Source organism: Brachybacterium sp. FME24, from assembly GCF_014897705.1.
GTDB lineage: Bacteria > Actinomycetota > Actinomycetes > Actinomycetales > Dermabacteraceae > Brachybacterium.
In genome coordinates, this window is record NZ_JABUXV010000006.1 from 169585 (window position 1) to 273761 (window position 104177).

Below are 104177 nucleotides of genomic sequence, written 5' to 3' on the forward strand. Positions count from 1 at the left end.
TCGCGACCCTCGCCGCCGAGGCCCGCGAGCTGGCCGTCGTCGGTCCCGGCGAGCTGCTCGGTGCCGGCCTCGGGATGCCGGGGCCGGTGGACTGGACCGAGGGGGTCTACCGCGGTTCCTCCGAGCCGGACCCGTGGCGCGGCACCCCGATCCGGCATCTCCTGGCCGAGGAGCTCGGACTCCCGGTCCTGCTGGATCACGACTCCCGCGCCGCCCTGGTCGGCGAGACCTGGTCCGAACCGGGGCTGCTGCGCAACACGGCGCTGGTGCTGGTGGAGGACGGCCTGGGCGCGAGCCTGTGCCTGGACGGCGTGATCGTGCGCGGAGCGCACTCGCACGCCGGCGAAGCCGGGCACACGGTCGTGCGGATGGGCGGGACCCCCTGCTCCTGCGGACGGTTCGGCTGCGCGCAGGCCGAATACCAGGCCGCATTGGACGACGGCGATGCGGAGCTCGCCGCCCAGGTGCTGGCGACAGTGGTGCTCAACCTCGTGCGCCTGGTGGATGTGGATCGCGTGGTCCTCGGCGGGCGCACGGTGTACGCCCACCACGCGCGGTCGATGGAGGCGATCCGCCGGGCACTCACACAGAGCCTGCAGGCAGAACCATGGATCCACGTCGAGGTGATGCTCTCCACTCGCGGCACCGACCTGATCGCCGTCGGCGCCGCCTGCGAGGTCCTCACGCACGAGTACGGACTGCCTCAGGCCCTCGTCGGCCCGGAGTGAGCTGACTGAACGGGCCCCTCAGGCACGAGCACCGAAGATCGCCGAGCCGACCCGCACGATCGTCGCTCCCTCCTCGACAGCGATCTCGAGGTCGCCGCTCATCCCCATCGACAGGTGGACGAGCTCCGGCACGTCGAGCTGCTCACGCGCCTGGTCCCGCAGCTCTCGGAGGCCGTGCAGGGAGGCTCGGACCGTCTCGTCGTCACTGGTGTTCGCGCCGATGGTCATCAGGCCGACCGGTCGAAGGGATCCGCTCGCGCGCAACCGCTCCATGATCGGACCGAGGGCCTCGAGGGTCGGCGCGAAACCGCCCTTGGACTCCTCGCCGGAGGTGTTGACCTGCACGAGCACCTCGCGCACGAGCCCCGCCGTCGCGGCCCGGCGCTCGAGGGCGTCGGCGATGTCCGCGCGGTCCACGCTGTGGATCATCTCCGCGAAAGCAACCACGTCGCGGGCCTTGTTGGTCTGCAGGCGGCCGATGAAGTGACGGGGCACCCCGTTGTCCACCAGCAGCGGATCGGAGTGCTTGGCGATCTCCTGTGCACGGTTCTCCCCCACCGCGATCCGTCGATCCCGCGCGCGCAGCAGGTCGACCACCGTGGCGATCTCCTGGGGGGTGCGGGTCTTGGTGGCCAGCAGCATCGTGATCTCGCGGCCGTCGCGACCTGACCGCTGGGCGGCGGCATCGAGGCGGGCGAGAACCCCGTCCAGACGTGCGGCGAGCGGGTCGGAGGCGGAGGAAGTCCGGGAAGTCTCGTGCATGCCCTCCATTGTGGCCCGAGCACGGCGGCTCGAGCGCAGTGAGCCAGGCGTCCGCGTGCCCCCAGCGGGACTCGAACCCGCACTGTGCCGCTTTTAAGGCGGCCGCCTCTGCCGATTGGGCTATGGGGGCGAGCTGCCGGGCCCACGCACCCTGTGCGGACCCTGCGACCCGCGCAGCTGGTTCACCCTATGCTGGTTCCCACCATGACCGCTGTGATCCGGTCCCTTGCGGACTCTCTGCGACGGTTCGGCGACGACCGCCTGGAGGCTCTGCTCGTCGCCCGACCGGATCTCTCCTCGCCCCCACCCAAGGGGCTGGGCCCGCTCGCGGCCCGCGCCGCCGGTGCCACCTCGGCCCGCGGTGCGCTCGGCGCACTGACGCTGCCGGAGCTGCATCTGGTCGAAGCGCTCGCCGTGCTCGAGGACGGCGCCTCCCCGAGCGCGCTCGCCGAGGCAGTCTCCTGCGATCCCGCGACGATCTCTCCCTCGCTCGAACGACTCACCACGCTCGCCGTCCTCTGGGGCGAGGACGAACTTCATCTGATCCGACCGTTGCGCGAGGGATTGCGCGCTCCTGCAGGTCTCGCCCCCGCGGCCCCGGAGGACCCCTCCGCAGCGGACGCGGAACGCCGGGTGGCCGCGGCCGCCGAGACCATGCCCGAGGTGCTCGAGGCTCTGGCCTGGGGTCCGGCCGCTGTGGAGGGCCGAGGACGCCTCGCGGCGGCCCTGCTGGGGGCCGGGATCGTCGCGGCGGATGACGACGGCGCCCTGCGCATCCCCCGATCTGTCCATCTGGCCCTGCGCGGCTCTCGCGTGCGCCGCAGCCACGCCGCGCAGCGCCCCACCCCGGACGGGCCCGAGGTCACCGAACGGATCCCGGGGTCCCGCTCCGCGCAGGCGGTCGAGCGGGCCTTCGACGCGCTTCGGCTGCTGGGCACCGTGCGCAGCTTCGACGAGGACCCGCCCGGGGTGCTGCGCCGCGGCGGTCTCCCGCAACGCGATCTGCGACGGCTCGCGGACCGCGCCGACACCCCCCTGCTGACCTACGCGACCGTTCTGCAGTCCGCCTGGCAGGCCGGATTGATCGGTCACGACGGCCAGGAGTGGCATCCCACCCGCGACTGGGACGCCCACCGCCTGCAGCCCGCCGAGCAGCGCTGGGCCGAGCTCGTACTGGCCTGGGCACGAGGCCACCATCTCGCCGCGGTCGTCGGCACCCCGGACTCCTCCGGCACCGGGCGCTCGCTGCTGTCGGACCTCACCCGGCGTGACGGCGTGCGAACCCGCCGTGGAAGCCTGCTGCGCACCCTGCGCACCTGCCCCGGTGTCGCGGCCACGCAGGAGTCCCTCGCACTCTCGCTGGCCTGGGCCTTCCCTCTGGTCCCCGCCGAGGTGATCGACGAGGAGACGGCGGCGCTGCTGCTGGAGGGCGAGGCCCTCGGGGTGCTCGACAGCGGCGCCCTGACCGTGCTCGGCCACGCGCTGGTGCTGGCACTCGACGAGGACATCACCCAGGCCGATGCCCGTCTGGCCGGAGCCCTGCGCGAGGCGGCCCCGGCACCGGTGGACGAGGTGCTGCTGGATGCCGACCTCACCGTGGTCATCCCCGGTCGCCCCTCCGAACGCCTGCTCGTGTTGCTGGACTGGGCCGAGGTCGTCTCCCGGGGAGGTGCCCTCACGCTGCGGTTCAGTGCCGCCTCCGTGCGGCGTGCACTCGGTGCCGGACGGGACGGCGACGCCCTGCTGGCACTGCTGGAGGAGGTCTCCCGCTCCCCGGTCCCGCAGGGGCTGACCTACCTGCTGCGCGACGAGCAGCGTCGCCACGGCCGGGTCCAGGTCTCCCGCGCGACCACGGTGCTGACCGCGGAGGCCGAGGTGCTGGATCTGCTGCAGGTCGCCCCGGAAGCCTCGGCCCTGTCCCTGCGTCGCCTGGCCCCGACGGTCGCCGTGACCCTCTCGGATCCCGGATTCGCGCTGCAGGTCGCCCGACAGGCGGGCCTCTCCCCGCAGGCCGTCGGCCCCGACGGACGCACCGCCGGGGCGGAGCTCGCCCACTCACTGCCCGGTGGCCCCGTCGATCCCGACCTGGTGACGGTCGGTGGCCCGGAGCTGCGTCTCCCAGCGGCCGAGGCAGTGGCTCGGATCCGCGCGGCGGAGGACGGCGCCGCCGACCTCTCGGTCACCGATCGGCTGCTGGACGCGATCGCCCAGGGCAGCGAGATCGCCCTGGGGATCGTGGACGGGCGGGGCGGCGTGGTCGTCAAGCAGGCCCGTCCAGTCTCCCTCGAGGGCGGCCGTCTGCGGGCCCGAGAAGCGGGCCGCAGCGAGGAGTTCACCGTGCTCGTGCATCGGGTGACTCTCGGCTGAGACGCCACCGATGCGCGCATCGGGCACGCCATGGGCAGTCCTCCCCATCGCCATACAGGGTTCTCCCATGGTTATGCTTTCCCACGGCGCTGAGCGGATAGGACCCGCGGCGTTCACCGAGTACACGCTCAGGGGACTCAACCCGCAGGAACCTCGAAGGGGACCACCACCATGACCAACCAGAACTTCAACGCCGCTGCTCCCAGCGCGCAGGCACCCGTGTCCAAGACCAAGTGGATCGTGCAGCTCGTGGTGTCGGTCCTCTGCTTCTTCAACATCATCACGATCGTCCTCGCGATCCTCGGCCTGACCAAGGCCGATACTGATCTTGCGGCCGCGAACAAATTCTACAAGTGGGGATGGATCGCCTACATCATCTGGGTGGTGCTGGTCATCGGCCTCAACGTCATCCTGCTGCTCACGGGCGCCTTCTCGGCGAGCTTCGAGACCTACTGATCATCGCATCGGCGCGCTGAGGGATCAGTTCCCGAAGCTGTCGAAGCAGAAGGCCCGGACCGATATGGTCCGGGCCTTCTGCGCGTCAGGTACGGGTGTCAGGTCACCCGCACCGGCGGTGATCAGTCCTGCTTGGTCTCGCGGAGGTCCTCGGACCACTCGACGTGGAAGGTGCCTTCGGCGTCGACACGCTGGTAGGTGTGGGCACCGAAGTAGTCACGCTGGGCCTGGACCAGGGCTGCGGGCAGGCGCTCGGCGCGGACCGCGTCGTAGTACGACAGGGTCGAGGAGAACACCGGCACCGGGTAGCCGCTGGCGGCCGCGAAGGCCACCACACGACGCCACGCCGGGATGCACTTGGCGATCTCGGTGGTGAAGTACTCGTCGCTCAGCAGCAGCGGGAGCTTCGCGTCCCGCTCGTAGGCCTCGGTGATGCGGTTCAGGAAGCGAGCACGGATGATGCAGCCCTCGCGCCAGATCCGGGCCATGGCGCCCAGGTCGATGTCCCAGTCGTACTCCTCAGCGCCCGCGGCGATCTCGTCGAAGCCCTGCGAGTACGAGACCAGCTTCGCGGCGTAGAGCGCCTTCTGCAGGTCGTCGATGAACTGGGCCTCGTCGGCGATCTCGAGGGTCTGCGCCTCGGCGGGAAGCGCCTTGCGGCCGGCCTCGCGCTGCGGCGTGGAGCCGGAGACGGAACGGGCGAAGGTGGCCTCGGCGATGCCGGTGACCGGGACGCCGAGGTCCAGGGCCGTCTGCACGGTCCAGGCGCCGGTGCCCTTCTGGGCGGCGCGGTCGAGGATGACGTCCACGAACGGCTTGCCGGTGGTGACGTCCGTGTGGTGGAGCACCTCGGCGGTGATCTCGATGAGGAAGGACTCGAGGTCGCCCTTGTTCCACTGCTCGAACACGTCGCCGATCTCGGTGGCGCCCTTGCCGAGCGCCTTGGACATGAGGTCGTAAGCCTCGGAGATGACCTGCATATCGGCGTACTCGATGCCGTTGTGGACCATCTTCACGAAGTGGCCGGCGCCGTCGGCACCCACATGGGTGCAGCAGGGCAGACCGTCCTCCGCCTTCGCGGAGATCTTCTCGAACATCGGGCCGAGGCGGTCGTAGGACTCCTTGGTGCCGCCGGGCATGATCGAGGGGCCGTTCAGGGCGCCCTCCTCGCCACCGGAGACGCCGGAGCCCACGAAGTGCAGTCCCTTCTCGCGCAGCGCGGCCTCACGACGACGGGTGTCGCCGAACAGGGCGTTGCCGGCGTCGACGATGATGTCGCCCTCCTCCATGAGGGAGGCGAGCTCGTCGATCACGGCGTCGGTCGGCTTGCCGGCCTTGACCATGATGAGCGCGACGCGCGGCTTCTGCAGGGAGGCGACGAAGTCTGCCATGGATTCCGAGGGGTAGAACTCGCCGTCGGTGCCGTGATCGGCGATGACCTTCTCGGTCTTGCCGACACTGCGGTTGTGGATGGCGACCTTGAAGCCGTTGCGGGCGAAGTTGCGGGCCAGGTTGGAGCCCATCACCGCCATACCGGTGACGCCGATGTCTGCCACATCGGTGGGGGACGGAGCGAAGCTAGCCATGGGTTCTCCTCAGATCAGGTGACTGTCGAGCCGGGCCGGAACGCAGCGCCGAGGCACTCGGCGGACGGCGGGCCCGGTCCATCGCGGACCATCCTAGTGAACTGCGGGCGATGAGCGCCGAGCGTGCCAGCCCTTGCCTCCGAAGCCCCTTCCCGCGCTCGACCTCCGATCAGGGACCGGCCAACCTCCGCCGGGTGCTCGGAAGGGGCCGACGACGGGCCGACGCGGTACCGTGGGCGCGTCCCGCAGGGCGACACCCCACGATCGGGGGCGCCCCACCCCGCGAGAGAGCCACGTGATGAGCATCCCCACTCCCCCGAACGATCCCTACGCCCGGCCCGCGCAGTCCCCCGGTCCTGGGCCGTACGGACAGCAGCCCGCACCGGAGCCCGCGCAGGGTGCGTGGGGCCAGTCCCCCGTCCAGGAGCCTGCACAGGACGCGTGGGGCCAGCCGCCTGTCCAGGAGCCTGCACAGGGCGCCTGGGGTCAGCCGTCGGCCTCGGATCCTGCTCAGGGCGCGGGCGCGCCCTTCGGCCAGCCTCCCGCTGCGGCGGGCCCTGCCGCCGGAGGGCCGGTCTCCGGCCCCGCCCCCGGCACCGACCTGGGCGCCGATCTCGGCGGAGCGCTGCAATTCGCCGGCAACACCCTGCTGCGCAACCCCGTCGCATTCCTCGTCGCCGGGCTGATCTACACGGTCGTGGTGTTCCTCCTCATCGCCGGTGGGATGGGCGTGGGCCTCGCCGTCATGATCCCGCAGCTGGATGCGGCCACGACCTCCGAGGCTGCGGAGCTCGGCGCACTGCTGTCCTTCTACGCCGCCGCCTTCGTCGCCGGCCTGCTGACCATCCCGTTCAGCCTCCTGTGGCAGTCGGGCTCCGCCCGGGCCGGCGTGGTGGTCCTCGAGGGCGGCCGCCCCCGCCTCGGACAGGCGATGGTGGGCCCGATGCGGATCATCCTCACCGCGCTGCTGGTCATGGCGATCACAACGGTCGGCTTCATCCTGCTCTACATCCCCGGTCTCATCGCGACCGTGATGCTCATGTTCGCCATCCCGGCCGCTGCGCGCGGGGCCTCCCCGGTCGCTGCCGTCAAGGAGAGCTTCACCCTGGCGAAGAACAATCTGGGCACCACGATCCTCGCGTGCCTCGTGCTCGCCGTGATCGGCGGGGTCGTCGGCGCGTTCCTCATCACGTTCATCGCGCTGATCCCCTTCGCCGTCCTGTTCCAGGTCGGGATGTACGAGCGACTGTCGGGACGCGAACTGCCCGAACCCGCCCGCGGCTGAGCAGATCCCCGGCGGTCCTGGACTCCGGTGGAACGCATGTCGCCCGGGCGGAGCGCGTTCCGGATCCGCCGAGAGCGTCATCCCCCTGAGAGGCCGCCCTCACACCAGCGGGCCGGCCCCGCGGGGCCGGCCCGCGCGTAGCCTGAGGGGATGACCGACGGCCCCCTCATCGTCCAGAGCGACAAGTCCCTCCTGCTCGAGGTCGCGCACCCGACAGCGCAGGCCGCAAGGGCCTCGATCGCCGCCTTCGCGGAGCTCGAGCGGGCCCCTGAGCACGTCCACACCTACCGCATCACGGATCTCGGACTGTGGAACGCGCGCGCCGCGGGCTACGACGCCGAATCGGTGGTCGCTGCCCTGGTGGACAACTCCCGCTACCCGGTGCCCCACTCCCTGCTCATCGATGTCGCGGACACGATGGACCGCTACGGGCGACTGCAGCTGCAGTCCCACCCCACGCACGGCCTCGTGCTGCATGCTCTGGATGCCGCGGTGCTCGAGGAGGTCTCCCGCGCGAAAAGGATCCAGGGGATGCTCGGCGCCCGGCTCGACGAGTCGACCGTGATCGTCCACCCCTCCGAGCGCGGCGCCCTCAAGCAGGCGCTGCTCAAGCTCGGCTGGCCCGCCGAGGACCAGGCCGGGTACGTCGACGGCGAGGCCCACGCCATCTCCCTGCGCGAGGAGGACTGGCAGCTGCGCCCCTATCAGGCCGAGGCGATCGACGGGTTCCGCCACGGCGGCAGCGGCGTCGTGGTGCTCCCCTGCGGCGCCGGCAAGACGCTGGTGGGCGCCGGGGCCATGGCTGCGATGCAGCGCACCACGCTGATCCTGGTGACCTCGACGGTCTCGGCCCGGCAATGGAAGACGGAGATGCTCAAGCGCACCACCCTCACCGAGGACGAGATCGGCGAGTACTCCGGTGCCACCAAGCAGATCCGCCCGGTCACCATCGCCACCTACCAGGTCCTCACCATGAAGCGCAACGGCATCCATCCCCACCTGGAGCTGATGAGCGCCCGGGACTGGGGACTGGTCATCTATGACGAGGTCCACCTGCTGCCCGCCCCGGTCTTCCGCATGACCGCCGATCTGCAGGCCCGCCGGCGCCTCGGCCTGACCGCGACGCTGGTGCGGGAGGACGGCCGCGAGGGCGAGGTGTTCTCCCTGATCGGGCCCAAGCGCTACGACGCCCCGTGGAAGGACATCGAGGCGCAGGGGTACATCGCGCCGGCCGACTGCACCGAGGTGCGGGTCACGATGCCCTCGGCGGACCGCATGGCCTACGCGATGGCCGAGGCGACCGACCGGCCCCGGCTCGGCGCCGCGCATCCGGCGAAGCTCGAGGTCGTCGAGAAGATCGCGCAGCGCCATGAAGGTGAGCCGATGCTGGTGATCGGTCAGTACATCGACCAGCTCGAGGAGCTCGCCGCGCACCTGCAGGCGGACCTCATCACCGGGCAGACCCCCGTCAAGCGGCGCCAGGAGCTGTTCGACGCCTTCCGCGCCGGCGAGGTCTCGCGTCTGGTGGTCTCCAAGGTCGCGAACTTCTCCATCGATCTCCCCGAGGCCTCGGTCGCAGTGCAGGTCAGCGGAGCCTTCGGATCGCGTCAGGAAGAAGCTCAGAGACTGGGACGCCTGCTGCGTCCGAAGGCCGACGGTCGCACCGCGCACTTCTACACCGTGGTGATGCGTGACACCCAGGATCAGGACTACGCGGCCCACCGGCAGCGCTTCCTCGCGGAGCAGGGGTACGCCTACACGATCGTGGACGCCGACGAGCTGGAGGCCGCGGCCGAGGCGGGCTGAGAGCCTCCGTACGGCAAACCCCCAGGATCGCTAGAGTGTTCTCCACGGCGACCTTCCCCGAAGGCCGCGCGGAGCAGGCCCAGGACCCGACATCGAGGAGCGACCATGAGCACCGGACCCGAGAACACGGACCGTCCTGTCGACCGCGCCCCGGAGACGCCGCGTCCCGTCGCGGACGAGCGCACCCCCGCTCCCGCGACCCGGCCGCGCACCTCCGAGCCCGCCGCCGGTCGCCGCGCCGCAGATCCTGTCGACCCTGTCGATGAGACGAACGGGTCCCCTCGCTCCCAGGAGCCCGGTCCCGGTCGCCGCGCCGCGGACCAGCCCGACGCCGGGTCGTTGGCGCCCACCTCCTCGGGCGGCAAGACGGCTGGCGTGTGGATCTCCCTGATCCTCGGCGCCATCGTGCTGGTCCTCCTGCTGATCTTCGTGATCCAGAACAGCGAGACCGCCGGCTTCGAGTACTTCAACGCGACCTTCGATCTTCCCCTCGGCGTGGCCATGCTGCTCGCGGCGATCGCAGGCGCACTGGTCATGGCCCTGGTCGGTTCGGTGCGGATGATCCAGATGAGCTGGACCATCCGCAAGATGCGCAAGCAGCAGGAGAAGATCCAGCGCGCTGCCCGCTGACCTCGTCCAGGCGACGTCCAGACGATTCCCAAGCAGCAGGAGCACGGTGGGGGGCATGAACACGACTCCAGAACAAGATTTCGAGGCCCGATTGCTCGTCGTCGACGACGAGCCGAACATCCGCGACCTGCTCGCGACCTCCCTGCGCTTCGCCGGCTTCGAGGTGTTCACCGCCTCCACCGGGAACGAAGCGATCCGCGAGGCCACCGAGCACCAGCCCGACCTCGTCGTCCTCGACGTCATGCTGCCGGACATGGACGGCTTCACGGTGACGCGCCGACTGCGCGATCGCGGTGAGCAGTACCCGATCCTGTTCCTCACCGCGCGCGACGAGACCCAGGACAAGGTGGCCGGGCTCACGGTCGGCGGCGACGATTACGTCACCAAGCCGTTCAGCCTGGAGGAGGTCGTCGCCCGGATCCGGGCAGTGCTGCGCCGCACCCATGGCGGGCAGGACCCGACCGTCGACAGCTCGCTGGTGGTGGGAGATCTCCGTCTCGACGAGGACTCCCACGAGGTCTACCGAGCGGACGTCACGATCGAGCTCTCCCCCACCGAGTTCAAGCTCCTGCGCTACCTCATGCTCAACGCCGGTCGCGTCGTGTCCAAGACGCAGATCCTCGACCATGTCTGGGACTACGACTGGTCCGGCGAGGTCGGCATCGTGGAGTCCTACATCTCGTACCTGCGTCGCAAGATCGACGTGATCGGCGACCCGATGATCCACACCAAGCGCGGCATCGGATACGTGCTGCGCGCCGCCGAAAGCAGCTGACGCTTGGCGCTGCCGACCCTGCGCACCGAGCGGCCCGTGTCCCTGTGGACACGGATCGTCGCGCTGATCTCTCTGCTGCTGGTCGTCGGCGTCGTCATCACCGGGAGCCTCTCGCTCTTCCTGCTGAACCGGACCCTGATCCAGTCCGTCGACAACAACCTCCAGTCGGGCATGGGCGAGATGCTCACCCTCGCGCAGCACGAGCTCTCCGACGGTGAGGCCGCCGCCCAGAACAGCGTGTACACCCCCGTGGAGTACGCGGTGGAGATCCGCGACGACCAGGGCAACGCGATCAGGCGTTCCGTCATCCTCTACGGCGACGACAACGTCAGGGTGACCTTCCCGAACCTCAGCGATGAGCAGATCATCCAGCGCGGGGGGCGGCCGTTCACCGTGCTGGACTCCTCGGAGAACCGGTGGCGGGTCGTGGCGATGCTCAACTCCGGTCCCGACAAGGGCAGCGTGTACGTCGCCCTCCCCCTGACCGGCGTGGATCGCACGATGCACGAGATGGCACTGATCATCGTGCTGGTCGGCACCCTCGTGGTGCTGGTCGGGATGGGACTGGGCGGCTACATGACCCATCGCGCCCTCGAACCCCTGCAGGACGTCGAGTCCACCGCCTCGCAGATCGCCGGCGGCGACCTCTCCCGGCGCGTCCCCGTGACCGAGACCAGCCTCGAGGTCAACGCTCTCGCCCTGTCGCTGAACGAGATGCTGGTGCGGATCGAGCAGTCCTTCGCCGCGCAGTCGGCCTCCGAGGAGCATGCCACCCTCTCCGAGGCCAGGATGCGCCGGTTCGTCGGCGACGCCTCCCATGAGCTGCGCACCCCGCTGGCCGCGATCCGCGGCTTCGGCGAGCTGTACCGGATGGGCGCTCTTCCGTCGGACGACGACGTCGCCTCGGCGATGCGCCGGATCGAGGACGAGGCCCGGCGCATGGGCTCCCTGGTCGAGAACCTGCTGCGACTGGCCCGACTGGACGAGAACCCCGACCTCGCCCTCACTCCGGTCGACCTCACCGACGCCCTCTTCGACGCTGCCCAGGACCTGCGTGCCCTGGATCCGTCGCGCCAGGTCATGGTCGTCTCACTGTCCGGGATGCCGGTGTCCGTGCACCCCCATCTATCGATCGGGGTGCTGGGCGACGAGGCCTCCCTGCGCCAGGTCATCCTCAACCTCGTGGGCAATGCGAACCGGCATACGCCCAAGGGGTCCCCGGTGGAGATCGCCGTGGGCTACACGGAGCAGGGCACCGTGCTGATCGAGATCCGGGACCATGGCACGGGCATCGACGACGACCAGCGCGAGAAGGTCTTCGAGCGCTTCTACCGCACGGACTCCTCGCGCGTGCGCTCGGCCACGCAGGGCGGCGGCGCCGGCCTGGGCCTCTCGATCGCGGCCACGATCGTGCAGCAGCATCGCGGCAGCATCGGTGTCGCGGAGACCCCGGGAGGTGGCGCCACCTTCTGGGTGGAGCTGCCGGGCACCGAGATCGAGCCGCAGCACCGTGCCGGCCCGGATCAGGCGCGCGCGCTGACCGATCCGTCCATGCAGGACCGTCCGACGGAATCGCCCACCGAAGAGTGACCTCGGGCGCCGACCGCGGCAGGATTCCCGCCGCTCAGGCCCCGTCCGCGAGCACCTGACCGATGAATGCCGCCTCGCCCGTGGCACGGGCCCGAGCATCCAGCTCCTTGAGCAGTGCCTCGGCGGCGCGGCGTCCCGCCTCGTCGTGCGTCTCGACACGCGGCGCGGCCGATGGGTCGTCCCGGGTCAGGCGGAAGGCGGCGGGGGCAGCGAGGTCCGCCGGCGGCAGCGGATCGACGTGCCCGATCAGGCCGTGGATCAGATCCCGCGGGACAGCGGACAGGCCCAGCCGCGCGGCATGCTCCGCGCTGCGCGCCGCGCGGGCCGCAGGGCGACGGACCAGCGGGATGCGCAGGCCCGAACCGATGAGTATCCGGGTCAGGTCCCGATTGTCGACGAAGGTGACGCCGGCATCGTCGAGACGCTCGCGGGCGGATTCGGGCCAGTCGTAATGGTCGAGGTCGAAGGATCGCGGGGGCAGGCCCGCCCGCTCCGCGGTCACGTGCAGCTGGGTCAGGGAGATGTCGGAGATCAGGTGACCCCAGAGGGTGCCGTGCCGGGGCCAGCGCGGGGTGTCGGCGTAGACGGTCATGGGCGGCCTCCGGTGCTGCGGGGTCGCGCCGGTGCGTTCACGGCGGCGCGGGGTATGCCCGAGCCTGCCAGACGCCTCAGCGCCACTTCGAGCGGGCCTCGTCGGCCGTGGCGTCGCAGCACCATGGCCGGCGGGATCATCAGCAGCCACACCACCACGACGATCGCGGCGGCGCCCGCCGTGCCCAGGCGTGCTCCGAGGTCCAGGGTGTAGGGCGGGAACAGGGCGAGGAACACGAGTGACTGGCCCACGTAGGCGCTCAGCGACACCGCGCCCAGTGCCTCGATTCCCCGCACTGCAGCCTCGAGCGGTCGCTCCGCTGCCCCAGCTGTGCTCGCCTGCCGGTGTCGGACGTTATCGGCCAGCAGCGACGCCGCCGCAGCAAGACCGAGCGCGCCGATCAGCCCTGTGTACTGGTGCAGGACCCCCAGGGTGCCCAGAAGGGTCTCGGAGGTCAGGAGCTCATGGACGGGATCGACGATCAGGACCGCCACCAGCGGCACGGCGCCGACCAGCCCGATCCCCAGTCCCCAGCGAGCGATCGGCACGAGCACGTCGCGATTCGTGGCGACCTCCTCGAACAGGCGCAGCCGGGCGATGATCGCCCCGATCGCCATCGGGGCGAGCAGACCGATGTCGCTGAGCAGCGTGGTGACCACCTCGGAGCCGGCCTCCACGGTCCGCAGGCCCAGGCTGGTCAGATAGTCCGGAGCGGCCGCCGCGGCGTACCCGTCGGTCCCGAAGAACCCGACCGTCCCGTCGGCCCAGCCCCAGACGCCGAGCGCCGGCAGGGCGAGGAGCCCGGCGAGCGGCAGCACCACCCGGTGGCGCGTCATCAGGAGCACGCAGAGCATCCCGACCATCGCATAGGCGACGATGATGTCCCCGCTGAACAGCAGGACCGCGTGAGCCAGGCCGATCGCGAACAGCGCCACGTGGCGGCGCAGCATGCGCAGCACGAAGTGCCCGGTGCGCTCCCCGTGCTCGCGGGAGCGGCGGTACAGGATCCCGATGCCGTAGCCGAAGAGCATCGCGAACAGCGGGAAGCCGCGATTATCGGCCAGCAGACCGATCAGCGCATCGGCGATGCGGTCCGGCACCGTGGCGTCGAGCTGTTTGAGCAGCACGGTCCACTGCGAACCGTGCAGCCAGCCGACGGTGTTGGCGAGCGCGATGCCCAGCAGCGCGAGTCCCCGTGCGAGGTCGGGACCGCCCGCGCGGCGTGACAGCGGGACGGAGCCGGTGCCCGGGATCAGGGACATCAGCGCCCGGGGGCCGGGGTGCCCTGGTGGTGGCGAAGCATCCAGCGATCGCGCTCGCGCACCCACAGCGAGCTGCGGGCGGTGGCACCGTCCGGACCGGTCGTGGTGTAGCGCAGCAGCACCACATCGGGGGTGATCTCGTCGGCGATGAACTCCTCGGCCTCGATCCCCGGCACGGGCGCGAGATGGGCGAGGATCGCCTCTCGGTCGTAGCTGCGGCCGCTGGGACCGATCTCGGTGAAGGCCGGATGGAGCAGCTCGGCGGCGCTGGGGGCGTCGGCGCGCAGGAGGTCGGAGAGCAGGGCCTGCTCACGGGCGGTGATCTGCTCGAAATCGGTCGCCCCCGGGGCGTCGGCAGTCAGAACGGTGCCGTCGGAGGCTGTGTTGCAGCTGGTCGGCGCGGGGTCGGCGGCCGGGGCATCGAAGAGGCTGAAGAGGTCGTCGGCGGGGGCTGCGGCCGAGGAGGCGGTGGTGGGTGACGTCGCGGCCGACGTCGAGCCTGCCGCCGAGCCGCCTGCGGGTTCTCCGCGGAACCCGGGACCCACCGTCGGGTCCTGCTTCTTGGAGAAAGCCGTCGCAGCGGCGTTGGCGCGCTTGTCGGCCGCCTCGTTCAACGCGTGCCCGGAATGGCCCTTGACCCATTCGAATTCAACGCTGCGGCCGGCGAGGGCACGGTCGATGTCCTGCAGCAGTTCGACGTTCAGCACCGGCTTGCCGTCCTTCTTGCGCCAGCCCTTGCGCTTCCATCCCGGCATCCACTTGGTGACCGAGTTGATGACGTACTGGCTGTCGCACAGGATCAGCAGGTGCTGGTCGGCGGCGACAGCAGTGGCCTCGAGGAGGTCCAGAACGGCTTTCAGCTCACCCATGTTGTTGGTGCCGTGGGGCCAGCCGCCCGCACGCCAGGTGTCGTCGTCGATGTACCAGGCCCAGCCGGCCGGGCCGGGATTGCCCAGGGCGGAGCCGTCGGCAGCAGCAGTGATGGTCATGGCGCAATCGTTCCACAGCGAGCGGACACCGCCCGCCGAAGCGCCGCCGTATATCGCTCGATGCGGTGTTCCTCTCGCGCACGACGGGTCGGATCCTCAGCGCAGGCGCGCGACCGTCATCCCGGCGGTGGTGGGCGGGTGGTCCATGGCGAGCATCGCTGCGGGCAGCTCCGCGAAAGGGATCTCGCGACCGACGGTGCGACCGAGGTCGAGGCGGCCGCTCGCGATGTCGGCCAGCAGGGCGCGGTACTCGGAGACCGCGAGGCCGTGGTTGCCCAGGATCTGCAGCTCCTGGCCGATCACCCGGCCCATCGGCAGGGACGGCTGGGCGTCCTCGCCCAGCAGCAGCCCCACCTGCACGTGGCGGCCGCGAGGGCGCAACGATTCGAGGGCCTCGCGGGCGGTGGCGGCGGAGCCGAGGGCCTCGATGGTGACGTGGGCGCCACCTCCGGTGGCGTCCCGCACCCGATCCACGATGCCGGGGCCGGCGGGGAGAGCTGTCGCGCCGAGTCGGGCGGCGGCCGCGAGGGCTCCCTCGGAGACGTCGACCGCGATCACCTCGGCCCCCGCGGCGAGCGCGACCATCACGCAGGCCAGTCCCAGCCCGCCGCAGCCGTACACCACGACGCTCTCCCCTGCCGTCACGGCGGCTTGCGCATGCACGGCGTGATACGCGGTGCCGACCCGGCAGCCGAGCCCGGCGGCGAGCGTCATGTCGATCGCTTCGGGCAGGGCGACCAGGTTATGGTCCGCCTCGATCACCACGACCTGCTCGGCCCAGGACCCGGGCAAGTCGAAGCCGGGCTGACGCTGGGCCGGGCACACCTGCGGGGCGCCCTCGAGGCACTGCGCACAGCGCCCGCAGGCGAGGATGAACGGCGCGGTCACCCGCTCCCCCGGGGCGAAGCGCGTCACCTCGGCGCCGACCTGCTCGATGACGCCGGCGAACTCGTGACCCGGGATGTGCGGCAGCTGAACCGAGTCGTCGTGGCCCTGCCAGGCGTGCCAGTCGCTGCGGCACACGCCGGTGGCGTGCACCGTGATCACCGCGCCGCGGGGCGGGCAGACTGGATCGGGGACCTCGACCAGGCGGGGCTGCTCTCGGAAGGCGTCGAAGCGCACTGCTCTCATGGGGCCATCCTCGCGCAGGTCAGGCCAGCGGTTCGAACCGCTGCCGGAATCCGGAATCCAACTGACGAGTCCACGCGTGCATCCGCGCGCGCAGCAGGAGTGCCAGCAGGACGACCACGACGAGAAGGCCCAGCGGAGCCATGAGACTCGACAGGATCACAGGGGCGTCGATCCGGGAGAGCACCATCAGCGGGAGGGAGAAGACGAACGCCCCGAGGAGCACGGCGAGCAGATAGACCAGCACGCTGAGGACTGCCATCGACCGTCCCGGGCGCCGGGTGAGGCAGTCCCCGCCGACCCAGATCCCCGTCAGCAGGAGCATCGCCGCGGAGGACAGCGTGGCGATCGTCGCCTCCAGGACGACGGCGAACCAGGGCGGGATCGCGACGGAGGCCGCGGACCCGGTCAGGTCGCTGCCATCGCCCAAGGCCCCGGCGATCAGGGTGGCGACGCCTGTGGTCAGGAGGATCACCAGGGTCTCGAGCGCGATCAGCGCGACCCGTCCACGAGTCCGATCAGCACGACTCATCCCGAGGCTCGCCCGCAATTCGTCCCGTTCGACCGTGTCCGCCCTGCCGTAGCGGTACCAGGCGAGAACGGCCCAGAGCAGGAGCAGGTCCGCGAACGCGTCGCTCAGCACCGCCGCGAGGATCAGGCAGAGCCCGCAGGAGACGAGTGTCCCGGCGAAGCGATCCCCGTTGAGCCGGAGATCGACCATCAGAGCTCGGCGCAGCGCTTGGCTCCGGGTCGCGAGCAGGTCGACGGATTGCCCGGGGCGGGTGTTCGCGTTCATGCCGTCGTCCTCCTGGCGCTGTGTTCGACAGTCCCTGCGGCGCGGAGCCAGTGCGTGACCAGCTCGCTCACCGTCGGGCGTCGCAGGTCGCTTCCCGGTGGCAGACCGGCGACGTCCTCCGTGCTCACCAGGGCCCGCGTCCTCCCGCCGATGGTGCTCGCGCCGATCAGCGGAGCATCCGTGCCACGGAGCTCGCTCCCGTCGCAGGCGGCGTCGAGCACGAGGAAGTCCTCACGCAGGGACTCCACATCCCCCTCGATGAGGTCCTTCCCGTCCGCGACGACCACGAGATGATCGACGAAATGCTCCATCCCCTCGAGATCATGCGTGGCCAGCACGATCGAGCGGTCCTCACGGGCCATCAGGGTGCGGAGCTCATCGACGAGATCCGTGCGGGCCAGAGGATCGAGGCGGGCGAAGGGCTCGTCGAGTATCAGCAGATGCGGGTTCTGGGCGAGGGCCGCGGCGACCCCGAGCTGCGTGATCTGACCGCGGGAGAGCGCGCTGCGCCGGCGATCGTGCGCGATGCCCTGCGTGGTGAGCATGGCCCCGAACGCACGCAGATCGAAATCCGGGTCGATCCGTCGTCGCAGTCGCGCCACATCATGGGCGGTCCAGTGATCCGGATAGGCGGGATCGTCCGGCACATGGGCGGCGTGGGCGGGAAAGGGGACGTGCGCGGGGCCCAGCTCGACCCCCAGCACCTCGAGGGCGCCCTCGGCGAACGGCAGGGTCGTCGTGATCGCCCGAAGCGCCGTCGTCTTTCCGGCGCCGTTCGCGCCGACCAGTGCGGTCACCTGCCCGGCGGGAGCAGTGAAGGTGAGTCCCCGCAGCACCTCCGGCGGGGCGGCATAGGCCCTGTCGCGGGAAGGCACTCGGACCTGGAGGTCGCGGACCGCCACCGCCGGTGGCGCCGTCGACGTCACCGGGTCGGGATGCATCGTGCTCATCGGCCCTCCTCCTCGAGAGTCTGCGTCAGGCGGTCATGGAGCTCCTCGGCCCCGATACCGGCGATGAGGGCGGTGCGGACGGCCTCGACGAGCGCGCCGTCAATCCGCTCCACAGCCCGGATGCGCACCTGATCGCTCTCCTGGGCGCGCACGAACACGCCTTTGCCGCGCACAGCGTCGACCAAGCCGTCGGCGACCAGCTCGTTGTAGGCGCGTGTGGTGGTGATGACGCTGACGCGCAGGTCACGAGCGAGGACCCGGATCGAGGGCAGTGCTTCGCCGGGTGGGAGATCGCCGCGCAGGATCGCGGTGGTGAGGTGGGCGCGGATCTGTTCGTAGATCGGCTCGGGCGCGGAGGGGTCCAGCGGGATGTGCATCCGGGCCCCTCCTCGGCGTCGACAATCAACCGCACCTACTGTACATATCCACTATGGACAGAAGGTGCGGTGGCGTCAAGCGGTCCGGCTCAGATCACCGGCTTCTCGAAGGTGGCGAACACGCCGCCACGCGTGAAGCCCAGCGCGTCGTAGAGCCGGGTCGCACCGGTGAGCGACTCGGCATCGACCTCGAGCTCGGCGCCGGCGTACCCGGCCTGCGCGGCCGCCTCGAGGGAGCGGGCGATGACGGCGCGGGCGATCCCACGACCGCGCGCCTCGGGGCGGGTGCCCACCAGCGCGATGTGCAGCACCCCGGGCTTGTCCTCCGAGGCGATCGCGTAGCCGAGCACGGTGCCGCCCGTGTCCACGGCGACGGTGGACAGGTCCCGACGCGCGGTGTGCGAGGACCACCAGCTGCTCCAGCGGTCCTCGTGCACCGGCGCGGAGCCCCAGTGATCGGCGAAGGCGGCGTTGTGCGCCAGGCGGGCGGCGTCCCGATGGTCGTCGCGCGAGGCGATCACTCTGACCTCGTCGATCGCGGAGGCGGGCAGCGCCGCGCCGGGGAGCTCGCGGAGCATGCTCAGCCAGCTCCGGGCGCGTCGGTACCCGCGGCGCTCGAGGATCGGGCGCACGTCGGCGCCGCCGGTCGGGCGCACCCCGGCGGAGGCGGAGTCCTCGGGGTCGCGACCGCCGGAGACGCGGAACACGGCAGCGCGGCCGGGGTGTCGCTCGGCGGCGACCTTCGCGGCTCGCTGCTCGGCACGCTCGAGCAGCTCGGAGCCGATACCAGCTCGGCGATGGGCGGGATCGACAACGCCGATCAGCTGACAGCGCACGCGTCCGTCACGATCGGTGGAGCTCGAGATGTCGACCAGGGAGAAGGCGATCAGCTGATCCCCGTCACGCACGGCGACGCTGTCCAGGGCCAGATCATGTCCAGGCATCGCGAGATGCTCGCGAATGCTGGGCTCCTCGGCCGGTTCGCCGAGGTCGTCGGCCACATCGACGCGGTTCAGCAGCGCGGTGAGCGCCGGCGCGTCCTCCAGGGTCAGCGGGATCCGGGTGAGGGTGTCAGCAGGGGTCACCGGTCAAGTGTAGGGAGCCGGTAGACGGAGAGGCTGGACCGCGAATCGGTGGTGAACTCCGAGCGGTCCCAGTCGGCCCAGCGTGACTCGAGGGTGAAGCCGGCGAGCTGTGCCATGAGGTCGAGCTCGGAGGGCCAGATGTAGCGCTGAGGCGTCCGGTCGATGCTCGCCTCGCGGGAGCCGTCCACCGCGGGATCGAAGTGCACGTGGTGGGAGACGAGGATCTGGTTCAGGGTGTCGTAGGTGTCCACCAGCAGGTAGCCGGGCTCGGAGACCTCGAGGGTGCCGCCGGTGCCCGGGGTCAGCGAGCGCAGATCCGGTACCCCGAGCTCGATGACGAAGCAGCCGCCCGGGGCGAGGTGGCGGGCGGCGTTGCGGAAGCACTCGATCTGCTGCTCCTGGGTGAGGAGATTCGAGATCGTGTTGAACACGAGATAGACGAGGGAGAAGCCCTCCCCCGCGCTCGCCGTGGTCATGTCCCCGGTCACGACGGGGATCTCGGTGTCTGCGGCCTTCTCGCGCAGCCGGGCGATCATCGCCTCCGAGAGCTCGATCCCGGTGAGCTCGACCCCGGCCTCCCGCAGCGGGATCGCGACCCGGCCGGTGCCGATCGCGAGCTCGAGAGCCCGGCCGCCGTCAGCGAGCCCGGCCAGGAGCTGGACCGTCGGCCCCAGTACGTCGGGGGCGAACATGCCCTCTCCGGGGGTGTCGTATTCGGCGGCGGCGTGTGCGTCCCACAGACGTGATTGATCGACCATGCCCCCATCGTGACGCAGGTCGCCCGGAGCGTCACGGGAATTTCCGTGGCGCTCCGGGCGACCTGGTGGGGCTGCCGGCTCCGCAGTCCTACTGGGTCAGGAGCCCAGCTGGATCAGGATTCCTGCTCGTAGGCGGCGGCCTTCTCCTGCACGGCGCGCAGCCGGGCGAGGTCGAGCTTGCGGCCGCGCTCGAAGTCGACCACGCCGTTCTTCTCCTGGAACACGTCGCTCATCTGCGTGTAGCAGTAGGCGAACATCAGCGGATCCTCGAGCAGCACGCGGGTGAGCCCCTCGAAGCGCTCGTAGAGCTCCTCCTCGCTGCGGATCCGCTGGCCGTACCCCCAGGATTCGGCAGCGTTGTTGCCGGCGCGCTCGGCATCTTCGGCCTCGCGGGCCTCCCGCTCGTTCCACCAGATGCCGCCGTACTCCGAGACGAAGTAGGGCTGACCCTCGTACGGCAGCGAGAAGGCACCATCGGCGAAGGGCATCTCGTCGGGTCCGAGGTCACGACGGTTCGCGAACGGCGTGCCATCGGCGAGACCGGACTGCTCGGTCCGGAAGCGCGCCGGATCCTGCTCGTAGGAGTGGGAGTCGTACACGTCGACCCCGCGCACCCGATGCGAGTATCCGGAGGCGTCCAGCACCGGACGGGTGGGATCAGCGAGCTTGGTCGCGTCGTACATCGCCTGGGTGACCGCATCCAGCTGCGTGATGCGATCGTGCATGACCTGGTGGGTCTCGTTCAGCGGGCACCAGCCGATGATCGAGGGGTGATTGAGGTCGCGCTGGACCGCCTCGACCCACTGGCCGATGAAGGTGGCGGTGGGCTGCTGGTTGTCCCCTGTCGGGCCGAAGCCGGAGACTCCCCAGTCGCCGAACTCGCCCCAGGTGAGGTAGCCGTGCAGATCGGACCAGAACAGCATGCGCTGCTCGAAGACCTTCTGGTGCAGGCGCGCTCCGTTGAAGCCGGCCTCCAGGGCGAGGCGGATGTCGGTGGTCATCGCCGCGTCCGTCGGGGAGGTCATGAACGACTCCTCCCAGTAGCCCTGATCGAGCACAAGGCGCTGGAAGACCTTCTCGCCGTTGATCCGGAACTCGTGGTCGCGCAGCGAGGTAGAACGCAGGCCGGCGTAGGAGTGGACCGTATCGAGCACGCTGCCGTCGGCGCCCAGCAGGCGCACCGTCAGCGCGTAGAGCTCGGGCGCGCCCGGGCCCCAGATGCGTACGGCGTCCTCGGGGATCGCCAGCTCCAGGTGCGGGGCGAGGTCGAGATCGGCGCCCACCTCGGCGCGCGCCACCTCGTGACCGCCCGGCACGGAGGCCACGATCTCCAGACGGCTACCCCGCGTGGTGCGCGCCAGCGGCACATCGACCGCGAAGGAGCGACCTGCCAGCGAAGGCAGGATCCGCAGGGAGCGGATCTCGTCCGCCGGAACCCCCTCGAGCCACACGCTCTGCCAGATCCCGGTGGTGCGGTGGTAGTTGGCGGCGGTGGGCCGGAACTCGTGGGACTGCTTGCCACGCGCCTGCGGGACGTCATGCGGGTCACGGGCACGCACCACGATCTCGACATCCGCCCCGGGGCCGACGTCGGGGATGACCGAGAGATCGGCGCTGAAGGGGGTGAAGCCGCCACGATGGCGAGCCACCTCGACGCCGTTGGCCCAGACGGTCGCGTCGTGGTCCACGGCCTCGAAGCGCAGGATCGGACGCAGACCCTCCCACTGCGCGGGCACGGTGACCGTGCGGCGGTACCAGACGGCCTCGAGGAAGTCGCGGTTGCCGATGCCGGAGGCCTCGGTCTCCGGGGCGAAGGGCACCGTGATCGACTGGGCGAGATCGCGCTCGAGCAGGCCGCGGTCGCGCCCGGAATCGCCCTGGTCGATCTCGAACTGCCAGGTGCCGTTGAGGGTGAGCCAGGTGGGGCGGTGCAGCTGGGGGCGAGGATGTTCGGGCCGGGGCACGTCGGTGATCGTCGACAGCGGGGCGTCCAGCTGCGCGGCGAGCTCATCGGCGCGGGAGAAGAGGGAGCTCAGGTGCTCCGGGAGATCGGTGGTCTGGGCGTTCACGAACGGCTCCTGGGATCGGTGGTGCTCGGCACTGAGTCACCGGCGCTCTCGCCGCGCCGGCACGGATCGGTCAGGAACCAGTCAATCGCACCACACCCAGAATTGCAACGTGGGAATTCGGAGTGGTCAGGCGGTTTCGTCGACGGCAGGGACGGCTCGGGTGGACTCGCGCTCGACGAGACGGTGCGAGATCACCGTCTCCGCGCTGCTGCTGCCGCCACGAGAGCTGTGACCGCTGTCGCTGCCACTGACCGACTCGCCGCGCCCCGCTCCGGCGCCGCCGAGCGCCGCCTCCAGGGCGGCGTCGATCAGCGCGTCGAGATCCGGGGCGACGGTGGTCAGGGACGGGCGGGCCCAGGCGGCCTCCGCGACGTCGTCCCATCCCACCACCGCCACATCGCCGGGGACGTCGAACCCGCGCTCGTGCAGGGCGGCGAGCGCGCCGACGGCGAGCAGGTCGTTTCCGGCCACGACAGCATCGAACTCGATGCCCGCGTCCAGGACGGCGTGCACCTCGCGCCGACCGGATTCACGCGTCCAGGATCCTGCACCGCGGATCAGCGCCGGATCCTGCGGGAGTTCGGCGAAGCGGCTCGCGGCACGGAATCCGGCGAGGCGATCCGTGCCGGTGGACCGCACGGCATGATCGGCGCCGAGGAACAGCAGTCGCCGGTGCCCGCCGGCGACCAGCAATCGCACCACGTCGGCCGCCGAGGAGACGTTGTCGATCGCCACGTGCACGACGTCCGGCGCAGCCGGGAGCCTCTCCCCCAGCAGGACGACCGGCGGGCCCCCGTCGCGGTCGACGAGATCGGCGGGATCCAGGGCAGAGGGGGAGATGATCACGGCGTCCACGGGCCGGGCCGTGCGCCCGCGCACGTGGGCGCGCTCGGTCTCAGCGCTGTGCAGCGACACCTCGACGCTCACGGTGTAGCCGCGCTGTCGGGCAGCGGCCTGCATGAGTTCGGCGAGCCGGGCGAAGTAGGGATTCTGGAGCTCCGGGACCACCAGGGCGAGCGAGCGGGTGGGGCCGCCGCGCAGCTCGCGCCCGACGTGATTGGGCACATAGCCGAGCTCATCGATCGCGGTGAGCACCTTCGCCCGGGTGTCGGCGCGCACGACGGGACGCTCGTTGACGACGTTGGAGACCGTCTTCCACGAGACCCCGGCACGCTGCGCGACGTCCTTGATGCTCACCCTGCGCGTCATCATGTGCTCCTTCTGCATCGGTCCTCGACTCGGGCCCCGGAGGGACGCCGCACCCCCTACGCTGTCACCACGGGCGCCCCGTCGCGCCGCCGCACGGGACCCCACAGGCCCTCTCACGTGGGAACTCTACCGGCCCGCCGAGGCCCTCGCAGAGCAGCAGCGGGCGCGCCGCGGGACAGGTGTATCTCACATCCGGGGCGTGGATCATTCCCCCTGGACAGAGCCGGGTCTACCGTAGGGCGAGCGTGCCGTCATCCCGCCGCGGCACAGGTCCCACCTCACTGGTGGTGACTGCGCAGCCCTCGAGCCGCTGCCACGGCAGCGCCAGGGCATCATTTGCACCGGGCGGGATCTGCATCTTCAGAACGGATCCCCCGTGACCTCCCCCGATTTCGCACGCCTCGGCGTGCCCTCCGTCCTGCTCGGCGCCCTCGCGCCCCAGGGCATCACCACGCCTACCCCCATCCAGGCCGCGACGCTGCCGGATTCGCTGACCGGGCGCGACGTCCTGGGCCGCGGCAAGACGGGCTCGGGCAAGACCTACGCCTTCCTGCTGCCGCTGGTGGCACGCCTGATCGCCGAGCCGCGTCGCCGCGTCGCCCGCAAGCCGCGCTCGCTCATCCTGGCCCCCACCCGCGAGCTGGCCTCGCAGCTCGCCGAGGCCCTGCGCCCGCTCGCGGAGGCCACTGGCCTGCGCAGCACCGTCGTCTTCGGCGGTGTGGGCCAGAACCCCCAGGTCAACGCACTCTCGAGCGGCGTCGACGTGCTGGTGGCCTGCCCCGGGCGCCTGCTCGATCTCATGGGTCAGGGTCACGTGGACCTCAGCGCCATCGAGATCACGGTCATCGACGAGGCCGATCACATGGCCGATATGGGCTTCCTGCCGATGGTCCGCAAGATCCTCGACAAGACCCCGCCGAAGGGCCAGCGGATGCTGTTCTCCGCGACCCTCGACTCGGGCGTGAACAAGCTCGTCAAGCAGTTCCTGCACGAGCCCGTCACGCACTCCGCGGATCCGGCCACGAGCGCCGTTGGCACCATGGAGCACCACGTGCTCGAGGTCGACGCCGCCACCCGGTTCGACGTGCTGCGCGACCTCGCGGCCGCCCCCGGCCGCACCATCATGTTCACGCGCACCAAGTACGGCGCGAAAAACCTCGCCCGCAAGCTCAGCGCCCGCGGGGTGGACGCCGTCGACCTGCACGGCAACCTCTCGCAGAACGCTCGCACCCGCAACCTCGAGGCCTTCGGCTCCGGGGACGCGACCACGATGGTCTGCACCGACATCGCCGCCCGCGGCATCCACGTCGACGAGGTGGCCCTGGTGGTCCACGCCGACCCGCCCGTCGAGCACAAGGCGTACCTGCACCGTTCCGGTCGTACCGCCCGCGCCGGCGAGTCCGGCACCGTGATCACCGTGCAGTCCGCTGATCAGAAGCGCGACGTCAGCGATCTGATGCGCAAGGCCGGCATCAAGCCGACCTATCACGAGCGCGTCATCCCCACCTCCCCCGTGCTGTCCCAGCTCGCACCCGGCGAGCGCACCGAGATGCATGAGCCCCGCGAGCCCGCGCCGACCGAGAACCAGGGCCAGCGCTCCGGCGGCGGCCGTGGCGGTCGCGGGGGCCAGGGCGGTCAGGGAGGCCAGGGCGGTCAGGGCGGCGGCCGTGGTCGCTCCGGCGGCCAGGGCCGTGGCGCCGGCGGCGGTCGCCGTGGCGGCCAGGGTGGCGAAGGCCGTTCCGGTGGCCAGGGCCGCTCCGGCGGCGAAGGCGGCGGCCGTCGTGGCGGTCAGGGCGGTTCCTCGAGCTCCGGTGGCGCACGCCGCCAGGGCGGTTCGAGCGGCTCCGGCCTCGCGTCCTTCTCCTCGGGACGCAACCGGTGACCGAGACCAGCGCCGGACGGCGCCGGGCCGAGACCCCTGCACGCCACAGCATCGACGAGATCCTCGCCGCTGCCCGTCAGAGCGTCGAGCGCATCGAACCGGCCGCTCTGTCGACGCTGATCGAGCAGGGCGCCCACGTGATCGACATCCGTCCCGCGGCCCGCCGTGAGAGCGAAGGGCACATCCCCGGGGCGACGGTCATCGACCGCCTCGTGCTCGAGTGGCGCCTGGATCCGCAGAGCGCGGACCGCATGGACGAGGGCCCGGACCATGACGACCTGGTCATCGTGGTCTGCAACGAGGGCTACTACTCCTCCCTCGCCGCGCGCGATCTGCGGGACCTGGGCTTCCACCGGGCCACCGATCTGGTCGGCGGCTTCCGGGCCTACCGCGACGCGGAGCTGCCCACCACGCCGGAGCCCACCCACGAGGTGAGCTGACCGTCCTGCGGCCCTGCCGCGGCAGCCTCGGTCGGGGCCGGATCCTTCACGGGATCCGGCCCCGACCTCGTCTCAGGACAGCTCGCGCTTGAGGATCTTCCCGGTCGCGGTCATCGGCAGCTCCTCGAGGAGCACCACCTCGCGCGGGTACTTGTAGGACGCCATCTGCTCCTTGCCCCATGCCCGCAGCTCCTGCGCCGTGATCGTGGCTCCGTCCTCGAGGATCACGAAGGCCTTCACCTCCTCGCCGAACTGCTCGTCGGCAACCCCGACCACGGCGACGAGCGAGACCTGTGGATGCGAGATGAGCACCTCTTCGACCTCTCGCGGATACACGTTGTACCCGCCGCGCACGATCATGTCCTTGGAGCGGTCCACGATGAAGTAGAAGCCCTCCTCGTCGCGTCGGGCCAGGTCACCGGTACGGAACCAGCCCTCCCGCATGACGGCATCCGTGTCCTCCGGCCGGTTCAGGTAGCCGGTCATGACGTTGTGGCCGCGCACGGCGAGCTCCCCCACCGCGCCCGGTTCGGTGATCTCTCCCCAGTCCGGGTCGACGGGGTCGATGAGCTTGACCTCGACGCCCCAGACCGGCACGCCGATGGAGCCGGGCCTCGGCGTCGCGGCCAGGGAGAAGCTGACCACGGGCGAGGTCTCCGACAGCCCGTAGCCCTCCATGATCGAGATCCCGAGCCGCTCCCGCACGTCCGTGAGTATCTCCACGGGCAAGGGGGCGCCGCCGGAGATCCCCAGACGCAGGGTCTTGGCAACAGTCGTCGCCCCCTCCCCCTCTCCGAGAGCATGCAGCAGGCCCCACCACATCGTGGGTACGCCCGCGAACACCGTGACGTCGTGCTGGAGCAGCAGGGCGAGCGCCTGCTCCGCCTCGAAGCGGGGCATCAGCACCAGCGTCGCGCCCATCGAGAAGCCGGCGTTCATGTTCACGGTCGCCCCGAAGGTGTGGAACAGCGGCAGGGTGACGAGATGAGTGTCCTCGCACGGCCTCGAATCGAACAGCCGGTTGCAGGTCAGAGCGTTCATGAGCTGATTGGAGTGGCTGAGTTCCGCCCCCTTGGGCCGCCCCGTGGTTCCCGAGGTGTAGAGGACCACCGCCGTGTCGGTCTCTCGGGTCGACACGGTCTCGAACGTGGTGGGCAGGTCAGCGACCGCCTGCGCGAGGGTTCTCACGCCGTCGTACGGGCTGGGGACCGACGGATCCGCCGTCATCAGTACGAGCTGGGGCGGGTGCGCTGCCGCGAGGGCGCCGTCGTGGCCATACCGGCCGATCGGCATCTCCTCGCTCCCTTCGAAGCAGAAGTAGGCCTTCGCCTCGGCGTCGTCGAGGTAGTAGGTGATCTCCCGGGCCTTGTTCAGAACGTTCAACGGCACCACCACTGCCCCCGCCTTGAGGATCCCGAAGTAGACGATCGGGAACTGAGGCAGGTTGGGGCAGCTCAGCGCCACCCGGTCCCCGGGCTCGATGCCGAGCGCGACCAGGAGGTGGGCGACCTGGTTCGCGGCCGCGTCGACCTGCGCATAGGTGAGGCTCATCGGGCCGAGCACGAGGGCGGCCCGATCGGGAGCGGTGCGGGCGCTGTCCTCCAGGACCACGGAAAGGTTGTACACGGCTCGGCTCCTTCGGACGACGGTGTCACGATGCGTGCCACGGTACGACCCGTCGGCCCGAATCGTTCGGATCTTGGAGAAAGACGCGAACGACGCCCCTCGGGCCGTTCTCACTGGGTGCCGCCCCTGGACCGTCGACCCGGTCACGCGAGACACTTCGTTCCTTGCGCAATCGTTGAATCATGGGGAGACTCGGGGCTGTGCACGACGAGACCCTTCCTCAGCAGGCACCGGCGGAGCAGACTCCACCGGGAGAACCGACCGAGCTGCAGCTCGCGGCGGCGGCCGACACCTTCGCCATGCTCGCCAGCCCCGCCCGCCTCCACCTGGTGTGGCTCATGAGCTCCGGGCGCTTCGACGTCGGCGCGCTGGCGGCACAGGTCGGACTCAGCCTGCCCACCACCAGCCAGCACCTCAGCAAGCTGCGCCTGACCGGCATCGTCTCCGCCCGCCGCGAGGGTCGCCACAGCTACTACACCGTGGATGATCCGCACGTCGTGTCCCTGGTCGAGCAGATCTTCGAGCACATCGCCCCGGACGGCACCCTCGCCCCCGATCCCCCTATGAAGGACTCCCGCGCATGACTCCCCCGCGCTCCGACTCCCCCATCGCGGCCAGCGCCGCTCCCGCCGAACGGGCACCAGGTACGAAGGTCGACCTGCGCAAGTTCGCCTGGCTGTCCATCATCACCGCGATCCTCACGATCGCTCTGAAGACCGGCGCCTGGGCGCTCACGGATTCCGTCGGGCTGTTGTCCGACGCCGCCGAATCCACCGTGAATCTGGTGGCCGCCGTCGTCGCCCTGATCGCCCTGACGGTCGCCGCGCGTCCCGCTACCGAGCGCTTCCTCTACGGCCGCGCCAAGGCCGAGTACTTCTCGGCGGCCGTCGAGGGCCTCATGATCTTCGTGGCCGCCGCAGTCATCCTGGTCACCGCCGTCGAGCGCTTCGTGAATCCGCGCCCGCTCGAGAACGTCGGCCTCGGCCTGATCATCATCGTGATCGCCTCCCTGCTCAACGGCGGCGTCGCGCTGGTGCTGATGCGCGCCGGGAAGACGCACAACTCGATCACCCTGCGGGCCGACGGCAAGCACCTCATGACCGATGTGGTCACCAGCGCGGGCGTGCTGCTCGGGGTGGGACTGGTCGTGCTGACCGGCTGGGAACGGCTGGACGCCGTCGTCGCCTTCGCGGTCGGCGTGAACATCATCGTCACCGGCATCTCCCTCCTGTCCGAGTCCGTCTCAGGCCTGCTCGACAAGGCCCTGCCCGACGAGGACCACGAGATCATCACCGAGATCCTGCGTCGCCGCACGGACGGCACCACCACCTTCCACGGCCTGCAGACCCGCGAGGCGGGCCAGCAGAAGTACATGAACGTGCACGTGCTCGTCCCCGACGAGTGGACCGTCAAGCACGGCCACGACTACATCGAGGGTCTCGAGGACGAGCTGAGGACCTGCCTGCCGGACCTCACGGTGCTCACCCACCTCGAGCCGATCTCGGACCCCGCCTCCTACATGGACATCCCCGAGGCGCACGTGCCGATCCATGACGATGAGCACGATCCGACGCGACCGCCGGGGTGGGCCCGAATCGACTCCGCCGAGGACCGGTAGATCGACAAAGGTCGAGGGAGCTCGAGATAGGTCGAGCCCCTTCCGCTCGGGAATCCGCGCACCTGCCCCGGTTGTCCGGGTCGGCCTTACGATGGGTTCCGAGTCTCAGACCGCCCCCGACGCCGGCCGGGATCAGCGGCGTGACCTACCGAAGGGGTTGCCATGACCGGATCGCCGTACGAACCGCATGCCCGGTTCGGTGAGCCAGCATCACCGGACACCGCCGCACCGGTCCTCTCCGGACAGCTCATCCCCACCGATCTCGATGCTCCTGCCGGCGGCTCCGCTCCCAGCGGGACCTATGACCCCGCCGTCCGCTCGTACGCCCCGCTGAGCCCAGGGCAATCGCCTGCAGGGCCGCCTCAGCACCAGGCTCTCCAGCCGTATTCTCCGATGCCGAACCACCAGGGCTCGCCGACGAACGTGTACGTCCTGCAGGCACCGAAGAGCGTGGGCGTCGCGTTCGTGCTCACCTTCTTCTTCGGCCCCTTCGGAATGTTCTACTCGACGGTCGCCGGGGCGCTGATCCTGCTCGGCATCGGTCTGGGCGTCAGCATTCTGGCCGGGATCATCATCGGCCTGATCACCCTGGTGACGTTCGGCGTCGGCGGATTGCTCGTCGCCTTCGCGCCGTTGCTGGGCATCCCGATATGGATCACGAGCATGATCTGGGGCTGCCTCGCCGCCTCGAGCCACAATGAACGGCTGCGCGCACAGGCGCAGCAGGTGCAGGCGCAGCAGATGCAGGCCCAGCAGTCTGCCCCTCACGGGCCCCACCCCGGCTTCTGAGCGTCAGGCCCGAAAGCTCCGCAGCTTGACGCCGCGATCCGACCGACGAGGTCAGCGCCCGCTTCCGCCAGCTCCCGCAACCGCCTGCGCGGTGAGGCGCGCGATGGCACGATGGCGCCATGGTGACCCAGGACGCCTCGGCGTCGCCTCGGACCGCTCCCCGCGCCCTCCTCCTGAACCACCTCGTGGCCGCGCTGATCGAGAGCGCCCTCATGGCGCGCCGTGCCCGGGACCGGAGCAATCGCACCTCGGAAGCGCATCAGTACACCGATAACGTCGCTGGCACCTTCTGGTCGTCCACCCAGACCGGGTCGGGCCCGAACGGCGCCTTCACCATCACCTTCGGGGTGGGGTTCGACAACGCGCAATGGTTCCGCGGACGGGCGACCCGAGAACGACAGGTCTCGACCTGCCCCGACGAGTCCTGCTGCAAGCGCCCTCCGACCGACCTGTCCGACCGGTGGGCGGACAGCGCATGGCCGAGCGCCCGGATGCACGCCCGCGTGCTCGCCACCTTGCCTTCGGGACGTTTTCCCGGTGTCGACGACACGGAGGTCTTCGAGTTCTTGGAGCGGCACGCGGAGAGCCCGTGACCATTGCTCTTCGCCTCACTGGGGTGTGGCCCGTTCGCAATTTTCAGTGTTCTTCGATAGAGAGCCGCATGATAGCGGCACGGTCCTCGTGCAGTGATCTATTCGTGCACCGTGACGGCTCCGGTGCCGCCGCCCTCTGCAGCGGCTGCCACAGCGACAGCAGGCACGTCGAGGTCCTGCCGGGAGCGCTCGATCAGTGAGCTGCGGTCAGCGGGAATCCGCACTGCGGGCACGTGGCGCCGCTCGTCTCCGGGCCCGTCTCCGTGGAGGTGTCCGCCTTCTCCAACAACCCCAGCGCGAGCGCCTCATCGACGATCAGCACGTCCACCGACCCGGAGATGAGCGCCGCCTGGACCCCTGGGCGCCGCTCGGCCCCCGCGGCCAGCGCGACGACCAGTGGCAGTGTCCGGACGTCCGCGAGGGAGAGTCCGATGACCCGGTGCGAAGAGGGGTCCCCGAGCGGATGGCCCGAGGCATCGAAGTAGTGCCCGCACAGGTCACCCACCGGCCCCTGCGCGCTGAAGCGTTCGTACTCCGCCTCATCGAAGTGCATAGCCTCCACGATGAGGCGCGATGTCCCTCGCCCGAAGGAACCGATGCCGACGAACGCCAGATCGCTCGCCCGCGCGCGCTCCAGAGCCGTGCTCACGGAAGACTCTGAGATCAGGGCTTCGTAGGTGGCCGCGGACTCCACGATCGCTGGCGCGTCGAATCGCTCGGCGCGGATCGCGCACCGTTCTGCCAGCGTGACCAGCATATTGTTCCCCGAGGGGCCGGTATCGACCGTCGGCATACCTCCCACAAGGGACGTGAGAGTCGTCCCGGAAGCCAGCCGGCGAGGGGGGACGGCATCGATCATCCGCTGCATCGTCACCCCCCACCCGAAGCCGATGCGCGAGGCAGCCGGCGCGAGCTCCTGGAAGACCTCGGCACCGAGCTGGGCCACACCCTCGAGCGGGTCACTCATGTTCCCCTGGTCCCGAGCAACTCGGGCACCGCGCAGCCCATAGACCGCAACGAGCCTCTCTTCGAGCGTTGACGCTCGCGGGACCTCCTCGTCGTCGACGACGTGGAACTGCACGATCCCTTCGTCCTTGGCCGCACGCAGCACTCGGGAGACTCCCGATTTGGACAGCCCCAGGGTCTCCCCGATCGCCGTCTGGTCCATACCGTCGACGTAATATAGGCGCGCCACTTCGATGAGCATCCGCCGGTCTCGCCTACTCATTGACGTTCTCCTGTCCACGGCCGCAGCCGCCTATGCCTCCTCGACAGACGGCGAGGCCGACCCCTCACCATTATGGCCGGGGCCGGCCTCGTTGCGACGTGATCAGAGGACGCCGCGCGCCACCATCGCGTCCTGCAGGCGCCTCATCGAGACCAGAGGGCGGGTCTCGTCCACGCGCGCATCGTCGTAGGAGATGGTCTCGCCCGGTGCCTTCGCAGCGGTCAGCTCGGATCCCATGAGCAAGCCGATCGGCACCAGGTTCTGTTCACGGGCGGTCTCCGCGGGCACAGCCCACCCATAGTAGTGGTTGCCACCCATCCCCTCCAGCGTCGTACCCGGCTCCAGATCGAACTTGGCACGGGCGACGACCTCCGTGGTCACCGTCGTGGACTGGAAGTCAGCCTGCCGGTTCAGCACAGCTTCGCCGATGGACAACGGTGCCTCGATCGAGGCGATGTGCCAGGGCCGGAGCAGGAGGTAGTACGGACCCGTACCGAGCTTGAGGTAGTCCAGCTCGTGTGTGACCACATCGCTGGTCGACTTCACGATGGCGAAGACGCCGGGGGCGACGTCTCCGGTGACGTACTCGACGACCGGACCGCGGCCACCCTCGAGGATGCCGCCGTCCACCACGGGGACTAGCTTCTGGGCGAGTTCGTCGACGTTGCAGGCAACGCCGTGCATCCCCTCGATCTCGATCGGGAATCCGGTCGCATTGGACAGCGCGGCCATCTCGAGCTGGGTCTTCGTGCCGTCGGTGAACTCGGTGAGCATGCGCGGGTTCATCTGCTTGCGTGCGGCCTCGCCCTCGTTGTCCGCGGGGACCGACGTCGGGATGTTCGGATTGTTCTTGCCCTTGCCGACCGCGACCACCTCGAGCCCGAGGTCCTGCGCGTACTCGACGAGCTTGAGACACTCGACCGGCTCATCACCGCGGCAGATCGTGTACACGGTGTTCCCGGCGTTCGCCATGCTGCTGAGCAGCACACCCACGGTGATGTCCGCTTCCACGGTCATCAGGGCGACATCCGTGCCGTGGGTGATGCAGGTGTAGGCGATCTGCGCCGCGATCTCCGGGACCCCGGAGACCTCGAGCACGATGTCGACCGGTAGTTTCGGCATGTTCAGGCCGTCGCGGATCACGACGGCGCGCCCTGAGGCGACGGCTTCGCCGGCGACTTCGATGTCGTCGCCGGCGATCAGCACATCGGACGCGCCGGCATTCTGAAGTGCGGACTCGGCCTTCTCCAGCACGATGTCGGCGACCGCCGCGACGGTCATGCCGGGCGTCCGCTGGATCTGGGCGATCAGCCCGGAGCCCATCTGGCCGGCGCCGACGACGCCGACCCGGACGGGGTGGCCGACCTCTGCCTGGCGGCCCAGGAGTCCCTTTGTGTAACCCATGATTGTGTCCCTTCTGCCACCGGTGATGATGGCGACTGCGTGCCCCGGAGGGCGGAGTGAGAATTTCTCTGTGGTGGGCTGCTCAGGCAGTCGCGACGGGCCGTCGGGCAGGGCGGACGGTGGAGCGCGATCCCATGAAGGTGGTCTTGGGAGCAGTCGCACGGGGCCGGCGCGGAGTCGGCATCTGGGCGAGGGCCATCGTCACGGCCGCGGAGAGCTGCTTGCCACGCGTCCGCTCGGAGACCGTCGCAGTGGGACCGAGGAGGGCGGGCAGATCACGGAAGCGGGCGAACACGCTGGCGCCGACCATGCCCCGCGCGGTGGTGATCCGCCCGTTCGCACGATCCACGACGAGGATGAGCACGGCACCGCCCCGGATGGACCGACCTCGCCCGGAGAGCAGGACATCGTCCGATCCGCGAGAGGCCTCGGCAACCCGTGTCAGCTCCCGCGAATACTGCCTCTGCTGCAGCAGCGTGAGCAGGCCGGAGACGACCATCGCGAGGAAGAGCAGCGCGGGGAACTGCCAGCCGATGTCGAGCATCTCAGGCGCCCGTCACCGCGAGGGCGGCGCCCAAGGCGGGGACGATGACGTCGGGCCCCGTGGCGAGGACGGCTCCAGGCAGCAGCTCCTGATCGGGCTGGTTCACGTAGAGGACCACGTGGCCCAGCTCAGAGAGGTTGGCGTTCGCCTTGTCCCCAACGGCCGTGACCTCGAAGGTCTGCTCCCCGAAGGTGACGGCGTCCCCGGCGGCGATCTCCCGGGACGGGCTTGCACCCCCTTCGTGGACGACGCTGACATCTAACAGGGCCGGCGGGACCGGCTCGCCGAAGAGGATGATGACGCCCTCCTCGATCATGTCGGCGGCATCGCCGCCGATACGGGAGACGGTGGCGCTCCAGATGGTGGTCATGGTGATTCTCCTTCTTTCGTCATGCAGGGCAGTGGGAGGGTCGGGTGGTGCGAGGCCGGGGTCGCCGATCACACCAGCAGGAAAGAAGCCGCGTAGGCGATGAGCACGGCGATCGGCGACGTGACCAGGCGGGTGAAAAGCACAGCGGGAACGCCGACGCTGACCGTCTCGGGCTTCGCCTCACCGAGAGACAGGCCGACGGGTATGAAGTCCGCGCCCACCTGGCCGTCGATGGCGAACAGCGTCGGCAGCGCGTACTGAACGGGCAGAGCGCCGGCACCGATCTGGGTGCCCATCAGCACGCCGACGACCTGCGCGATGGCACCGCCCGGGCCGAGGATCGGCGAGAGGAACGGCAGCGCGACGATCACGGACAGGAGCAGCAGACCCAAGGGGTTGGAGGCCAGCGGGCTCACACCCTGGGCGATCAGGTCCGACAGTCCGGTGTAGTTCACGAAGCCGATCAGCAGTCCGACATATGCCATGAACGGGATGACTGTCTTGAGCATGATGTCGATCGACTGCCGGCCCGCAGCCAGCAGGGTGTTGATGATGTACCCGATCGCGCCGCCGAACTTCACGACAAGCCCGGTGAACCCCTTGGCGTCGACGGTCTCGTCGTAAGTCGTCTCCTCCTCCACCTCCGTGTCCGTGTCCGTGTCCGCGTCCGCGTCCGTGTCCGTGGAGGCTGGAGCCCCAGCGGTACCGGGTGCCACGGTGGCTGCGGCGGGTACCACGTCCTCGCCCTCGGCGAGGGTGATCTGGGAGGCCCCGACGTCCGAGACGAAGATGTCCGCGGTGATGTACTTCGCCAGCGGGCCCGAGGGGGACCCGGGATAGATGTCGACCGTGGGGATCCGCTTCTTCGGGTAGACCCCGATGCGGGCGGTCCCGCCGCAGTTGATGACCGCGGCGAGGACCTTCTCGTCCTCGACGTGGTTCTTGAAACCGTCGACCGCTTGGGCACCCGAGAGCTCGGCGATGTGCCGCGCGATCGGGTGGATGCCGCCGCCGGTGACGGACAGGACGATCTTCTTCTCCGGGGTGGGGGTGAGCGTGAGCCCATCGCCCCAGCCGCCGTGGCCCTTGGTGACGTTGACGGTGTGGAAGTCACTCATGCCGACGCCCCCTGGATACGACCTGCGGCGTAGTCCTCGTCGTACTTCGCGAAGACCTTCGCGTGGCCACCGCGCTTGATGAGCAGGTTCGTCATCCACTGCGTGGCGATGCCGCGGATCAGGATGACGACCATGCCGACGAGGAAGTACAGGATGGCGAGGGTCGCGTACTTCTCCGGAGCCGCCTGCATGACTCCGGCCGACACCCCGGCCCACACGAAGATCTCGCCGGCGTTCGCGTGCGGGAAGAGCGCGGTGACCGGGTGGCAGAACGAGACCGTCGAGTCGTAGAAGGCCGGCTTGTACCGCTCTGGTAGGAAGCGGCCGAAGGTGTAGGCCATCGGGTTGGTCAGCAGCAGCATCGACAGCATCGGCATGAGGGTGTAGCGCGTGATCGTGAAGCGGCCGGCCCAGCGGACGGCGTTGGTCACCCGCTCCTCACCGATCCAGGTGGTGAGCGCATACATGAAGGTCAGCATGACCATGAGCAGAGGCAGGACCCCAGTGACGAGGCCCATGAAGGAATCGGCCGCTTCCTGGAAGAGTCCGATGAACGCTTCGGCTCCCCAGGTCAGTCCGTTCATGATGGGGTTGTTTCCCATGATGGTTCCAATCAAGATGGTCGGGACACGTCTGTGTGGTCCCGAGGTGGGATCGGCCTGTCGGGTCTCAGCCCATGGGGTCGATCTGGAGTGCCTCACGGACCTCATCGCTGAGGCGTGAGACGACTGCCCGCCGTGCCTGGACGGCATCGGGGGCTGACAGCGCGGCACGTGCCATGTCCTGACACGTCGCCAGGTCGGTGTGCCGCAGCGCGTCACGGCCGTGGGGTGAGGCTGGGTGGGCGAGCAGGCCGTCGGCTGCGGCGACGGTGCCTCGGCGTGTGGACGTCGGTGCCCTCCTGTTCTCCGGTGCCCCGGTCCGGATCGGGATGTGGTCGGTGAGTATCAGTCGCCGGTGACGATGAGGTGGCACTTCCGGTCGCGGGCGCGAGCACGGTCGAAGTCGAGAAAGAAGACGTACCCCGTGGACCCGAAGGCGGCCTGGCCGTCGATGACGGCGATCGTCTCGCTGGAGCCGATAATGTTCGCCTTGAGATGTGCGTCCGCGTTCAGCAGCTGACTCCGGTCTCCGCCCGGCAGATAGTTGCTGGCGTTCAACCATGACTCCACCTCGACAAAGTGCTCCTCGCCCGGGTACTGGTAGCCCTGGGCCGGTGGGAAGCTCGTCTGTGCCGGGAACATCCGGGACAGAGCGGCGTCGAGGTCGGCCTGGAGGAAGTCGGTGCCGTCGTCGAGTTGGTCGTGGGCGAACTCGTCGAAATACACCGCGCAGGTGGTGTGCGGGGAGACCGCCGTGCAGATACCGGCGGAGATACCACTGGCGGCGATCGCGGAGCGGACCTCGTCGGTGATGTCGAGGAAGCTCGCCGTCGTGCCGTGGGAATGAAGGTCGATGGTGCGCTGGAAAGTGGTCATGAGGGGTCTCCGTGTCCGTTCCCGGTCAAGCTCAGGACGTCCACGAAGCGGCTAACCTTGCCGTCGACGGCGCGACGAGCGGCCGCGGCGAGGTTCGAGAACAGGAAGACGTTCTCGTCCTCGACCAGGGGCACGATCGCGTCATAGGCGGCCCGAGCCGCGTAGGTGTAGTAATTGATCTTGCGCACGCCGTGCGTAATGCTCTGGCGGTATTCGTCGTCCGACAGCCCTGACCCACCGTGCATGACGATCGGTACGCCCGTGGCGGCGCGCAGCCGAGCGATGAGCTCGTAGTCGATGTGCGGCTTCTGCCGATAGAGGCCATGGACGGTGCCAAAGGAGCTGGCGAGGCAGTCCACCCCGGTCCGCTCGACGAAGTCACGGGCCTGATCGGGATCGGTGTAGAGGGTTGCATCGGCGACTCCCTGGGACGGGTCGCCATTCTCATTGCCCGTCATCACACCGAGCTCGCCCTCCACCCCGATCTCGCCATGGCTACGGGCCATGTCGACCACCTCGGCGGTCAGGCGCACGTTCTCCTCGTACGGGTGGAGGGAGCCGTCGATCATGCAGGAGTTGAACCCGATGTCCAGGCCCGTGCGGATGTAGTCGATGTCCTCGCCGTGATCGACGTGGACCACGAACGGCGCGCTCGATCTGCGGGCCATCTCGACCATGGCGGGGCCGATCTCCTCGATCCCGACGATGCTCTCGTGGACCTGGGCGAACTGGAGGATGATCGGGGTTCCCGTGCGCTCGCCGACGTCGATCGCGGCCAGGAGGGATTCGAAGAATGGGGTGTTGACGGCGGCGAGGCCGATGTTACGGCGCTCCGCGTGCTCAAGCGCCTGGGGCAGGGTGATCAGCATGGTGTCCGCTCCTCTCAGCGGGTGGGGGTGGCGGCGTGGTCACGGATGGCCGAATACATCTCGACGAGGATTTCGCGCCAGTCGGGGTGCTTGATGATCCCGCTCGTGCCCCCGGAGCCGTCCGCTCCCTGGGACAGGACGCGGGCCACATCCGAACCGCGGCTGACGCCGGCCGCCTGGATCACGAGGATCGAGGGGTCCACGCCCTTGACGATCCGCGTCGTCCGCTGGATGTAGTCGCCCGCGTCCATCTCGCCGGTGCCGATGGCAGCGGTGGGCTCGCAGATCATCGCGCCCGGGCCGAGGTGGGCGATTGCATGGCACTGCGCGTCGGAGTCTGCGCACACGATGGTGGCCAGTCCGACCTCCCGTGCCCGCTCCATGGTCGCGTCGAGATCGGCGATCGAGAGCGGATGCTCCGCGTGGTTCAGGACCACGGCACGTGCGCCGGCGTCGACCAGCGACTCGGGGAGGACATGACCCATCCCCCGGCCCGGCGTGATCGGATCCATGTGCTGCGCGGTGATCGTGAGATCCAGGGTGTGCTCTGCGACGAGTCGCAGGTCCGCGTGCTGCGCCGTGAAGATCGTCGGGATCCGGAAGAGCCCGGCCAGCTCGTCGGTGAGACGAGCCAGGCGCAGGAGCTCCTCGCCGTGCAGGTACGCCTTCGGGTTGACGATCAGGAGCGGTCCGCTCAGACCTCTATCCGGCAGGTGTGCAGGACTGCGCATACGATTCCCTCCGTTGGGCGCAACATGTTGCGTGCGGGATGCAATTTGTTGATGCCCGACAGCATGGCACGGCGTAGCGGCCAACACAAGGGCTGGCTCGATCGTGGTGTTCACGCAGAGCGGTGCGGGCTCGACCGACCGCCGCCGACATGGTTCGCCGCCAGAGACGCCGCTGACCTCAACGGGTTGTCTTGACGCACTTCACAGAGTTACCGGAGGCAAGGTTCGCGTCAATGCAGGAGGTCGGCAAGACGCACATCCGAGGCGCGCAGCGCCTCCCGATCGAAGGTCGAACTGGTCGCGAGGATCTCCTGCGCCCCGGTGCGCTCAAGGATCTGCTCGATCCATCGGCGCACCGTGTGGGCCGATCCCGCCACGGTGGTGGCGAGACCGTGCTCCATGCGTCGCGTCTCCGTGGCGCTCCATGTCATGGCGCGGATCCGTGCCACCGGTTCGAGCGCCTCGAACACGCCCGTGGAGCGGGAGCGGGCCATCGCCCAGATCTCGGGCAACGCCAGCTCGCGGGCCGCCTCGTCGGTGTCGGCGATCAGGGCGTCGAGGGAGACGATGACCTCCGGGGCGCCGCCCCGATGTGGGCGGAACGCGCGACGGTAGGCGGCGAGCCGTGCGGGCAGATCCGGTGAGTCCAGAATCGGACCGCCGATCACGACGGGCAGCCCGAGGGCGGCAGCGGTGTCCACTCCGCTGCCGGTGGCGAGCACGAACAGCGGCACGTCGCCGGCGTCGTCGGGTCGGGCAGTGAGCGGCGCGGCCCCCTCGAGGTACGCCCGCACCTCGGCGATCTCGCGGGCGAAGGAGTCGGAGTCCGCCTCGAGCCGTCCGAGGGCGTGGCGGACGGGCTCGGTGAATCCCAGTGACCTTCCCACCCCGAGATCCACGCGGCCCGGATACAGCGCTTCCAGCATGCGGAACTGCTCGGCGACCAGGAGCGGGCGGTGATTGGGGAGCATGACGCCCCCGGATCCCAGACGGATCCTCGCGGTCCGCGCACCGATCGCGCTGAGCAGCACGGCCGGGGAGCCGCTGGCGATGCCCGGCACCGCATGATGCTCGGCCACCCAGAACCGCTCGTACCCGGCGCCTTCCGCCGCGATCGCCCGGTCCACGCTGTGATGCAGAGCGGCGGTCTCCGGGTGGCCGTGGCGCGTGCGCGAGCGGTCGAGCAGGGAGAACCTCATGCCGTGACCAACGCGGACCATCGCGCGGAACTTCCCGGCGAGCGAGTCATTCACCTCTCAGAGACGGACCCGCTCACACAGCGGGCTGCGTCGATAGGCTCAGAGCATGAATGCCCCCCATGTCCCGCTGTCGCTGCTCGATCTCGTCTCCATCTCCGAAGACATGTCCACCCGCGAGGCCATCGGGGCCTCCATGGCAGGAGCACAAGCGGCCGACCGGCTGGGCTACGAGCGCTACTGGTTCGCCGAGCACCACAACACCGATGCGCTGGCCTCGAGCGCGACCTCCCTGCTGATCGACCGGGCCGCCTCGATGACGCAGCGGATCCGGGTCGGCTCCGGCGGCATCATGCTGCCCAACCACTCCCCGCTCGCCGTCATCGAGCAGTTCGGCACGCTCGTGCAGTTCCACGGCGACCGCATCGACCTCGGCCTCGGTCGCGCACCGGGCACGGACCAGCTCACCGCGCAGCTGCTGGCCCGCACCTCCGCGGAGCCGCAGGCCTTCGTCGCGGCGGTCGAGCAGATGCGCGACTGGTCCCGCACCGAATCCACCGGCGGCCTCCCGATCAGCGCCGCCGTCGCCCGGGGCACCGAGGTGCCGATGTGGATCCTGGGCTCCACCGCCAATGGCGCCCGGCTCGCCGCCCAGCTCGGCCTCCCGTTCTCGGTCGCCTCGCACTTCGCCCCGTTCCAGTACCTGCAGGCGCTGACCACGTACCGGGACAACTTCAACCCCCGTGCCGAGTCCGCCCAGATCGACACGCCCCGCACCATGGTCGGCGTGAATCTCGTGGTCGCGGAGACCGACGAGGAGGCGCAGCGGCACTTCAGCACGCTGCAGCAGATGTTCCTCGGGGTGATCACCGGGCAGCGTCAGAAGATCCAGCCGCCGCGCCCGATCGACGAGGTCGCCGCCTCCCACCTGGTGCAGCAGGTCGACCAGACGCTCTCGATCCGCGCCGTCGGCTCCCCCACCACGGTGGTCCGCCAGCTCGAGGAGATCGTGGCGGCCACCGGCGCCGATGAGCTCATCCTGACCGCGTACTACTACGACCCCGCGGACCGGATCAAAGGGCTCGAGCTCCTGGCCGATGCCTGGGGTCTCGGCGCCTGAACCGGCTCCGGTACCCGAAGAGGACCTCGATGACGCCGCCCGCCTCTCTGCGTGCACGCGGGATCGCTGCCACCGCGTCGGTCACCGTCGCAGTGCTCGCTCTGGCGGGCTGCGGTCTGCTCGGCGGATCTGACCGCGGCGGATCGGAGATGGAGTACGACGAGGAGAGCGGGCGGTACTTCCACCCCGAGCTCGTCACGCAGTCCACTGCCCTGATCGATGAGCATTTCCCGCAGATCACGGAGGTGCAGGACCTGACGATCAGCGAGGGACAGTTCACCGACCCGGACGAGCGAGTCGTGATCCCCGCCCCGGACGACTACTGGTGGCAGGCGGTGATCGGCCTGAAGGCCGAGGAGATCGACAGTCTGTGGAGAGCCGGCCGAGCGGCGCAGAAGTCAGACGGGGGCACGGGCTCCGCACCCGAGGTCATGAGCGACGAGGAGCTGTTCGCGATCATCGTGCCCACCCTCGAGACCGTGATCCCGTCCTGCCCGAGCGGGTGGATCCCGGTGGGCAGGGCCCTCGCGGAATCGGAGATCACCGAGGCCGGTGACATGCTGGAGGCAGCGGTCCTCTGCGAAGGCGGGAGCCACCTGATCATCGCCGCCCACGACATGTGAGCAGCCGCCGCGCCGCTCCGGCAGGTCGCTGTGGGACCCGGCCGCACCGACGGGGACTCAGGTCGAGCGGAGGCGCACGATCAGCCCGGCGTGATCGCTCGCGGCGCGGCCGTCGATCTCATGCACCCGTGCCGTGTACGACTCGACGACCAACCCGCGCGAGAGGACCCAGTCGATCCGCTCCCCGCCGACGGTCGGTGGTCCGTAGTCCGGGAAGGTGCCGATGTCCTCCCCGTCCGAGGTCGCCGCGACATCGTGCGCGTCCTCGAAACCGGCATCGCGCAGCACGCGCCACGCGGTGCTGTCCCCGCCGGCGGCGTTGAAGTCCCCCATGAGCACCACGGGGGCCCCGTCGGCCGCCTCGCGCAGACGCTGCGCGATCACCCCGGCGCCCTTCTCCCGTGCGACATGGCCCGCGTGGTCGAGATGGGTCACGGCCAGGACCAGCTCCTGATCGGTCATGAGGTCGCGAACGCGTGCCCACACAGCAATGCGGGGGCAGTGACCGTCCCAGCCCACCGAGCCCATCAGCTCCGGCTGCTCGGAGATCCAGAACTGGTCCCACTCGAGCAGCTCGAAGCGTTCACGACGCAGGAACAGCAGGTTGTGCTCCCCGTGGCTGCCGCCCTCCCGACCGAAGCCGAGCCGCAGGTGCGTCTGCCCCAACGTCTCGTCGAGCACCGGGATCTGCGAGGGAAGCACCTCCTGGGTCCCCACGACATCGGCATCGGTCCCGCGCAGCAGGTCCACCAGCACCGGGGCCCGGTCACCCCAGTGGTCGGAGTCGCCGGAACGGGTGACAGGACGCTCGAGACGGATGTTCTGGGTGAGCAGGCGCAGGGCGTTCGACGGGCCGGGATCGGTGGAAGTCATACCTCCATCCTGTCGCACGGACCACGCTCATGACACCCTGTGACGCACTATGACCCCTCGAGTCGCATGCTGCCGTGCACCCGCCGCCGGTGCCTGCATAATTCCGTTATGAGCGCACTTGTCCTGCAGTCCGACTTCGGTCTCGACGACGGCGCGGTCAGCGCGATGTACGGCGTGGCCGTCGGCGTCGATCCCGCCCTGCGGATCCACGACGTCACCCACAACATCCCGCCCTACGACATCTGGGAGGGTTCTTACCGGCTCGCGCAGGTGCTCACCTATTGGCCCAACGGCACGGTGTTCGTCTCCGTCGTCGACCCCGGCGTGGGCTCGGACCGCCTCTCCGTCGTCGCCCGCACCATGACCGGGCACTATGTGGTCACTCCGGACAACGGAACCCTCACCCATCTCGAGAACATCTTCGGCATCACCGAGGTGCGCGAGATCGACGAGACCCGCAATCGGCGCCCCGGCTCCGAGGAGTCCTACACCTTCCATGGTCGGGACATCTACGCGTTCACCGGTGCCCGTCTCGCCTCCGGCGCGACCACCTTCGAGGAGGTCGGCCCACTCCTCGACCTCGCACACATGGTGCGTCTGCCGGTGACCGAGCCCGCACTCCGGGACGGCACCGTGATCGGCACCATCGACACCCTCGACGTGCGCTACGGCTCCCTGTGGACCTCGATCCCGCGCGCTCTGTTCCGCGAGCTCGGTGTGGAGGCGGGTGACCGGGTGACCGTTCGGGTCCACCACCACGACACCGTCGTGCACGCCGCTCAAGTCACCTACGCACGCAGCTTCGCAGCGGTCGAGGTGGGCGAGTCGCTGCTGTACGTGAACTCCCTGGATCGGATGGCGATCGCCATCAACCGCGGCAACTACGCCCGCGCGTTCTCCCTGGACACCGGCGCCTCGTGGCACGTCACGCTGGTCCCTGTGCGCTGACCGCTCCTCCTCACCGAAGGACACCTCATGATCCGCTCCCACTCCCCCGTGACCCAGGTGGTCGCCATCGGCATCGGCGCCGCCCTGTTCTTCGTACTCGGCCGATTCGCCGCGATCCCGACGCCGATCCCCAACACGTCGATCAACATCCAGTACGCGGTCCTCGCCGTGTTCGCCGTGCTCTACGGTCCGCTGGTGGGCGCGCTGGCCGGTGTCATCGGTCATCTCCTGATCGACATGACGGGGTACGGCATCTGGATCAGTTGGGAGCTCGCCTCCGGCGCGTTCGGCCTGGTCGTGGGCCTGCTCATGCTTCGGAACCTGATTGCGGAGGGAGAATTCCCACGGGCGGTCGCCGTGCGCTTCATCCTCGCGATCCTCCTGGCCAACGCTGTTGCCTGGCTCCTCATCGCGCCGCTCGGGGACGTTCTGTTCTACTCCGAACCCGCCGGCAAGGTGTGGGCACAGGGCGCCCTAGCCTTCGCCGCCAACTCGGTCACCGCATGCGTGCTGGGCACCATCATCCTGTCGGTCTACGCCCGTACCCGCACCAGGACCGGGTCGCTGAGCCACGATCAGTGATGCCCTCGCATACCCGGGACGCGGAGGGTGCTGCCCCGCTGATCGAGCTGGCCGAGTACTCCTTCCAATACCGCGCCCAGTCGGAGCCGACCCTGCACGACATCGATCTCACGGTGCGCCGCGGGGAGAAGATCGCGATCGTCGGGGCCTCCGGATCCGGTAAGTCCACGCTGATCAGCGCGATCAACGGGCTGATCCCCCATCACCATCGCGGCACCACCCACGGCACGGTCCGCGTCGGCGGACAGGACCCGGCCACGGTGCCCCTGGTGTCGACGGCCTCCGTGGTCGGCACCGTGCTGCAGGACAGCAACAGCCAGTTCGTGGGGCTCACCGTCGCCGAGGACGTGGCCTTCAGCCTCGAGAATCAGCAGGTCCCCCACGACGAGATGCCCGCGCGGATCGCCCAGGCCGCCTCGCTCGCGGGGATCGGGGACCGTCTGGACGCCTCCCCGCAGGACCTCTCCGGCGGGCAGAAGCAGCGGGTCGCGATCGCCGGCGTGCTGGTCGACGACGTCGAGGTGCTCCTGCTGGACGAACCGCTCGCGAACCTCGACCCCGCCGCAGGGCGCGCCACCGTCGAACTCCTCGACGACCTGCACCGCGAGCGCGGGACGACGATCGTCATCGTCGAGCACCGGCTCGAGGACGTGCTGCACCGCGACGTGGACCGGATCGTGCTGATGGCCGATGGTCGGATCATCGCCGATGCACCGCCCGATGATCTCCTCGCCTCCGGTCTGCTCGAGGAGCACGGGATCCGTCCACCCCTGCACGTCGCCGCACTGCGCCATGCCGGGGAGCCGGTCACCGCCGCCCAGCGTCCCTCCCGCAGCGCCGACATCGACCTGACCTCCGCGCAGATCGCCGCGGTACGCACATGGGTCGACGCAGGGACCCACGGCCCAGGATCTCCGACGACCGACGGATCCACGCCCGGCCCGGCCCCCGGATCGGGCGAGCCCGGAGCACCCGGCACCGTGTCGACGCCGGCAGAGGCACCGCACGCCCCTCTCGCCCTCGATCTGCACGCGGTGCGCTGCGAGGTCCCTGTCGGTCCCGCGCGCACTGCCGTCCTGCTCGAGGGCATCACCGCCTCGGTGCGCCGCGGCGAGATGATCGGAGTCCTGGGTTCCAACGGTGCCGGCAAGTCCACGCTCGCCCGCGTGATCTGCGGGGCCGAGGCCCTCAGCGGAGGGAAAGTGCTCATCGGTGGGGTCGATGCGCACGGTTGGAGCGTCACCGAACGTGGCAAGCGGGTCGGTTTCGTGCTTCAGGAGCCTGGCCAGATGATCTCCCAACCGCAGGTGACCGATGAGATCGCCCTGGGCCTGCGCGCCCAGGGCCTCGAGGCGGAGGAGATCTCGCGACGCACCACCGTGGTGCTGGAGGCCTGTGGGCTGACGCCCTTCCGCACCTGGCCGGTCTCCGCGCTCAGCCACGGTCAGAAGAAGCGCGTGACCATCGCCTCTGTGCTCGCCCTCGAGCCCGAGGTGCTGATCCTCGACGAGCCCACCGCGGGGCAGGACTTCGCGCACTACTCCGAGTTCATGGGATTCCTACGGACGCTGAACGCCACTGGCACCACCGTCGTCCTCATCACCCACGACATGCACTTGGCGGTCGAGCACACCGAGCGGGTGCTCGTCCTGTCCGCCGGCCGCCTGCTGGCCGATGCGGACCCGGCCGTCGTGCTCACCGACCCCGAGCTCACCCGCCGTGCGGATCTCGTGACCACAGGCCTGTACGACCTGGCGCGCCGCTGCGACATCGCCGACCCCCACGCCCTGGTGCACCGCTTCGTCCAGGCCGACCGGGCCGACCAGGCCGACAGCGAGGCGTGCCGATGAGCACCCCCGTCCTGGGATACATCGACCGGCCCGGTCCGCTGCACGCGCTGTCCGGCGTCTCCAAGCTGGTGCTTGCTCTCGGCGTGGTCCTCGGGGCGATGATCGGCTTCGACGTGCGCTACCTCGCGGTGGTCGCTGCCGGGTCGATCGCCCTGTGGGGACTCTCCCGGGTGCGGCTGCGCGACCTCGCCCTGGTGCTGTGGCTGATCGCGATCTTCGCGACCCTGAACAACATCGGGATCTTCCTGTTCGCGCCCGGCTACGGCACCGAACTGTTCGGCACCCGCCATGTGCTGGTCGCGGGCCCGTGGCACTGGGACGTCACCGCAGAGCAGCTGTTCTACCAGCTCACCGTCACGCTGAAGTACGTCGCGGTGCTGCCCTCGGTGCTGTTGTTCGTGGCCACCACCCGGCCTCCGGAGTTCGCCTCCTCGCTGGCCCGGATCGGTGTGCCCTACCGGTTCGCGTACGCGATCTCCCTCGCCCTGCGCTACATCCCCGACGTGCAGCGGGAGTTCCGCACCATCTCCCTGGCGCAGCAGGCGCGGGGCCTGGACATCAGCCGTGCCGTCGGCCTCCGCACCCGGGCGCGGAACCTCGGCTCGACGCTGATGCCGTTGCTGATGGGCACCTTCGACCGCATCGAATCGATCTCCGCCGCGATGGAGCTGCGGGGGTTCGGTCGTGGCCCGGGCCGCACCTGGCTGGTGCGCCGTGCGCTGCGCCCGCCCGACGTGCTGGTGATGCTCGCGGCCGGGCTGCTGGTCGCCGCGCCGATCGTGCTGCTGGGCGTCAACGGCGGACGGTTCTGGAACCCCTTCGGCTGAGCTCCCCGGCGGCCGCGGCCTCGACCGCACGAGCGAGGTGGAGCGCCGGAAGCCTGGCATGCTGGTGCCCATGGCACCTCGGCCCCTCGCAGACCTCCCCGTGCACGACACCCCGACGGTCGGGATGCTGCCGGCCGCGGGTGTGTCGCTGTCCGCATTCCTGCTGTTCGGGCTGCAGCTGCCCGGGTGGGGGCACGCGGTGCTCCTGCTCAGCCTGGTCGGCGCCTACGTCGTCTCGCGTGAGCTCGCCAAGGATCTGTCCCTGATCGGCCTCGGCATCGCGATCATCTCGATCACCTCGGTGAAGGCGGACGTGGATTGGGACCGCTTCGCCGTGATCGGCACAGTGCTGCTGCTTGCCCTCTCGGTGCCGATCCTGGTGGACCGTCTGGTCCTCCGACGTCGGGCGATCCGGTTCCCGTGGCGTCCCGGGCAGGCGTGGACCCGGCTCGAGAAGGGGTACATCGTCGCCGTCCCGGTGCTGGGCTGGCTGATCCTGCCGTTCTACTTCATCACGTCCGGTGCGTACGAGAACTGGCCGCACATCACCGGCGGGAGCGAGCTGGCGCGGTTCTTCGTGGGCGTGAACTTCGTGGGCACGTGGGACGAGCTGTTCTTCATCTGCACCTGTTTCACGCTCCTGCGCCGACATTTCGGCGTGTGGGTCGCGAACGTGCTGCAAGCGATCATCTTCGTCTCGTTCCTCTGGGAGCTCGGGTATCAGGCGTGGGGCCCCCTCCTCACCGCCCCCCTTCGCACTGCTCCAAGGCTGGCTCTTCACCAGGACGGGTTCCCTGCTGTACGTGCTGATCGTGCACCTGCTCTTCGACGTGGTCGTCTTCCTCGCCATCGTCCACGCGCACAACCCGGGCGCGATCCCGATCTTCCTCGTCTGATCTTCCTCGGCAGCGCGGTCGCGGCAGCCGCAGCGGCAGACGCTCACCCCGCAGCGAGCACCTCGCGCAGCCTTTCCAGAGTGGCCGGGATCCCGGCCCGCGCCGCCTTCTGGCGCACGGCGATCTCCTCCTCGGCGCGCTGCCCGTAGCGCTCGGCGAACGCCGTCTCCAGGAGCGGTGTCGTGCGGGTGTACTCCGTCAGCTCAGTGCCTCCGGGGACGGCCCGCAGACGGAAACCCCATTCGACCCGGCCAGGGCCCACGGACCACGCGAAGTGCTCGCCGGGCACGTCGGCCACGACCGCCGAGGTCGTGCTCCACTCCCGCTCGGGGGTGCGGTTGTCCCCGGTGAACCGGGCACCGACTCCCCGGGCATCGCTGTCCCACGTGCAGCGGCGGCACTGCGGGCTCCACTCCCCCGTGCGAGTGACGTCGCTGATCACGGCGTAGACCGCCATCGGTGAAGCGGGGACGACGACGGACTCCTGGAGCGCATAGGTCATGACCCCATTCTGCGCCGATCGGGCCGCGGATCGTCGTCCACGTCATTCGCTGGACATTCCCAGCAGGTGCGGGATGAACATCGAGATCTGCGGGACGAACATGATCAGCAGCAGACCGATCACGAGCGGCACGTAGAACGGCAGCAGGCGCATGATCACCGGCTCGACCTTCATCCGGCCCACCCGGGCCCCGACGAACAGGATCACGCCGACCGGCGGAGTGATCGTGCCCAGGCACAGGTTGAAGGTGAGCATCAGACCGAAGTGGATCGGATCCACCCCCAGCTCGAGCGCGACCGGCAGGAAGATCGGGGTGAAGATCAGGATCGCCGGGGTCGGGTCCATGAACATGCCCACCACCAGCAGCGCCAGCATCATCAGCAGCAGCACGATAATCGGGGAGCTCGAGACGCCCAGCAGCGTGGTGGAGATGAACTGCGGGATGGTCGCGTAGGCGAGCACCCATCCGAGCACGCCGGACACAGCGATCAGCAGCAGCACCACGGCTGTAGTCCTGGTCGCCGCTAGGATCACGGCCGGCAGCTTCTTCACGGTCAGTTCGCGGTAGAGGAAGCCCAGTACCAGCGAGTAGACGACCGCGATCACGGCGGACTCGGTGGCGGTGAAGAACCCGGCCACGAGGCCGCCGATGACGATCACCATCATCAAGATGGCCGGCACGGCGGCCAGGACGGTGCGCAGCGCGATGGCGAGGGTGAGCTCACCGCGCGCCGTCTCGGTGCCGGACCCCACCAGCTCCGGGCGTCTCTTCGCGGCCACCCAGACCATGACCAGGCAGGCGAGCATCCAGACCAGCCCCGGCCCGTACCCGGCTGCGAACAGGGTCGCCACCGAGGTCGAGGACGCCAGTGAGTACACGATCAGCGTGTTCGACGGAGCGATCAGCATTCCCGAGGGGGCGGAGGCCACATTCACCGCGGAGGCGAAGGCCGGGTCGTACCCCTCCTCGCGCTGCCGCGGGCCGAGGATGCCGCCCACCGCGGCGGCCGAGGCGACAGCCGCGCCGGAGACGGAGCCGAACAGGGCGTTGGCGACCACGTTGGTCTGCGCCAGGGATCCGGGCATCCGGCCCACGACGACTTTTGCGGCATCGATCAGCCGGGCCGCGACGCCGCCGGTGTTCATGAGCTGACCGGCCAGCACGAAGAAGGGGATCGCGAGCAGGGAGAACGAGTTCGCGCCCGTGAACATCTGCTGGGCGGAGACGAACACGGCCGGTTCGATGCCGATGACGGCGATGAGCGCCACCACGGACGGGAGACCGATCGCGATGGCGATCGGGGCGCCGATAGCGATGAGGACGAAGATGCCGATGATCAGGATGATCCCGGCGAGCATGGCGGGATCCATGATCAGCGCTCCTTCTCGGTGTCGGGGCAGGCATCGGGACGGTCAGGCAGCTGGCTTCCCTGGACCTCCTGGTCCTGGACGGCGGCGGCCGCGGCCGCGGCACCGGACCTCTCTGCTGCTTCATCGTCGGACTGCTCGAAGGGGGCGAGCTCATCGCCGCGCAGCGAGAGGACGAGATCCTCCAGAGCCAGGTACGCGATCAGCACGCCGGTGACGGGCAGAGCGAGGTACATGAGACCCACGGTGAAGGGGAAGCCGGGGATCACCTGGTCCCAGGACATCGACATCCCGCGGAGGCCGCCCCACACCATGACCAGCACGGCGAAGGCGAGGATGCAGCCCTGCACGAGGACGACGAGCACCTGCCGAGCGGCCCCCGGGGCTCGCTGAGCCAGGAAGTCGACCGCGATATGGCCGCGTTCGCCGAAGACCAGCGTGGCGGCGAAGAGGCTCAGCCATACGAACATGTACTGGGCGGTGACGGTGGTCCAGGGGCTCGGTGCGCCGAGGACCTGTCGGGTGAACACCTGCCAGACGACGACCAGGACGAGCACCGAGAACAGCACGATGCACAGCGCTTTGAGGACGGAGACCAGTCCGTGACGGATCGCTGACATCAGGCACCTTCCTTCTCGGAGACGGCACGGATCGCGTCATACAGGGCGATGTCCGCCGGGTCTTCGAGGATCGACAGTCCGGTCTCCTCGATGATCGGCGTGAAAACCTCGGGATCCGGTTCGGTGATGATGACGCCGCGGTCGAGCATCTCCTGCGTGGCGTCGGCAGTCTCCTGCTTCCAGATCTCGACGAACTCGCTCTGGGTCTCGGCCCAGGCCTCCCGCACCGCGTCCCGATCGACCTCGTCCATCTCTTCGAGGAGGTCCGTGTTGGCGAGCAGGAAGTCGAAGCCGACGAGGTGGTTGGTCTTGGTGAAGTGCCCGGCGACCTCGTAGTGGCGCTGCGTGACGTAGGAGATCTCGTTGTTCTCCGCCCCGTCGAGCACCCCGGCCTGCAGGCCCGTGTACACCTCGCTGTACGCCATCGGGGTGGGCACCGCGCCGATATTGGTGATCAGACGCAGGAAGATCTCGGACTCCTGCACGCGGATCTTCTTCCCGGCCAGGTCGTCCGGCGATTCGATCGGCCCGCCCGCGGTGTAGAGATGCCTCCCACCCTGCGTGTACCCGCCGAGGACGGAGAGTCGCTTGTGCGGTTCGAGGGAGGCGAACAGCTCGCCGACGATCGACTCATCGAGCATGACGCGGTTCTGGTGATCGATGTCGTCGAACACTCCCGCCACGTTCATCGGGAGGAACCGGGGCGAGGAGTTCTCGATCTGGGTGCCGGAGATGACGGCCATGTCGATCGCGCCGTCGGAGACCAGCTGGACCGTCTCCTGCTGGTCGCCCAGCGAGTTGTTGGCGTAGACGCGGGCGCCGTAGCGACCGTCGGTGGCCTCGGCGATGCGCTTGCCGAAGGAGACCAGTGACCCGTAGCTGGGGTGGGATTCCGCCTGTCCGAGCGAGATGGACAGGACCCGGTCCACGTCGGTGACCGCGCCTTCCTGGGTGGCGCAGCCGCCCAGCAGAGCGGCACCTGCACCGGCGAACGGAAGGGCCGTGAGGAATCCTCGGCGGCCCACTCCTCCCGTCGCGCCGGAGACGGAGCGGGGCGCTCCTCGTCGGCGGGGCAAACGTGTTCGCACTGCATTCCTCCTCGAATGGGTCGCTCCAGCAGGAGGCGCACGACACACCGCGCTGTCGTCGTCCTCCCCGGGCGTGCCGGATGGACAAGGCTCCCGGGGGCCGAGAGCGGCGACTTCGCACGAGACAACGGTCCTCGGTCATTCGAGTGCCATCGAAGGGCATCTGTGCCCGAGGCGACAGTGCCCGGTCGCTTCGCGAAGCCGACCTCGGACAGAGTGCCAGTCGCTGAGAAATCGGTCTCACCGCTTGCCAACGGTTGCCACGGTTGCGCTCTGAGGAGACAAATCCGCACGTGACCTGGGAAAGTGCTAGCCATTGGTAGCCTGATTGGCCTTCACTGGAGTGGTGCTCCGTTGAGCGTCCTGCTGCGAACTCACCTCGCCACGCGTCGACTCGCCGACTGCTGGACAACGAGGTCACGCACACGGGTGAATGGCTGCAGGGCCAGTCCGGGCCCTGGACAGCGAAGGGCCCCGATCCTCCGGAGAGGATCGGGGCCCGTGACGCTCGGGTGGGAGCGACGTGATCAGCCGTGAGGCTGGATCACATCATGCCGCCCATTCCGCCCATGCCACCCATGCCACCCATGTCGTCGCCGCCGCCGGCCGGGGCCTTGGGCTCCGGCTTGTCGGCCACGACGGCCTCGGTGGTCAGGAACAGGCCCGCGATCGAGGCTGCGTTCTGCAGCGCCGAGCGGGTGACCTTGACCGGGTCGATGATGCCGGCGGCGAGGAGGTCCTCGTAGTCGCCGGTGGCCGCATTGAGGCCCTGGCCGATGGGAAGGTGCTTGACCTTCTCGGCCACGACGCCACCCTCGAGACCGGCGTTGACCGCGATCTGCTTGAGCGGGGCCTCGACGGCGACCTTGACGATGTTCACGCCGGTCGCCTCGTCACCGACGAGATCGAGCTTGTCGAAGGTGTCCTTGCCGGCCTGCAGCAGCGCGACGCCGCCACCGGCGACGACGCCCTCGTCCACGGCGGCCTTGGCGTTGCGCACAGCATCCTCGATGCGGTGCTTGCGCTCCTTGAGCTCCACCTCGGTCGCCGCGCCGGCCTTGATGACGGCCACGCCGCCGGCCAGCTTCGCCAGACGCTCCTGGAGCTTCTCGCGATCGTAGTCCGAGTCGGAGTTCTCGATCTCCGCGCGGATCTGGGACACGCGACCGGCGATGCGCTCGGCGTCGCCGGTGCCCTCGACGATGGTGGTCTCGTCCTTGGTCACGACGATCTTGCGAGCCTGGCCGAGCTGCTCGAGACCAGCGGTCTCCAGCTTGAGGCCGACCTCCTCGGAGATGACCTGGCCACCGGTCAGGATGGCCATGTCCTCGAGCATCGACTTGCGGCGATCGCCGAAGCCGGGGGCCTTGACGGCCACGGACTTGAAGGAGCCCTTGAGCTTGTTGACGACGAGAACCGCAAGGGCCTCGCCCTCGACGTCCTCGGAGATGATCGCCAGCGGCTTGCCGGCCTGGATGACCTTCTCCAGCAGCGGCAGGAGATCCTTGACGGAGGAGACCTTGGAGGACAGCAGGAGGATGTAGGGATCCTCCAGCACGGTCTCCTGGCGCTCGGCGTCGGTGACGAAGTAGGGGGAGATGTACCCCTTGTCGAACCGCATGCCCTCGGTGAGCTCCAGCTCGAGGCCCATGGTGTTGGACTCCTCGACCGTGATCACGCCTTCCTTGCCGACCTTGTCGAGCGCTTCGGCGATGAGCTCGCCGATGGCCGGGTCAGCTGCCGAGATGCCGGCGGTGTGAGCGATCTGCTCCTTCGTCTCGATCTCCTTGGCCTGCGAGAGCAGGGTGTCGGAGACCGCGGCGACGGCCTTGTCGATGCCGCGCTTGAGCGCGATCGGGTTGGCGCCGGCGGCGACGTTGCGCAGGCCTTCCTTGACCAGTGCCTGGGCAAGGACGGTGGCGGTGGTGGTGCCGTCGCCTGCGATGTCGTCCGTCTTCTTGGCGACCTCCTTGACGAGCTCGGCGCCGATCTTCTCGTAGGGATCGTCGAGCTCGATCTCCTTGGCGATCGACACGCCGTCGTTGGTGATGGTGGGGGCGCCCCAGGACTTCTCGAGCACGACATTGCGACCCTTGGGGCCGAGGGTGACCTTGACGGCGTCGGCGAGCTGGTTCATTCCCCGCTCGAGGCCGCGCCGGGCCTCTTCGTCGTAAGAGATGAGCTTGGCCATTGTGGAATCTCTCCCGTGTGGTGTGGTGTCCACCCGACCCTGTGCCCGCGACGGACGAGATCCCACGCCGTGTTCATGTCCCACGGCGCCGGATCCCTCACGGGGCCGGAATGTTCGTGGCCGGGAAACAGTGTTCTGCTCCCCGATCAGGCTCACGACTCACGAGTGCGGTCACGCCGAGAGGCGTTGTCACTCTCGATCATCGAGTGCCAGATCATCATAAGCACTCTGGGCCGGAGAGTGCTAACTCTGAGCGGCAGGAATCTCGTGTTCCGCTGTGGGCCGACGGCGCAGGCGCGATGCCACCGACTCCCGAGGCACAGCGCGACGCGCGCCGCACCTCCCGTGATGGGAGGTCGGCGCGCGTCAGATGATGCTGGGTCCCGCGTGCTGACCAGTGTCGAGTACTGCGCGGTCTCGGGTGCGGTGGGCTCAGCCTTCGCCGTCGCCCCCGTCACCCTCCGTGCCGTCATCGCCCGCGTCCGGCTCGCCCACGGCCACGAAGGTGATGCGGGCGTCGTACTCGTCGCTCTGGCGCGCCTCGCCCGCACCGACCTGTTCCGCGAGGGCGTTCGCGGTGTCCGCGTCGGCCTCGTCGCGGTAGAACACCACCGGCTCCTGCTGGACGTTATCGGCCGTGCTCACGCCGACCTCGGTCCAGCCGTCCCCCTCGAGGGTCTCCTGCCAGGTGCCGGCCAGGCCGTTGATGCCGCCCGCGTTGACGACCAGCACGGGCGTCGACAGGTCGGGTTCGGCCGCCGGTTCCTCCTCGGTGGTCTCCTCCGCGGGAGACTCGGAGGTCTCGCTCGCGGCGGCGGAGGTGGGGTCCTCGGCGCGATCGTCGTCGCCACCGCCCATCCCTCCGATGAGGAAGAGCAGCACGATCAGCATCACCAGGGCGGCGCCGATGATGACGATGTAGAGCAGGTTCTGCCGCCAGAACGGTTCCTCGGCGCGATGGGCGCCGTGGAAGGACACGGTGTCCGCCTCGTCGTCGAAACGGTCTGGCGGGTAAGGATACTGGGAATCAGCCACAGCCCCATTAAACCTGCTCCATCCGGCGCGGCGACGGAGCACACGCCCCGCGGGGCGCTCGGTCAGGCAACGCGATCGGCGTCGCGGGCCGCTGCGGGGCCGTCCTCGGAGGTGCGACGCGCCCGCAGTCGGTTGACCACCGAGGGCGCCGCGCGGAGTGCCGCAGGATCGTCGAGAAGGGCGTTGAGCCGCACGTAATAGGCGACCTTGGAGACCCCGACCTCCTCGCGGATCGCGCGCTCCTTGGCCCCCACGTAGCGGAAGGTGCGCGATTCCAGGGCCAGGATCGACCGGTCCCGATCGGTCAGGCCGACCCGGGGGCCCGGCAGTGACACATCGGACACCGTCCCGGGGGTGTCGGCAGCCTCTCGTGCTTCCGCGACCGGGGTCGCCCCCTCCGCGTCGCGCAGCACGCGGTCAGTATCGCGGGCAGGTTCGGTGGGCATGGCAGCAGAATACGGCGATGCGAGCGTGACTCCGGGGCGGCTCGCCGCGTCGGCACAACCGATGGAAGACTGCTCACATGCCGAAGCCGCTCACCGAGATCATCAGCGCCGACTGGGCGACGGCCCTCGCCCCCGCCGAGGACCGGATCCATGCCCTGGGAGAGTTCCTGCGCTCCGAAGTGGACGCCGGTCGCGGGTACCTCCCCGACGGGGAGCTGGTGCTGCGGGCCTTCTCCCGCCCACTGGCGGACGTGCGCGTCCTGGTGGTGGGCCAGGATCCGTACCCGACACCCGGGCACCCCATCGGGCTGTCCTTCGCCGTGGACCGCGAGGTGCGCCCGCTGCCGCGGTCGCTGACGAACATCTATACCGAGCTCGAGAGCGACCTCGGGATCGCGCGAGCCGCCCACGGTGACCTCAGTTCCTGGCAGGACCAGGGTGTGCTGCTTCTGAACAGGGTCCTCACGGTGACTCCGGGGGCACCTGCCTCGCACCGCCGACAGGGGTGGGAGGCGATCACCGAGCTCGCGATCCGCGCGCTGGTCGCACGCGGCGGCCCCCTGGTCGCGGTCCTGTGGGGACGCGATGCGCAGTCGCTGATCCCGCTGCTCGGCGACGTACCGCACGTGGCGAGTTCGCATCCGAGCCCCCTGTCTGCTTCCCGGGGCTTCTTCGGGTCGCGGCCGTTCTCGCAGGTCAACGCTCTGCTGCAGGAACAGGGCGCGCAGCCCGTGGACTGGCGGATCCCGGACTGAGAATCACTCCGTGCGCGTCCAGGTCCAACTGTCGAGGATGGCCGTGATCTCCGGGGACAGCTCGGTCGCTCCGTGGGTCTCGACCACGATCTGCATCACCTGGGTGCCCACGTCGGCGCAGTACATCTCCCCGGCCGCATCCTGGTCGTCGTGGGTGCCCAGGGCCCGATACGCGACCAGTTCGCGGCCGTCGAGGGTGACCGGGTCCAGCGCGGTCGGCTCGTCGACCGCATCCCAGCCGAACCCGATCCAGCTGGACTGCATCTCGCATTCCTTCTGGGCATGCAGCGTGGAGTCGAACAGATAGACGGTCAGGGAGTTCGTCGCGAACTCGTCGTACTCGTCCTCGGCGATCTGCACGTCGCCGAGCTCGAGCACGAGGCCGGCACTCTCATCGTCCTCGCTGCTCTCGCTGGCGAACCACGTCGCCGGGTACTGCACGGAGAAGACCTCTCCGGAGTGCTGCGTCATGGCCGCAGAGGTGGGATCTTCCTGCGACGACCCGCCGCGGGTCGCCAGGTAGACCACGCCGCCGGTCACGGCGAGCAGCAGCACGACGACCACGAGGACGGCGCAGCCCAGCGCGATCCAGATCCCGGCTCGGGACCTTCGCGGCGGGATCGGTTCGGGCGGGGACCCTGACCCTGCGTGTTCCTGCGCGAACTGCCCCTGATTCGGCTGCCCCATGTCCCCTCCTGGCCGCGCGGCATGGCTCCCGGGGCGACGACGCCCGCGAGTATCTCTGCCATCGTACGGAGAGCACTAGGCTGGTGCCACGCCCAGCGACCAGTGCGCCCTCAGCCGCGGAGGATCCGATGCCCCTGAACGCCGCCCAGTTCTCGCCCCAGGGCCCCGGGGTCGACTACGACCCGCACTGGTACCGCAAGGCCGTGTTCTACGAAGTCCTCGTGCGCGCCTTCGCGGATGGCAACGATGACGGCACCGGTGATTTCACCGGCCTCATCAACCGCTTGGACTACCTGCAGTGGCTGGGCATCGACTGCCTGTGGCTGCCGCCGTTCATGGCATCCCCGCTGCGCGACGGCGGGTACGACATCTCCGACTACGAGGCAGTGCTGCCCGAGTTCGGCTCGATCACCGACTTCGAGCGTCTGGTCTCCGAGGCCCACCAGCGCGGTATACGCGTGATCATCGACCTGCCGATGAACCACACCTCGGACAAGCATCCGTGGTTCCTCGAGTCCCGCTCGGACCCCGAGGGCCCCTACGGCGACTTCTACGTCTGGTCCGACACCGACGAGAAGTACGCCGAGGCGCGCATCATCTTCGTGGACACCGAGGAGTCGAACTGGGCATTCGACCCTGTGCGTCGGCAGTTCTTCTGGCATCGCTTCTTCTCTCACCAGCCGGACCTGAACTTCGAGAATCCCGCGGTCCGTGAGGCCATGTTCGACGTCGTGAAGTTCTGGATGGACACCGGGATCGACGGTTTCCGGGCCGATGCGATCCCCTACCTCTTCGAAGAGGAGGGCACCGACGGCGAGAATCTGCCGGCCACCCACGATTTCCTCGCCGAGCTGCGCGCATACGTCGACGCGCATTGGCCCGGTCGCGTCATCGTCGCCGAGGCCAATCAGTGGCCCAGCGACGTCGTGGACTACTTCGGCACCGAAGAGAAGCCGGAGTGCCACATGTGCTTCCACTTCCCGGTGATGCCGCGGTTGTTCTACGCACTGCGCGAGGGCAGCGCCAGCCAGATCATCGACATCCTGGAGGACACGCCGGACATCCCCTCGGGCGCCCAGTGGGGCACCTTCCTGCGCAACCACGACGAGCTGACCCTGGAGATGGTCACCGGCGAGGAACGCTCCGCGATGCTCGGCTGGTATGCCCCGGACTCCCGGATGCGGGCGAACGTCGGCATCCGCCGAAGGCTCGCCCCACTGCTGGACAATTCGCGCGGCGAACTCGAACTGATCCACGCCCTGCTGCTGTCGCTGCCGGGCTCCCCGTTCCTCTACTACGGGGACGAGATCGCCATGGGCGACAACATCTGGCTGGTGGACCGCGATGCAGTGCGCACCCCGATGCAGTGGACCCCGGATCGCAACGCCGGGTTCAGCGAGATCACGGACCCCGGCAAGCTGTACCTGCCGGTGGTCCAGTCCCTCGTCTACCACTACGCCACCACGAACGTCGAAGCCCAGATGGCGCATTCGAGCTCATTGCTGCACTTCGTGCGGTGGATGCTCGCGGTGCGCAAGGAGCACGACGCCTTCGGCATGGGCACCTACCGCAACGTCCCCGCGGAGTCGGACCGGGTGCTGGCCTTCACCCGCACCTATGACGGCTCCGACCACGGTGAGGAGTCTCCGTTCCATGCGGAGACGCTGCTGTGCGTGTTCAACCTGTCTGCGCAACCGGTCACCGCGTCCCTCGACCTGGGCGGTCTGGCGCGGCGCACTGTCCGCGACCTGTTCGGTGGCCATGAGTTCCCCGCGATCGGTGAGGACGGGAGATGGACCGTCATGCTCGGCGGGCACGGGTACTACTGGCTCAAGGTGCGGTCGCTGCATCCCGACGGCGAACCGATGACTGTCACCACCGCGATGCCGGTGATCGCCGAGGACGAGGACCCGCCGGACTCGCGCTGATCACGGGTTCCGCGCGGGAATCCACGAGCGGTCACAGCCTGCGAGTGCGGTGACACCGCACACCGGTCCACTCGTTCCCTGCCTCCCCGGAGCTGGACCGAGGATGGTGGTGGTGTCAGACTCTCGGGGGTCCACCGAGCGTGCAGACGCACTGTGGCACCCGCCCTGGGCCCCCAGCCCGCGTCGACATGAGGGAGTTGGATGTGGCAGAGCCACGATCAGCAGCCGAGGAAGCACGCGATCCGAGCACGTCTGCGGAGCGCCTTCTCGAACTCACCGAGAAGCACCCCCAACTGCAGAGTCTGATCGTGCTGAACCCGTCGTGCCCCGAGGTGGCTCGGCAGTGGATCCTGGCCACGAACCCGTGGGCGAAGACGGCCTACGAGCAGAGCGCGACCGACGCCGCATCCGAGCCGGCCCCTGGCTCGGCGTCTTCGCCTGAGCCAGCGCCTGGCCCCTCACCCGCACCCGCACCCGCACCCGCACCCGCACCCGCACCCCCTGATCCTGACGCCGTCTCCGCGTGGGGCGACTACTCGGACGAGGCACTCTGGGGCGGTGCCCCGTCCTCCGGTACGGGAGCCGCTGGGGAGCCTGCGTCTGCAGCGGCCGATGTGCCCTCCGCCCTCGGAACCCCGTCCGTGCGAGTGTCGGAGGATGCCGGGGTGGTGCCCCTGGGCCCCGTCGCAGCGGCCGGCGCGACCGCCGCCACGGCCACCTTCCCCTACGGAATGCCCCCCGTTCCGGCCGCGCCGGGGCCCGGCGACGCACCGACTGCGGGCGCCTACGCCGTCGGTCCCGGCGCGCATCCACCTGCAGCGTCGGCTGCCGCCCCGCCCCCCGTTCCGGAAGATCCCCCACCCTCCCGCCGTCGCCTCTGGTACGCCTGCGGCGGTTGCCTGCTCCTGGCACTGCTGCTCCTGGTGGTCGGGGTCTTCGCGGGCCGCGCCTGGATGACCTCGGGCGACGACGACTACCAGCGCGACAGCTCCACCACCGTCGAGGAGGCTCCCGCCGACGACGCCTCGCCGACGACGGAAGAGACCCCTGCCGAGGACCCGGTCTCACCTGCTCCTGACGGTGCCGTCGAGATGGACACGCTCAGTTCTCCCACCGGGAACATCACCTGCACCCTCGAGGAGAATTCCGTCGGCTGCAGCGTCGTGGAGCGGGACTTCTCCGAGGCCGGGCTCGAAGACTGCGACGACGGCCCCTATTCGATCCGGGTCGCCGAGGCCGAGGCCGCACTCGCCTGTGGCTCATCGTTCCTCACCGATACCGGAGCGACTCTCGAGTACGACCAGAGCGCCGTGCACGGAGACATGGCGTGCACGAGCCGTTTCGACGGAATGACCTGCTGGAACACCATCACCGGTCACGGGTTCATGGTGAACCGGGCGACGTACGAGACGTTCTGAGCATCACGGCGTGGGGAATGCTCCCCTTCACCCGGGGCGCGCAGAACGCGTGAGCTAGCGTGACCGGCGTCGACGCAGTCCAGCGAAGATCGCCAGCCCCAGCAGGGAGAGAAATCCCGACTTCGGCATGAACAGGAGCCCCCACAGCGACAACCCCGCCAGACCGCCCACGGCCGGAGCCGGGACGATCCCCTCGCGTCGTTCTGCCCGCCCGATGAGGGCGGCGAGGAACAGCATCGCCCAGCCGCTGGTGGCGTACCAGAAGCCCGCGCTTCGCAGATCGACGAGGTCGGGGTCTGCGTCGATCGAGCCGATGATCCCGGCGTCGCGAATACTGCGGGCGGACGTCGCGTAGGCGACGGGAGTGAGCGCCAGATGGATGACCCCGATCGCCCCCAGCGCCCCGCCGATCACCGGCCGCCCCGTGCGCGAAGGCTCCTTTGCTGCTGTCATGGCACTTCTCCTTCCGTGTGGGTTTTCGTGTGGGGTCCGGTCCTCGGGGGTTGAGTTCCCCTGCCAGTCAGGCCCAGTCCCGTGCGGAGGTCGGGATAGTTCGGCGTCCAGCCGAGTTCTGCGCTCGCCCGCTCGTGCGAGACCTGCATCGACGCGTCGAGCATGAGGCATCCCAGGTACGGCACCATCGCGCGGATGAACCACCCGGGCGTCGAGACCGGACGCGGGGTGCGATGGGCCGCGGCCACGGTGTCCACGAACTCCTGCCAGGTCGCCGGTCGGTCATCGACGACGTTGTACGCCTGCCCGTCACGACCGCGTTCCATCGCGAGCACGGCGGCGTCGGCAGCATCCTGGACGTGCACGAATCCCGCGGTGCCGGACGTGCCGCGCGGGCGAAATGGGACATGCTTGCGCAGCAGAGCGGCGAACGTGTCGCTGAAGGCGCGGGGACCGTAGAACATCCCGTAGCGCAGCGCGATCCCGTCGATGCCCTCGGCGTCGAACACCTGCTGCTCGGTGGCCAGACTGCCGGCGGCGACCAGATCGCCCACGTTGCCGACCGGGACGCCGAAGGGATCATCCTCCGTGAGCAGGTGAGGTCCGTGGTCGCGGTAGCCGTAACCGGTGATCAGCGATTGGGTGACGAACCGCCGGGCCCCGACCGACCGCGCCGCGGCCAGAAGGTGGGTCGTCCCGATCCGGCGCAGGGCGAGGGTCGGGTCAGAAGCGCTCAGCGTGCGCCCGGCGCCGCGCAGAGCGGTGGCCTGATGCATGACGGCATCTGCGCTCAGCCCCTCGACCGCCCGCAGCAGCGCCTCCCGGTCCAACACATCGGCCACGACCGGGATCGCACCGGCCCCGACGATCCGTTCCCGGTGGGCCGGATTGCGGATGATCGCGTGCACCTGGTGGCCGCGAGCCGACATCGACGCCAGCAGCGGGCCGCCGATCGCTCCGGTCGCCCCGGCGAGGAGAACTTTCATGGTGCACTCCGTCCTGTCGCGCTGAGGGGATGGCCCCGTGAGCGCCCGCCACCCACCCTAGGCAGTGTCCGTGCGCAGCAACACCCTTCCGCAGCGCACAGATCCGGGACGTCGCCACCGCGCAGATCGTTCACGACGGGGAGTTCGCGGGTGCACGCTCGGCGAGGAAGTCCGCCCAGGTGCGCGTCGTCGTGGAGCCAGTGAGGGTGAGGTTCCGGCCTTCCCGGTAGGCGGCTCCCACCTTGCCCGGGACCCGGATCGGCAGGTAGAGGCGACGGCGTCCGGTGATCCGGGCATAGGAGCGCAGCAGCTCGCCCAGTTCCATGACGTCCGGGCCGACCAGATCCTCCACGCGACCGGCCGGGACCTCGAGGGTGAGCTGGGCCAGGCGGTGGGCGACCTCGCGGGCATCGACCGGTTGCGCGCGCAGCCCTCGGGGCATCGGCACCACCGGAAGCGTGACCACGGCCCGTGCGGCGCGCAGCAGGAGGTCGTTGACCTGGGCGACGCGGAGGAGGGTGTGCGGGACGGTCGATTCCTCCACGATCAGCTCTGCGCGGTGCTTGGTGGTGAAATAGCTGATCGGCATCGCATCGGCTCCCACCACCGAGATGAGGATCAGATGCCTGACCGCCGCGGCCTCGGCGGCAGCGACCAGGCGCCGGGTGGTCTTGTCGTCCCCGGAGGCGCCGCCGGCCAGATGCAGCACGACGTCGATCCCGTCCAGGGCGCGTTCGAGCCCGTCGCCGGTCTTCAGGTCGCACACGACGTGCTCGACACCGTCGGGCACCTCCGCATGGTGCCGGCTGAGAACCCGCACCGCGGTCTCCGGCTCGATCAACAGCGGCACCGTCAGGCGGCCCAGCGTGCCCGTTCCTCCGGTCACCAGGATCTTCATGGTCATGATGTGCTCCTTCGTCGTCGTACGAGCCCCCGTCGAGGAGGCGGGTCATCGATATGACCCCGGAGACTGCAAGAATGTGACAGGTGAGCGACTCCGAGGATCTCGCAGCCCGGTTCGAGCTCGAGCGCGCCCGGATCACCGCGGTCGCCTACCGGATGCTGGGCTCGGTCAGCGAGGCCGAGGACGCCGTGCAGGAGACCTGGGTGCGTCTCGCCTCGAGCGACGCCCGGGCGATCCGCAACCTGCCGGGATGGGTGACCACGGCCGTCGGCAGAGTGTGCCTGAACGTCCTGCGCGGCAGGCGTCGGCGGGGCGAGGTTCCGCTGGAGACCCACGTCCCCGACCCGATCGTGCACGAGAGCTCCTCGGACCCCGCCGACTCGACCCTTCAACACGAGTCGGTCAGCCTCGCGCTGATGGTGGTGCTGGGCTCCCTCGGCCCCGACGAGCGGATCGTCTTCGTCCTGCACGACATGTTCGCCGTGCCGTTCGAGGAGCTGTCGCTCCTGGTGGAGCGATCGGCCCCCGCGACCCGGCAGCTCGCGAGCCGGGCACGACGGCGCGTCGAGAACAGCCACGCGGTGCGCAGTGACTCGCTGGCCGACGCCCCCGATCCCGCCCTCCTCGAGCGCACGGTGGCCGCGTTCTTCGCCGCCACACAGGCTGGGGACCTGGAGGCGCTGGTGGCTGTCCTGCACCCGGATGTCGTGCTCCGTTCGGACGCCGGCACCGGCCCGAGCGCTCTCAGCACGATCCTGCACGGCGGCACCGTCGTGGCGTCCCAGGCCGTCATGTTCGGACGCCTCGCCCCCGACGCCGTGCCGGCGTGGATCAACGGCGAGGCGGGCGCCGTCGTGGTGGTCGGCGGGCGCGTGCGCTCGGTGATGGCGTTCTCCGTCGTCGGAGGCCGGGTCACCGAGATCAATGTGCTGGCCGATCGTGCCCGCTTGCAGGCGGTCCAGGTCCCTCAGCGCTGAGGGACCTGGCGCGCCCGGGCCGCTCTCGGGCCTCCATCGGGACGCAGCTGGCGTGTCACTGCCGAGCACGGAGCAGGCCGGGCGGGCGACCCCTCCCCTGCGACTCCTAGCCGAGGTGCGCAGGTGCGGGGGCTCTGAAGGCGGCGACCAGATGCTCGACATCGCCCGGCGCCCCCTCCACGTCGACCTCGTCCAGCGGCTGCCCCTGGTGGAGCACTCCTGCCCAGGTCGAAGAATCCGCCGTCACGGTGCTGCGTGTGACGTCGGTGTCCGTGCCCCGCACGATGTCGAGGTGAGCTGCCCACCGGACTCGGTACCGGTAGCCCTCGTCGTCGGGCAGCCGGCCGTCGTACAGGTGCAGGGTCAGGTCGATCGGCGGGTCGAGCGGTTGGTGAGGGGCCATGGTGAGCATCGATTGCACGGCGGCATCCGGCGTGAGCCCACCACCCTCCATGGTGCGCGTGGGTGAGGCCTGCGCCCAGCGGCCCAGTGACTCGAACACCGGTGCGAGCTCGCGTGCCCAGTCCGTCAGCTCGTACACCGCGGCATTCGTCGGCAGGGGAAGTGAGGAAGGGCGTACCAGGCCGTTGCGCGTCATCTCTCGCAGACGCGCCGTCAGAACGGCTGGGGTGACGCCGCGAACGGAGGCGGCGAGCTGCCCGAACCGCTTGGGACCCAGCATGAGCTCGCGCAGCACCGGATAGGTCCACTTGTCCCCGAGCAGCTCCATCGCGTGCGCGGTCGCACAGGCATCGCCATGCCGGGCGTAGCTCTGCTTGATCGGCATTCTCGGTTCCTCGCCCTCTCCTCGTTGACAGGCAACTTCTCCGTAGCGCAGTATGTTTAACATATCAGGCACTGCGGGCGGAGTCGAAGGAGACGACCATGACAACGATCGAGGCGAACGGCGTCACGCTCGGCATCGAGCACTTCGGCGACCCTGACGCACCGCTGATCCTCTGTGCCGGTGGCACCACCATGCTTTCTTGGCCGGACACTCTCTGCGAAGCGCTCGCGCGCGGCGGGCGTCACGTCGTACGCTACGACCTGCGCGATTCCGGGACGTCGAGCACCGTCGATCCCGAGAACCCGTCATACACGCTGCGTGATCTTGCCGCCGACGCCGCGGCACTGGCCCGCGAGCTCGACGACCGCCCGGTGCACCTGGCAGGCATCGGCGTGGGCGGGATGGTCACCCAGGTCGCCGCCCTCGAGCATCCACAGGCGTTCTCGGCGCTCACCCTGGTCGGAACGCGGTCGGTCGCTCCTGGTCCGGTCGATGACGACCTGCCCGATCACGACGAGTCGACGATGAACCAGCTGTTCTCACTCTCCCCGCCCGACTGGGCTGATCGCGAAGCGGTGGCGGACTACGCCACCAGAAGTGCGGAGATCCTCGGTGATGACCCGGCCGCCGCCCGGGTCGCCGCTCAGCGCATCCAGAGCCGCATTCCGGGCGCGGCGCCTGCGGTGCACGAGGCCAACCAGCAGGGCACGGTCTTCGCCGGGCTCGACTGTTCGCCGCGCTGGCGAGAGCAGCTCGCTGACCTCGCACTCCCCGCACTGGTGATCCATGGTCGTCGCGACCCGTTCTTTCCGGTCGGCAACGGTGAGGCGCTCGCACGGGAGATTCCCGGTGCGCGACTGCTCGTCCTCGAGCATGCCGCGACGGCGATCCCCGAGACGGCCGCCAGCGAGGTCGCGGCGGCGATGCTGGACCTCTGAGGTCGGGTGCAGCCTCGGTCGTGGCCGCGACGCTCCGAGGTTCGCTGCGGCGTCGGTCCGGGCGAACGGGCGCACGGGCCGGGCATCGAGCTGGAGACGAGATTCGAACTCGCAACCGCCTGTTTACAAGACAGGTGCGCTACCGTTGCGCCACTCCAGCGGGTGGGGCCGGCCGACGGATCGGCCGACCCCGAAAGTGTAGAGGAGCCTGCTCAGCCCCGCGGACCTGCTGGGCTCAGCCCTCGCCGCCGTCGGAGGCTGCGCCACCACCATCGGACGCAGCGGACTCACCGCCCGCGGCCAGCACGGCCTCACGCATGGCCCCCGGAGCGTTCCACTCCTGGAACTGCGTCCCATCGATCTCGACATAGGGCGTGCCCTGGGCCTTGTCAGCGGCGTAGGGATCGGCGACCTGGCGCACCCACGGCTGGTAGGTGTCGCCATCGATCGCGCTCTTGACCTCCTCGGAAGCTCCTGCCTCTTCCGCGTAGGACCAGATCTCCTCGTCCGTGAGACCGGGGGAACGCTCGGCGGGCTGATTGGCGAACATCAGCTGCATGAAGGTCAGCGCCGCAGCGGGATCCTCGCCATAGACCGCTGCCATGGCACCGGCGGAGCGGGTGGAGTAGTCGCCCGTGGTCGACATGGTGTCCAGAATCTTGCGCGGCACGAGGTGGAGGGTGACCTCCTCGTTGTCGACCATCGTCTGGAGATCCTCGCCATTGATCTCCTCGAACTGTCCGCAGACGGGGCACATGAAGTCCAGGTGCATCTCCAGGACCGGCTTGCCGGAGCCCTCGGGGGCCCCGAAGGTGAGGTACGGCTGGTCCTCGGACACGCCTGCGGGCGTGGCGACCGGGCCGGCCGGCTGCTGGGACTTGTAGATCAGGAAGCCCACGCCGCCGGCGATGACCAGGGCCACCACGGCGATCGCAGCGATCACCACGTTGCGCACGGTGCGCTGACGGCGCAGCTCCGCCCGCCGCTGCGTACGCAGTGCGTCGCGCTGGGCCTCACGGCGCTCCTGCGCTGACTTCGACGGCGCTGACTTCGAGGAACCGGACGCGGCCATGAATGCTCCTAGCCCCCGTGCCGGGGCTGCGGTGGGTAACAGGTCGGTGAGAGTTTAACTGTCGGTCCCTGGGCGTGGCGGGACAGGATGGGGCACCTCACGGCGCAACGGTCACCACACGAGGTTCCCGGCCTCCCGATCGGCACCGGTGTCGCTCAGCGGCGCCACAGGGCGATGTCCTCCAATCGCGGCCCGCCGGAGAAGGGGAAGTAGTCGACCATGCCCTCTCGCGCGAGCAGCGTGAAGCCCACCGCGCCGACCAGCAGCAGGAGCAGCACCACCACGACCGTGGTCCATATCGCGTCCGGGGCCGCCGCATCGAGCATCCGGTGCGCGCCGCTGCGCGTGGTGCGGCTGCCGAGCCCCACCCAGGTGATCAGCAGTGTCACCGCCATCGCCGCGGCGAAGGCGATGCCATCGGGAGGGGGCGCGCCCTGCAGCAGGGTCCAGGAGGCATCGAGCGCGATCCCCACCAGAACGCCGAGGACCAGGGGGAACAAGGCCTGCAGCGCGATCTCCAGCAGCCCGAGCACGAAGGCGAACGGGCTGGCGAGGCCGGCGGACCACAGCGGGCCCGCACCGGTCGACCCCCGCAGACGCTTCCCGGCGACCGCCTGATGCGAACGCTCCCAGGTGCGCGCGAGAGCGCCGAGCAGGAGGAAGACGGTCAGCGCCGCGTACGGGGCGATCGCCGCGAGCGTGATGATCAGCAGATGTCCGATCCACACCAGGAGCGGTCGGCGCGGCGGCGGGGCCATCGGCCTCGCCCACGGTTCCTGCTGCCCGGGATAGTTCTGGACACCCTGCTGGGCAGCGAGCTGCTGCGGCGGGTGCTGCTGCGGCGGGTGCTGCTGCGGGGCGTGGTGCGGCGGCGGCCCGTGCTGGGGCGACTGCTGCGGGGCGGGCCCGGGCGCGAGCTGCTGGGGGTCGCGCTGCACCGGTCGCTGCGTCGGCCCCATGAAACCGGCGCCCTGCTGCGTCGCCGAGTCCTGCGGCATCGGGGGTGGCTCGTGCGGCAGGGGAACGACGGGCATCTGCCGGGTCCGGGCCTCGAAGACGGGCAGCGCCTCCGTCGGCGCGTCCGTTGGGGAGTGCTGGACGGGCAAGGCCTGCGTCGGCGCCTCAGCGGGCGTGGTGATCCGCGACAGCGTCTCCGTGGGCTCCTCGGCCGGCGTGGTGGTCGCCGGCAGCGCTTCCGTGGCCGGCTCCGCACCGGCATCTGCGCCGGCACCGCGGGCCTCGGCTGCGTCGTCGAGCCCGCCTCCGGCTCCCGCTGCAGCCGCAGCGCCCGCGACAGGCACCACCGCGGTGCGGCCATCGGCGGCCAGGGCCTCCGTCGGCCCCGCATCCTCGTAGCGCGTGAGGTCGAGCTCCGCCAGGCGCGCGAGCTGATCCTGCGGAGCAGGTCGCAGTGCCGGGTCGGACTGCAGCGCCGAGCGCAGCCAGTCCGCGAGCTCGACGGGCAGCCCGTCCACGTCGATCTCGCCGCGCTCGGCGCGCAGGAACACCAGATCGGCGCGGCCGCTGCCGAAGGGTTCACGGCCGGTCGCGACGAAGGACAGCAGTGCCGCCCAGGCCCACCAGTCCCCCGCTTCCCCGGAGTGATCGGTGCGGATCACCTCGGGATCGAGGTAGGCGGAGGTGCCCATCACCAGGCCGGTCGAGGTCAGTCGCGATTCCTCGGCGGCGATCGCGATCCCGAAGTCGATGATCACCGGATCCAAGCGGTCCCCGTCGGGGTCGAACCCGGCCAGATCCCCCTCGGAGGCACCGCGCAGCATGATGTTGCTGGGCTTGAGGTCGCGGTGGATCACCCCGGCGCGATGGATGTCGCTCAGCGCGTCACCCATCACCAGCCCGATCTCGCGCACCGCCTCGGGGTGCAGGCCGCCGTGGAGGCGCACCGCGTCGTCGAGCGTCGGGCCCGGGATGAACTCGGTGACCACGAAGGCATCGGAGGAGTCGAGCTCCGCGTCCAGGATCCGCACGATGTTGTCGTTGCGCACCAGCTTCTGGGCGGTGACCTCGCGGGTCAGGCGCTCCCGGGCGCGCGGGTCCTCGGAGATCTCGTGGCGCAGGAGCTTCAGGGCCACAACGTTGCCGTCGGCGTCGTGCGCCCGATAGACGATCCCCATGCCGCCCGCGCCGATCCGATCCAGGATCTCGTATCCGGACTCCTCGGCGAGCGCCGTCAGCCGCGGGTCACGGCGGGAGCCACGGGAGGAAGAGGGCTGGTCCATGGGCGCCATGCTACGAGGCGCGCCAGGAGAAGGGTGCCGACTTCACCGCACCCCCACAGGGTCCCCACCCGCGAACCATCGGCTGCGCCCGCCCCGTGGCACGCTCCGAGTCGGATCAGCGCTCCCGGTGATCCCCCGATCGTGAGATTATCGCCGAGCGGCGCGGTGGGCGTCGTAGCGAACCGGGCCCGTCCCGGCACCCGAGAGGAAGGGCCTCCATGCGCTCCAACTTGTTCGACGCCTCGAACCAGGAACGTCAGACCAACGACCGGTGGGCGCTGCAGTCCAACAAGCTGCTGCGCTGCTCGCTGAACCCGCAGTCCCCGGAGATCATCTCCGCCGCCGGCGCGATGGTCGCCTACCAGGGCCAGATGGAATTCTCGTACCAGGGCTCCGGCGGCGGCATGAAGCTGCTGAAGAAGATGGCCACCGGCGAGGGCGGCAACCTGATGCGCACCCAGGGCCAGGGCGAGATCTTCTTCGCCCGCCAGGCCAATGAGATCTTCCTGATCCAGCTCGAGGGCGAGGCCCTCACCTTGAACACCAAGAACATGCTCGCCTTCGACAGCTCCATCCAGTGGGACATCAAGTCGCTCGGCGGAGCGGGATTCATGGCCGGTGGCCTGTTCAACCTGTTCCTCCAGGGACAGGGCATGGTCGCCGTCACCTCCGACGGCCCGCCCATGCTGCTGGACTGCTCCCAGCAGCCCACCTTCGTGGATCCGCAGGCCGCGGTGTGCTGGTCGGCGAACCTGCAGCCCCAGATCAAGAACGACTTCAAGATGGGCTCCCTGATCGGACGCGGCTCCGGCGAATCCTTCCAGCTCGGCTTCCACGGCCCGGGCTTCGTGGTGGTCCAGCCCTCCGAGGGCATGCCCGTCACAACGTCTTCCTGACCGCCTGCTGACCCAGAGCCCGCGGACGGTGCCTACGATGGTCCGGTGAGCATCGCACCACCGCAGGCCCTGGTCGACGAGCTGGCCGCCCTCGGCCCCGTCGGCCGACGGCGTGCCGCGACGTCGGCGGCGGCGATGTTCGCCGCCGACGTCCCCGTCGCCCCACCCGTCCTGGACCCCGTCCCCGTCGTCCTCACGGCCGAGGACTGGGAATCGCTCTCGGCGGGCCTGATCCAGCGGGTGCGCCTGCTGGACGCCCTCTACGCGGACCTCTACGGTCCCCGCACCGTGCTGGGCACCGACGTCGCACCGGTCTCGCAGCTCCTCCAGGATCCGGCCTACCTTCGCTCCGCGATCGGGATCCCGGCCCGCGGCAGTCACCATCTCTTCGCGCTGACCAGCACGGTCGCGCGCACGGCCGACGGCACCTGGGTGGTGCTGGAGGACTCGGTCGACGTGCCCGACGGGGCCGGCACGGCGCTCGAGCTGCGTCGCGTGCTCTCGCGCTGCGCGCCGACGCTGTACCGCACCACGGCCCTGCGCCGCCTGCACCCCTACTTCGACACCATCCGGACCTCGCTGCACCATCGCACCCGCACCGATGGCCGCGCCGGCCGGACCGTGGTCCTCACCGATGACGGCGGCGGCGACGATCCCCTGCGCGCCTTCGACCACAGCTGGTTCGCGAACCTCCTGGGCGCCCCCGTGGTCTCGGCCGGGGACCTGCGCACCGGCTCCGGCACGCTGACACTGCGCCTGCCTGGCCTCGACTCCGATCCCGGGGACACGGTGGATGCCCTGATCCGTCTGCTCCCCTCGCAGCTGCTGGATCCGCTGGACCTGGGCCCGACCCCCTTCGGCGGGGTCACCGGGCTCATCGAGGCCGCACGCTGCGGCGATGTCGAGATGTTCAATCCTTTCGGCGCCGGTCTGCTCGAGAATCCCGCGCTGCGCGCCGCACTGCCGGACCTGTGTCGGCAGATCCTGCACGAGGATCTCCAGCTGCGTCCCGCGGATCCGGAATCCCGCGCCGATCGGGCCGGCTGGTTGTCTCAGGATCCTGCCGGTGGTGACGGGCTCGTGGAGCGACCGGTGCGGATGCGCCTGCTGGTGATCGCCTCCGAGGACGGCTTCGAGGTGCTGCCCGGCGGCGTCGCCCACACCGATGACGACGAGACCGAGGCGCTCAAGGACATCTGGGTGACCGTGCCGGAGACCTCCGCCCTGCCCGGCGGGCCCGACGAGATCCGGCCCGGGGCCGAGCTGTCCGACCAGGTGATCTCGACCGCCGCCCGCGGCGTCCTGACCGCGTACCCGGCGATGACCCGATCGACCGGATCGGACCTGTTCTGGTTCGGCCGCTACCTCGAACGGGTCGACTCCACCGCCCGCCTGCTGCGGACCGTGCTGGACACCACCAACGATCTCGGATCCGAGCACAGCCGCACCGCGAGCGCCGCCCAGACCGTGCTGCTGGGCGCCGTCACCGACGTGACCACCACCTATCCGGGCTTCCTCACCCTGGATCCGCACGATCCAGCAGCCGTGCACACCGAGGTCACCAGCCTGCTCACCGACGTCGGCCGCCCCGGGTCCCTGGCACAGTCCTACGCCTCCCTCGCGCACACCACCCGTACTCTGCGGGATCTCATCTCCGATGACGTCTGGCCGGTCATCGCGGGCATGCGTGGCAGCTTCCACACGCTGGGCGGCTACGACGCCCAGCCTCTCGAGCAGGGGCTGACGGACATCGTCGACGGCTGCCTGACCCTGTCGGGCGCGGTCGCCGATTCGATGCCGCGCAACCTCGGCTGGGACCTCACCGAAGTGGGCCGCAAGATCGAACGGACCATGGGGCTGCTGGCCCTGCTGCGGGCCACCCTGGGCCGCCGCCGCACCCGCGCGGCCGAGGCGCGCATCGCGGGCGCCGTCGCCCTGATCACCGAATCCGGAGCCTCGTACCGACGCTCGTTCCACGCCGCCGTGCAGCCCGAGCTGCTGTTCGAGCTGCTCCTGCAGGACACCAGCCTGCCCCGCTCGCTCGGTTTCCAGCTGGACCGGCTGACCTCGACCCTCGATCGGCTGCCCGAGGTCACCCCCTCCCCGGAGCTGCGCGCACCGCTGATCGCGCTGCGCACCCGTATCGGCTCCTGGGTGCCCCGCGACCTGCTGCGACCGGCCGACGGCGGCGACCCCACGGACGGGGCGCCCACGGCGCTGCTCGAGGAGGCCGACGCGGCGATCGTCTCCCTGCGCGAACTCGCCACCGCCCTGGAGAACCGCTTCTTCCGTCCCTCGGAGTCCACGTCCCTGTGGGGGGTCGATGATGTCTGAGCACTCCGTGGCGCACTCTCGCCCGCCCGTCCCGCTGATCCCCCTGCGCCGGGAGGACGAGACGGTGGTCGAGGCGGCCGACTACCTCGTCCACCACCTCACCACCTACCGCTATGCGAAGCCCGTCTCCCGGAACTACGGCCGGGCCCACGTCGAACCCCGCGCCACCCCCTACCAGCGGGTGCTGTCTCACGAGGTCGTCGTGGATCCGACCCCTGCACGCCTGACCGCACACACCGATTTCTACGGGAACTCCTCGACGTATCTGCTGGTCGACGAGCCGCACGACCGACTCGATGTGCACTCCCACGCCCGGGTGACCGTCGCGGAGCGTCGCTATCCGCTCGACGCGATGTCCCGTTCCTGGGAGCAGTGCACCCCGGATCACTGGGGCCAGCTGCTTCCGGCGGAGAGCATCGACTTCGTCCACCCCTCCCCGCGGATCCCCGAGAGCGCCGCCGCGCGTGAGCTCTCGCAGAGCGTGTTCACGCCCGGACGCCCCATCGGAGAATGCCTGGCCGAGCTCACCGGGCTGATCCACACCGAATTCACCTACGACTCCTACGCCACCACGGTGACCTCCACCCTCGAGGACGTCCTCGCGGCCCGGCACGGCGTGTGCCAGGACTTCTCGCATGTCGGTGTGGCGGCGGTGCGCGCCGCCGGGCTTGCCGCCCGCTACGTCTCCGGGTACCTGCGCACCGCCCCGTCGGCCGGGGGCGCGCTGGTCACGCAGCCCGCCGGGGAGATGGTCGGCTCGGCCGCCTCCCACGCCTGGCTCAGCGTGCTGGTGCCCGGTACCGGTTGGGTCGACATCGACCCCACCAACCGCACCTTCGTCGACCAGCGTTTCGTGACCACCGCGTGGGGCCGCGACTACGGGGACGTGCCACCGCTGAAGGGCATCGTCGTCGGCCCGCCCGGTGCGAGCAGCACCCTGGACGTCGCCGTCGGGGTGGTCCCGGTCGCTTCTGCGTCCGGCGCGGAGTGAGCAGGAGGCTCCGGGCGCGCAGGAGGTTCCGGAGTGCGCGCACGATTCCGGCGCACGTGACCCTTCGAGTCCGATTGTGACGATCTGCGCGGACGGATTCTCCGGCTCCCGCGGTACCAGGACGCCGCCGGCACCGGCGACTGTCCCAATCAGGGCAGCCACGGGCAGCTCCGGCATGCGCGGTCCGTCCTCCCCTGCACCGCAGCGCGGCAGCTTCAGTGTTCCCGCGCTGGTCGGCGCGCACTTCCGAGTACCCCGCAGGCTCCGCGAGGGTGATCCGGAGCCTGCCGAACTCCCCTCGCTCGCCGCCCCGTGGGGCCGAAACCTCCCCGCCTGCGGAGCACCGAGCACCCCTCGCCGGACTGCGTCGGGCCGCTCACATCGACCAGGGCCACCATGATTTTCGCGTATAGAGTGGTGCGGAAATCAGCGCGCGCTCGACGACGCACCCGACCCGGCGCCCCGCGCCACGAGACCGAGGTGAGATGTCCTTCTCCCAGCAGCCCTTCCGTCTGGCCGTGATCGGCTCCGGCCCCGCCGGCGTCTACGCCGCCGAGACCCTGCTGCGCAATGAGCGGGTCAAGAGCGGTGAGCTCGAGGTCTCGATCGACCTCTTCGATCGCCTCCCGGCACCGTTCGGCCTGATCCGTTACGGCGTCGCCCCGGACCACCCGCGCATCAAGGGCATCATCACCGCGCTGCATCGCATCCTGGGTCGCGGTGACATCCGCTTCCTCGGCGATGTCGAGTTCGGCACCGACCTCACCGCCGAGGACCTGCGCGCCCATTACGACGCCGTCGTGTTCGCCACCGGCGCCCTCAAGGACACCGACCTCGCCATCCCCGGCATCGAGCTGGAGGGCTCCTACGGCGCCGCCGACTTCGTCGCCTGGTACGACGGCAACCCGGACTACCCGCGCACCTGGGAGCTGGATGCACAGTCCGTCGCCGTGATCGGCAACGGCAACGTGGCGCTCGACGTGGCGCGCGTGCTCTCCAAGAGCGCCGATGAGCTGCTGCGCACCGAGATTCCCGCCAACGTGTACGAGGGTCTGCAGTCCGCGGAGACGACGGACGTGCACATCTTCGGTCGACGAGGCCCCGCGCAGACCAAGTTCTCGCCGCTCGAGGCCCGCGAGCTCTCCCACCCCCAGGGCCTCCAGGTCGTGATGGATCCCCGCGATCTCGAGCAGATCACCGAGGCCGAGTGGGAGACCATCAAGGCGGACAAGCGCACCGACCAGGTCGTCCAGACCTTCGTGGGCTGGCTCGAGGAGCAGCAGCGTCGCGAAGCCGCCGGCGAGGAGCCGACGGACAAGCACGGCGGTGCCGTCCAGCGCCGCCTGCACATGCACTTCTGGCACCGCCCCGTCGAGGTCCTCGGCGAGGACGGGCGAGTCACCGGGATGCGCTTCGAACGCACCCGGCTGGACGCCGAGGGCCGTGTCGAGGGCACCGGCGAGTTCGTCGACTACGAGCTGGGCGCCGTCTACCGCGCCGTCGGCTACCAGGGCTCCGAGCTGCCCGGCATCCCCTACGACGCGGCGCGCGGCGTGATCCACAACGTCGCCGGCCGGGTCACCGAGGCCGATGGCGCGATCCTCCCGGGCGTCTACGCCAACGGCTGGATCAAGCGCGGCCCGGTGGGCCTGATCGGCGCCACCAAGTCCGACGCCATCGAGACCATCGCCTCCCTGCTCGAGGACGTCACCGCGGGAGCCCTGGCGGCCGCTCCCGAACGCGACGGGGACGCGATCCTGCGCCTGCTCGAGGACCGGGGCGTGCCGTACACGACCTGGGACGGCTGGATGGCGCTGGACGAGCACGAGAAGGCCCTCGGCGCTGCCGCGGTGGACGCCGACGGCGAGCCCCGTGCCCGCATCAAGGTCGTCGAGCGCGACGAGATGGTCGACGTCTCCCGCGCCGGCATGCCGGCGCCCTCCCGCACCTGACCCGCGAGCGCGGGCGCGGCCCGGGAGGCCTACAGCATCAACTGAGTGATTCTCAGCCGCTTCCGGAGAGAAAGCGGCTGAGAATCACTCATTTCTGCGCTCACCGGCCGCGGCGCGCCGCGTGGGCGGGATCGGCGCCGCGCCGCGCGGGCCCCCGATGCTCTCGGTCAGGTTCTCAGCCGCTCGCCGCCGTAAAATGGTGGGGACCCCGACCGACGTCGATCGTCGACGCGGAGACGTCGACCACGCAGGATCGCCGTCATCATCATCGCCCACGAACCCGGAGGCCGCAGTGCTCACTCTCGGATCGGTCCTCGCCCTCGCCGCAGCGCTGCTGCACGTGTTCATCTTCTGGCTCGAGTCGTTCGCCTGGGGGTCCGAGCGGGCGCAGGGGATCTTCGGAGCGCAGAGCGACGAGGAGATCGCGCTCACGCGGTCCCTGGCGTTCAACCAGGGCTTCTACAACCTGTTCCTCGCCATCGCCGCCGGTCTCGGTGCGGTGCTCGCCCTGGCCGGGCTGAGCACGGTCGGCGTGACCTTGATGCTCGTGGGCACCGGGAGCATGCTCGCCGCCGCGACCGTGCTCCTGCTGAGCTCGCCCACGCATCGCGGGGCGGCGATCCGTCAGGGTCTGCTCCCGCTGCTCGCCGTGCTCGGGGTGCTGATCTCGCTCGCGATGTGAACGCACCCCGCTCCCCTCACCGACGGATGCTGGCGAGGTGGTCGCCGATGCGGTCCACGGCATCGGCCAGCAGCTCGGCACTGGGCAGCGTCACCAGGCGGAAGTGGTCCGGGGTGTCGAGGTTGAAGCCGGTGCCCTGGGTGACCAGCAGCTTCTGGGCGCGCAGCAGGTCGAAGGCGAACTGCTCATCATCCTCGATCGCGTACATCTCCCGGTCGATCTTGGGGAACATGTACAGCGCGCCCTGCGCCTTGACGACGCTCACGCCGTCGATCGCGCTGAGGCCCTCGTAGGCGACGTCCCGCTGCTCGCGCAGACGCCCACCGGGCAGGAGCAGCTGGTTGATCGACTGGTGGCCGCCGAGGGCCGTGGCCACGATGTGCTGGGCCGGGACATTCGGGCACAGCCGCATGTTCGAGAGCACGTCCAGGCCCTCGATGAAACTGGTCGCATCGTCCTTGGGGCCGTACAGCGCCATCCACCCGGCGCGGAATCCCGCCACCCGGTATGCCTTGGACAGGCCGTTGAAGGTGATCGAGAGCAGGTCCGGGGCAAGGGAGGCGATCGGGGTGTGGACCGCGTCGTCGTACAGGATCTTGTCGTAGATCTCGTCAGCCAGGATCATCAGCCCGTGCGTGCGGGCGACCTCCACGATGTCGCGCAGCACGTGCTCGGGGTAGACGGCGCCGGTGGGGTTGTTGGGGTTGATGACCACGATCGCCTTGGTGCGCTCGGTGATCTTGTCGGCGATGTCGTCGACGTCCGGCCACCAGTTCTCCTCCTCGTCGCAGCGGTAGTGCACCGCGCGGCCGCCCGCGAGGGAGACGGAGGCGGTCCACAGGGGGTAGTCGGGCTGCGGGACCAGCACCTCGTCGCCGTCGTCCACGAGACACTGGCACACCATCTGGATCAGCTCGGAGACGCCGTTGCCGAGGTAGACGTCGTCCAGCCCGATACCGGGCATGCTGCGGGTCTGGTAGTACTGCGCGACGGCCCGGCGGGCCGCAGGGATGCCCTTGGAGTCCGAATAGCCCTGCGCGGTGGGCAGGTTCTTGATCATGTCCACGAGGATCTCGTCGGGCGCCTCGAAGCCGAACGGCGCGGGATTGCCGATGTTGAGCTTGATGATCGTGTGCCCCTCGGCCTCCATGCGAGCAGCCTCGGCGGGCACCGGTCCTCTGATCTCGTAGCACACGTCGCGCAGCTTGGAGGACTGGGTGAAGATCATTCGGGGGCTCCTGGCCTGGTCGGGATGAGGCCAGGGTAGCGCCGCGAGGCAGGAGGCCGGGAAAGCGACCGCGATGCGCCCATGGACGCGTCTTGACGTGCGACCCTCCCTTTAGTTTCATAGTTTCAGTTAAAGCGGTATTGTCCTCCTCCACCACCGCCGCACGTCAGTCACGCCACCGCTCGCGCCATCGCCCGCACCGCCGCTCGCACCCCGCGCGACCTGCATGCTCCGCACCGTCCGACCTCCTGGAGGCCACCGATGTCCCCGCGCCGACTCCCCGTCGACACCGCTGTGACCGCCCCTCGCCCGGGTTCCACGCAGCGGATCCATCTGACCGCCCCCGCCGTTTCGGTGGTCCTGGACGTCACCGACGGTCGTCTTCCCGCGATCACCCACTGGGGCGCGCCCCTGGGCGTGCTCGGCGCGAACGGTCTGGACGCCATGTGCGAGGCGGCCGTCGAACCCGTCCCGCACAATGCGGTGGACACTCCGGTGCGGATCGGGATCATCGCCCAGCAATCCGACGGCTGGATCGGCCGGCCCGGCCTGAGCGGCGCTCGGACCGACGGTTCGGGGTGGGTGTCCCGACTGGTCACGCGGTCCATCACCGTCGACGGCCAGGACCTGACCGCTCCCCATCGGGAGATCGGCTCGGGCCTGGTCCGCTTCGATCTCGCCGATGAGGAGCTCGGCCTCGCGGTCGCGCTCGAGGTCGAGCTGCTCCCCTCCGGCCTGCTGCGCCTGCGCGCGACGCTCACCAACCTCGCCCGGACGCCCTTCGCCCTCGACGAGCTCACCCTGAGCGTCCCGGTGCCGGGCGACGCCGACGAGCTGCTCGACTTCGCCGGCCGCTGGGCGAAGGAGCGCACCCCGCAGCGCAGCACCTTCGGGGTCGGGACCCACCTGCGCGAGAACCGCCGCGGCCGCACCGGGGCCGACAGCGCCCACGTGCTCCACGCGGGGCGCGCCGGCTTCGGCTTCCGCCACGGGGAGGTCTGGGCCGTGCACACCGCGTTCTCCGGGAACCACCGCCACCTCGCCGAGCAGACCAGCACCGGCGCCCGGCTGCTCGGCGGCGGCGAACTGCTGCTTCCCGGCGAGCTGGTCCTGGACGCCGGGGAGGACTACGCCGGCCCGTGGCTCTACGCGTCCTACGGCGAGGGGCTCGACGCCGTGGCCTCCCGCTTCCACCGCCACCTGCGCTCCCGCGAGCACCACGTGAGCCGCGACCGCCCGGTCACCCTGAACGTGTGGGAGGCCGTCTACTTCGACCACGACCTCGACCGGCTGACCGATCTCGCCGATCGCGCCGCGACGCTGGGCGTGGAGCGCTTCGTGCTGGACGACGGCTGGTTCGGCTCCCGGCGCGATGACACCTCGGGCCTCGGCGACTGGGTGGTCTCGCGGGACGTCTGGCCCGACGGGCTCGGCCCGCTGGTGGACCACGTGCGGGCGCTCGGCATGGAGTTCGGGCTCTGGTTCGAACCCGAGATGGTCAACGAGGATTCCGACGTGGCTCGCGCACATCCGGACTGGATCATGGCGCCCGACCCGGGGCGCATCCCCCTGGAATCCCGCCAGCAGCAGGTGCTGAACCTGTCGATCCCCGAGGCCTACGCCCACGTGCACGGCCAGATGACGGACGTTCTGTCGGCATACGACATCGGCTACCTCAAGTGGGACCACAACCGCGACCTGCTCGAGGCCGCCACCCGGCGCACCGGCCGCGCGGCGGTCCACGCGCAGACCCTGGCCACCTACCGTCTGCTGGACGAGCTCAAGGCGGCTCACCCCGGCCTCGAGATCGAGTCCTGCTCCTCCGGCGGAGCCCGCGTCGACCTCGAGATCCTCGAGCGCACCGATCGCGTGTGGGTCTCGGACTGCATCGATCCCCTGGACCGCCAGCAGATGAATCGCTGGACCGCGCAGCTCATCCCCCTCGAGCTCATGGGCAGCCACGTCGCCTCGGGGCGCTCGCACACCACCGGCCGCCTGCACACGCTGGACTTCCGTGCCGCCTCCGCCCTGTTCGGGCACCTCGGCATCGAGTGGGACCTGGCGCAGGCGAGCGACGCAGAGCTCGCCGAACTGCGCACCTGGATCGAGCTCTACAAGGACCGACGCGGGCTGCTGTTCAGCGGCGACCTGGTGCGAGCCGACCGCGGGGACAGTCCCCTGTGGCTGCACGGCGTCGTCTCCGACCGGCGTGATCGAGCCCTGTACACCCTTGCCGCCATGGGCCGCTCGGACCGGTCCCAGCACGACCGACTCCGCTTCCCCGGTCTGGACCCCGAGGCGACCTACCGCATCCTGCCGCTGGCCACCGGCGCGCGGGTCAGCAGCCTCGTGCCGCCGCGGTGGATGCAGCTGGCACGCGAGGCGGCCGCCGAGGGCGGACTGCTCGTGCCCGGCGCCGTTCTGTCGATCTCCGGGATCACCGCACCCCTCCTCGACCCCGAACAGGCACTCCTGATCGACATCGTCCAGGTCGCCGACACCACGCCGCTGCCCCTCGCCTCCCGCGCAGCGATCACCTGATCACCGCTCTCGGATCCGGAAGCTCCGGATCCGTCCTGCAGGCCCCAGATAGGAAGAAGGTATCCATGTCCACCGCGACGACGTCGACGCGGTCGGCCCCGAAGCGACGCAGGCACAAGGACGATACGAAGCTGGCGCTGATGTTCATCGCGCCCGCCACCGTGGGTCTCCTGGTGTTCCTCGTATGGCCGCTGCTGACCGGCATCTACTACTCCTTCACGGAGTACACGACCCTCACCCCACCGACCTGGGTGGGGCTGGACAACTACGCCGCGCTCGTCGCCGACCCGGTGTTCTGGAACTCGCTGAAGGTGACGGTGCTCTACGTCGTCATCAACATCGCGGTGCAGACCGCCGTGGCGCTGGTGATCGCGGTGCTCATGCAGCGCCTCACGCAGTCCACCATCCTGCGCTCGCTGGTGCTGACCCCGTACCTGGTCTCGAACGTGGTCGCCGCGATCGTGTTCCTGTGGATCCTCGACACCCAGCTGGGTGTGTTCAACATCTTCCTGCAGTGGATCGGCTTCGACCCGGTCTCGTTCTGGTCCAGCGAGACCTGGGTGATCCCGACGGTCGCGCTGGTCAACGTGTGGCGGCACATGGGCTACACGGCGCTGCTGCTGTTCGCAGGGCTGCAGTCGATTCCTTCGCACCTCTACGAGGCGGCCCGCACCGACGGCGCCGGCGAGATCGCCATGTTCCGCCGGATCACCCTGCCGCTGCTGCGTCCGATCATGGCGCTGGTGCTGATCATGACGATCATCGGGTCGTTCCAGGTGTTCGACACGATCTCCGTGACGACTCAGGGCGGCCCGGCCGACGCCTCGAAGGTGCTCCAGATGTACATCTACGAGAACGCCTTCGGCCAGTACCAGTTCGGCTATGCCTCGGCCCTGTCCGTGGCGCTGCTGGTGATCCTGATGATCATCACCTTCACGCAGTACTGGTTGAGCAATGCCGGCAAGTCGGACCTGGACTGAGGGGAGAGAGACGATGACCACCACATCACGCACCGTCGCCGACGGCGCCCCGCGTCCCACCGGCGCGGCGGATCGACCCGTGCCCCAGCGCCCCCGGAAGCAGATCCCCTGGGGGAAGATCGCGGCCTGGACCGCGATGGTGATCTTCCTGCTGATCACCCTGTTCCCCTTCTACTGGATGCTGCGCACCGCGCTGTCCAGCAACAACGCCCTGGCCACCGATCCGGCCAGTCTGCTGCCCGTAGGCCTGAACACCGGCGGATTCGAGCGCGTCTTCGGGCTCCAGGACGTGGAGACGGCGATCTCCCAGGGTGGCAGCGGCGCCTCGATCAACTTCTGGCGCTACCTGCTGAACTCCGTGATCGTCGCGACCGTGATCACCATCGTGCAGACCTTCTCCTGCGCGATGGCCGCCTACGCGTTCTCCCGGCTGCGGTGGCGCGGGCGGGAGACGGTGTTCCTGATCTTCCTGGGCTCGCTGATGATCCCGCAGATTTTCACCCTGCTGCCCAACTTCATCCTGATCAAGAACCTGGGCCTGGTGGACACCCTGCTCGGCATCATGCTGCCGACGCTGTTCATCTCGAGCTTCGCGATCTTCTTCCTGCGCCAGTTCTTCAACAATGTCCCCCGCGAGATCGAGGAGGCCGCCCTGATCGACGGCGCGAGCAAGGTGCGGGTGTTCTTCACCCTCATCCTGCCGATGTCCAGCGCACCGCTGGCCACCCTGGCCCTGCTGACCTACATGACGGCGTGGAACGAATACTTCTGGGCGCTGATGGTGTCCTACACCGATCAGTCCCGGGTGCTCACCGTGGCCCTCGGGGTGTTCCGCGCGCAGTCGCCCGGCACCGGCCCCGACTGGTCAGGGCTGATGGCGGCGACCCTGGTCGCGGCCGCCCCCATGCTGATCCTCTTCGCCCTGTTCGCGAAGAAGATCGTCAACTCCATCGGTTTCACCGGGATCAAGTGAGGTGCCCCAGATGAACTCTCGAAATCACACTCCCCACTCTGCTCCCTCCGCAGCTCCCTCCACACGCAGCGGCCTCACCCGTCGGCGTCTGCTGCAGGGATCTGCGGCCCTCGCAGCCGGCACCGTCGGCGTCGGCGCGCTGTCCGCCTGCGGCGGATCCTCCGGACCGGCCGGCTCCACCGAGATCGACTACTGGCTGTGGGACGCGAACCAGCTCCCCGCCTACTCCGCGGCCATCGACCGCTTCATGGAGAAGAATCCCGACATCTTCGTGCGGGTCACCCAGCTGGGCTTCGACGACTACTGGACGAAGCTGACGGCGAGCTTCGTCGCCGAAGCCGGGCCCGACGCCTTCGCCGACCACCTCGCCCGCTACCCGGAGTTCCTGAAGCTCGGGGTGATCGCGCCGCTGGACGGTCTGGCCCCGCTCGACGACATCCCGGCCGAGCAGTTCCAGGACGGCCTGCAAGAGCTGTGGACCGGCCAGGACGGCAAGCGCTACGGCATCCCCAAGGACTACGACACCATCGCGGTGATGTACGACAAGGCGATGCTCGAGGAGGAGGGGCTGACTGAGGACGATCTGGCGAACCTGGACTGGAACCCCGAGGACGGCGGCACCTTCGAGAAGATGCTCGCCCGCCTCACCCTCGATACGAACGGGGTGCGCGGCGACGAGGAGGGCTTCGATCCGACCAGTGTGGAGCGCTACGGCATGGCCGCGGACGCCGGTGTCGACTACGTCGGCCAGGCCAGCTGGTCGGCTTTCGCCCTCGCCACCGGGTGGACGTTCACCGACGCCGACACCTGGGGCACCCGCTTCAACTACGACGACGAGCGCTTCGTCGCCGCGATCGACTGGTACTTCGGGCTGGTCGACAAGGGATTGTTCCCGCCTTTCGGCATGTTCGGCGAATCCAGCCCGCCCCAGACCCAGGTGCAGTCCGGGACTGCCGCCCTGGCGCTCGCGGGATCGTGGATGATCACGACCTACAACAACATGGAGGGGATGGAGCTGGGAATCGCCCCGCTGCCGTCCGGACCCGTGGGCCACCCGGTGTCGATGTTCAACGGGCTCGGGGACTCGATCTCCGCGCAATCCGAGAACAAGGAGGAGGCGGCACGACTGATCGCCTACCTCGCCTCCGAGGAGGCGCAGCAGATCATCGGCGAGCGCGCGCCGTTCTTCCCCTCGACCGACGTCGGCACGCAGGCGGCGGTCGACAGCTATGCCGAGTCCGGCCTGGACGTCACCCCGTTCACGGACCGGGTGAAGAATGGTGAGACCGGGCTGTACCCGCTGGTGGAGAACTCCTCCTCGATCATGCCGCTCATGCAGACGGCCTTCGACCAGTGCTGGATGCGGCGGATCGACGGTGCGGACTTCGCCTCGTTCAACGATCGGGTCAACGCCCTGTTCGAGTGACCTGCGGGCCGACGTCCATCCGGGCGTCGGCCCCGGGCCGTCCGTCAGTCCGTCAGTCAGTCGGTCTGTCGGTCTGTCGGTCAGGAAGCGACCCCGACGAACTCCTGGATCGCGATGACGGCGGCGCCGCGGGCCCACTCGTCGAAGTCCCCGCTGAGCACGCGCACGACGACGTCCTGCTGGGCCGAGGCGATGGCCCCGCGCAGGGTGTCCTCGAAGGCGGAGCCTGCCGCCCGCACCAGGTCGACGTTCTCGCCGCCGAGCACGATCGCCTCGGGATCCACGAACGCGATCAGGCCGGCAGCTGCGCCGGCGAGGGAGCGGGCGAGCTCCCGCGACACCTCGAGGGCCTCCGGGTCCTTCGCCGCGACCAGCCGTCGCAGCTCCTCCATGCCCTGGTCCTCGGCAAGCAGCGAGGAGGCTCGGGCGCGTCGCAGGATCGAGTCGGTGCTCGCCACCTCGCGCAGAGGCTGCGGCGAACCGTCCTCTCGTCGGCCGATGGGGAAGCGACCGGTCAGGCCCGCGACATGGTTCCGTCCTTCGACCAGGCGGCCGTCGATCACGGTGCCGGCGCCGATGCCGGCGCCGACGGTGAGTACGGCGAAGGAGCCGTAGGATCGGCCGATGCCGAACCAGTGCAGGCCGTTCACCATGGCGACCAGGTCGTTCTCCACGACCACGGGCAGGTGGAGACGGGCCTCGAGCGCGGTCGCGAGATCATGCTCCTCGTGCCAGCCCAGGAGGTAGGAGGAGAGCACGACGCGCCGATCGGCCACGGGCCCGCCGAGGCTCACGCCGACTCCGGCCACCCGAGGATGCGCCTCGACGAGGGCTTCGACCGGCGCGAGCACGGCCTCCTCGATGGCGGCGGGCGAGGTGTCCTCGAGCGGAAGCACGAGCTCCTCGAGAGCATTGCCCCGCACAGTGGTGACGACGGCGTGGACCTCGTCGGCCGTGACTTTGACGCCGATGAAGCGGGGTCCGCGGTTCTCCTCGATGTCGAGAGGCTCGTGGGGGCGGCCCTTGGCTCTCACGACGGCGGTGAGCGGGTGCAGGCGGTCGCTGTCGAGCAGGTCGCGGGTGACGCGGGTGACGGTGGGTGCCGACAGGCCCAGGCGCTTGGTCAGTTCGCTGCGGGAGCGAGGACCGAATCGCAGCAGGTCCCGATAGACCGCGCGCATGCTCTCGCTGCCGAGATCCCCCACCGCGCTCACCTCCGTGGCCTGCTGCTCGTCACTCCCCTGCATTCCATGCAGTTTATCCGTCGGAGCGGCTCGGACCGGCGGCGGCGCGACCGGAACAGACTGCCGATGACCGCGAATCCTCTGCGGAGGGGCCGACGAACCCGATAGCCTGGGAATCCATCGCCCGCCACCCCCATCGGATATGCCGAGCCTTCACGAGTCCCCCTCACCGTCGATAACTCCCGAGCCCTCCGCCCGCCACTGGTGGCGGGACCGACTGGGCGCCGTACCGGACCCCGAAGGCAGCTGGCGACCGGGCGGCAGCCGCGAACCGGAGCACCCCGGGGTGCGCGGCGAGATCCACCAGCTGGTCCTGACCAGTTACGGCGCCGAACTCACCGCGGAGTTCTTCCGTCCGGTGTCCGTGCCGTCGACGGGCGCCGTCGTGGTGGTGCCGTACTACGACACGCCGCCTCTGTTCGCCGAGGAGACAGGGCGCACCGAGCTCACCGGCAGGGACCCGGCCCTGAGCGCCCATGGCCTCCAGCTGGCGGAGGTCGGGCATGCGGTCCTGGCGGTGCCCTGGTGGTTCGAGCAGGTCGCGGCCGAGGACCCCGCGCTGTCCGGTGCTCGAGACCTCGCAGAGCGGTACGGGCCCGTCGCCGCGCAGCACCGTCGGGAGCAGCCCATGACCGGTCTCGGGCGGAGCATCGCCGATGTCATGCTCGCGGTGACCGCCCTGCAGGAGTCCGGCCTCGCCGATGGGGCCCGGGTGGCGACCTTCGGGCATTCCCTGGGCGGAAAGCTCGCACTGCATCTCGCGGCGCTCGATGACCGGGTCGAGGTCGCGGCGGTCCATGAGCCGGGGCTCGGGTTCGCCCACCCGACCTGGGGCGATCCCTGGCACCTCGACGGTGATATCCCGAAGGACCGCGACCAGGACGAACTGCTCGCCCTGGTCGCCCCGCGTCCCTTCCTGCTGGCCGGCGGCGGGGACTGCGACGGCGGGCACAACCTGCACCTGGTCCGCGAGGCGCGGAAGCACTGGCCCGACCGCCAGGGCCTGGATGTGCTGCTGCACGATGGAGGACACGCCCTGCCTCGATACGTCATGGCGGGGATCAGGGAATGGTTGCGGGAGCGGACCAGCTGACGTTCCCGTTCCTCGCGATCATCGGCGACCCTCCTCCTCGGCGGGATCGGCTGGAGCGATCCCGCGGCATCTGCCATGCTTCCGGTGAGACAGAGCCGGCCGGCATCACGCGCCGCCGGGACGAATCCACGATGCGCATCAGGGGACTCCATGAGCGAGACGGCAGCGGACACCGCAACGGACGAGCAGGCCACGATCTACACCGCCTACGAGATCGACTTCATGCTGACCCTGCGCCCCACCGAGAACGGGGAGATCACCCGTGAGCAGGTCGGTCTGCGCAGCGCGCCCGAGGCCGCCCGGGAGTTCGTGACCGCCGCCGTCACCTCGGGCCTTCGTGCCCGCGGGAAGGTGGAGCGCTCGGACGACGGACAGTGGCTGCTCGGCGAGGAGGGCCAGGTCGTGGCCACCGCGCTGACCGCCGCCGATCGGTGGCTGGGGATCGCCCTGGCGGAGGGCGAGGCCATGCGGATGGCCTTCGTCATCAAGGCCAACGAGGCGGTCCTGATGCTCACGCAGGACGAGCTGGATTCCTTCGTGGTCTCGGCCCTGCCCGATCCCTCGCAGGTGCCCGACTCGGTGGCCGACATCGTCACCGCATTCCTCGACGACGGTCGCGAGCGCACGGTCTCCCTGCGCCGCACCGATATCTCCGAACGAGCCGCCGAGGCACCGATGATGTTCCACGTCGAGGAGAGCGGCGACTGGAAGATCGGGCACCTCCCGCTGGACGACAACGGCATCCTGCATGTCTCCGACGTCGGCCGGGAGGACATCGGCGCGGCGATCCGTCGGCTGTGGGAGGACGGCACCAGCGAGGCTCCCGCGGTCCCCACCGTCTGACCGCTCGCCGGCCGGTCGGCGTCTCGTCAGCGCCTCGTCAGAACGGTCGTCTCCTCGCGGCCTGCTCGCGTCGACGGACTTCCGTGCGCAGTGTGCGGACGTCCTGGCCGGAGGGCTGCGCATAGGTCCACACGTGGCGATCGAAGGCGGGCATCACCACACGGGAGCCGTCCTGCAGACGCAGCGCCGCCGTCAACCAGTGCACGGGATGGACCACACGGGACTCGACGGCGAGGATCTGCTGCCAGGGCACGGTCCGGGCACGGAAAGCACCGACCACACGCAGTCCCTCGTCGGTGATCTCCACCCTGGACCTGGCGGTTCCCACAGCGACCACCGCGAATCGGAGCCCCACCAGGGCAATGACCGCACCGGCGGCCGCAAGGGTGAGCATGATCAGCAGCAGGCCGATCCTCGGGGCGTGGCCGTCCTCGATCGTGAGCCAGAGGATCATGATGGCCACGGCCAGCACCAGAGAGGTGCCCAGCGCCATCGCAGAGATCACCGCGCGCAGCAGTGTGTCCCGCATGGCCGCCCGAGGCAGCAGCGCCCGGACCTCCCCGCGCCCGGTCGATGCCCGCGGTCGGGACGGGCGGCGCAGGTCCGAGACCATCCGCTCGACCGTCGCATTGCTGCGGGAGTAGTCGGGCAGTGCCGTTCCCAGTCCTGTCTCGGGGCCGATCTGGCGGGGAATGGTCATGCGTCCAGGCTATTGCGCCCTCGAAGCGCAGTCGATGGGCCGTTCTCCCCATCCGCGCCGCTGGGAGCAGTGCGGTACCCCGAGGGCGCCCTGCCCTCCTCACGCCGCCCCGCCCGCCATGCGCCGAACCGACTCACCCCGCCGCGCGCGCGTACAGTGCGGTCCATGTCCTCCCCCGGATCCAGTACCCCCCGCTTCCGCCGTCCGGCACCCCTGTTCCCCGCCACGGCGGAGGCCATCCCCGGCGACCCCGACCCGTCGACCTCGACGGAGCTGGCCCATGACTCGGCCCAGGCACTGCTGGACGGAGTGTTCCACAGCTCGGATCCGGAGGTCGTCGAGCGGGTGCTGCGTCTCGCCGCCGACGACGGCCTGTCGGACCTGGCCGCCCTCTGGTCAGGTTCTCCCGCCACGACCCTGCCCGGTGCGCTGTGGCGCTTGTACGTGCTGCACACGTGGGTGCAGCTCCACGGGGAGGACGTCGTGTACCGCTATCGGGCCGGTTCACGCACCATCCCCGGCCTGCGCTACCTCTCCGGCTTCGCGGAGCCGCCGGACGTCGCGCAGGTCCAGCGCACGATGGACGACATCCTGCGCGGTGCTTTCACCGGAGACCTCGGCCTCGCCCTGACCCGGGCCGGTGCGGTGGCCACGATCGTGGCCCATGGCACCGCCCAGCTGGCCGACGACGACCGAGACCCCGACCGCACCCGCCAGGCGGAGCGCCTGCTCAGCACCGGGGAAGAGCTCGCCGCGGCAGCTCGGCACGCCGAGTCCGGGCGCCTGGACTGACTGTCTGCGCACCGTTGTTCTCGACGTAGTGCCGTGTTCTCGGCGCCGTCCCGACGTGTTCCCGCCGAGTTACTCATGTATTCCCGACATATTCCCGACGTGGCACTTGCCATGCCGGGGACGGCCCCGGCTGGATCCACCCGACCACCGTGCCCTACGATGAACGGGCGTCGGGCCGCGGTTGCCCCGGGCTCCAACATTTGCCGCTTCGAGCGGCCTTCGCGCCGACAGGCGCATCCCGGTCCGGCGCACCAACATCACGAGCAGGCCGGCACCCCTCACCCGGGCTCGCAGGCCGGCGGTACACCGCCATGGGCGCAAGGAGGGGACCTGGGGTGGTGCAGCTCTTCCCACGTCGGGTCGAACGCCCGATGAACGATCTGTTCGGCGAGCTCGCCGAACTCCTCGTCCAGGCCACCGACACCCACTCCAAGCTGCTGGGCCACGGCTATCGCGAGCGCACCCGCATCGCCCCGAAGGTGCACGACCAGTCCACCCGCGCCGAGGAGCTGTGCCGACGCATCTCCCAGCGTCTTGCGCAGTCCCTGATCACGCCGAACGAGGCGGAGCTGCTCTATGACCTCGCGCTGACCATCGCCGATACCGTCGATTCCATGGAGAACACCGCTGAGCTGCTGGTCCTCTCGCGCGTCGGCGCCTTGCCCACCCCGCTGCTCGAGGCGGCCAAGGGCATCGAACGCGCCGCGGAGCTCACCGTGGCGGCGACCTGGTCACTGAACCGCGTGCGGGATCTGGGCGACTACTACCCGCAGATCCGCAAGCTCAAGCGCCAGGGCGACCGCCTGGTGCGCCAGTGCCTCGGTGAGCTCTACTCACGCGGCGGGGCCACCACCGAGCTGCTCCCCCTGCACGACGTGACCGAGTCCGTGGGTCGCACCGTCGCTCTGCAGGAGCGCACCGCCCGCCTCGCGGACCTGCTGCGCGTCAAGGACGCCTGAGTGTCGCCGGCTCTGCTCGCGCTGGTCGTCGTGCTGGCGCTGGTGCTGGCGTTCTACACCGGTTTCCACGATGCCTCCAGTGCGGTGTCCACGGCGATCACCACCCGCTCGCTGAAGGAGTCAACAGCGCTGGCGATGGCGGCGATCCTGAACCTGCTCGGGGCCCTGCTCGGCATGCTGCTGCTGACGGTGACCGCCGATTGGGCTCTGCGACTGCTGGGCCTGGGGCGCCTGATGGAGGAGACCTCCGGCGCACCGGACGTGCTCGGGGCCGGGCTGGTCGCTATCTTGCTGGCCGTCCTGGCCTGGGAGGTCCTGACCTGGTGGATCGGGATGCCGTCGTCTACCTGGCATGCCTTCTACGGGGCCGCCCTCGGAGCCTCGCTGGCGATCGGCGCGGCCGCCGCCTGGGATCGGCTGGCAGCGATCCTGGTCGCCTCGATCGTCGGGCCCGTCATCGCCGTGCTCCTGGCGTATCTGGTCATGCAGGGAATCCTTGCGCTGGCCCGCAACGAGCGCCTGCGCGTCGGGCATCTGCGCTTCGCCCAGACCGTCTCCGCCGGGGCGGTGGCCACCGGGCACGGGCTCAGCGATTCCCGTCTCCCGCTGGCCGTGATCGTCATCGCATGCTCGGTCTCGGATCTGTCCCCGGGGGCCTCGCTGATGGTGCTGGTCCCGGTGGCGATCGCCATGGCGGCAGGAACCCTCCTCGGTGGTCACCGGATCATCCGCACGATCGGCCGTCGCCTCACGGATCTCTCCACCGCACAGGGCCTGGCGGCAGAGTCCTCCGCGGTGATCTCCATGTCGGTGGCGATCTTCGGCCTGAGTTCCCCGGTCTCCTCCTCGCACGGCCTCGCCTCGAGCGTGGTCGGCGCTGGCGTCGCGATGGGCCCGCGCCACGTGCGCTGGCCGGTCGCGCGCACCATGGTCCTCGTCTGGCTGGCGACGCCGCTCGCGACCGCCGTGCTCGGCGCGGCACTGGCCGGGGTGCTGCTCGAACTGGGGTGACGCATCGTCGGGCGCCGATCCGCGCGCTCGGCCTCCTCGAAGGTAGGACCGCTATCCTGGGTGCGCCCGAGATGAAGGAGAGCTGATGTCCGACGGTGAGTCCACTACTCCCGCCCCGCGGAAGCGACCCATGTACGGGCTTCCCGGTCCGGCGGGACCCGATTCCGGCCCCTCGGCGGGTTCGGGCGGTGCGTTCGGGGCCTCGGGCACCGCGACTCCCTCATCGAGCTCTCCCGACGGCAGCCCTCACGGATCCTCGTTCGGCGCCGGCGCCCCCTCGGGCCCTGACGCATACACCCCGGTCTCCGGCCCACTGCCTCCGCAACCGCCCGCTTCCGCGGTGCCGCACCGGCGCCGCGGGCTCTGGCCCCTCCTGATCGGGCTCGCGCTATTGCTGATCATCGCGCCGGCCGCGACCATCGGCGGCCTCGTCTGGTCATTCAGCTCCTTGGTCGGCGACACCTCGGCCGGGCCCGAAGTGATCGAAGGCGGATCCGGCCAGTACGAGGTGGCTGCCAACGAGATGCTGATCCTCTACGTCCCCTCGGAGGATGCCGCCGGGGCGCAGTGCACCGCTGAGGGCGAGGCCTCCGGTGCGGTCAGCACCGTGCCGACCTCCGGCTCCGTCACCTTCGGTGACGGCTCCCAGTACGATCAGGTCCTGGGTGTAGCCGTGCTCGAGGACACCACCGTGACGGTCTCCTGCACCGGCACCGACGCTCCCGCGTACCTGGGCCCGTACAGCCTGTTCAAGGTCGCCGCTCCGATGCTGATCGGGCCGATCATCGGCATCGTCTCCGGGCTGGTGGGGCTCGTGCTCACCGTGGTCGGCATCCTCCTGCTGGTACGGAGCCGTCGCACCTGAGCCGGGCGCTCCCCGCTGCCTCGCGCCACCACCCCTCGCTCCCGTCGCCCACCGTCGGTCGTCACCCCCTCATCCCTCGCCATCTCAGCGATCGACCCCTCGCAGCGTGCCTGGCCCACCTCTGACCTAGAGTGGCGCCACACACCGCAACCGAGGATGGAGTGATGATCATGCACCCCCGTGCAGGCCAGAAGGCCCTTCCGGAGGATCTCGTCGACGTCGACGCCCTCCTGGACGCCTATTACGATCTCCACCCCGACGCCTCCGATCCCGAGCAGGCCGTCTCCTTCGGCACCTCCGGGCACCGCGGCTCCTCGCTGGATACCAAGTTCAACGAGGACCACATCGCCGCGACCACCCAGGCGATCGTCGAGTACCGCGCCGGCCAGGGCATCCGCGGCCCCCTGTTCATCGGCCGTGACACCCATGCCCTCTCGCGCCCGGCCTTCGACACCGCTCTGGAGGTGCTGGCCGGCAACGATGTCTCCGCGCAGGTCGACACGATGGACGGTTACACGCCGACCCCCGCGGTGTCCCACGCGATCCTCGTGCACAACCGCAGCCGCTCCGCGAACGACCCCGGCCGGGCCGACGGCATCGTCGTCACCCCCAGCCACAATCCCCCGCGCGACGGTGGCTTCAAGTACAACCCGCCCCACGGGGGCCCGGCGGATTCGGACGCGACCACCTGGATCGCCGACCGGGCCAACGAGCTGCTGACCGACCGGCTGCGGGGCGTGCGTCGCCACGGCCGCCAGAAGGCCCTGCAGGACGCGGGTCGCTACGACTACCTCCACACCTACGTGCAGGACCTGACGAACGTCGTGGACATCGAGGCGATCCGGCGGGCCGGTGTCCGGATCGGCGCGGACCCCCTGGGCGGCGCCGCCGTGGACTACTGGGCCGAGATCGGCGAGCTGCACGACCTGGACCTCACCGTGGTCAATCCCGAGGTGGATCCGCAGTGGTCGTTCATGACGCTGGACCGGGACGGGAAGATCCGGATGGACTGCTCGAGCCCATGGGCGATGGCCTCGCTGCTCGAGAAGCGCTCCGAGTTCGACATCGCCACCGGCAACGATCCGGATTCTGACCGTCATGGCATCGTCACCCCTGACGGCGGCCTGATGAACCCCAACCACTATCTCGCCACCGCGATCAAGTACCTGTTCGCCCATCGCCCGAGCTGGCCCGCCGGCGCGAAGGTCGGCAAGACGGTGGTCTCCTCGAGCCTCATCGACCGTGTCGTCGGCTCCCTGGGCCGGGATCTGTACGAGGTCCCTGTCGGCTTCAAGTGGTTCGTGCCCGGCCTGATCGATTCCTCGGTCGGCTTCGGGGGCGAGGAGAGCGCGGGAGCGTCGTTCCTGCGCCATGACGGCTCCGTGTGGACGACCGACAAGGACGGCATCATCCTCGCCCTGCTGGCCTCGGAGATGCTCGCGGTCACGGGGCGCTCCCCCAGTGCGCTGCACGCGGAGCTGATCGAGGAGTTCGGTTCCAGCGCCTACGCCCGCCTCGACGCGCCGGCAGATCGCGCGCAGAAGGCGAAGCTCAAGGCGCTCAGCCCCGACCAGGTGACGGCCACCGAACTGGCCGGCGAACCGATCGTCTCCGCGATCACCGAGGCACCCTCGGGCGGCGCGATCGGCGGCCTGAAGGTCTCCACGGAGTCCGCCTGGTTCGCGGCTCGCCCCTCCGGCACCGAGGACGTCTACAAGATCTACGCCGAGTCGTTCCGTGGTGAGGAGCATCTGGGCGAGGTGCAGGAGGCGGCGAAGTCCCTCGTGGACGGTGTGCTCGCCGACTGAGCTCCGCCGCGAGGGCCCGGTTCCTTCGCATCGCATCCGATCCCGCCCCCGGTCGATTCACCCCCTTCCGGCCGCAGGATCAGGTCGTGCCGGGCTCTCCGCGCGAGGAGACGATCGCACCGCTGACGGGCAGGATCGAGGGTTACTGGATCGTCACCGCTGTTCAGACCCTTCCTCCACAATGCACCGGCATTTTCGAGGAAGAACGCAGAGAGCGCGCATCGGGCAACGTTTCCGCAGGTCGACGGTCAAGGAATGGCCAAATCGCGGTCAACATAGCGTACGTCACGCCTGCGTGGCGCCATGCACAGCGCCCTTGCGCCCACCGCCCCCGAACCTGGAGCATGGCTACCGAAGGTAAAGCTTCGGTAGGGTAATATGCTCCGTCGGACCCACCCGACATGACGCCGACCACAGTCACTCATCACGCGACCAGGAAAGGGGGGACATTGCCTATGCGCTTGCGAACACGACTTTGCGCCTGCTCCGCAGCGCTTGCTGTCTCCCTCCCCCTGGCCTCGCTGCCCGCTCTGGCAGAGTCCGTCGCCCCTTCCGAAACCGCCACCGAGACGGCCGAGATCGACGATCCGACGCCCGATGCAGAGGCAGATGCTTCTGATCCGGAAGCTGTCACGTCAGACCCGGAGCCCGTCGCCCCGGAAACTGACCCCGACGCCGCCGAGCCTTCGGCCGACGATCCGGTCGAGGACGCCACCCCCACAGAGGACGCGACGGCGCCCGAGGACACGGCACCGCCCGAGGAGCCCGGCACGAACGACCCCGAGTGCGGCCTCGTCCCCCGCCTGCTTCAGAGCGCCGACGAAGAGTGCTCCACGGACACGGGCCAGCCCGCAGAGGAGGAGAGCTCCACCGGGGACCAGACTGACGAGGAGAGCGAGCCCGCGAGCTCCACCGAAGACGCGAGCACGTCGCCGAGCCCCACCGAAGAGCCGAGCCCCACCGAAGACGCCCCCTCCGACGAGGAGACCGAGGCTGGGGGCACTGGTGACCCGGTGACTGTTCCAGCACAGAGCGCCACCACGACTCCGGAGGAGTCGACAGAGCCGACAGACTCCACGTCGGGCGAGCCCTCGACGACTCCGCCCTCCCCCGCACCGCCGGAGGAGTCCACTCCCTCGGAGGACCCCACGGAGTCCACTCCGCCGGAGGAGTCCACTCCCCCGGAAGAGCCCACGGAGTCCACTCCGCCGGAGGAGCCGACGGAAGACACGACCCCGGATGAGGGCGACGCGAGTCTCCCGACCAAGCCCCCCGAGACCGAGGAACCGGTTCAGCAGGAGCCCCCGACCATCGGGCCCGAGGTCAAGCCCGAGCCCGAGCCCGAAGGTGACTCCACGTCGCCGGCATCGAAGCCCGCCACGGAACAGGCACCACCGCCGGTCGAACCCGCCCAGGAAGCGGAACCCGTGCAGGAGACGACCGAGCCCGAGCCTGAGAACGACAGCGCCGCACCGGCAGCACCGATCACCGATCAGGGCCCCAGCGATACGTCGCAGGAGTCGGAGTCGACCGAGGCGAGCGGTGCGGGCACCGATTCCCGGAGTCCCGAAGCGGATCCCGAGCCGGCACGGGAACCCCGGCCGATCGCGATTCAGCAGGAGGGCGGCCCGATCGTCCAGCTGCTCAACACGATCTCTTCGCAGGATTCTGATTCCGCGTTCGGTCGAATGCAGCAGGTCCTCGTGATCGCCCTCGGCATCGGCTTCCTGACCACCGCCGGTTTCGTCGGCGCAACATGGCACAGTCGGCGTTCCGCCGGCAATGGCTCCACCAAGCGTCCAGGTTCCTGAGCAGACCCTCGGCCCGGCCGGGTCCGCATCTGCGCACCCGGCCACCGCGAACGGAGCCCGGACAGGTTCTTCCTAGCGGGTCTCCAGCGTGTGCTGCACATGCGTGATGAGCGTCGGCACGCTCCGGAGCATCTCCACGATCGTGCGGTCGAATGCCGCCTGGCCCTCGTACCAGGGGTCCCGGACGGCGATCTCCGTCTCCGGCGCATCCTTGGACACCTCCGGATCGAATCGGCGCCACAGGGCGATCTCGGGGGCGCTCTTCCCGTCGGGCGTCTGCTCGGCCATCCGCCGCAGCAGCTGCGCATGCTCGACGGTCATCGGCAGCACCAGGTCCCAGGCGAGCAGCTCGGTGAGGTGGATGGTCCGGGCAGTGTGCTCGAAGGGCCGCGCATAGCCGGAGCGCTCGAGCGAGAGCTCGGTGCGCTCGTCCATCGGCATCCCCTCGGCTTCCCAGCTGGTGCCCGCCGAGCCGACCTCGACCCTGTCCGCGAGCCCGGCCTCTCGGATCGCTTCGCGCAGCATCACAGCGGCAGCCGGGGAGCGGCACACGTTGCCGGTGCAGACGGTGAGGACGCGAAGGGAAGACATGCTCCCATTGTGTCAATGATGGGGACGAGGTGAGCACTGAATCGCCATGGCCCCTACAATGCTGTTGACCGCGCATACGGCGCCTCGGGCCCCGCATGCGCACATTCGCCAGGGCGTGTTCGCCAGGGCATCATGGCCCGTGACCACGCAACACCGGCTCAGGAGGACAGCCATGGCCGAAATCATCCGCGCCCACGACGACGACTGGTCGCTCGTGCGCGAGATCCGTCTCCGGTCTCTCAGCACCGACCCCTCGGCCTTCGGGCAGAGCTGGGAGAAGGAGTCGACCTACGAGGACTCCATCTGGAAGAAGCGCGTCCGCGAGGCCGCCTGGTTCCTCGCCGTCGAGTCCGGCCAACCGGTGGCAGTCGTCGCCGTGCGCCACGAGGGCGATTCCCCCGCCAACGAACGCGAGCTCCAAGCGATGTGGGTGCTGCCGAGCTCCCGAAAGGGCGGTATCGCCCAGAAGCTCGCCGAAGCAGTCTTCGACTGGGCTCGCGAGGACGAGGCGGATACCGTCACGCTCTACGTCGGTCCCCGCAACGATGCCGCGCAGTCCCTGTACGGGGCGCTCGGCTTCGAGGACACCGGAGACCGGTGGGAGATCATCGAGGACGACCCCGACGGTGCCTGGCTGAAGATGTCCCGCGGCCTCTGAGGCCCGGTGTCGATCACTCGTCGCGTCGCTGCCCGCGTCCCCTCGCCCCGCTCCGTGCTGCGCACGGTCGGCTCGCGAGCGGATCGCGGGCGTCCGCACTGGGCCGCCCGGCTCGAGGACGTCAAGAACGTCACCGTCGGCAGCGCCTTGCGCCGGCTGCACTGGGACCTGCGACTCCAGCCGTTCCACGGCTACGGTTCCTCCCAGCGGGTACGCGTGCTGGCGAAGCTTCTCTATGCCTCCCCGGGTACGCCTGCCGACTTCCATGACCAACCGGTCCACGACATGCGCACCATGGCCGTGCGCGGCTGGCGGAACTTCGCCAGCCAGGTCGCCCCGAACCGTTCTGTCCACATCCGGATCGGTGAGCGCGAGCTCAGCGTGCGCGCGGACCGCTCCGGGATCGTCGACGCCGTGCTCGACGTCGACCTCGAGCCCGGTGATCACCAGGCCGTGCTGTGGACCGTCCCCGGCAACGAAGTCACCGCCGACATCACCGTCGTCCCTCCCGAGGCGACAGTGGGCCTGGTCAGCGATATCGATGACACCGTGATGGTGACCTGGCTGCCCAGGCCCCTGCTCGCGTTCTGGAACGCCTTCGTGGTCCACCAGTCCTCCCGCCAGGTGGTGCCGGGCATGCCGATGCTCTACCAGCGACTCATCCGCCAGTACTCCTCGCTGCCCGTGGTGTACCTGTCCACGGGCGCCTGGAACGTGTTTCCCGTGCTCAAACGGTTCCTGTACAAGAACGGCTACCCCCACGGCCCCCTGCTGCTGACCGACTGGGGCCCCACCAACACCGGATTCTTCCGCTCCGGCCGCCAGCACAAGGAGCGCGCCCTGCGGCAGCTCGCCGAGGAGTTCCCGCAGATGCGCTGGATCCTCGTGGGCGACGACGGCCAGCACGACCCGTCGATCTACGCGGACTTCGCCGCTGAGCACCCCGAGCTGGTCGAGGCGATCGTGATCCGCCAGCTGACCGAATCGGAGCAGCTGCTGGCTCACGGCACCCTGCGCCCGCTCGAGCAGCGCCATCGCGGGGACGATGCACCCCTGACGGTGATGGCGCCCGACGGGCACGGCTTGCTGGCCGCCCTGCAACGCATCGAGGTGATCTCTTGACCACGCCCTCGTCCACTTCCCTCACGATCCGTCGGGCAGGCGAGGCCGACGTCGTCGAGATCGTGGACCTGGCGCAGGCCGCGTACCGCGGTGAAGGCGGCTGGACCACGGAGGCCCACCTGGTCAGCGGCTCCCGGACTCATGCCGACGAGGTCCGCGGCATGCTCGCCGACCCGGCGGTGACCCTGCTGGTCGCCGAACTCGAAGCGACGGAACGAGAGCCCGAGAGCCCTGGGGCCGAGGAGGCCGACGCTGGGACCTCCGGGGCCGCTGAGTCCGCTGGGACCTCCGGGACCAGCCTTGTCGGCTGCTGCTACACCCGCCAGGACCCGGCCGACGACGCCGGCACCATCCGCGCCGAACTGGGACTGTTCGCCGTGCACCCGTCGGCCCAGTCCCGCGGTCTGGGCGGTCGGCTCCTCGAGAGCCAGGCCGACCTTCTGGGCCAGGCCGGGGTCGACGTGCTGATGATTCAGGTCCTGCAGTCCCGGACAGAGCTGCACGCCTGGTACGAGCGGCATGGATTCCTGCGCACGGGCGCGGCGGTGCCCTTCCCCGGCGACCCCGAGTGGCTGCAGGTCCAGGGCCTCGGGATGGATCTGATGGAGCGACCTCTGCGCACGTCTTGACCTGCACGGCTCTTGACCTGCACGGCCCATCGTCGTTCGTGGCGTGGACCACTAAACTGACGGCATGAGCACCGATGCCTTCGTCCCGTCCCCCACCCGCTATGCCGACACCACCTACCGGCGGGTGGGCCGGTCCGGCGTGCAGCTGCCTCCGATCTCACTGGGCTTCTGGCAGAACTTCGGCGAGGACCGTGAACCGCAGACCCTGCGCTCGATCGTCCGCCGTGCCTTCGATCTCGGCGTGACCCATTTCGATCTGGCCAACAACTACGGCCCGCCTCCGGGCAGCGCCGAGACCCACGTGGGTCGGATCCTCGCGCAGGACTTCGGCCATCACCGCGACGAGATCGTGGTCTCCACCAAAGCCGGGTACCGGATGTGGCCGGGGCCGTACGGGGACGGCGGCTCCCGCAAGTACCTGTTGAACTCCTTGGACCAGTCGCTGCGTCGGCTCGGCCTGGGTCACGTCGATATCTTCTATCACCATCGTGAGGATCCCGAGACGCCGCTCGAGGAGACCATGGCGGCGCTGGACCACGCGGTGCGCAGCGGCAGAGCGCAGTACGTCGGCATCTCGAACTACTCCCCGGAACGGACCCGGCAGGCGGCCGAGATCCTCGCCGATCTCGGGACGCCGCTGCTCATCCACCAGCCGTCCTACTCGATGTTCAACCGGCACATCGAGAACGGTCTCGTGGAGGTCGCCGAGGACTTGGGCATCGGGCTGGCCGCCTTCTCTCCGCTGCAGCAGGGCCTGCTGACCAGCAAGTACATGTCCGGAGTCCCGCACGGTTCCCGGGCGAGCGGCGCGGGAGGGTCCCTCACGGAACGCCAGGTCCACGAACCCGACTACCAGACCCGCGCCCGCAGCCTCACGGAGATCGCCCATGCGCGCGGCCAGAGCCTCGCCCAGCTCGCCCTCGCCTGGACGCTGCGCAACCCGACCGTGACGACCTCCCTGGTCGGGGCCTCCTCGGTGCATCAGCTCGAGCAGAACGTCGCCACGCTCGAGAACCTCGCCTTCACCGACGAGGAGCTCACGCGCATCGACAGGTTCGCGATCGATGGCACGGGGCGCTGAGCGCTCCCCCTCCGACCCCTCGGCCACCCCTTGCGACGCACGGCACACTGTGCTTCGCGCAAGACCTGCCCAAGGTCGCACTCGATGAGCGAACCGTCCTCATATCGTGCCCAAGGTCGCACTCGACGGCACGGAGGCCGCCGCGGGCCGGGTACGGGGAAGGCCCCCGACGATCACCAGGATCGTCGGGGGCCTTCCCCGTCGGCGGGACCGGATCAGCCGGTGTTCTTCAGGCCCGCGGCCACACCGTTGATGGTGGTCAGCAGGGCACGCTGCAGGTCCGGCTCCAGCTCGCCACCGGCCGCGGTGACGGCCCGGGCTCGCTGCAGCATCGCGACCTGCATGTACGAGATCGGATCCAGGTAGCGGTCGCGCACGGCGAGCGTGCGCTTGAGCACCGGCTGGTTGTCCAGCAAGCCCAGCACCCCGGTGAGGCGCTCGATCTCGGCGACCGAGAGCTCGTACTCCGCCTTGATGCGTTCGAAGAGCGGCCACAGTCGCTCCGGCGCCAGGGAGTGGACGTAGTGCGCGGCGATCTGCATGTCCGTCTTCGCCAGCGTCATCTCGACGTTGCTGATCACGGTGCGGAAGAAGTGCCAATTGCGCAGCATGTCGTGGAGGTCAGGCTCGAGCCCGGCCTCACGGGCGGCCTTGAGACCGGAACCCGCGCCGAACCAGCCCGGCACGATCTGCCGTGACTGGGTCCAGCCGAACACCCAGGGGATCGCCCGCAGCCCGTCCAGCCCCTTCTCGGAGGTGGCGCGCTTGGAGGGACGGGATCCGATGTTCAGGTCACCGAGCTGCTCGACCGGCGTCGAGGTCACGAAGTACTCGGGCAGGTCCGGGTCGTCGGCCAGCGTGCGATAGCGCGCATAGGAGGCGTCGGAGACCTTCTGCATGACATCGCCGAAGTGGTCGAGCTGCTTCTCCGGAGTGCGCGGGGACGTGTGCAGCGCCGAGCCCTCGAGCACAGCGGCCAGCGACAGGTCCAGGTTCTCCCGGGCCAGCGTGGGCAACGTGTACTTGTCGGAGATGACCTCGCCCTGCTCGGTGAACTTGATCTCGCCCTCGAGCACGCCGTACGGCTGGGCCAGGATCGCGTCGTAGGTGGGACCGCCGCCACGGCCGACGGAACCGCCGCGGCCGTGGAAGAGGCGCAGGGTGACCCCGTGGCGGGCCGCAGCGTCACGCAGCTGGCGCTGCGCCTGGTGGATCTCCCACTGGCTGGTGATCACCCCGGAGTCCTTGTTGCCGTCGGAGTAGCCGAGCATGACCTCCTGGAAGTCGCCGCGCAGGCGCACGATCTCCCGGTAGGAGGGGTCGCTCAGCAGCTCGTCGAGGATCTCGCCGGCGTGACGCAGCTCAGCGACCTCCTCCAGCAGGGGCGCGAAGCTGATGTCCGAGCGGTTCTCCTCACCGCCGGGCAGGGTGACCAGGCCGGCTTCCCGCGCCAGCAGGGCGACGGCGAGGATGTCGTCGGCACCGTGGGTCATCGAGACGATGTAGGTCTCGATCGAGGAGGGTCCGTACCGACGATGGGCGTCACGGATCTCCCCGAACACCTTGTACGTGGTGCGCGTGGCATCGTCCAGGATCGTCTCGTCCTCGGCGAGCGACGTGCCGACCAGCGGGCGACGGCTCGCGAGCTCGGCGGCCAGCACCTTGGTGCGCTCGGCACGGCTGAGCTCGGCGTAGGGGCGGTCCAGTTCCCCGACACGGTCGAAGAGTCGGGCCAGCACCTCGTGGTGCTTCTCCGAGTGCTCGCGCACATCGAGGATGGCGAGGTTCAGGCCGGATCCGGCCAGGACCTGCTGAGCGACCGCGATCGCACCATCGGCGGCACGATGACCGCCGTGGCGACCCAGCGCGGCGCGCAGCACGCCGAAGTCGTCCTGCAGCTCCTCGCTGTCGTAGTAGTCCTTGCCGTGCACGTGCGATGCACCGGTGCGGATCCGCTCCCCGGTGGCCTTGAGCTTGGCCCGCATGGTGCCGAGCTTGAGCCGGTACGGCTCCTGCTCGAACATCCGCTGCTGGACCTCGTCGACCTCGGACTCGAAGGCGAGGTCCGCGGCCACGCTCGCGCGCAGCTCCTCGTCCTCACCGGTCAGCTCGCTCGAGATCGACAGATCGCCGATGAGCTCGGAGATGACGTCGACGGCGAGCTCGACCGCGGTCTCGGCCTGGAGCTGGAGGACCTCGCGGGTGACCTCGGCGGTGACATACGGGTTGCCGTCGCGGTCGCCGCCGATCCACGAGCCGAACCGCAGGGGCACCTGGCGCTCGCGCAGGTCGGCACCGTGAGCTCGCAGCTCTTCGCGCAGGTCGTCGAGGAAGTCGGGCATGGTCTGGCGATACAGCTGGCTCAGGTAGTAGAGCACGTTGCGCGACTCGTCCTGCGGGGTCGGGCGCTGCCGACGCAGCTCGTCGGTCTGCCACAGCGACTCGATGAGCTCCGAGAGCAGGTGGTCCTGCCGACGCCGCTCGGCGGTGCCCTCGTCGGTGTCCCGTTCCAGGATGTCCGAGATCTTGCGGAGCTTGGTCAGCACGGCCCGGCGCGACGCCTCGGTGGGGTGCGCGGTGAAGATCAGACGCACGTCGAGCGAGTCGACCGCCTCCTGCAGGCCCTGGGGCCCGACCGACTCGTGGACCGCCGCGACGGTGCGCGGGACCCACGACTCCGAGGCGGGTCGCTCACGCAGAGAACGCACCCGGTACACCTGCTCTGCGGCATTGGCCAGCAGGAAGTACTGGGCGAAGGCGCGGGTGAGCGCGGTCGCCTGCTCGAGCGGGAGCTCGGCCAGGCGGTCCTGGACGTCGCGCGCCTCGGCCCCGGAATCCGAGGACTTCGCATCCTTGGTCAGTTTGCGGACCTGCTCGACGAGGTCCAGCAGCTCCTGTCCATGCTGATCGGCGAGAGTGCGGCCCAACAGCGTCGAGAGCCGGCGGACGGTGGCACGCAGGGGTGCATCGATATGGGGGTCGTCACCGACGACGGGGAACTCACTCGTCAAGGTCGGGACGGCAATGGCGTCAGAATCTGGCACGGGGCCTCCTGGGGTCGGCGGCGCCACGCAGCGGCCGCCGACAGCTGGGGCGACCGCCTCGGCGCGGAACGAACGGGCACAGACTACCGTGACGGCCTCCGGCAGCACGGCGCGGGACAGTCAGCGGACGAGACGGGGCACGGCCGACGGGATGCACGAGCGCATCTCCCCGTCGGCCGATGGACCCCGTGTCAGAGCACCGCGCGCAGGAAGTCCCGGGTGCGCTGGTTCTCGGGCTCGCTGAAGATCAGGTCCGGCTTGCCCTCCTCGACGATCGACCCCTGGTCGAACATCATCACGCGATCGGAGACCTCCTTGGCGAACTGCATCTCGTGGGTGACGATCAGCATCGAGATGTCGGTCTCGGCGGCGATGTCCTTGAGGACGCCGAGCACCTCGCCCACCAGCTCCGGATCCAGCGCGGAGGTGACCTCATCCAGCAGCAGGATCTCAGGGTCCATCGCCAGGGCTCGGGCGATCGCCACGCGCTGCTGCTGACCGCCGGAGAGCTGCGAGGGGTTGAAGTCCCTCTTCTCGCCCATTCCCACCTTCTCCAGCAGGCCCTCGGCCTTGGTGACCGCCTCGGCCTTGGACAGCCCCATGACGTGCACGGGCGCCTCGATGATGTTCTCCAGCACCGACATGTTCGGGAACAGGTTGAAGTGCTGGAACACCATCCCGATCTGGGTGGTGGTCCGGCGGCGCTGCTTGTCGTCGACGCGCAGGCGCTTGCCGCCCTTCTCGTCGTACTGCAGCGGCTCGCCGCCGACGTGGATATACCCGCCGGTGAGTTCCTCGAGTGTCATCACCAGGCGCAGGATGGTCGTCTTTCCGGACCCGGAGGGCCCGATCAGGGTGACTCGCTCGCCCTTCGAGACGGTGAAGTTGAGGTCGTTCAGCACGGTGTTGTCGCCGAACCTCTTGACCACGTCGCGGAACTCGATGTGGGGCGACTCGGGGTGCGCAGTGTTCTCAGGCAAGTTTCTTCTCCAGTCGTCGGATCAGGAGGGATGTCGGGTAGCTGGCGGCGAGGAAGATCAGGCCGGCCAGCGTGATCGACTCGGTGTACCGGAACGTGTCCCCGCCGTAGGTCTGGGCGACCCGCACCATCTCCGGGATGTAGATGACCACGAAGAACGGGGTCTCCTTGAACATGGAGATGGCGTAGTTGCCCAGTGCCGGCAGAGTGTTGCGGATCGCCTGCGGGATGACGACCGCCCGCCAGGTGCGGGACTGCGGGAGCGAGAGCGCGGTGGCCGCCTCCCACTGACCCTTGGCGACGGAGTCGATGCCGGCGCGGTACACCTCGGCCATATAGGTCGTGTAGTGGATGCCGAGCACCCAGATGCCGATCGCGAGCGTCGAGTCGATGTACGGCGACAGCACCAGATTGGCGAACACCAGCTGGACCACCAGCGGCGTCATCCGGATGAACTCGACGACCCAGGTCACCGGAGTGCGGATGATTCCCGGCGCGATCCGCCGGATGATCGCGACGACCAGGCCCAGGACGACGGCGATGAGGGTGCCGAGCACGGTCGCCAGCAGCGTGATCTTGAAGCCTTCCAGCAGCAGCGGGAAGACGGCGAAGGCGTGGTCCCAATCCCACCATGATGGATTCATGCCTTGCCACCTCCTGAGATCGGCGCTCGGAACAACGATCCTTCGGTGATGACGCTCCCCGGCGACCGGAACAGCGTGCCCCAGGACTTCGAGAGGGCGGGGCCGCGTCCGATCTTGTGCTTGGCGCGCACCTCGAGAGCGTTCATGAGGATCACGATCACCCAGGCGATGAGGTAGTACGCCAGAAGGGCGAAGAGGAAGGCGAACCAGGTGCCGGTCTGGTCACGGACCTGCTCGATACGGAAGTAGAGGTCGTACAGCAGCACCGTGCTCACGATCGCACTGCCCTTGAGCAGCTGGATCCACAGGTTGGACAGCGAGGGGATCATCAGCGCCCAGGCCTGCGGGATGATGATCCGGAACATCCCGCGCACCGGGCTCAGGCTGAGCGCGCTGATCGCCTCGTACTGCCCCTTGGGCACCGATCCGATCGAGCCGCGCACCACCTCGGCGCCATAGGCTCCGTAGTTCAGTCCCAGCGCCAGCACGCCGATCGCCAAGGGCGCGAGCTGCCAGCCGAAGGGGTACGGGAGCTGGGGCAGCACGAAGGCCAGCCAGAACAGCTGGACCACGAGCGAGGTGCCACGGAAGAACTCCACGAAGATGCGCGCGATGATGCGCACGACGGAGTACTTTGCGACCTGGGCGACGCCGAAGACGATCGAGATCGCGAGGGCGAGCAGCCCACCCAATGCGGTGGCCTGCGCCGTGACCCAGATGCCCTCCACGATCAGCGGCATCCGCTCGCCGAGGATCTGCAGATTGGGGCCGAGCTGCTCGAAGAACCCGATCACACCGTCCATCGGGGGATCACCTCCTGGGTGCGCGCCGCTCCGGCGCGCCCCGGAAGGGGACGCGCCGGAGCGGTACAGATGCGAGGATCAGGACTCACTGAAGGGATGACAGGTCGCCTTCGCACAGGATCGCGGCGGTCATGTCCTCCGGGGGCAGCTCCTCCTCGGTGAAGCCGAAGTCGCCCACGATCGAGAGGTAGCGCTCCGGGTCGCTGATGATCTCCGCCAGCTTCTCGTTGTAGGCGTCGAGCACGGAGGTGTCCTCCTTGCGGAAGACCGTGCCGCCGGCGCCGACCTGCTTCACGCCATCGATCTCGGCGACGAAGCTCTCCGTCACCTCGAGGTCGGTGTTGGAATTCTCCGCCAGCCAGTTCAACGAGATCGCGGTGAGCGCGAAGGCGTCAGCGTTGCCGCTGGTGACGGCGTCCACGCCATCCTGCGGGCCGCCGACTTCGATGCTTTCCAGTCCGAGGTCCGTGGCGTAGGTGCTCTCGATCGCGCCGCTCATGGTGGCGACGGTGAGACCGGAGTCGACGAAGGACTGCATGTTCTCCAGGCCCTCGGGGTTTCCGGCGGGCACCATGAGCGCCGTCGTGTACTGGAACTCCGGCTCGCTGAAGGCGGCCTCGGCGCAGCGCTCAGGGAGGATCGACATGCCGGCGCTGACCGCGTCGAACTGTCCTGCGTTCAGACCCGGGATCAGCGAGTTCCAGTCGGTGACCTTGCCCACGACCTCGTCGATGCCGAGCTCGCCGAAGATCTCGCGGTGCATGGCCACGGTCGCACCGGTCAGGTCGCCGTTGTCATCGAAGCTGTAGGGTGCCTCTCCCGCGAAACCGACGGTGATGGTGCCGGCCTCCTGGAGCTTCGAGAGCAGGTCACCCCCGCCGCCATCGCTGGAGTCGTCCCCACCGCCACCGCCACCGCCGGTGCTGGTCTGGCTGCAGGCAGCGAGGCCACCACCCAGGGCTGCGGCAGACAGGACGAGGCCGCTTCCGCGGAAGAATGATCGGCGGTTGTGCATGGGGGTGCTCCCTCTCGCTGGGTGATCGACATCCGGGCCGGACGGGCGTTGTCGGACAATCGGATGTCGGGATATCGGATTCCCGTCCACGGTATAGGTGTCCGAGGCCACCCTTCCGGTCCTATGGTGTTTCGTGATGCGGTCGTGACCCGCGGGCCCAGCGCTCATAGGTGAGCTCCATGGGGACGGCGCGCGCCTCCGAAAGGCGGTCCCGGAGAGGGCGGACCACCCGGGACAAGCCATCGGATGAAGCCGTCGAGTGAGGCCGACGACTGCACCGGAGGTCCGGTGCGGTCGCACGGTCCACGCCGTTCTACGATGGCTCGACATGGTGCGCTCCGCGCAGGAAAGAGGAGGATGGCGATGGCGTCTCGCCACGAACGGGTACAGCTGCCGATGATGCAGCCGCTGCGTCGGCCCTCGATCATCGATCAGGCCGAGCTCGAGCTGCGCAATGCCATCTATTACGGCGACCTCCGCCCCGGCGACCCGATCCCCGAGGTCCAGGTGTCCCGGCAGATGGGCATCTCCCGCTCCTCTCTGCGCGAGGCCTGTCAGCGACTGGTGCGCGACGGTCTGCTCACGCAGATCCCCGGGCGCGGCCTGTTCGTCACCCGCATGAACGCCTCGACCATGTCGGATTTCATCGACTACCGCCTGGGCATCGAGATGCAGGCCGCCACGATCGTCGCGGACCGGGTCGCGGACCTGCGCAGGTCCGGCCACGAAGCGGCGGCCGAGGAGCTCCTCGCCCCGTTGCGTGCGTCCCTCGAGCGCAGCCGAGCCGCCCTCGCCGCCGAAGAGGTCATCGAGGCCGGCAACGCCGATCTCGACCTGCACCAGCAGCTCGCGGAGATCGCTCGGAACCGATTCCTGAGCACGGCGATGAACACGATAGTGATCCTCACCCGGATGGGCAGCTTCTCCGATCCGCTCGGCTTCGGTGTGCGCGCTGACCTCACCACCACCCACCAGGCGCTGCTGGACGCCCTCGCCGAGGGGAACGGGTCCCGGGCGCGCGCCCTCCTGCGCGAATCGCTGCAGGAGCTCGCGGGACGACTTCGCTTCGGAGCCGATGCCGATGTGGTGCGCGATCCCGATCTGCTGGAGACCTCCGGCCCGGAGTGGACGACGATCGGCGGCCACGAGGGCTGAGCAGGCGCGAAAAGGCCCCTCCCCCGCGACATCGTCGCAGGTGAGGGGCCTTTTCCATCGGCGGAGACGAGAGTGTCTGGATTCAGGAGATCGTTGACAGGATCTTCCTGGGATTTTCTCCGAGATG

General features: G+C 69.5%; 95 protein-coding genes, 2 tRNA genes and 1 pseudogene (1 of these 98 running past the window's edge). 48 read left to right on the forward strand and 50 right to left on the reverse strand.

Going from position 1 to position 104177, the window contains the following annotated elements; all coding sequences use genetic code 11:
• On the forward strand, positions 1 to 728 hold the 3' portion of the coding sequence (locus INT51_RS08695) for an ROK family transcriptional regulator (protein WP_193104902.1). It extends 373 nt beyond the left edge of the window; 728 of the gene's 1101 nt are visible here — the last part of the coding sequence; its start codon lies beyond the left edge, outside the window; the stop codon is at positions 726 to 728.
• Between the two features lie 18 nt (positions 729 to 746).
• Here the strand turns inward: INT51_RS08695 and INT51_RS08700 are convergent, their stop codons facing one another.
• The gene (locus tag INT51_RS08700; RefSeq protein ID WP_193104903.1) at positions 747 to 1490 is read right to left on the reverse strand and encodes a YggS family pyridoxal phosphate-dependent enzyme; all 744 of its coding nucleotides are present in this window, start codon (positions 1488 to 1490) and stop codon (positions 747 to 749) included.
• 56 nt (positions 1491 to 1546) lie between these two features.
• Positions 1547 to 1620 (reverse strand) — tRNA-Leu (locus tag INT51_RS08705).
• Between the two features lie 74 nt (positions 1621 to 1694).
• Here INT51_RS08705 and INT51_RS08710 point away from each other — a divergent pair.
• Together INT51_RS08710 and INT51_RS08715 are read left to right on the forward strand one after the other, a co-directional pair.
• The gene (locus INT51_RS08710) at positions 1695 to 3857 is read left to right on the forward strand and encodes a helicase-associated domain-containing protein (protein WP_193104904.1); all 2163 of its coding nucleotides are present in this window, start codon (positions 1695 to 1697) and stop codon (positions 3855 to 3857) included.
• 171 nt (positions 3858 to 4028) lie between these two features.
• Positions 4029 to 4313 carry a hypothetical protein gene (locus INT51_RS08715; protein ID WP_193104905.1) on the forward strand — a complete coding sequence of 95 codons (285 nt, stop codon included), beginning with the start codon at positions 4029 to 4031 and terminating at the stop codon, positions 4311 to 4313.
• Between the two features lie 122 nt (positions 4314 to 4435).
• On the opposite strand, the gene gndA is transcribed toward INT51_RS08715, so the two are convergent.
• On the reverse strand, positions 4436 to 5899 hold the full coding sequence (gndA, locus tag INT51_RS08720; RefSeq protein WP_193104906.1) for an NADP-dependent phosphogluconate dehydrogenase: 1464 nt from the start codon (positions 5897 to 5899) through the stop codon (positions 4436 to 4438).
• Between the two features lie 298 nt (positions 5900 to 6197).
• On the opposite strand from gndA, the gene INT51_RS08725 reads away from it, so the two are divergent.
• The 5 genes from INT51_RS08725 to INT51_RS08745 all read left to right on the forward strand — a co-directional run bounded on the left by INT51_RS08725 (position 6198) and on the right by INT51_RS08745 (position 11985).
• The gene (locus INT51_RS08725) at positions 6198 to 7184 is read left to right on the forward strand and encodes a hypothetical protein (RefSeq protein WP_226832129.1); all 987 of its coding nucleotides are present in this window, start codon (positions 6198 to 6200) and stop codon (positions 7182 to 7184) included.
• 150 nt (positions 7185 to 7334) lie between these two features.
• The gene (locus INT51_RS08730) at positions 7335 to 8990 is read left to right on the forward strand and encodes a DNA repair helicase XPB (protein ID WP_193104907.1); all 1656 of its coding nucleotides are present in this window, start codon (positions 7335 to 7337) and stop codon (positions 8988 to 8990) included.
• Between the two features lie 105 nt (positions 8991 to 9095).
• On the forward strand, positions 9096 to 9620 hold the full coding sequence (locus tag INT51_RS22205; RefSeq protein ID WP_226832130.1) for a lipopolysaccharide assembly LapA domain-containing protein: 525 nt from the start codon (positions 9096 to 9098) through the stop codon (positions 9618 to 9620).
• A gap of 55 nt (positions 9621 to 9675) precedes the next feature.
• Entirely contained in the window at positions 9676 to 10395 is a 720-nt protein-coding gene (locus INT51_RS08740; protein WP_193104908.1) for a response regulator transcription factor, read from the forward strand.
• Between the two features lie 3 nt (positions 10396 to 10398).
• Entirely contained in the window at positions 10399 to 11985 is a 1587-nt protein-coding gene (locus tag INT51_RS08745; protein WP_193104909.1) for a HAMP domain-containing sensor histidine kinase, read from the forward strand.
• 34 nt (positions 11986 to 12019) lie between these two features.
• Here INT51_RS08745 and INT51_RS08750 read toward each other — a convergent pair whose 3' ends face one another.
• From INT51_RS08750 to INT51_RS08800, 11 genes are all read right to left on the reverse strand, one after another.
• Entirely contained in the window at positions 12020 to 12577 is a 558-nt protein-coding gene (locus INT51_RS08750; RefSeq protein WP_193104910.1) for a DUF4031 domain-containing protein, read from the reverse strand.
• Complete coding sequence (locus INT51_RS08755; RefSeq protein ID WP_193104911.1) at positions 12574 to 13839, reverse strand: DUF418 domain-containing protein; 1266 nt, start codon at positions 13837 to 13839, stop codon at positions 12574 to 12576. Before INT51_RS08755 ends, INT51_RS08750 begins: the two co-directional genes overlap by 4 nt.
• Complete coding sequence (locus INT51_RS08760; RefSeq protein WP_193104912.1) at positions 13839 to 14828, reverse strand: ribonuclease HI family protein; 990 nt, start codon at positions 14826 to 14828, stop codon at positions 13839 to 13841. Before INT51_RS08760 ends, INT51_RS08755 begins: the two co-directional genes overlap by 1 nt.
• 96 nt (positions 14829 to 14924) lie before the next feature.
• Positions 14925 to 15959, reverse strand: a complete 1035-nt coding sequence (locus INT51_RS08765) for an alcohol dehydrogenase catalytic domain-containing protein (RefSeq protein WP_193104913.1) — start codon at positions 15957 to 15959, stop codon at positions 14925 to 14927.
• A 19-nt stretch (positions 15960 to 15978) separates the two neighbouring features.
• Positions 15979 to 16752 carry a hypothetical protein gene (locus INT51_RS08770; protein ID WP_193104914.1) on the reverse strand — a complete coding sequence of 258 codons (774 nt, stop codon included), beginning with the start codon at positions 16750 to 16752 and terminating at the stop codon, positions 15979 to 15981.
• Positions 16749 to 17702: an ATP-binding cassette domain-containing protein gene (locus tag INT51_RS08775; protein ID WP_193104915.1), complete on the reverse strand. Its 954-nt coding sequence runs from the start codon at positions 17700 to 17702 to the stop codon at positions 16749 to 16751. The genes INT51_RS08770 and INT51_RS08775 overlap by 4 nt, the downstream gene beginning before the upstream one ends.
• Positions 17699 to 18079, reverse strand: a complete 381-nt coding sequence (locus INT51_RS08780; protein WP_193104916.1) for a GntR family transcriptional regulator — start codon at positions 18077 to 18079, stop codon at positions 17699 to 17701. The genes INT51_RS08775 and INT51_RS08780 overlap by 4 nt, the downstream gene beginning before the upstream one ends.
• Before the next feature lie 89 nt (positions 18080 to 18168).
• Entirely contained in the window at positions 18169 to 19164 is a 996-nt protein-coding gene (locus tag INT51_RS08785; protein ID WP_193104917.1) for a GNAT family N-acetyltransferase, read from the reverse strand.
• On the reverse strand, positions 19161 to 19922 hold the full coding sequence (locus tag INT51_RS08790; RefSeq protein ID WP_193104918.1) for a class I SAM-dependent methyltransferase: 762 nt from the start codon (positions 19920 to 19922) through the stop codon (positions 19161 to 19163). The genes INT51_RS08785 and INT51_RS08790 overlap by 4 nt, the downstream gene beginning before the upstream one ends.
• Positions 19923 to 20035: 113 nt before the next feature.
• Positions 20036 to 21991, reverse strand: a complete 1956-nt coding sequence (locus INT51_RS08795) for a glycoside hydrolase family 2 protein (RefSeq protein ID WP_193104919.1) — start codon at positions 21989 to 21991, stop codon at positions 20036 to 20038.
• Between the two features lie 126 nt (positions 21992 to 22117).
• Entirely contained in the window at positions 22118 to 23200 is a 1083-nt protein-coding gene (locus INT51_RS08800) for a LacI family DNA-binding transcriptional regulator (RefSeq protein WP_193104920.1), read from the reverse strand.
• A gap of 376 nt (positions 23201 to 23576) precedes the next feature.
• On the opposite strand from INT51_RS08800, the gene INT51_RS08805 reads away from it, so the two are divergent.
• Positions 23577 to 25082, forward strand: a complete 1506-nt coding sequence (locus INT51_RS08805) for a DEAD/DEAH box helicase (RefSeq protein ID WP_193104921.1) — start codon at positions 23577 to 23579, stop codon at positions 25080 to 25082.
• Positions 25079 to 25522, forward strand: coding sequence for a rhodanese-like domain-containing protein (locus tag INT51_RS08810; protein WP_193104922.1), 444 nt, complete (start codon positions 25079 to 25081; stop codon positions 25520 to 25522). Before INT51_RS08805 ends, INT51_RS08810 begins: the two co-directional genes overlap by 4 nt.
• Positions 25523 to 25594: 72 nt before the next feature.
• On the opposite strand, the gene INT51_RS08815 is transcribed toward INT51_RS08810, so the two are convergent.
• The gene (locus tag INT51_RS08815) at positions 25595 to 27148 is read right to left on the reverse strand and encodes a long-chain fatty acid--CoA ligase (protein WP_193104923.1); all 1554 of its coding nucleotides are present in this window, start codon (positions 27146 to 27148) and stop codon (positions 25595 to 25597) included.
• Positions 27149 to 27348: 200 nt separating this feature from the next.
• On the opposite strand from INT51_RS08815, the gene INT51_RS08820 reads away from it, so the two are divergent.
• From INT51_RS08820 to INT51_RS08835, 4 genes and pseudogenes are all read left to right on the forward strand, one after another.
• A complete protein-coding gene (locus INT51_RS08820) occupies positions 27349 to 27732 on the forward strand; it encodes a helix-turn-helix transcriptional regulator (protein ID WP_304502129.1) in 384 nt (127 codons plus the stop codon).
• Positions 27729 to 28766, forward strand: coding sequence for a cation diffusion facilitator family transporter (locus INT51_RS08825; RefSeq protein ID WP_226832131.1), 1038 nt, complete (start codon positions 27729 to 27731; stop codon positions 28764 to 28766). The genes INT51_RS08820 and INT51_RS08825 overlap by 4 nt, the downstream gene beginning before the upstream one ends.
• 162 nt (positions 28767 to 28928) lie before the next feature.
• Entirely contained in the window at positions 28929 to 29555 is a 627-nt protein-coding gene (locus INT51_RS22210) for a hypothetical protein (RefSeq protein ID WP_226832132.1), read from the forward strand.
• Positions 29556 to 29770: 215 nt separating this feature from the next.
• A pseudogene (locus INT51_RS08835) lies at positions 29771 to 30148 on the forward strand (XRE family transcriptional regulator); the annotation flags it as partial.
• 193 nt (positions 30149 to 30341) lie between these two features.
• Here the strand turns inward: INT51_RS08835 and INT51_RS08840 are convergent.
• From INT51_RS08840 to INT51_RS08885, 10 genes are all read right to left on the reverse strand, one after another.
• The gene (locus INT51_RS08840; RefSeq protein ID WP_193104926.1) at positions 30342 to 31376 is read right to left on the reverse strand and encodes a sugar-binding transcriptional regulator; all 1035 of its coding nucleotides are present in this window, start codon (positions 31374 to 31376) and stop codon (positions 30342 to 30344) included.
• Between the two features lie 102 nt (positions 31377 to 31478).
• Positions 31479 to 32780 carry an NAD(P)H-dependent oxidoreductase gene (locus INT51_RS08845; RefSeq protein ID WP_193104927.1) on the reverse strand — a complete coding sequence of 434 codons (1302 nt, stop codon included), beginning with the start codon at positions 32778 to 32780 and terminating at the stop codon, positions 31479 to 31481.
• An 82-nt stretch (positions 32781 to 32862) separates the two neighbouring features.
• On the reverse strand, positions 32863 to 33324 hold the full coding sequence (locus INT51_RS08850; protein ID WP_193104928.1) for a transcriptional regulator GutM: 462 nt from the start codon (positions 33322 to 33324) through the stop codon (positions 32863 to 32865).
• Between the two features lies 1 nt (position 33325).
• Positions 33326 to 33694: a PTS glucitol/sorbitol transporter subunit IIA gene (locus INT51_RS08855; RefSeq protein ID WP_193104929.1), complete on the reverse strand. Its 369-nt coding sequence runs from the start codon at positions 33692 to 33694 to the stop codon at positions 33326 to 33328.
• 68 nt (positions 33695 to 33762) lie between these two features.
• On the reverse strand, positions 33763 to 34812 hold the full coding sequence (locus INT51_RS08860; RefSeq protein ID WP_193104930.1) for a PTS glucitol/sorbitol transporter subunit IIB: 1050 nt from the start codon (positions 34810 to 34812) through the stop codon (positions 33763 to 33765).
• Positions 34809 to 35414 (reverse strand): PTS glucitol/sorbitol transporter subunit IIC, encoded by a 606-nt coding sequence (locus INT51_RS08865; protein ID WP_226832133.1) that lies wholly within the window; start codon positions 35412 to 35414, stop codon positions 34809 to 34811. The genes INT51_RS08860 and INT51_RS08865 overlap by 4 nt, the downstream gene beginning before the upstream one ends.
• A 345-nt stretch (positions 35415 to 35759) precedes the next feature.
• Positions 35760 to 36290, reverse strand: coding sequence for a YjbQ family protein (locus tag INT51_RS08870; protein ID WP_193104931.1), 531 nt, complete (start codon positions 36288 to 36290; stop codon positions 35760 to 35762).
• Entirely contained in the window at positions 36287 to 37159 is an 873-nt protein-coding gene (locus tag INT51_RS08875) for a class II fructose-bisphosphate aldolase (RefSeq protein ID WP_193104932.1), read from the reverse strand. The genes INT51_RS08870 and INT51_RS08875 overlap by 4 nt, the downstream gene beginning before the upstream one ends.
• A gap of 14 nt (positions 37160 to 37173) precedes the next feature.
• On the reverse strand, positions 37174 to 37890 hold the full coding sequence (locus tag INT51_RS08880; protein ID WP_193104933.1) for a triose-phosphate isomerase: 717 nt from the start codon (positions 37888 to 37890) through the stop codon (positions 37174 to 37176).
• A 230-nt stretch (positions 37891 to 38120) separates the two neighbouring features.
• Entirely contained in the window at positions 38121 to 39143 is a 1023-nt protein-coding gene (locus INT51_RS08885) for an MsnO8 family LLM class oxidoreductase (protein ID WP_304502130.1), read from the reverse strand.
• 52 nt (positions 39144 to 39195) lie between these two features.
• On the opposite strand from INT51_RS08885, the gene INT51_RS08890 reads away from it, so the two are divergent.
• Together INT51_RS08890 and INT51_RS08895 are read left to right on the forward strand one after the other, a co-directional pair.
• Complete coding sequence (locus INT51_RS08890) at positions 39196 to 40206, forward strand: LLM class flavin-dependent oxidoreductase (protein WP_193104934.1); 1011 nt, start codon at positions 39196 to 39198, stop codon at positions 40204 to 40206.
• Between the two features lie 29 nt (positions 40207 to 40235).
• Positions 40236 to 40829 carry a hypothetical protein gene (locus tag INT51_RS08895; protein WP_193104935.1) on the forward strand — a complete coding sequence of 198 codons (594 nt, stop codon included), beginning with the start codon at positions 40236 to 40238 and terminating at the stop codon, positions 40827 to 40829.
• A gap of 57 nt (positions 40830 to 40886) precedes the next feature.
• Here the strand turns inward: INT51_RS08895 and INT51_RS08900 are convergent, their stop codons facing one another.
• Entirely contained in the window at positions 40887 to 41702 is an 816-nt protein-coding gene (locus tag INT51_RS08900) for an endonuclease/exonuclease/phosphatase family protein (protein ID WP_193104936.1), read from the reverse strand.
• Positions 41703 to 41810: 108 nt separating this feature from the next.
• Between INT51_RS08900 and INT51_RS08905 the strand changes: the two genes are divergently transcribed.
• The 5 genes from INT51_RS08905 to INT51_RS08925 all read left to right on the forward strand — a co-directional run bounded on the left by INT51_RS08905 (position 41811) and on the right by INT51_RS08925 (position 46954).
• Positions 41811 to 42650 carry an S-adenosyl-l-methionine hydroxide adenosyltransferase family protein gene (locus INT51_RS08905; protein ID WP_193104937.1) on the forward strand — a complete coding sequence of 280 codons (840 nt, stop codon included), beginning with the start codon at positions 41811 to 41813 and terminating at the stop codon, positions 42648 to 42650.
• Positions 42651 to 42677: 27 nt separating this feature from the next.
• On the forward strand, positions 42678 to 43232 hold the full coding sequence (locus INT51_RS08910; RefSeq protein WP_193104938.1) for an ECF-type riboflavin transporter substrate-binding protein: 555 nt from the start codon (positions 42678 to 42680) through the stop codon (positions 43230 to 43232).
• Entirely contained in the window at positions 43232 to 45082 is a 1851-nt protein-coding gene (locus INT51_RS08915; protein WP_193104939.1) for an ABC transporter ATP-binding protein, read from the forward strand. The genes INT51_RS08910 and INT51_RS08915 overlap by 1 nt, the downstream gene beginning before the upstream one ends.
• A complete protein-coding gene (locus INT51_RS08920) occupies positions 45079 to 45909 on the forward strand; it encodes an energy-coupling factor transporter transmembrane protein EcfT (RefSeq protein ID WP_193104940.1) in 831 nt (276 codons plus the stop codon). The genes INT51_RS08915 and INT51_RS08920 overlap by 4 nt, the downstream gene beginning before the upstream one ends.
• Before the next feature lie 70 nt (positions 45910 to 45979).
• Positions 45980 to 46954 carry a hypothetical protein gene (locus tag INT51_RS08925; protein WP_370540793.1) on the forward strand — a complete coding sequence of 325 codons (975 nt, stop codon included), beginning with the start codon at positions 45980 to 45982 and terminating at the stop codon, positions 46952 to 46954.
• Here the strand turns inward: INT51_RS08925 and INT51_RS08930 are convergent.
• The 7 genes from INT51_RS08930 to INT51_RS08960 form a co-directional block, all read right to left on the reverse strand.
• Positions 46849 to 47307 carry an SRPBCC family protein gene (locus INT51_RS08930; protein WP_193104941.1) on the reverse strand — a complete coding sequence of 153 codons (459 nt, stop codon included), beginning with the start codon at positions 47305 to 47307 and terminating at the stop codon, positions 46849 to 46851. The genes INT51_RS08925 and INT51_RS08930 overlap by 106 nt on opposite strands.
• Before the next feature lie 42 nt (positions 47308 to 47349).
• Complete coding sequence (locus tag INT51_RS08935; protein WP_193104942.1) at positions 47350 to 48678, reverse strand: TRAP transporter large permease; 1329 nt, start codon at positions 48676 to 48678, stop codon at positions 47350 to 47352.
• A 2-nt stretch (positions 48679 to 48680) separates the two neighbouring features.
• Positions 48681 to 49295, reverse strand: a complete 615-nt coding sequence (locus INT51_RS08940; protein ID WP_193104943.1) for a TRAP transporter small permease — start codon at positions 49293 to 49295, stop codon at positions 48681 to 48683.
• Positions 49295 to 50383: a TRAP transporter substrate-binding protein gene (locus INT51_RS08945; protein WP_304502131.1), complete on the reverse strand. Its 1089-nt coding sequence runs from the start codon at positions 50381 to 50383 to the stop codon at positions 49295 to 49297. Before INT51_RS08945 ends, INT51_RS08940 begins: the two co-directional genes overlap by 1 nt.
• A gap of 544 nt (positions 50384 to 50927) precedes the next feature.
• Entirely contained in the window at positions 50928 to 52574 is a 1647-nt protein-coding gene (gene groL, locus INT51_RS08950; RefSeq protein WP_193104944.1) for a chaperonin GroEL, read from the reverse strand.
• A 432-nt stretch (positions 52575 to 53006) separates the two neighbouring features.
• Positions 53007 to 53609: a LytR C-terminal domain-containing protein gene (locus tag INT51_RS08955; protein ID WP_193104945.1), complete on the reverse strand. Its 603-nt coding sequence runs from the start codon at positions 53607 to 53609 to the stop codon at positions 53007 to 53009.
• 62 nt (positions 53610 to 53671) lie between these two features.
• On the reverse strand, positions 53672 to 54055 hold the full coding sequence (locus INT51_RS08960) for a DUF3263 domain-containing protein (RefSeq protein ID WP_193104946.1): 384 nt from the start codon (positions 54053 to 54055) through the stop codon (positions 53672 to 53674).
• A gap of 77 nt (positions 54056 to 54132) precedes the next feature.
• Between INT51_RS08960 and INT51_RS08965 the strand changes: the two genes are divergently transcribed.
• Positions 54133 to 54810, forward strand: a complete 678-nt coding sequence (locus INT51_RS08965; RefSeq protein ID WP_193104947.1) for a uracil-DNA glycosylase — start codon at positions 54133 to 54135, stop codon at positions 54808 to 54810.
• A 3-nt stretch (positions 54811 to 54813) separates the two neighbouring features.
• Here the strand turns inward: INT51_RS08965 and INT51_RS08970 are convergent, their stop codons facing one another.
• Positions 54814 to 55497 (reverse strand): hypothetical protein, encoded by a 684-nt coding sequence (locus INT51_RS08970; RefSeq protein ID WP_193104948.1) that lies wholly within the window; start codon positions 55495 to 55497, stop codon positions 54814 to 54816.
• Positions 55498 to 55625: 128 nt separating this feature from the next.
• Here INT51_RS08970 and treS point away from each other — a divergent pair, with 128 nt between their 5' ends.
• Both treS and INT51_RS08980 read left to right on the forward strand, forming a co-directional pair.
• On the forward strand, positions 55626 to 57425 hold the full coding sequence (gene treS, locus INT51_RS08975) for a maltose alpha-D-glucosyltransferase (RefSeq protein WP_193104949.1): 1800 nt from the start codon (positions 55626 to 55628) through the stop codon (positions 57423 to 57425).
• A 203-nt stretch (positions 57426 to 57628) separates the two neighbouring features.
• Positions 57629 to 58843: a hypothetical protein gene (locus INT51_RS08980; protein ID WP_193104950.1), complete on the forward strand. Its 1215-nt coding sequence runs from the start codon at positions 57629 to 57631 to the stop codon at positions 58841 to 58843.
• Between the two features lie 54 nt (positions 58844 to 58897).
• Here the strand turns inward: INT51_RS08980 and INT51_RS08985 are convergent, their stop codons facing one another.
• From INT51_RS08985 to INT51_RS08995, 3 genes are all read right to left on the reverse strand, one after another.
• On the reverse strand, positions 58898 to 59296 hold the full coding sequence (locus INT51_RS08985; RefSeq protein ID WP_193104951.1) for a DUF6463 family protein: 399 nt from the start codon (positions 59294 to 59296) through the stop codon (positions 58898 to 58900).
• Positions 59293 to 60282: an NAD(P)-dependent oxidoreductase gene (locus INT51_RS08990; RefSeq protein ID WP_193104952.1), complete on the reverse strand. Its 990-nt coding sequence runs from the start codon at positions 60280 to 60282 to the stop codon at positions 59293 to 59295. Before INT51_RS08990 ends, INT51_RS08985 begins: the two co-directional genes overlap by 4 nt.
• Before the next feature lie 130 nt (positions 60283 to 60412).
• Positions 60413 to 61186: an SDR family oxidoreductase gene (locus INT51_RS08995; protein ID WP_193104953.1), complete on the reverse strand. Its 774-nt coding sequence runs from the start codon at positions 61184 to 61186 to the stop codon at positions 60413 to 60415.
• A gap of 83 nt (positions 61187 to 61269) precedes the next feature.
• On the opposite strand from INT51_RS08995, the gene INT51_RS09000 reads away from it, so the two are divergent.
• Positions 61270 to 62163, forward strand: coding sequence for a sigma factor (locus INT51_RS09000; protein WP_193104954.1), 894 nt, complete (start codon positions 61270 to 61272; stop codon positions 62161 to 62163).
• A gap of 106 nt (positions 62164 to 62269) precedes the next feature.
• Here the strand turns inward: INT51_RS09000 and INT51_RS09005 are convergent, their stop codons facing one another.
• Positions 62270 to 62950 (reverse strand): helix-turn-helix domain-containing protein, encoded by a 681-nt coding sequence (locus INT51_RS09005; RefSeq protein ID WP_193104955.1) that lies wholly within the window; start codon positions 62948 to 62950, stop codon positions 62270 to 62272.
• Between the two features lie 98 nt (positions 62951 to 63048).
• Here INT51_RS09005 and INT51_RS09010 point away from each other — a divergent pair, with 98 nt between their 5' ends.
• Positions 63049 to 63888, forward strand: a complete 840-nt coding sequence (locus INT51_RS09010) for an alpha/beta fold hydrolase (protein ID WP_193104956.1) — start codon at positions 63049 to 63051, stop codon at positions 63886 to 63888.
• An 88-nt stretch (positions 63889 to 63976) separates the two neighbouring features.
• On the opposite strand, the gene INT51_RS09015 is transcribed toward INT51_RS09010, so the two are convergent.
• The 3 genes from INT51_RS09015 to INT51_RS09025 all read right to left on the reverse strand — a co-directional run bounded on the left by INT51_RS09015 (position 63977) and on the right by INT51_RS09025 (position 67200).
• Positions 63977 to 64048 (reverse strand) — tRNA-Thr (locus INT51_RS09015).
• Positions 64049 to 64123: 75 nt separating this feature from the next.
• On the reverse strand, positions 64124 to 64960 hold the full coding sequence (locus INT51_RS09020; RefSeq protein ID WP_193104957.1) for a thioredoxin domain-containing protein: 837 nt from the start codon (positions 64958 to 64960) through the stop codon (positions 64124 to 64126).
• Between the two features lie 155 nt (positions 64961 to 65115).
• Positions 65116 to 67200, reverse strand: a complete 2085-nt coding sequence (locus tag INT51_RS09025; RefSeq protein ID WP_193104958.1) for a serine/threonine-protein kinase — start codon at positions 67198 to 67200, stop codon at positions 65116 to 65118.
• Between the two features lie 218 nt (positions 67201 to 67418).
• Between INT51_RS09025 and INT51_RS09030 the strand changes: the two genes are divergently transcribed.
• The 5 genes from INT51_RS09030 to INT51_RS09050 all read left to right on the forward strand — a co-directional run bounded on the left by INT51_RS09030 (position 67419) and on the right by INT51_RS09050 (position 74055).
• Positions 67419 to 68096 (forward strand): AIM24 family protein, encoded by a 678-nt coding sequence (locus tag INT51_RS09030; RefSeq protein WP_193104959.1) that lies wholly within the window; start codon positions 67419 to 67421, stop codon positions 68094 to 68096.
• A 45-nt stretch (positions 68097 to 68141) separates the two neighbouring features.
• Entirely contained in the window at positions 68142 to 70430 is a 2289-nt protein-coding gene (locus INT51_RS09035; protein WP_193104960.1) for a circularly permuted type 2 ATP-grasp protein, read from the forward strand.
• The gene (locus tag INT51_RS09040; RefSeq protein WP_193104961.1) at positions 70423 to 71421 is read left to right on the forward strand and encodes a transglutaminase family protein; all 999 of its coding nucleotides are present in this window, start codon (positions 70423 to 70425) and stop codon (positions 71419 to 71421) included. Before INT51_RS09035 ends, INT51_RS09040 begins: the two co-directional genes overlap by 8 nt.
• Before the next feature lie 485 nt (positions 71422 to 71906).
• On the forward strand, positions 71907 to 73373 hold the full coding sequence (locus INT51_RS09045; protein WP_193104962.1) for an FAD-dependent oxidoreductase: 1467 nt from the start codon (positions 71907 to 71909) through the stop codon (positions 73371 to 73373).
• Between the two features lie 292 nt (positions 73374 to 73665).
• Positions 73666 to 74055 (forward strand): DUF1304 domain-containing protein, encoded by a 390-nt coding sequence (locus tag INT51_RS09050; RefSeq protein ID WP_193104963.1) that lies wholly within the window; start codon positions 73666 to 73668, stop codon positions 74053 to 74055.
• A gap of 16 nt (positions 74056 to 74071) precedes the next feature.
• Here the strand turns inward: INT51_RS09050 and INT51_RS09055 are convergent, their stop codons facing one another.
• Positions 74072 to 75283, reverse strand: coding sequence for a pyridoxal phosphate-dependent aminotransferase (locus tag INT51_RS09055; RefSeq protein WP_193104964.1), 1212 nt, complete (start codon positions 75281 to 75283; stop codon positions 74072 to 74074).
• A gap of 261 nt (positions 75284 to 75544) precedes the next feature.
• Between INT51_RS09055 and INT51_RS09060 the strand changes: the two genes are divergently transcribed.
• From INT51_RS09060 to INT51_RS09075, 4 genes are all read left to right on the forward strand, one after another.
• On the forward strand, positions 75545 to 77824 hold the full coding sequence (locus tag INT51_RS09060) for an alpha-galactosidase (RefSeq protein ID WP_193104965.1): 2280 nt from the start codon (positions 75545 to 75547) through the stop codon (positions 77822 to 77824).
• Positions 77825 to 77889: 65 nt separating this feature from the next.
• A complete protein-coding gene (locus tag INT51_RS09065; protein WP_193104966.1) occupies positions 77890 to 78804 on the forward strand; it encodes a carbohydrate ABC transporter permease in 915 nt (304 codons plus the stop codon).
• A gap of 13 nt (positions 78805 to 78817) precedes the next feature.
• The gene (locus tag INT51_RS09070) at positions 78818 to 79777 is read left to right on the forward strand and encodes a carbohydrate ABC transporter permease (protein WP_193104967.1); all 960 of its coding nucleotides are present in this window, start codon (positions 78818 to 78820) and stop codon (positions 79775 to 79777) included.
• 10 nt (positions 79778 to 79787) lie between these two features.
• On the forward strand, positions 79788 to 81203 hold the full coding sequence (locus INT51_RS09075) for an ABC transporter substrate-binding protein (protein WP_193104968.1): 1416 nt from the start codon (positions 79788 to 79790) through the stop codon (positions 81201 to 81203).
• Positions 81204 to 81283: 80 nt separating this feature from the next.
• Here the strand turns inward: INT51_RS09075 and INT51_RS09080 are convergent, their stop codons facing one another.
• Complete coding sequence (locus tag INT51_RS09080; protein ID WP_193104969.1) at positions 81284 to 82450, reverse strand: ROK family protein; 1167 nt, start codon at positions 82448 to 82450, stop codon at positions 81284 to 81286.
• A 139-nt stretch (positions 82451 to 82589) separates the two neighbouring features.
• On the opposite strand from INT51_RS09080, the gene INT51_RS09085 reads away from it, so the two are divergent.
• On the forward strand, positions 82590 to 83540 hold the full coding sequence (locus INT51_RS09085) for a hypothetical protein (RefSeq protein ID WP_193104970.1): 951 nt from the start codon (positions 82590 to 82592) through the stop codon (positions 83538 to 83540).
• A 150-nt stretch (positions 83541 to 83690) separates the two neighbouring features.
• Positions 83691 to 84383, forward strand: coding sequence for a hypothetical protein (locus tag INT51_RS09090; protein WP_193104971.1), 693 nt, complete (start codon positions 83691 to 83693; stop codon positions 84381 to 84383).
• 37 nt (positions 84384 to 84420) lie between these two features.
• Here the strand turns inward: INT51_RS09090 and INT51_RS09095 are convergent, their stop codons facing one another.
• Entirely contained in the window at positions 84421 to 85083 is a 663-nt protein-coding gene (locus INT51_RS09095; RefSeq protein ID WP_193104972.1) for a PH domain-containing protein, read from the reverse strand.
• Between the two features lie 165 nt (positions 85084 to 85248).
• Here INT51_RS09095 and INT51_RS09100 point away from each other — a divergent pair, with 165 nt between their 5' ends.
• From INT51_RS09100 to INT51_RS09125, 6 genes are all read left to right on the forward strand, one after another.
• Entirely contained in the window at positions 85249 to 85875 is a 627-nt protein-coding gene (locus INT51_RS09100) for a hypothetical protein (protein WP_193104973.1), read from the forward strand.
• A gap of 311 nt (positions 85876 to 86186) precedes the next feature.
• Positions 86187 to 86834, forward strand: a complete 648-nt coding sequence (locus INT51_RS09105; RefSeq protein WP_193104974.1) for a DUF47 domain-containing protein — start codon at positions 86187 to 86189, stop codon at positions 86832 to 86834.
• A complete protein-coding gene (locus tag INT51_RS09110) occupies positions 86835 to 87845 on the forward strand; it encodes an inorganic phosphate transporter (protein ID WP_193104975.1) in 1011 nt (336 codons plus the stop codon).
• An 85-nt stretch (positions 87846 to 87930) separates the two neighbouring features.
• Positions 87931 to 88710, forward strand: a complete 780-nt coding sequence (locus INT51_RS09115; protein WP_193104976.1) for a hypothetical protein — start codon at positions 87931 to 87933, stop codon at positions 88708 to 88710.
• Between the two features lie 170 nt (positions 88711 to 88880).
• A complete protein-coding gene (gene pgm, locus INT51_RS09120) occupies positions 88881 to 90518 on the forward strand; it encodes a phosphoglucomutase (alpha-D-glucose-1,6-bisphosphate-dependent) (protein WP_226832183.1) in 1638 nt (545 codons plus the stop codon).
• A gap of 461 nt (positions 90519 to 90979) precedes the next feature.
• Positions 90980 to 92329, forward strand: coding sequence for a hypothetical protein (locus INT51_RS09125; protein ID WP_193104978.1), 1350 nt, complete (start codon positions 90980 to 90982; stop codon positions 92327 to 92329).
• Positions 92330 to 92401: 72 nt separating this feature from the next.
• Here INT51_RS09125 and INT51_RS09130 read toward each other — a convergent pair whose 3' ends face one another.
• On the reverse strand, positions 92402 to 92920 hold the full coding sequence (locus INT51_RS09130; protein ID WP_193104979.1) for a protein tyrosine phosphatase: 519 nt from the start codon (positions 92918 to 92920) through the stop codon (positions 92402 to 92404).
• A gap of 172 nt (positions 92921 to 93092) precedes the next feature.
• On the opposite strand from INT51_RS09130, the gene INT51_RS09135 reads away from it, so the two are divergent.
• The 4 genes from INT51_RS09135 to INT51_RS09150 all read left to right on the forward strand — a co-directional run bounded on the left by INT51_RS09135 (position 93093) and on the right by INT51_RS09150 (position 96410).
• A complete protein-coding gene (locus INT51_RS09135) occupies positions 93093 to 93578 on the forward strand; it encodes a GNAT family N-acetyltransferase (RefSeq protein ID WP_193104980.1) in 486 nt (161 codons plus the stop codon).
• A 6-nt stretch (positions 93579 to 93584) separates the two neighbouring features.
• Complete coding sequence (locus INT51_RS09140; RefSeq protein ID WP_304502132.1) at positions 93585 to 94700, forward strand: App1 family protein; 1116 nt, start codon at positions 93585 to 93587, stop codon at positions 94698 to 94700.
• Positions 94697 to 95329, forward strand: a complete 633-nt coding sequence (locus INT51_RS09145; protein WP_193104981.1) for a GNAT family N-acetyltransferase — start codon at positions 94697 to 94699, stop codon at positions 95327 to 95329. Before INT51_RS09140 ends, INT51_RS09145 begins: the two co-directional genes overlap by 4 nt.
• Positions 95330 to 95393: 64 nt before the next feature.
• Positions 95394 to 96410, forward strand: coding sequence for an aldo/keto reductase (locus INT51_RS09150; protein WP_193104982.1), 1017 nt, complete (start codon positions 95394 to 95396; stop codon positions 96408 to 96410).
• A 215-nt stretch (positions 96411 to 96625) separates the two neighbouring features.
• Here the strand turns inward: INT51_RS09150 and ppc are convergent, their stop codons facing one another.
• The 5 genes from ppc to INT51_RS09175 all read right to left on the reverse strand — a co-directional run bounded on the left by ppc (position 96626) and on the right by INT51_RS09175 (position 102895).
• Positions 96626 to 99454, reverse strand: a complete 2829-nt coding sequence (ppc, locus tag INT51_RS09155) for a phosphoenolpyruvate carboxylase (RefSeq protein WP_193104983.1) — start codon at positions 99452 to 99454, stop codon at positions 96626 to 96628.
• A 191-nt stretch (positions 99455 to 99645) separates the two neighbouring features.
• Positions 99646 to 100434, reverse strand: a complete 789-nt coding sequence (gene ehuA / locus INT51_RS09160) for an ectoine/hydroxyectoine ABC transporter ATP-binding protein EhuA (RefSeq protein ID WP_226832135.1) — start codon at positions 100432 to 100434, stop codon at positions 99646 to 99648.
• The gene (gene ehuD, locus INT51_RS09165) at positions 100427 to 101077 is read right to left on the reverse strand and encodes an ectoine/hydroxyectoine ABC transporter permease subunit EhuD (protein ID WP_193104984.1); all 651 of its coding nucleotides are present in this window, start codon (positions 101075 to 101077) and stop codon (positions 100427 to 100429) included. Before ehuD ends, ehuA begins: the two co-directional genes overlap by 8 nt.
• Complete coding sequence (ehuC, locus tag INT51_RS09170) at positions 101074 to 101880, reverse strand: ectoine/hydroxyectoine ABC transporter permease subunit EhuC (RefSeq protein WP_193104985.1); 807 nt, start codon at positions 101878 to 101880, stop codon at positions 101074 to 101076. The genes ehuD and ehuC overlap by 4 nt, the downstream gene beginning before the upstream one ends.
• Positions 101881 to 101965: 85 nt before the next feature.
• Positions 101966 to 102895 carry a transporter substrate-binding domain-containing protein gene (locus tag INT51_RS09175; RefSeq protein WP_193104986.1) on the reverse strand — a complete coding sequence of 310 codons (930 nt, stop codon included), beginning with the start codon at positions 102893 to 102895 and terminating at the stop codon, positions 101966 to 101968.
• Positions 102896 to 103258: 363 nt separating this feature from the next.
• On the opposite strand from INT51_RS09175, the gene INT51_RS09180 reads away from it, so the two are divergent.
• Positions 103259 to 104050 (forward strand): GntR family transcriptional regulator, encoded by a 792-nt coding sequence (locus tag INT51_RS09180; RefSeq protein ID WP_193104987.1) that lies wholly within the window; start codon positions 103259 to 103261, stop codon positions 104048 to 104050.
• Positions 104051 to 104177: the final 127 nt, after the last annotated feature.

Bases quoted from the DNA above. Each gene is read 5' to 3' on its own strand.
- INT51_RS08700 (WP_193104903.1), bottom strand. From the start codon at position 1,490: ATGCACGAGACTTCCCGGACTTCCTCCGCCTCCGACCCGCTCGCCGCA.
- INT51_RS08710 (WP_193104904.1), top strand. From the start codon at position 1,695: ATGACCGCTGTGATCCGGTCCCTTGCGGACTCTCTGCGACGGTTCGGC.
- INT51_RS08715 (WP_193104905.1), top strand. From the start codon at position 4,029: ATGACCAACCAGAACTTCAACGCCGCTGCTCCCAGCGCGCAGGCACCC.
- gndA (WP_193104906.1), bottom strand. From the start codon at position 5,899: ATGGCTAGCTTCGCTCCGTCCCCCACCGATGTGGCAGACATCGGCGTC.
- INT51_RS08725 (WP_226832129.1), top strand. From the start codon at position 6,198: ATGAGCATCCCCACTCCCCCGAACGATCCCTACGCCCGGCCCGCGCAG.
- INT51_RS08730 (WP_193104907.1), top strand. From the start codon at position 7,335: ATGACCGACGGCCCCCTCATCGTCCAGAGCGACAAGTCCCTCCTGCTC.
- INT51_RS22205 (WP_226832130.1), top strand. From the start codon at position 9,096: ATGAGCACCGGACCCGAGAACACGGACCGTCCTGTCGACCGCGCCCCG.
- INT51_RS08740 (WP_193104908.1), top strand. From the start codon at position 9,676: ATGAACACGACTCCAGAACAAGATTTCGAGGCCCGATTGCTCGTCGTC.
- INT51_RS08750 (WP_193104910.1), bottom strand. From the start codon at position 12,577: ATGACCGTCTACGCCGACACCCCGCGCTGGCCCCGGCACGGCACCCTC.
- INT51_RS08755 (WP_193104911.1), bottom strand. From the start codon at position 13,839: ATGTCCCTGATCCCGGGCACCGGCTCCGTCCCGCTGTCACGCCGCGCG.
- INT51_RS08760 (WP_193104912.1), bottom strand. From the start codon at position 14,828: ATGACCATCACTGCTGCTGCCGACGGCTCCGCCCTGGGCAATCCCGGC.
- INT51_RS08765 (WP_193104913.1), bottom strand. From the start codon at position 15,959: ATGAGAGCAGTGCGCTTCGACGCCTTCCGAGAGCAGCCCCGCCTGGTC.
- INT51_RS08770 (WP_193104914.1), bottom strand. From the start codon at position 16,752: ATGAACGCGAACACCCGCCCCGGGCAATCCGTCGACCTGCTCGCGACC.
- INT51_RS08775 (WP_193104915.1), bottom strand. From the start codon at position 17,702: ATGAGCACGATGCATCCCGACCCGGTGACGTCGACGGCGCCACCGGCG.
- INT51_RS08780 (WP_193104916.1), bottom strand. From the start codon at position 18,079: ATGCACATCCCGCTGGACCCCTCCGCGCCCGAGCCGATCTACGAACAG.
- INT51_RS08790 (WP_193104918.1), bottom strand. From the start codon at position 19,922: ATGGTCGATCAATCACGTCTGTGGGACGCACACGCCGCCGCCGAATAC.
- INT51_RS08800 (WP_193104920.1), bottom strand. From the start codon at position 23,200: ATGACGCGCAGGGTGAGCATCAAGGACGTCGCGCAGCGTGCCGGGGTC.
- INT51_RS08825 (WP_226832131.1), top strand. From the start codon at position 27,729: ATGACTCCCCCGCGCTCCGACTCCCCCATCGCGGCCAGCGCCGCTCCC.
- INT51_RS22210 (WP_226832132.1), top strand. From the start codon at position 28,929: ATGACCGGATCGCCGTACGAACCGCATGCCCGGTTCGGTGAGCCAGCA.
- INT51_RS08840 (WP_193104926.1), bottom strand. From the start codon at position 31,376: ATGAGTAGGCGAGACCGGCGGATGCTCATCGAAGTGGCGCGCCTATAT.
- INT51_RS08845 (WP_193104927.1), bottom strand. From the start codon at position 32,780: ATGGGTTACACAAAGGGACTCCTGGGCCGCCAGGCAGAGGTCGGCCAC.
- INT51_RS08850 (WP_193104928.1), bottom strand. From the start codon at position 33,324: ATGCTCGACATCGGCTGGCAGTTCCCCGCGCTGCTCTTCCTCGCGATG.
- INT51_RS08855 (WP_193104929.1), bottom strand. From the start codon at position 33,694: ATGACCACCATCTGGAGCGCCACCGTCTCCCGTATCGGCGGCGATGCC.
- INT51_RS08860 (WP_193104930.1), bottom strand. From the start codon at position 34,812: ATGAGTGACTTCCACACCGTCAACGTCACCAAGGGCCACGGCGGCTGG.
- INT51_RS08865 (WP_226832133.1), bottom strand. From the start codon at position 35,414: ATGGGAAACAACCCCATCATGAACGGACTGACCTGGGGAGCCGAAGCG.
- INT51_RS08870 (WP_193104931.1), bottom strand. From the start codon at position 36,290: ATGACCACTTTCCAGCGCACCATCGACCTTCATTCCCACGGCACGACG.
- INT51_RS08875 (WP_193104932.1), bottom strand. From the start codon at position 37,159: ATGCTGATCACCCTGCCCCAGGCGCTTGAGCACGCGGAGCGCCGTAAC.
- INT51_RS08880 (WP_193104933.1), bottom strand. From the start codon at position 37,890: ATGCGCAGTCCTGCACACCTGCCGGATAGAGGTCTGAGCGGACCGCTC.
- INT51_RS08890 (WP_193104934.1), top strand. From the start codon at position 39,196: ATGAATGCCCCCCATGTCCCGCTGTCGCTGCTCGATCTCGTCTCCATC.
- INT51_RS08895 (WP_193104935.1), top strand. From the start codon at position 40,236: ATGACGCCGCCCGCCTCTCTGCGTGCACGCGGGATCGCTGCCACCGCG.
- INT51_RS08900 (WP_193104936.1), bottom strand. From the start codon at position 41,702: ATGACTTCCACCGATCCCGGCCCGTCGAACGCCCTGCGCCTGCTCACC.
- INT51_RS08905 (WP_193104937.1), top strand. From the start codon at position 41,811: ATGAGCGCACTTGTCCTGCAGTCCGACTTCGGTCTCGACGACGGCGCG.
- INT51_RS08910 (WP_193104938.1), top strand. From the start codon at position 42,678: ATGATCCGCTCCCACTCCCCCGTGACCCAGGTGGTCGCCATCGGCATC.
- INT51_RS08915 (WP_193104939.1), top strand. From the start codon at position 43,232: ATGCCCTCGCATACCCGGGACGCGGAGGGTGCTGCCCCGCTGATCGAG.
- INT51_RS08920 (WP_193104940.1), top strand. From the start codon at position 45,079: ATGAGCACCCCCGTCCTGGGATACATCGACCGGCCCGGTCCGCTGCAC.
- INT51_RS08925 (WP_370540793.1), top strand. From the start codon at position 45,980: ATGGCACCTCGGCCCCTCGCAGACCTCCCCGTGCACGACACCCCGACG.
- INT51_RS08930 (WP_193104941.1), bottom strand. From the start codon at position 47,307: ATGACCTATGCGCTCCAGGAGTCCGTCGTCGTCCCCGCTTCACCGATG.
- INT51_RS08935 (WP_193104942.1), bottom strand. From the start codon at position 48,678: ATGGATCCCGCCATGCTCGCCGGGATCATCCTGATCATCGGCATCTTC.
- INT51_RS08940 (WP_193104943.1), bottom strand. From the start codon at position 49,295: ATGTCAGCGATCCGTCACGGACTGGTCTCCGTCCTCAAAGCGCTGTGC.
- groL (WP_193104944.1), bottom strand. From the start codon at position 52,574: ATGGCCAAGCTCATCTCTTACGACGAAGAGGCCCGGCGCGGCCTCGAG.
- INT51_RS08960 (WP_193104946.1), bottom strand. From the start codon at position 54,055: ATGCCCACCGAACCTGCCCGCGATACTGACCGCGTGCTGCGCGACGCG.
- INT51_RS08965 (WP_193104947.1), top strand. From the start codon at position 54,133: ATGCCGAAGCCGCTCACCGAGATCATCAGCGCCGACTGGGCGACGGCC.
- INT51_RS08970 (WP_193104948.1), bottom strand. From the start codon at position 55,497: ATGGGGCAGCCGAATCAGGGGCAGTTCGCGCAGGAACACGCAGGGTCA.
- treS (WP_193104949.1), top strand. From the start codon at position 55,626: ATGCCCCTGAACGCCGCCCAGTTCTCGCCCCAGGGCCCCGGGGTCGAC.
- INT51_RS08985 (WP_193104951.1), bottom strand. From the start codon at position 59,296: ATGACAGCAGCAAAGGAGCCTTCGCGCACGGGGCGGCCGGTGATCGGC.
- INT51_RS08990 (WP_193104952.1), bottom strand. From the start codon at position 60,282: ATGAAAGTTCTCCTCGCCGGGGCGACCGGAGCGATCGGCGGCCCGCTG.
- INT51_RS08995 (WP_193104953.1), bottom strand. From the start codon at position 61,186: ATGACCATGAAGATCCTGGTGACCGGAGGAACGGGCACGCTGGGCCGC.
- INT51_RS09005 (WP_193104955.1), bottom strand. From the start codon at position 62,950: ATGCCGATCAAGCAGAGCTACGCCCGGCATGGCGATGCCTGTGCGACC.
- INT51_RS09010 (WP_193104956.1), top strand. From the start codon at position 63,049: ATGACAACGATCGAGGCGAACGGCGTCACGCTCGGCATCGAGCACTTC.
- INT51_RS09020 (WP_193104957.1), bottom strand. From the start codon at position 64,960: ATGGCCGCGTCCGGTTCCTCGAAGTCAGCGCCGTCGAAGTCAGCGCAG.
- INT51_RS09025 (WP_193104958.1), bottom strand. From the start codon at position 67,200: ATGGACCAGCCCTCTTCCTCCCGTGGCTCCCGCCGTGACCCGCGGCTG.
- INT51_RS09030 (WP_193104959.1), top strand. From the start codon at position 67,419: ATGCGCTCCAACTTGTTCGACGCCTCGAACCAGGAACGTCAGACCAAC.
- INT51_RS09040 (WP_193104961.1), top strand. From the start codon at position 70,423: ATGTCTGAGCACTCCGTGGCGCACTCTCGCCCGCCCGTCCCGCTGATC.
- INT51_RS09045 (WP_193104962.1), top strand. From the start codon at position 71,907: ATGTCCTTCTCCCAGCAGCCCTTCCGTCTGGCCGTGATCGGCTCCGGC.
- INT51_RS09055 (WP_193104964.1), bottom strand. From the start codon at position 75,283: ATGATCTTCACCCAGTCCTCCAAGCTGCGCGACGTGTGCTACGAGATC.
- INT51_RS09060 (WP_193104965.1), top strand. From the start codon at position 75,545: ATGTCCCCGCGCCGACTCCCCGTCGACACCGCTGTGACCGCCCCTCGC.
- INT51_RS09065 (WP_193104966.1), top strand. From the start codon at position 77,890: ATGTCCACCGCGACGACGTCGACGCGGTCGGCCCCGAAGCGACGCAGG.
- INT51_RS09070 (WP_193104967.1), top strand. From the start codon at position 78,818: ATGACCACCACATCACGCACCGTCGCCGACGGCGCCCCGCGTCCCACC.
- INT51_RS09075 (WP_193104968.1), top strand. From the start codon at position 79,788: ATGAACTCTCGAAATCACACTCCCCACTCTGCTCCCTCCGCAGCTCCC.
- INT51_RS09080 (WP_193104969.1), bottom strand. From the start codon at position 82,450: ATGCAGGGGAGTGACGAGCAGCAGGCCACGGAGGTGAGCGCGGTGGGG.
- INT51_RS09085 (WP_193104970.1), top strand. From the start codon at position 82,590: ATGCCGAGCCTTCACGAGTCCCCCTCACCGTCGATAACTCCCGAGCCC.
- INT51_RS09090 (WP_193104971.1), top strand. From the start codon at position 83,691: ATGAGCGAGACGGCAGCGGACACCGCAACGGACGAGCAGGCCACGATC.
- INT51_RS09095 (WP_193104972.1), bottom strand. From the start codon at position 85,083: ATGACCATTCCCCGCCAGATCGGCCCCGAGACAGGACTGGGAACGGCA.
- INT51_RS09100 (WP_193104973.1), top strand. From the start codon at position 85,249: ATGTCCTCCCCCGGATCCAGTACCCCCCGCTTCCGCCGTCCGGCACCC.
- INT51_RS09105 (WP_193104974.1), top strand. From the start codon at position 86,187: ATGGGCGCAAGGAGGGGACCTGGGGTGGTGCAGCTCTTCCCACGTCGG.
- INT51_RS09115 (WP_193104976.1), top strand. From the start codon at position 87,931: ATGTCCGACGGTGAGTCCACTACTCCCGCCCCGCGGAAGCGACCCATG.
- pgm (WP_226832183.1), top strand. From the start codon at position 88,881: ATGCACCCCCGTGCAGGCCAGAAGGCCCTTCCGGAGGATCTCGTCGAC.
- INT51_RS09130 (WP_193104979.1), bottom strand. From the start codon at position 92,920: ATGTCTTCCCTTCGCGTCCTCACCGTCTGCACCGGCAACGTGTGCCGC.
- INT51_RS09135 (WP_193104980.1), top strand. From the start codon at position 93,093: ATGGCCGAAATCATCCGCGCCCACGACGACGACTGGTCGCTCGTGCGC.
- INT51_RS09150 (WP_193104982.1), top strand. From the start codon at position 95,394: ATGAGCACCGATGCCTTCGTCCCGTCCCCCACCCGCTATGCCGACACC.
- ehuD (WP_193104984.1), bottom strand. From the start codon at position 101,077: ATGAATCCATCATGGTGGGATTGGGACCACGCCTTCGCCGTCTTCCCG.
- ehuC (WP_193104985.1), bottom strand. From the start codon at position 101,880: ATGGACGGTGTGATCGGGTTCTTCGAGCAGCTCGGCCCCAATCTGCAG.
- INT51_RS09175 (WP_193104986.1), bottom strand. From the start codon at position 102,895: ATGCACAACCGCCGATCATTCTTCCGCGGAAGCGGCCTCGTCCTGTCT.
- INT51_RS09180 (WP_193104987.1), top strand. From the start codon at position 103,259: ATGGCGTCTCGCCACGAACGGGTACAGCTGCCGATGATGCAGCCGCTG.